Source organism: Paenibacillus hodogayensis (genome assembly GCF_039536325.1).
GTDB classification, from domain to species: domain Bacteria; phylum Bacillota; class Bacilli; order Paenibacillales; family NBRC-103111; genus Paenibacillus_AB; species Paenibacillus_AB hodogayensis.
On record NZ_BAAAYO010000012.1, the window covers coordinates 1 to 115,343 of the forward strand.

A 115,343-nucleotide genomic window follows, 5' to 3' on the forward strand; every position below is an offset into this window, starting at 1 on the left:
TGCTTGCGTTCGCGCCGTTTCCTTTATTTTCAGGTCCCGAGCGGCGACTTTTATAAGATACCACATCCGGCGTTACGATTGCAAGTCTTTTTTTTGAAGACTCATTTACGCTGTCGTTTTTTACCGTTTTGTGCGGCGAAAATAACTATAACAAAATAGTACCGAAGATGCAAGCGCGATAACTGATGTTCTTGCATTCCCTCCAACTCATGCTCGTCATCTCCGAACTGTACCATCAGCAGGAGATCTACGGAAACAGTCCCATGCCGCAGAGGACTTAATGATCAGCCCGCTCTCTTAACCCGGATTTGCTTAGATCGATATTGTTCTGCAAACCCGTTTTAAAAAGCCACCGTACAAATTTTTCGCTTTTTGAATGCCGCGTCTTGCTTTTTGTACGATTTTTCGCACAACAGGCATGAATTGGAATCGCTTTGGAGACAACTTGTGTGAAAAACCGTACAACTCTCTTCATGCTTCTTAAGACGTTAGGGACGAAGAGGCTCTCTGGACCTTCACATCACGTCAAGCACTGATTTTGAGGCAGAGCCATTTAAATCAGAAAATATTTCAATGACAACAGAGTTAGTTCGAGTAACAATGTCCACAAAAGGGCGAACGCATTAGCTATAAGAAAAGCTACGGATCGAAGCCTTTTCGATGGCGCATCCGAGTTTTAGAGGTTGCTTTTCTTGGTACAGAAAGCCGCACTTCGCCTTACCGCTTTAGCGAAGTTAAGCTTTCTGTAACGTTAAAAAATTCCCCGGCAATCGCCATGCGATCGCCAGGGAATTCGGTTTAAACATAAAGGCGCTATTCTCCCCCGAGCAGGGCGTAACGCAGCACGATCAAGATGCTAATGATCCACAGCAGCCAATGGATCGGGGTTCTCTTCGCCGCAAACAGGTTGTTCAAGGCGGTCAGAATCGTATACGAAACGATACCGAACGAGATGCCGTTGGCGATGCTGTTCGTAAACGGCATGAACACGATCGTCAGAAACGCCGGAAACGCCTCAAGGAAATTGGTCCAGTCGATTTCCTTGATCTGCGCCATCATCAGCACGCCTACGATGATCAGAGCAGGCGCCGTAGCTGCGGAAGGAACGACGAGAGCGAGCGGAGCGATGAACAGCGCGAGCAGGAACAGTACGCCGGTCGTTACCGCCGTCAGACCGGTACGGCCGCCTTCGGCCACTCCGCTGGAGCTTTCGACGAAAGCGGTAATCGTGCTCGTACCGAGCAAAGCGCCTGTGCTGACGCCTGCGGCATCGACGAGCATAGCCTTGCCGATCGTTTTCTCGCCCTTCTTCTTGTCTTTCAGCAAGCCTGCGCGGCTGGCCGTCCCGACCAGCGTTCCGAACGTATCGAACAGCTCCACGAACGTGAAGATCAATATGATTTCAATAATCCCCACTCCGAAAGCACCGGCGATATCCAGCTTGCCAACAGCCAAATCGCTGAAGGAAGGCAGCCAGCTCGCTCCGGACAAACCGCTCACATTCGTCACGCCCATCGGAATGCCGATCAGGGTGGCGACGACGATGCCGATCAGCAGAGCGCCTTTAACGCGGAGAACCATCAGCACGGCAATGATAAGCAGGGTAATGAGCGCCAGCGCCGTATCCTTATGATGGATAAAGTTGCCCAGCACGATATTGAACTGGTTGGAGTTCAGCACCGGATTTTGGGCTACGTCCGTTCCCGGCGTCACGCTGACCATCATGATGTTGGACAGCTTCATGCCGATAATCGTCACGAACAGCCCGATCCCGACCGTAATCGCGACCTTCAGGTTGTCCGGAACGGCGGTCAGCAGCATTTGGCGGACCTTGGTCACGGTGAGAATAATGAAGATAATGCCCGACAGGAATACCGCGCCGAGCGCTATTTGCCAAGTAATCTGGCCGTTCGAGGTAAGCACGACCGTCATGAAGTAAGCGTTCAAGCCCATACCGGGAGCGAGCGCCACTGGAATATTCGCGAAAAAGCCCATCGCCAGCGTAACGAGTCCCGCACCGACCGCCGTAGCGAAAAAGACGCCATGATCGGGTATGCCCGCACCGGTTTTCCCCAAAAACAGCGTATTGACGAACAATATGTACGCCATGGTCATAAATGTGGTCAAACCGGCAATAATCTCGGTTCGTACCGTCGTACCGTTTTCTCTCAACCTGAACAGACGATCCATCTTTTTACTATTCCTCCTAAATAAATTTAATTGGAACAACAAAAAAACCGGCAGGAGCGGAAGCTTGCTTCCCCGCGATAAGCGCGGAAAAACAAAAAAACCTTAGATGATCGATCGGATCACATCAGGTTTCCACTCCCAGGGAAGGGCCCGCTTACCCCAGCGTGCGGAGCTGGGCGGCATACGGCCACATATCCCTTTTCGTAGACAGATCATTTACGGTGATCTCGTAGAGACTCTCAAGCCTATTCTTGAGATTATACGAAAACAGTATGTTATTCTCCCCTATTCTAAAATCTCCCCTAATCGGTGTCAATACAAAATCCGAACAATATGCTGCCATTTCAATCCTTTATTCGGAATTATCCGTTTTCATTGGCTTTCGCAACCTATTCAAGCTTGAAGCTGCTCCGACTTCGGTTGATTTTTCCGGCTGAAGAACAACTTCATCAACGGCGGGGTAACCAGCGTCGTCACCAGCACCACCACCACGAGCCCGGCAAACATATCCGCATCGATCAGACCGGCTTCCCTTCCCATGGAAGCAATAATTAACGCGACCTCTCCCCGCGAAACCATCGCCGCTCCGATGCCGAGCGAAGATCCCCAGCCGAAACCGGCCAGTTTTGCACCGAAGGAGGCACCGATTAGTTTGCTGGCGATTGCGACGACGCTCAGCGCGACAATCCAGCCGATATTATCCATGACGCCGGAAAATTCCGCCGAGATGCCTACCGAAACAAAGAAAACAGGCACAAACAGCGAATATCCGATCGTTTCCGTTTTCTCGACCACTTCGTGCTTATAGTCGGTTTGGCTGATTGCCAGTCCGGCGATGTAAGCGCCGATAATGGCAGCAACTCCCGTATATTCCGCGAAGCAAGCATACGCGAAGCAGAGAATAAGAGCAGCCGTCACGACCGGCTGGCTGATCTTGAGCCGGGCGAACGCCCGCATCATCCAAGGGACCCCCTTCCAGGCCACCCCGATCGCCACGATAAAAAAGACCAGCTTTTTCACGATGATCCAACCTAGATGAACGTCGCTCCCGGCCAGACTCATCACGAAGGCTAGAGCAACGATGACGAGGATGTCGTCGATCACGGCCGCTCCCAGTATGGTAGCCCCTTCCCGCGTCTGCAGCTTGCCCATTTCCTTGAGCGCCTGAACGGATATGCTAACGCTGGTCGCCGATAGAAGAAGACCCAGAAACACCGCCTGAAGCGACGGCATTCCCGTCAGCACCCCCGAGACATAGCCGAGCCCGAACGGCACCGCTATACCGGCAACGCCGACATAAGCGGACGCTTTGCCCGTTTTCTTGAATTGCTCCATATCGGTCTCCAACCCGGCCAAAAACATAAGCAGAATAACGCCAATCTGGCTGAGATGGTCGATCATGTCCGTTCGTTCAATCAAGCCGAGCAAGGACGGACCAAGCAATATGCCGACCAGCAGCTTTCCCAGCACGGAAGGCTGGCCCAGTCTTACACTGATATCTCCGGCAAGCTTAGTCGCCAACAAAATAACGGCAAGTTGAAAAATGAGTTCCACTCCGTATTCTCCACCCCTCATCATTAATATGCGGCAAGCCGCATGAAACCATGCGCACAATCATCCGCAAGAAAAAGAGCCTGCACGTGCGGAACCGCTAATAGACATAGCGATCCCGTGGTGACAGGCTCCTCCGGTAAAACAGGTATTCGATTGTTTGCCAAACCTTATACATCTATACGCAACAGATGCCCCGCGGTTTCAACCGGAGCGTCACGTTCAGCCTGGGATTACTCCCACTCGATAGTTGCCGGAGGCTTGGACGTGATGTCATATACGACGCGGTTGACGTTCTCCACTTCGTTGACGATCCGGTTGGAGATGCGCTCCAGCACGTCGAACGGAATGCGCGCCCAATCGGCGGTCATGCCGTCGATCGACGTTACGGCGCGGATGCCTACCGTATGCGAGTACGTCCGTCCGTCGCCCATGACGCCAACGCTCTTCATGTTCGGAAGCGCGGTGAAATATTGCCAGACCTCGCGCTTCAAGCCGGCTTTGGCGATCTCGTCATGTAGGATGGCGTCGGATTCGCGAACGATATGCAGCTTCTCCTCCGTCACCTCGCCCAATACGCGAATGGCCAGACCCGGTCCAGGGAACGGCTGACGCCAGACGATTTCCTCCGGCAAGCCGCATTCTTCCCCGACCTTCCGCACTTCGTCCTTGAACAGCGCCTTGAGCGGCTCGACCAGCTTGAACTTAATGTCTTCCGGTAGTCCGCCAACGTTATGGTGAGACTTAATCGTCTGCGCCGTAGCGGTTCCGCTCTCGACAATGTCCGTGTACAGCGTGCCTTGCGCCAAAAATTCGAAATCGTCAAATTTGGCCGATTCTTCCTGGAAGACGTAAATAAACTCGTTGCCGATAATTTTGCGCTTCTGCTCCGGGTCGTCGACGCCTTTCAGCTTGGACATGAACCGCTCGCGTGCGTCGATCTTGACGACCTTCATATCGAATTTGCCGACAAACGTCTCCATTACGTTGTCCGCTTCGCCTTTGCGCAGCAAATTATGATCGATAAACATGCACGTCAGCTGCGGTCCGATCGCCTTGTGGATCAGAATGGCCACAACGGACGAATCGACGCCTCCGCTGAGCGCGCACAACACCTTACGGTCGCCGACCTCGGCGCGAATCTCCCGGATCGTGTCCTCAATAAAGGTCCCCATGCTCCATTCCCCGGCACAGCCGCATACGTCGAACAGGAAGTTGCGGATCATTTCGTTCCCGTAGACGGAGTGGCGCACTTCCGGATGGAACTGGACGGCAAAAAACTTCTTGTCCGGGTTGCTCATCGCAGCCACCGGAGCGTGCTCGGTGCTGGCATCGACGACAAAGCCCGCCGGCAATTGCGACACATGGTCGCCGTGGCTCATCCATACGGTTTGTTTGCTTTCGAGGCCTTTCACGAGCAGACAGCCGTCATTGAATTCCACGTCGGCCTTGCCGTATTCCCGCTTGCTCGATTTGTCGACTTTGCCGTCCAACTGGTACGCCATCAGCTGCATGCCGTAGCAGATGCCCATAATCGGCAGGCCCAGCTCATAGATGCCGGGGTCTACCTTCGGCGAGTTGTCCTCGTACACGCTGGCCGGGCCGCCGGAGAATACGATTCCTTTCGGAGACAGCTCGCGAATTTTATCCACAGAGGTGTTGTAAGGAAGAAGTTCGCTGTACACGCCCAAATCGCGAATGCGGCGCGCAATCAATTGGTTGTATTGACCCCCGAAGTCCAATACGACGATCATTTCGTTCGGCTTGCTCATAAAAGCCTCCTTGAAGCGGATACCGCCTCTTTTTTCATTCATTTTCAATAGAGATTATTATATAAAAGGCAGGAAGACAAGGCAAGGAAAAAGGAACCGGCCCTTATTAAAGATCGTCCAAACGCGCTCCGGTGACGCCGTCGACGAACTTCTGACAGTCGAGCAAATGCAGAAGCCGATAACGGGTCTGACCGGGATCCCATACGAAATAAGGCATGGCCGTCACATGCTCGGCCAGCGTCGCCCAAGCCTCCTCGCTGCCGATCAGTCCTTCCGGAACGGCGGGAGCCGTCAGGGATGCCGCTTCCATTACGTCAATGATAGCATAGTCGAACGGCTCCAGCAGCACTTTGATTTTGCCGAACAACTCGGCGTACGCAGCATCGCTGCGGGAGACGATAACCGAGATCATGCCGTTCCAGCGCATCGCCCGGCGGATCTCCCATTGCCCGGACTCGTCCGGCTTGGCGGCTTTCGCCCAGCTTTGTACCGCCGTATAAATACGTTCCCGCTCCTCCTCCCGGATCGGTTCGGAGTCGGGGTGCTTCGCCCCTTCATCGATATAGGGTTCCCGAATTTCCCGTTCTGCCGCAAACTGACGCAACCGTTCGCCCATATGGCCGTTTCGGGGGCTGGCAAACGGCTTCGCTGCCTGCTTTTCCCCCTCGCCGGGCTCGCTCGTCCAAACGATCGGCATGTCCCACGGCTTCTCCAGCATGTATCTCACATTCAATTCGTATGGCACCGTCTCGCCGGTGCGAAAGTCGACGAACGTCTCTTCGAGTCCATATACCCATCGGGCTTCGCCCATGCTTTCCGGTACCCGGACCAGCTTGCAGCAGCCGCGCGCCGCTTCGGAGATCGCAGCCGCCTCCGGTTCGTGGCAATCGGAATCCGGGAAAAGGTCGTCCTCTCCCGCCCCGGCCCCGTAGGAATGAAAGGCGATCACCGCTCCGTCAATGTCCGTCTCGACGACAATGGCGTGGGAAGGATAAAGCGGAATTTGGCGAACGACGCCGCGAAACCGGTACGAGTATCCTCCGTCCTCGCGCTGTTGTTCCTTCATCAGCTGCAGCCGCTCGGCATGCCGGGCATAACCGGCATGAAGCGTTAGCCAGTCCAATACAAGACCCCGGCCTTCCTCGGCGGAGAGAGGAAAGTGCTGCACATCGCCAGACACCGTACTCTTTCCTTCCGTTGCATCCGCAGCTCCCGCTGGGTCTTCGTCTGAGCCTTTCCTTTGACCTCCCCGGACAATACGGTAGGAGCGAAGCCGTTCCGTTTCGGCATCGATACTGACGCACACCGTCCCCGGCTCTGCCAATCCGTCCGCATCTTCCTCCCCCTCGCCGTTCTTCCCGCTATACGGAGCCCACTCCAATTCAATGCTGTATTCCGTCGTACTGCGGTCCGACAGCTCCTGTCTTAGCAGCCAGCTTTTCCGCAGGATGGCGTTCAAGCCCAATGCATGCTCCCATTTCTCCCATATCGCATCGATCGCCAAAAGCTTTCTGTTCGTATGCATGAGTCCTCCTCGTCTGCTGCGCCGGCCAACTGTGTCGTGCTTTGGAAGTTGCTTTTCTTGGTACAGAATACCGCACCTCGCTTTATAGCTCTAGCGAAGTTAAACGTTCTGTATCAAGAACAAAAGTACCTCTGCTTTCAAGTATACCAGTTTTACACGAACGACCTCCAATCCGCGATTCGGCCGGGCAGCGCAGCGAACAGCCCGCCGCCTTGTTGGCAACGGGCTGATAGATCGTTCGGTTTAGTTCTTGGTCCGCTTCACCCGCTTCGGCAAGTGCCGGAGCGCGCGTTTGGCGGAGGAGGATAACGGGAGGCCTCCGTAGCGGACGGCCTCGTACTGCTTGACGAAGTCGATCAGCGCCTCGCGGCTGGAAAGGTCCGCCAGAGGCAGTCCCTCGACATATTCGCGCACGGTGAGCGAAGGCGCCTTCCGGCCGAGCCTGCGGAACAACGTCCGCCACAGCTTGTCGAACGCGCGATGCGAAGGCCGGCCCGGCTTGACGCCGTAATGGGCGGAGAAGGCGCCGCCGTTCCGATCGGGCGAGCGGCTCCCCCTTGCGAGGCGCGCTACCATCCATAGGGTAGGCACGATCAGCAACAGCAGACCGGCTGCCATCCATGGAACAAAGCCCTTGCCGTCACTCCCCGATAGACCGAACGACTCAAGCAAGCGGGCCCGTACGCCCCGCAGTCCTCCCACAAGCCGGTCCGTCCATGCCGTTCCCGAAGAAGGCTCTGTTCTCTCCAGCGAAGCGGCGGCAAAAACCGCTTGCGCCTCAGGATCCGTTCCAGCGGCGACAACTGCATTGCCCGGAGTCGGATCGAAGGTCGTCCACCCGCTGCCGGCTATATACGCTTCCACCCACGAATGCGCGTCGCGATTGCGCACGGTTACGTGCATCGGCCTGCCTTGCCCGCCCTCGTCGTCCACCTCGCCAGGGGCGAAGCCTTTGACCCAGCGGGCCGGAATTCCGACCGAACGCAGCATGACGACCATCGCTGTGGAAAAATAATCGCAATAGCCTTCCATTGTATCGAACAGAAACGTATCCGCGAAATCGTCCGCCGTCTTCGGCAGCTCCCGAGCGTCGAGCCGGTACGTATAATTGGTTTTCAGAAAAGCTTCGATCATCTTGGCCCGTTCTCCATCATCCCTGCCCTCGTAAGCAACGGCTTCGGCCAAATCTTTCACCCGGCCAGGCATGCCGGCCGGAAGCTGCAGCTCGGCGCGGAACCGGTCCCGTTCGACTCCCAGTCCGGCTATGCTCGTGCCGTCGCCTACGGCAGGGCGGCCTTCCGCCGCCACTCGTCCCGTTTCTTCGCCATTACCTGCTTCAGGCGGCCTCGTCGCAGCGTCCGTGTGCTCTGGGCCTTGCTGGCTGTCGTCACGAACCGTCCTGGCCTCCGGTGCGGAAGACTCGTCGCTTGCCCTCGCCCCTCCGCCCAGAGCGTCGTCCGCAGCATGAGTGTGCGCATCCCTCCCGGCGGCAAAATCGGGCTGAAGCGGCGCCGCCGGTACGCGAACCGTCAGCCTGTACGAACGAAGCGGATCCCGATTGTCGGGATCGTTCAGCAAGTAGACCTCATGCACGCGGAGCAAATCGTCCTCGACGGAAAGCTTCCGCCCGCTGCGCAGCACGAGTTCATCGATCCGTTCCACCGGCCCGCCCGCGAATATTCGTCCGGCCAAGGAGCTGTCGACAATCGTCACTTGCTGCTCCATGGAGCGCTGCGGCAACGGATTCGCCCCCTCGTCGACACTCCCCCCGCTCTCCCAGCCTCTGCCGGTGTAGAACGTTTTCGTTTCCCCCCGCCAATAGGTGAGCCGTTCCGTCGTTGCGGTAAAAGCGACAGAGTCGTCGGGCACGACCGGCCCGCCCAGCAGCGCATCGTCTCCGCCGTAGCCGGTTCGCGCCGCGCCGCGGGATGCCGCAGATTCTCCCAGCGACGGGTACGTCCTTGCGCCGCCGGCGCTCCAGGAGGCAAACGTATCGGCCAAATTCCCGGTGTCGAGCGGCCGCATAACGCCGCTGCGCATTTCTGACGGAAGCCATAGACCGGCCGCGACGGCTGCCGAAAGCAGCAGCGGGACGGCCATAAGCCAGCCAAGCGGCCAGCCCGCGGTCCTCCTTCGCAGCGAGAAGCGGCTTTCCAACCGGGAAAACTGCTGTAACCCCATCAGCAAAAAGCCAAGCCATACCGTGCGGATAATCGCATTCGCCGTATTGACCCCCGGCCACAGCTGCAGCCCCAGCAAATACAACAGGGTGGCGGCTACGAACCAAAGCGCCTGCTTGCGCTCCACGACAGAGGAGTAAATGACCGTAATCATCATCGACCAGCCGAGCACGAACAGCATGGTCCGGTTGTCCGGACTAATCGCCGTCCAGTCCCCGTCCGCCGCCGCGACGAAGTCTTTCATCGTCAGTCCGGCGTAACGAAGCAGCCACGACGGATGGGGGAACGTCCCGGGGTCAAACAAATAGCCGACGATTCCCGAGCAGACGAGCAGCTTGGCCGGCCAGGCGATCCATGGGGACATTCTCAGCCAATCCGTACATACGAACAGGGCGAACGCCACGACAAACGGACTGATCCGGTAAACGCCGCTCCATTCCGATATGTCAAGCAGCGGACGGAGCCATTCCAGCAGCAAAGCGAACAGCAGGACTGCGGCCACGCCATCGCGCAAGAGAGACCGTTCAGGCAATGACATCGTCCGCACCTCCCGTCTCGAAGGCATGCGAGCGCGTCGATCTGATGATGGACGTACGGCAGCCGGCCGTTTCCAGCTCCTGCAGGAACCGGCTTTGCATGCCGTCTTGCGGCATATCTGGACGGACCAACCACACCGCAAGCCCGCGACGGCCGGAGCGCATCATACGGGCAGCACGTACGAGCGGCTCGTCCAATGCGGCGGTGATATATACGACGGAGCAATCGTGAGGCCAGCCGGCCGACTCGCGCAGCAGCAGCTCCGCCCCCGCCACGACGCCGTCGGAGCGCGCCCGGCTCAGCAGCTCGTAGGCCGAAACCGGATCGCTGCGCCGTTCGAACGGCTCCCTGAGCGGTACGGCGCTGCCGATCAGCAGTCCGGCCGTCGAGCCTTGCCGGACCGCCCATTCGATTAACCCAGCTGCGGCGCGGACGCAGGTTTCGAACAGCTCTCCGTCCGTCTGGCCCGCGCTAGTCCCGTTCAGCACGATTGCAAGCTTCCGGGACTCGAACGGATCGGACACTTTTGTTTGCAGCGTGCCGGTTCTGGCGCTGGCTTTCCAATGAATGCGCTGCATCGGATCGCCAGCCGCATAAGCGCGAATCGAAGCGACGATAGGGGTCGAGCGGTTTTCCGGCCTATTGGGGGCAGCCGTCCGCTCCGAGTCGTCGGCCGTTCCATGCGCATATAGCTGAAGCGGGAGCGGTCTCGGATACACCGTAAAAACCGACTCCACAGGAAACACCCGTTTTTGCCGCAGCAGACCGATCCAGTCTCCCGCGTCCACCTCCATACGCAAAAAACGGTATTGCCCCCGGGCAAGCCTGTTCAATTTGTAACGAAACCGCATCGTCGAGCGGAAGCCCGGAAACAGCAGGCGGCTGTAACGGCGCTCTGCCAAGCCGTCCGTCCACACGTCGGACACGATCAGCCAGCCCGCCGGAATCGTGCTCCCGCGTTGCAGCGTGACGAGCACGTGGGCGTCCTCTCCGGCAAAAAAACGGCTATTCGGCAGCTGACGCCGAACGTCTACGCGCCCCAATCCGAGCGCAAGCGACACGAACGACAGCACCAGAAGGGCTGCTGTACCGTGGAATAAAAAGGCGGACGAGTAGCCGCCGCGCCATTCGTACAAGTAATAGGAAGCGGCGCATAAAGCGGCTACGGCGGCAAAATTGCCCCAGCTCCAACGCCCACTCATCGCGATCCTCCGGAAGCGGCCTGGGTCGCCGGTACGGGAACGGCCGCTAGCAGCTGGCGGACGACCGATTCGGCCGATTTGCCCGTGTAGCGCGCTTCCGGCTGCAGCACAAGACGATGCGCCATCGTCGCGACAGCCATTTGCTTGATGTCGTCGGGGACGACGTACGTGCGGCCGCTGCACAATGCTCTCGCTTGGGCGGTGCGCATGAGCGAAAGCGACGCCCGCGGGCTCGCTCCCAATGCCACGTCCGGGTGAGTGCGGGTAGCCGAGGTGAGTCGGACGATATAATGACGCAGCGTGTCGTCCATATGGACGGCCCGAACCTCGCGCTGCAGCTGCAGCCATTCCTCGCGCAGCACGACCGTCTTCACTTCGTCGAGCGGATTGCGCTCCTGCGAACGCTCCAGCATCTCTACCTCGTGCTTCTCCTCTGGATAGCCGAGCCGGATTCGGAGCAGAAACCGGTCGAGTTGGGCTTCCGGCAGCGGATACGTGCCTTCGTGCTCGAACGGATTTTGCGTCGCGAGCAGCAGGAACGGCTCCGGCAGCCGGTACGTTTCCCCGTCCACCGTCACCTGCCTCTCTTCCATCGCTTCAAGCAGCGCCGATTGCGTCTTCGGCGAAGCCCGGTTCATTTCGTCGGCCAGCAAAATATTCGTCATCACCGGTCCGGGCCGAAATTCGAACTGCCCGCTCTGCCGGTTGTAGACGGACACGCCGGTCACGTCCGACGGAAGCAGGTCCGGCGTACACTGGATGCGTTTGAAGGCGGCATCCGCCGTCTTGGCCAAAGCCCGCACGAGCACCGTTTTGCCGACGCCCGGCACATCCTCCAACAGAACGTGACCGCCGCATAAAAACGCGATAACGGCCATCTCGATGCTTTCTCTCTTGCCGATAATCGCCTTCTCCACATGATGCACGATCCGGTCCACGAATTGTCGTCTGAAATCGAACGGCAACGGCGCGCTGCGTCCTTGAGCCATAAGGAAAACCTCCCGATGAAGCTTGATAGCTTTCAGTTTTCCCCTGATTCTAGCGATTTAGACGCCGATTCTATTATTTTTTCGGAGAATGGGGCCTGCCGCTCTATGCACCTCGCTCTGCTGCTCTCCCAGCTTGTATTCCTCGATCCGCCCGCCCAGCAGCTCGACGGCCAGATGCGGAGACACGTAGAGCTTGCCTTCGCTCAGACTCATCTCCGCCAGCACGAGCCTCTTCTCCGGCTTGCCGGGGGCGCTGACCGTAACCGTCCGGTGGGGAATGTCGTAGACGGCTTGAACGAGCCCATAGCGAATAACCGCCTCCCTGCTGCCTTCTCGCCATTCGACTGTCGCTCCCATCGCCTGGGCCAATCCGCGCAGCGGTACGTAAAGGCGGTCGTCCGCGAACCGGTAATCCGCGCTATCGAGCGTCAACGTTCCGGCCGCCAGCCGCAGCGTAAACGGAGGAAGGGGAGGCGGGACCGGGATCGGCGAGGAGGACGCGACCCAATTCGGGTCGATCTCCGGATGCTGCTCCGCGGTGATCTCCGTAACCGGCCGCTCCGTTTCTGCGACTACATGGGCTTCCGCCCCTCCCCATCCTGCAGCGTGCTCGCGGGACGTCGCCAGCCTGGCCGCGTAGTCGGCGTAGTTCTCGCTCCGCTGCCATTTCAGTTTGCCGAGCGAAGACTGTACCGGCTTGACGTCGGGGGAAAGCGACGCGAACGCGTATCCGTTGTCTTTATAGAACCGGATAATTTCGGGAAGTGCCTTTACCGTCTCGCCATGACCGGCTCCGTCATGCATCAGCACGACGATCTGGTTGGGGGTTTTGTGCGTGTTCGAGAGATCGGTGGCGCCCTTGACGATCTCCTTGGCCGGCACGCCGCGGCGTTTGGAATCCCCGCTGTCGACGTTCCAGTCGAATATGGCGTAGCCCGCTTGTTCCAAATAGTAGAAGTAGGAAGCGTCAAAATTCGTATAAGTCCCTCCGGGTGCTCTCAGCAAACGGGTGCTCGCATCGGCCTTCGTTTCCAAAGCCCGCTCCGTCCGCTGCACCTGCTGCCAGAACGAACCGAAGCTGCCGTACAAGTTGTCGTATACATGGTCGTAGGAATGATTGCCTAACGCATGGCCTTCGCGCACAATGCGCCGAACCAGCTCAGGGCGGGCGTCGACCCCTTGCCCCAACACGAAAAACGTCGCTGGCACTTGTTCCTGCTGCAGAATATCAAGCACCGCGCCGGTATGTTCGCTCGGGCCGTCGTCGAACGTCAAATAGACAGTCGGGCTTTCCGGCGCTGCGTAGGCTCGCGTATCCGGCAGCCGGTGATTCGCCTGCAATTCGGCGAACGCGGCCGAATCGGCTATAGGCGGAGAACCGCCGTCCGCCCATGTCCGGACCCCGGGCCATAAACTGAAGAACAGGATGGTAAACAGTATCCATCTGCATGCAAATCCGGCTTTGCCGACTGCTGCGAACGCCCTCTCCGGCCGCAACTTCATATAAGTTCCCTCCGAACCTGTCTATCGACTAAGTAGTGGCAATGATAGAGTATGTATATGGTAGAGGAACGCGGAGTATGCCGGTATTGTGGATCTCTTGGGTGCGGCGCATCGTTCAAGGATAAGCGGCAACCCGTCCTCATTCCTTCACGAAGTTAACCTTTAGGCACGTAAAAAAAAAACCACAAGGCGGCATTCCGCATTGTGGTTCCCTGATCCCTGCATGAGTTCGTCCTTGCCCCCATGCACATTATTGCAGTTCTTTGACGGCCGCTAACACTGCGTCCACATGTCCCTTGATCCTCACGTTCCGCCATTCCCGGACGAGCACGCCGGACCGGTCGATCAGAAAGGTTGACCGCTGTACCCCCATATATTCTCTTCCGTACAGCTTTTTCAGCTGCCATACGTCATACAGCTTGCACACCTGTAGCTCCTCGTCCGCAAGCAGCGGATAGTCCAAGTCGTACTTCTCGGCGAATTTGACGTGGCGCTGTACCGGATCGGGGCTGATCCCCAGCACGACGGCGCCGCTGCGTCGAAACCGCGCCAGACTGTCGCGAAAATCGCAAGCTTCCGTCGTACAGGTCGGCGTCATGTCCTGCGGATAAAAAAACAGGACGACTTTTTTGCCTATGTATTGCCCCAGTCTTACATTTTTTCCGTTCCCGGCCGGAAGCGTAAAGTCCGGCGCGGGCTGCCCGATTTGCAGCTCTTGCATACAGGGCCTCCCCCCATTTTTACATTGATTGAACTTTTCCGGCGGTTGGCGCGTCAGAAAGAAGTGGTCTTTCCCGAAAAAAACCAAAAGATCGACACCCTACACCATAATAGGCACGGGTCGCTGCGAAACGTTTAACATAGCGGATTTTCCCAGCGTCGGCGTCTATTCGCATCGGCCAATCTGCGGCCGCACAAGGGTTCGGACTTGCAGCGCGCTTTCCCGTGCACTTATAATTGAATTGATAACGCGGCACATTTTGGACACATTAACTTTGTTGAATGTTGCCGAATTTCCGACAGGACCGACATTTTTCTTAACTATACACGATATGGCGATGGATGAAAAATCCAACGGGACTTGAGAAGGAGTGGAAGCACATGTGGCGGAAAGTGAAGTGGATCGCTTTGTCCTGCACAGCGGTCATCCTCTGCGTCATCGGCTATTATGGATACTCGTTGTACCAATTCGGCACCCATATTCAAGAGAAAAAAGAAGAACCTTTCTTCACCCAATTCAAAGCCCAAAATATGAGTCAACAGGAGGAAGCCCCTCCCAAGTGGGAAGGCAAGGAACGGGTCAACATCCTGCTGCTTGGTGCCGACGCACGCGGCACGTCCAAGAACGAGGCACCGCGCTCCGATACGATTATGATCGCATCGGTCGATCCGGTCACGAAGAAGGCGTCCCTCTTTTCGATATTGCGCGATACGTACGTGAAAATTCCCGGCTATGGACAGGACCGGATCAATACCGCTTTTGCCGTCGGCGGACCGAATCTGGCCATGAAAACGGTCGGCGAACTGCTCGGCCTGCCGATCCAATACTATGTGTACACCGACTTTCAAGGCTTTATGGCGCTGGTCGACGCGATCGGCGGCATCGAGATCGATGTCGAGAAGGACATGAAGTACCGCGACTCGGAGGAGCCTGAATTCGATATTAACTTGAAAAAGGGATTGCAGCACATGGACGGCAAAACGGCGCTGCAGTACGTTCGCTTTCGTCACGACGCGCTCTCGGACTACTCGCGTACCGAGCGCCAGCGCAAATTTCTGACGGCCGTTGCGGAAGAAATGCAGTCGACCTTGTCGATTATCCGCCTGCCGAGCATCCTGAACAAAATCGATCCTTACATTACAACGAACTTGTCGATTACCGATATGATCAAACTCGGTTCGCTCGGCTTCGAGGTGAAGGCGCAGGGAGTCAACGGCGTGCAGATCCCGCCTTCCAACCTGTTGGAGGAAGACAATATCGGCGGCGCTTCGGTGCTGACCGTAAATCCGTCCAAACTGCAGAAATATGTAAAGGAGCAATTGGAGAACCAGCCCGGTTCGACCGAGACCACGGAACAACGGGGAGACGGCGGCTCGACAACCGTTCAGGCGCCCGAGACCGGCTCGGGCACCGGTGCTGTACGGAATTCGAGCGGCGCCGGCCAACCGGAGCCGGTGACGAACGGCAACAAAACGGGCGGGACTTCCGTTCCTCCCAAGTCGAACGAAACGACCGTCAAAACAACGCCTCCCAAGAGCACGACAAGCGGAGCCTCGACGGGCTCCAAGACGAACACCAGCAATTCCGGAACGTCCGGGAGCTCGAACGGAACGGTAAAACCGGGTTCCCCGGTTTCCTCCGGTCCTTCCGGCGGCAGTAATGGAACCGATTCCAAACCGAACGACAAAGCGGACAGCGCTGGGCAGGAAGCTAACGGTAAAAGCTCCGGCGGGAATGGGACCGGGAGTGCGACAGGCTCCACTAACGGCGGGAATGGAGCTGGTGGCTCCTCGAATCCCGCAAATGGCGGGAACGGGACTAGCGGCCCTACGGGTTCCGCTAATGGTGGGAACGCAGCTGGCAGTTCCTCGGGTTCCGCTAACGGCGGGAACGGGGTTAGTGGCTCCTCGGGTTCCACTAACGGCGGGAACGGGACTAGCGGCTCTACGGGTTCCGCTAACGGCGGGAACGCAGCTGGCAGTTCCTCGGGTTCCGCTAACGGCGGGAACGGAGCTAGCGGCTCCTCGGGTTCCGCTAACGGCGGGAACGGGGCTGGCGGCTCCTCAGGTTCCGCTAACGGCGGGAACGGAGCTAGCGGCTCCTCGGGTTCCGCTAACGGCGGGAACGGGGCTGGCGGCTCCTCAGGTTCCGCTAACGGCGGGAACGGGGCTGGCGGCTCCTCGGGTTCCTCTAACGGCGGCTCCGGCAGTTCGATCAAAACGGACAAACTTCCGACTTCGCTATAGCCGAAGCCGGGAGTTTTTTTAAAACAAATAATTGAGTCCCCACCCCCGCCCTCCCTTGGCCGGGGGTGAAATTTTGCCACGCGGCGTGTACAATGAAAAAGTTACGTGTGCCACTGTACACATTCCGGACTTGCAAAAGAAACGATCCGCAACCCGGCGTCGACCGGAATGCGTCCAATACTTGCCAAGCCTTATTTTACCCGGTTAAACAATTAAGGAAACAATGCGGAACGAAACGAACTACGGAATAAACAGCTTGGGGCGGCACCCGCAAATGCGTGATGGTATCGTGCCCATATGGGAGAGGATTCTAAACATGAATAGCTACTCAAACGGCAATCGCGAGCGGTCCGCTCAACTTTACGAAGAAGCGCTTCAGCATATTGTCGGCGGGGTCAACAGTCCTTCACGTTCGTTCAAGGCGGTCGGCGGCGGAGCACCCGTTTTCATGAAACGCGGACAAGGCGCCTACTTCTGGGACGTGGACGACAACCGGTACATCGACTATTTGGCCGCCTACGGCCCCATTATCGTCGGACATGCCCATCCTCACGTAACGGAAGCGATATGCCGGGCAGCTGCTGACGGCACACTGTACGGGACGCCAACCGAGCATGAGAATACGTTTGCGAAAATGCTGAAAGAAGCGATCCCTTCCCTCGATAAAGTCCGGTTCGTCAATTCGGGAACGGAAGCGGTCATGTCTACGATTCGCGTAGCCCGAGCTTATACGGGACGGAATAAAATCATTAAATTCGCCGGCTGCTACCACGGTCATTCCGATCTGGTGCTCGTCGCCGCCGGCTCCGGGCCTTCCACGCTCGGCATCCCGGACAGCGCAGGCATTCCGGTGGGCATAGCCCAGGAAGTCATCACTGTCCCTTACAACGACTTGGCAGCATTGGAAGCCGCTTTGCAGCGTTGGGGCAGCGAAACGGCGGCCGTAATGGTGGAGCCGATCGTCGGCAATTTCGGCATGGTTATGCCGGAGCCCGGTTTTCTGGAGGGATTGTGCCGACTGACTCGTTCTCACGGCGCCCTTGTCATCTATGATGAAGTCATTAGCGCATTCCGTTTCCATTACGGAACGGTCCAGACCTACGCCTGTGGAGCGTTTCCGGACTTTGCAGCCATCGAGCCGGACCTGACTGCGCTCGGCAAAATTATCGGCGGCGGTCTGCCGATTGGGGCCTATGGAGGCAAACGCGACATTATGGAACGGGTCGCCCCGCTTGGACCGGCGTATCAAGCTGGAACGATGGCCGGCAACCCCGCTTCCATCCAAGCCGGTATCGCTTGTCTGGAAACGCTGCGTCAGCCTGGCGTTTATGAGCGGTTGGAGGCTCTGGCCACCCGGCTCGCCGACGGCCTTGCCGAACGAGCTCGCCGCCATGGGGTGCCGCTAACGATCAATCGGATTGGCGGGGCATTTTCTACTCACTTTTGCAACCACCCGATCCGCAACTACGACGACGCGCAAAAGGCGGATGGCGAACAATTTGCCCGCTTTTTCCGGCTTATGCTCGATCAAGGCATTTGTCTGGCCCCCTCCAAGTATGAGGCATGGTTTCTGACGATTGCGCATACGGAAGCGGATATCGAGGAAACGTTGCTGGCGGCTGACCGTGCTTTCGACTCGATGGGAGCCGAGGGGACGCGCTGAGCGGCCGAATAGGCTAGCGGCCCCCGCCTCATTCTTGCGCTTAATGCTCGAAAGAGCACTATTCCCGCGGCTGGGGCCACTTTGGGGAGATCTAATGCTCCAAAGAGCACTATATTCGAGCACAGGACAGCCAAATCGATTATTTCCCGACCCGATGGCCGCGCTAATGCTCGAAAGAGCATTATTCCCGCGGCTGGGGCCACGTTGGGGAGATTTTATGCTCGAAAGAGCACTATATTCGAGCATAGGGCAGCCAAATCGATTATTTCCCGACCCGATGGCCTCCCTTGTGCTCGAAAGAGCACTATTCCCGCGACTGGGGCCACTTTAGGGAGATTTAATGTTCGAAGGAGCATAATCTTTGAGCACAGGACAGCCAAATCGATTATTTCGCGACCTGATGGCCGCGCTTATGCTCGAAAGAACATTATTCCCGCGGCTGGGGCCATTTTGGCGAGGTTTAATGTCCAAAAGTATTACTACTCAGGCCCCCTTTTCAAATTCGAAAAACTTGGTTAATAGTGAACAACTGAGTTTGAAGGTAAAAGGGGATCGACTATCCATGAAAATGAGTCCGGAAGAGATTGAACGAATCAGCCACAGTACACCAAGCGTAGTCGCTGCGGTCATTACCCGGCTGCTGGAAATCATCGATCTGCAGTCTGCCCAGATTGTCTTACTCGAAAATCGAGTGACCGAATTGGAGCGGCAGTTGGGCCGAGACAGTAAGAATAGAGCGTAATTCTGTCAACTCGGCTATTCTCCTTCCTAATGGCCACCCATATGTGAAGGCTTTGCCTCACCGAAGACATTGACCGGCAATCAGTCACACATATGCTTTGCCGCGATAAGGCGTTACCTAATACACGAACATTATGCATCTATTCCACATTATTGTTCGTGTATTATTTTCCTAGTCAAGTCCTGGAAACGATAAAAATCCCTTATTGCTACAACAATATATACTTTTCAGAAAAAAGAGAGCTTTTTGTTGAATGATCGTAAATTCCGTGTTATCATGATAACTATACTTCCGATTGAGCGTTACCTCATTTGGACTCTCACTCGGTACATTCATTCGAATTTTTAACAACACGAATTATGAACTGCCTTAAACTTAAACACCAAAACCTAACCCAAACCCTTAACCTAATTAAAAAAACCTTAAACCCATAACCCTAAAACCAAAACCTATAACCCAAAAACCTAAAACCCAAAAACCCAAAAACCCAAAAACCCAAAAACCCAAAACCCTAAAACCCTAAAACCCTAAAACCCTAAAACCCTAAAACCCTAAAACCCTAAAACCCTAAAACCCTAAAACCCTAAAACCCTAAAACCCTAAAACCCTAAAACCCTAAAACCCAAAAACCCAAAAACCCAAAACCCTAAACCCTAAACCCTAAACCCTAACCCAAAAAACCTAAAAACCCTAACCCAAAAAACCACCCATCCCAAAACCTACCTTTTCCTTTCCTTGCCGTTGGCATTTTTAAACCAATGCCTATTTACGCCGAAACATGCCCTGAGAACGATATATATTGGACCTGATGTGCAGCAAAACCACTGCTTTATTTCGTCGTCTGCGGCGAGCGTTACTCATTCCCGACAAGGAGGTCAGTAGGCCGGGAGCAGGAACGGCATAAGAAGCCAACCGGCTGAAACATAAATATGGATTCCATCATGATCAACGAAGGTCGATTCAGAGACTTGTTAAAGACCGAACACGACAGCTGCGGCATTATTTGCATTATCGAAAAGAACGGTCATCCGTCCCGCGACAACATTCAGAAAACGATCGAAGCGCTCGTCAAGATGGAGCACCGCTCCGGGTTTATCGACGGCGAAGGCGACGGTTGCGGCATTTTGACGGACATTCCGCGCGCCTTGTGGGCCAAACGGTTGACAGACGCCGGGCAAGCCGCCGAACTCGCCCATGATCCGCGCTTCTCGGTCGCGCATATCTTCATTCCGCGCAAGCTGGATCAGTCCGTATCGGAAATTCAGACGATCATTCGCGACATGTTCGCCGAACGAGGCATTCGCATCCTGCTGGAGCAAGAAGCCCAAACGGACAGCAGCGTACTGGGCAAGAGCGGCCGGCTCGACGAGCCGTGCTTCTGGCAAGTCGCGGCGCTTTGCGAGCAGGATGGCGTTATCGTAGCCGATTATCTGTTCGAACTGCATGTCGCTATCGAAGCGCGATTCAACGTTCACGTCGCCTCGCTCAGCAATGTGACGGCTTCCTACAAAGTGCTCGGCGCAGCCAGCATTTTGCCGAAATATTTCAAGGATATGCAGGACCCGCTGTTCGCGGCGCAAGTCACGATCGGCCATAACCGGTATTCGACCAACACGCTTTCCAACTTTTTCCGCGTTCAGCCGTTTTCCTTGCTCGGCCACAACGGAGAAATTAACACGGTTAAAAAAATGCGCTACGAGGCCGATATGGTCGGCGTACCGCTGGTCGACGGCGGCAGCGATTCCCAGGATATGAACCGCGTTATCGAGACGTTCATCCACCGTTCCGGCATGAGCCTGTTCGAGGCGATGGAGATCGTATTCCCGCCGATTCATAACGAAATCAAGCTGTTCCGTCCGGAGCTGCAAGACTTGTATATGTATTATCGCCAAATCTGGGGGCACTATGCCCAAGGCCCGGCCGGCATCGTATCCCGTTACGGCAACGAGTGTATTTTCAGCGTAGACGCGCTTGGTCTTCGTCCGGTATGGATGGTGGAAAGCGAAACGTCGCTGTATTTTTCCTCGGAGCAAGGCGTCATCACGGTCGACGAAATGGTCGCCGAGCCCAAGCCAATCGCACCCGGCGAGAAAATCGGCGTAGAGCTTACGACGGGCCAGCCGATTCGCGTCATTCCTTATGTGGATGTTCAGACGAAGGTGCTGGAGCGCGCCGGCAAACGGTTCAAGCTGGACGGCATGCGCAAGCATCTGTCTTTCGGCCAAACCGACGCCCAAGCGGAGCCATTCGCCAAAGTGGTAGCAACGGATAAAATGTACAGTGCGTTCGGCTGGGACCGCGACGGCATTCAAATGATCGAATCGATGGCGCAAACGGGCGCGGAACCGATCCGCTCGCTCGGTCACGATTCTCCTCACGCTGCGATTCATTGGGAGCGGCAGAACATTCCCGATTTCATCAAAGAGAGCGTAGCCGTCGTCACCAACCCGGCTATCGACCGCGACCGCGAGCAGGAGCATTTCTCCACCCGCGTCGTCATCGGCCAGCGTCCGGTCGTGTACGGCCAGCCCGGAACGGAAACGCGTTTCGAGATTATGGCTCCGATGGTGCTCGAAGGGGAAAACGGTGTCGATTCGTTCGCCGAAATCGGCCATATGTCGCTGGAGCAAATCATCGCGGAATGCCGGAAGCAAGGGGAGCAGGCGGTAGCCACGCTGTCCATCACATTTCGCCGCGGCAGCTCGTTGAAGGAAGCGCTCGATCAATTGGCGCTGGATGCTGTAGCGGCCGTCCAGAACGGTGCCGTCCTCGTCCTGCTGGACGATGCGAACGCGCATCTGGAAGATCATCTGTGGATGGACCCGCATCTGGCCATCTCCAAAATCGACGTGGCTCTGCGCGCCGTCAAGCTCGGGTTCGGCGACAACCTGCGCCGTCACGCCTCGATCGCCGTTCGCTCGGCCGCCATCCGCAACCTGCACGACATCGCGTTGGCCTGCGGACTTGGAGCGGAAATCGTCTCGCCATACGTGTTGTTCGAGACGGCCGCAGCCAAGGACGGAACGGCTTCGGCCCGTAAAGTGCTGCTGACGCTGCAAAAAGGGCTGGAGAAAGTCATTTCCACCATCGGCACGCACGAGCTGCGCGGCTACACTCGCTTCTTCTCGGCGATCGGCTTGAAGCCGGAGCTGGCCGAGGTGCTGGATATCGTCAGTTATTTGGGCAGCGACACAGCCGGTACCGGCTATGCCGAGCTGGAGAAAGACGCGGAAGCCCGTTATGCGGATTTCCAAAACCCGAAGGCGAAAGCGGCGAAAAACTTCCGCTTCTTCCAAAGGATGTGGAAAGCGCTCGGCGATGCGGCTTCAGGCGAAGCGCCATACAGCGAGTACAGCGACAAGCTGCAGGAGGAAGAGAAGAAAAATCCGATCTCGATCCGCCATGTCGCCGAATTCGACTTCGAGAAATCGGGACGCAAGCCGGTCGATCCGTCCGAGGTGGATATTGCGGTCGGCAAACACAGCCTGCCGATGCTGATCTCCTCCATGTCGTTCGGTTCGCAGAACGAAACCGCGTTCCGCGCCTATGCCGAAGCCGGCGAGCGTCTGAACATGGTCACGATGAATGGCGAAGGCGGCGAGATTAAAGATATGCTCGGCCGTTACAAGAAAACCCGCGGCGCGCAGGTCGCTTCCGGACGGTTCGGGGTCAACGTAGAGTTGGCCAACGCGGTCGCCTTCCTGGAGATCAAGATCGGTCAGGGCGCGAAGCCCGGCGAAGGCGGCCATCTTCCGGGCTCGAAGGTTACAGCGAAGATCGCGCTGGCGCGGAATGCGACGATCGGCTCGGACTTGATCTCGCCTTCCAACAACCATGACATTTATTCGATCGAGGATCTGTCTCAGCTCATCTCCGAGCTGAAGGAAGCCAGCGGCCGCAAGGCGCAAATCATCGTCAAAGTCCCGATCGTTCCGGGCATCGGCACGATTGCGGTCGGTGTAGCCAAAGCAGGTGCGGACGTCATTACGCTGTCCGGCTTCGACGGAGGCACCGGCGCGGCGCGCGTCCACTCGCTCACCCATGTCGGCCTGCCGACGGAAATCGGCACGAAGCTTGCTCACGTCGCGCTGATCGAAGCGGGACTTCGCCACAAGGTGGAACTGTGGAGCGACGGCGGCATGAAATCCGGCGCGGACGTCGTTAAAATGATGCTGCTCGGCGCCAACCGCGTTGGCTTCGGCAGTCTTGCGATGCAGGCAATCGGCTGCACGACCTGCCGCGGCTGCCATCTGGATACGTGCCATGTCGGGATCGCTACGCAGATCGATTCGATGGAAGAAGCCGAGGAAAAGGGGTTGCGCCGGTTCGTACCGCGTCAATTCGATCTGGCCGTCGACTCCCTCATGCGCCTGTTCGGCGGTATGGGCGACGAAATCCGCTCGGTCGTAGCCAAGCTCGGATTCAAGAGCGCTCAGGAACTGGTAGGACGCTCCGATCTGCTCAAGCAGACGGCCCAGCTCGAGCGCATCGACTTGGCCGACCTGCTCCGGCCGGCTCCGCTATCTTTCTTTCAAGCGGCCGAGGCCGAAGCGGCGGCAGCCGTCTCCTCGGATATCCGCATCGCAGCGGGAGCCGAAGGACAAGAATTTTATCCGGATTCGCTGTCGTACAACAAAACGGTCGAGCGGAACTGGTCCGGCATCGACGCGGAATCGCGCATTATCGGCACCCGTTTCTCGAGCCATCGCGTACGCGACCGGTTCGACGGCAGCTACGACAAGCTGCCTGAAGCTTCGCTCGTACTGTCTGACGGCTCCGTGCCAGGCAACGGTCTGGCCGCCTTCAACGCGCGCGGCGTAAACATCACGGTACATGGCGGCGCCGAGGACGGCGTTGGCAAAATGTCGCTCGGCGGCAAGGTCGCCATTCTGAAATCGCCGGGCAAGCACAAGCAGTACATTGACGGCTCTGTCGGCAAATCGTTCTGCTACGGCGCGCAAAAAGGCACGTTCATCGTGCAGGGCGGCGCCGACTCGCGGGCGTGCATCCGGCTTTCCGGCGCAGACGTCATCTTCGGTGGCGAAATTGCCCAGCCGCTGCAAGACGAGCTCGGTTCGATCGCCAGTCGCGCCAACTTGAAAGGCTTCGCCTTCGAATATATGACGAATGGCCGCGCTGTCGTCATGGGCGACCCGGGTCCTTGGATTTGCGCAGGGATGACCGGCGGCGTCATTTACCAGCGGCTCGTTCCGGAGATGGGTCTCGATATGCAAGCGATCGAGCGCCGCGTCGCCAAAGGCGCCAAAGTGAGCATCCAGCCGCTCGGCGCCCAAAGCCGCAAAGATTTGAGCGAGCTGCTCGGCGTATACGTGCAGGAGCTTCAAGGTTCCGGGCAAGCCGACGCAGCCGCCAAGGTCTCGGCGCTGTTGACCGATCTGGACGCCCATTTCGTCCGCATTTCCCCTGTCGGCATGCAAGCCGACCAATCGGTAGCGACGGAGTAATTTCCCTCCCGCTCCCCTGCCCCCCGGAAGCTGTTTTCCCACAGCTTCCGGGGGTGCTTTGCTTTATTCAACCATTTGCCTATATCCAAATATCCCCACATCCAAACTGTGACCTTGAAATCCGTTGCATGCTGCCAATGGCTTTGTTACTGATGCCTTATTGCTAATGGCCTTGTTGCTAACGGCCTTCTTACTAATGGCCTTCTTGCTAATGCCTTGCTGCTAATGGCTTTGCTGCTCAGACCTCTTGTGCTCAACTGCTGAATGGACAACCGTTCGTTTAACTCCTGGATGGACAGTCATTCGTTCAACTGATACAAGCCTGTCAGTCGTTCGTTGTCGGCTGCTTACACTCTGCCCTGTACAGCTTTAATGTGCAAAACGTCTTCAACGACCTGATTGCAATCTCCAGCCGGTCATCCTTCCACTCGAATCGTTCCAATTCGGCATGCTCGAAGGAAAACAACTCTCCTCGTGTATAAGACCTCTTCCCGATGCCCGAGGGAAACGTCAGACCGATCGTCAGGCTGCCGATCGTCAAGGCGTTGTTCGGGTTGATGATATGCACCAAATAATGACCGTCCGCATCCGATGCCGTTTCGCACAGCAATTCCGAATGCGAGAACGAAATCCGCGTCCCTCTCATTCCGGTTTTAACGGCTTCAATGAACCGTTTACCGAACTGTGCGATATTCGCGCTCGTAGCCGAGAAATGTTTGTGATTGTCCCGCTTGGTGGCCTCGAGACGGTAAGGGATTCTTATAATCGAATCGCGATCTTCCAGCACCGGCCAACGCGCCCCCCGCTCTAACCCGTGTTCATTATAGACGGCAAAGCTGCCGATGACGACAAGAGGATGTCCCCGGTCGGATAATTCCCGGATGGCCGCCACATCCGCATCGGAAATATAGTCTAAGGCGGGCAGGACGATAAGGTCGTCGTCGCCAACATCACGCATGTCGCCCAGCATGCAGAACGAGAACGGGATCGCGTGCTGAACAAGCGACTGAACGGCAGCCAGCAGACTCAAATAGCCCTGTTTAACCGAAAGCATCACGTTATCCGGATGATACAGCACCTTCACCGCATTCGTTCTCTTCACATCCGTATATAAAGCGGTATGGCGGGCGAAATAGTCGAAGATATTGCTCAATATTGCCACTTGATCGGCTCCGTCCGCCACCCACCCCCTCCCGTCCTTAATCGGTCGCATGAGCCAAGGGGTTCCGCATAACCCGCCAAAAGCGATCGCCTCCGCTTCGTACAGGCAAATTTCTTCCGGAGTAGTCGGTACTCGGATGTTCCCGTGGGCATCCTTAAGCCAGGAGCTGTTCAATACCCGATATCCGAACAACTGGCCGTACTTGTACGCTTCGATCTGCGTCTTCAATCCGTGCTCGGTCTTCTCGATAAACCCGTCGTTCTCGGCGAAAACAAGATCTACCGCAGCGGGAGAGGCGGCCGGTTCGTATCCGATCCGGTTCACATGCCCGTAAAAACGAGGGAAAGCGGGATTATGGGCAACAAGAGCGCGTTGTTCCGACAACTGCTTAATGTGGCTAAACAACTCGGCATGTACCGTAGCGGTCAACCGCCTGCGGTAATGCAGCCACTGTATATATAGCGGGTCTTGGACCGCTTCGATCGTCTCCGCGAACTGCGGTATCCGCACATGTCTTAGTTGACGCAGGCCAAACAAGCGCTCCGGATCGGCTACATGATCGGACAAATAGCCGCGGAAAGCATGCAGACAACGGTCGCAGTAGCAGGGCTTATTGTAAGAATTATCGAAATGAAAGCCGTCCAGACCGACGTGCCGTATCCCGTAAGCGATCACCTTTTTCATATAAGCCTTGAAAGCATCGCTGTTGTAGCACGGACTCCAGCGATAATAAGCCCCGCCCCAGCAAGCGATGCTGCCGTCCTCGGTCCTGATTGCCCAATCCTGTAAGTCTTCAACCTCATCCAAGAGCGTTTCATAGTATAGCGAGCCCAACTGACAATAGCCGAGCACTTGGATGCCATTTCGGCGCGCCGTTTGTACCAGTATGCGCGTTTTCTCCATCTCGTCTTGTTCCGCCGCCAAGCCGAACCCCTTGAAGAAATGGCTATATATCAGATTAATACCCCATTCCCCCGCTTCCCGGATCGCATCCTCCGTATGAAGCCGCTCGTACCAAGCCTCGATCCATTGCCCATTTTTGAAAAGCGATGTGCTGCCGCTCCCCAGTCTGCGATAATGACGAAGGGGCTCATGGCCCCAATAAGACCATACGATTCCGTCTACCATCCTACACACCCGCTTCCCTGATGAAGATCGCGCGAACCATCCCGTCCGGGATGTTCCATGACCACCATCGTAGGCATAAAGCGGCAAAAAGAACATGTACGGAATACAGCAAATTCATGGATTTTACGTACGTCCCGGCCATTCGCTCCATTCTCTCCTCCTTTTCGAAAACGTATTCAAAAAGTCCAGCTTTCTGACGTGCTTTATTCATGTTCTTTGAAACCGTTTCCCGATATCATTAGGCGTAAGCATACAGACTGGACAGAAGGAACATACACCGGGAGGGTCCGCAAGATGAAGATGAAATGGAAAGCTAACCGTCCACACCTGGCGCTGGCCTGTTGCGCCACGCTCGCGGTCGCATTGGCTGCCTGCTCGACAGGCAAAGAGAACGTTCAGCAGGATGGCAAAACGGGGATGGATACGCCTCCTCCCAAACCGAGCGAGCCCGTAGAGCTGGTGTTCTACGGCAACTCCACACAGCCGGACACGTACTTCAACACGTACTATGGCGATGCGATCCGCAAAAAATTTCCGGATTACAAGATCACGTATTTGCAACGAACGAAAGGCAACGAAATCGAGAACCTTGTCGCTGCGGGCACGAAGTTCGACATTTATTATGCGACGGTCGGCAATTTCGAAAGCTCGCTGCAAATGTACGGCCTGCAGCTCGAAATGAGCGAGCTGATCAAGAAGCACGGTATCGATACTTCGAAATTCGAGCCTTCGCTGCTCGAAGCGATGAAATTGAATACGGGCGGAGCGATCTTCGGAGTTCCCGTACAAACCAGCGTAGAGATTTTGTATTATAACAAGTCGCTTTTCGACAAGTTCGGCGTGCCTTACCCGAAGGACGGCTTGACCTGGGATCAGGCGGCGGAGCTGTCGGCGAAGCTGACCCGCGAGGAAGGAGGCGTACAATATTACGGCTACACCACGACGATCAACCACATGCTGCGCATGAACCAATTCTCGCTGCCGAGGGTCGACCCGAAGACAGGCAAGCCGACGATCAACACCGATGCAAGATGGAAGACGTATTACGAAACGCTGTACGGAAAAATGATGGCAGGCGAAGCCTATAAAAAACGGTTCAACGAAAATTCCACTTTGGCGGCGTCGGATGCCTTTATCAAAACGAAGGAAGCCGCGATGTACGCTTTCCCAAGCCAGCTGTACTTGACGAATCCGGAAGAAATGAAAGCGATGGATTGGGACATCGTGACATTGCCGACCTTCCGTGAACTGCCCGGCATCGGCTCCCAATCGTACCCGATGTATTTCGGGGTAACGCAGCAATCCAAGCATCCTGACGCGGCGGCCGAGGTTTTGAAATATATGGTGTCCGAGGAATTCCAGATCGGTCTGGCGCGCAAAGGATGGATGTCCTCCCTGACGAGCGAATCGGTCCGCCAAGCTTACGCTCAGGACACGCCGTTCAAGGATAAAAACTACAAGGCGCTCTTCGTCAAGCCGGCGCCGATCGCTTACGCGCCGGAGTACGATCCGGGCTTGATCAGCAATTACATCAAGCCGGCTCTGGACATGCTGCAAGGGAAGCTTGATCTGAATACGTCCTTCCGGATGGCCGAGGAAGAGGCCGCGAAAACGATCAACAGCGCGAAAGCAAAATAAGCGGCTCGGATTGTCAAAACGAAAGGAGCTTGCATTTGAAAAACGGAGTCATTCTAAAAGGATTGTCTCAATGGATCATTTTTATTTTGGCAGCTTCCTTATTAGGTCCGGGACTGGGCCATGCCGCGCCCGCAGCCAATCGGCTTCAATCCGGCGAAGACGCATCCCCTATTGAATTGGTAGCGAACGGTCAGGCGCATGCTGTGGTCGTCACCTCGGTCTACGCGGATGCAAGAACGACAGCGGCGGCGCAGACATTGGCCCAGTACGTTCGGCAAGCGACCGGTCAACTGCTGCCCGTCATGACTACGGCGGCCTATGAGGCGGACCCGAATCTGACGAACAAAGTCAGGATATACGTCGGGACAACCGGGGCGGGCGGCGATCCGGACGCCTTAGCCAAAACGTCCGCGTTGGACGATGACGGGTTCGGCATCTTCCCTTACGGCAGCACGGTTACGATTATCGGTCCGACCTCATGGGGAACGGGATTCGGCGTTTATGAATTTCTCGAACGCTATGTCGGGGTTCGCTGGCTGATGCCGGGAACGGACGGAACGGATATTCCATCGTTGAGCGTATTGTCGGTCCCTCTCGGAGACATCGTCCAGCAGCCGGCATTTCAAAGTCGGGTATTCAGCCCGATCAACGAGTACGGCAAAAGCAACTATAACGTCCAGATCGAATGGGCGAAATTCAATCGAATGCATTATCGCGATCAGTTCCACCATAACTTGTATAAAATGTTCCCGCCATCCGTATACGGAACGTCTCATCCCGAGTATTATCCGACCGTGCCGAAGGACGACTCCGTAGGAGCGGGCTGGCAGCCGTGTCTAACCAACGCAACCGCGACGGAAGCCATTGCGATCATTACGGCTTACTTTACCAACAATCCGGAGGCGACCGCTTACTCGTTGGGGGTTAACGACTCCGGCGGATATTGCGAGGAAAATCCGAAGGAGCTGTACTACCATTGGGTGAATCAGATCGTCGAAGGGGTGCTTCAGGTACATCCGGGCAAACAGTTCGGTGTGCTCGCTTACCAGGAAGTAAAGCAGCCTCCTACCTTCGCGCTCAACCCCAATATTATCGTGTATATTACGCGCGACCGTTGGAACTGGGTAGATCCCGCTCGCAAAGCAGCGGACATGCAGCTTCATGCCGCTTGGCAAGCGGTGGCCTCCCGCGTAGGCTGGTACGACTACCTGAACGGCAATCCGTACTTGCTGCCGAGAATCTATACGCATCAAATGGACGAAACTTATAAGCTCTCCAAACAATCCGGCGTGGCCGGTCATTATGCCGAATTGTACCCGAACTGGGGAGAAGGCCCCAAAGCATGGATTTCGAGCAAGCTTCAATGGAATCCGGACCTGGATGCGGAGCAGTTGGCGAACGAATGGTACGAACGCGCCGTCGGGACGACATCGGCCCCCTATTTGAAGACGTATTACGACCATTGGGAAAACTTCTGGACGGTGCGCATCAAGCAGTCCCCATTTTTCCAGTCGCCCTCCTCTCTGCGTCCGGATTATGTGGAACTGGTCTCAACAGAAGAAATCGAAGATAGCCGACACTGGCTGGAGGCCGCTGTCGCCATGGCCCAGACGGACAAACAGAGAGCGCGCGCCACCATCATTCTAAGGGCCTTCGAATATTTCGAAGCATCCGTACGGAGCTATCCGTACCCTACGGACCGGCCTGCCGATCAAACCGAGGCGCTTGCGCTTCTGGAGAGCGCGTCCAGTACGTTTACCGAAAGGCTTCTGATGGGAGAAAAACGATTGGCCCTGCTGGATGAATTTAAGGACGACCCTGTTCTGATCCATATGTCGAATGCGAACTCCAAAAGCACGCTAGTCTGGTCCGGCATCAATCTGGACGAATTTTGGCATTTGGTCGATTTCATGAGACACGATGAACCGTCAGGCGGACCGGTGACGAACCGAACGCTGGACTTGTCCCAAGGATACGACCCATCTTCCCGCGAATATGCGAAGCTGCTGCTCGCTGCGCTGGCGGCGCCCAATCGGATCGAGAACCCGTCGTTCGAGAACGGCGCGGAGCAAGCTCCTCCCTGGAGCGTTTACAAGACAACAGGCACCAGAAGCTTCCATCGGGTAGAGGGAACGTCGCTTACCGGAAACGCAAGTCTGTTGATCGATGGCAACGGCTGGGGAGGACCCGGACAAATGGTTTCGGGCTCTGGCGGATTCGCCAACATGCAAGTCAGATATAAGACCGTGTCCGACGTCGTATACGCCAGAGACGTCATCCAGCTCGGCCTCAATTTACTTGATGACAATGGGAATATTATCAAGAGCAGCTCCGTCCGTTCCGATCTATTTCCCCTTTCTGCGGGGGTCAGCACGTGGGCAACCGCTTATTTGAACGGTGAAATTCCTGATAAAATCGGCAGTGTCCCGGTCAAGAAGCTGCTGCCGATCATTCTGGTGGAGAGCGACCATCCGGTTGAAGTTTATGTGGACGACGTCGTGCTATATAACTTCCCCGCAGCGACCGGCGCCGGAATCGTGACGGGCTCCGTCTACGGGACGGGAGCCACTCCATTGGCGGGCGCAACGGTATCCGTTACCTCATCTGGTCACCATGCGGTCACCGATGCTCAGGGGCATTATGCCATCGCCGATGTGCCGCCCGGAAACCATACCGTGACGGTTACGCAAGCCAGCTATGACCCTGTCGTCTCCTCGACCTTCTTGTTGACGAAGTGGGGAACATCTGCCGTCGATGTATACATGAGCGACGAAATCGCTCCCGATCTGGCCGTCGCGTTGACAGGTCCGGCACCGATTGGAACGAAAATCAAGGCGACCAGCTCCGAAAACGGCATGATCTATCTGGTGCCGATCGGTACCGCTCCAACGTTGACAGCTATCGAAGCGGCTTCGACCGTTACGGTCGGAAATACGGTTTATGGCACATCCACAGCGGTAAAAGCAAGTGTAACCGGCGCTTTCAATACGGCTTCGTTTTCAGCCGGGATTTATAAGGCTTACGCGGTTGACTTCGCAGGCAACGTTTCGACAGGCTCTCCCGCTATCGTTCTTGAGAATCCGCCGCTCGGAGCGTCGCTCACCGTCAATTCTTCCTTCGAGCAAGGAAGCGGCTCGGCCGCCTCGTGGAGCTTATCCCCAAACACGACGCAAACGAGAAACTATCAACGCGTAGAGGGCATCGCTTATTCGGGAACCGCCAGCGTTCATGTCACCGGAACCGGATATGGCGGCCCCGCCCAAACGTTGGACGTTTCGCCAGGGTCCTACACGGTCAAGCTGCGTTATAACTCTGTGCCGGGCGTAAGCGGGAATGCCAATATCGGCATCGGCATCTATTTGCTGGACGCATCGGGGAAAAACGTGAACTCGACTGCGATCAAGCCCGTCCAGCTCCAGCTTGCCCCATCGACGGGCATATGGAACGAAGGAGTATGGGACGTCGTCATTCCCGAGACATTTCCAGGGACCGCTATCCCGGTGAAGAAGGCCCGATTAGCCGCGCTCGTCTACAGTCTGAGCCCGGTCGAGGTTTACGTGGACGACATCGAATGGATCACTCGGTAATTCGTTTATGGGGGGCTTGCAGCCCCTCCTTTTTTTTGAAGCCCAACGACTGCAACGCGAGCTACTCACTCCGCTTCGTATGGTTTATAATGAAAAGAAGACGATATTGTCCCAACCCAGGGGGAAGGCGGACGCCAGCATGAACTACGATTTTATGGACAACTTCGTACCGCAGCTGACCAATGCTTCGGAGCGATCGGGGCCGTTTTGGATCGATTTTCGCTATATGATCGTGCGCGAGGAGACGCTGGGGCATACGATCGGTCTTGTACGAAACGGAGAAGGCTTCCTGGAGTTAAACGGTAAACGGCATAAGCTGCGAAGCGGGGTGCTCTTTTATATTCCCAAAGGCAGCTATATGAAGATGACGACACAGCCAACGAACACGCTGGAGTTTTACTCTACTCAGTTTCAATATAATCACCTCCACTGGGAAAGCGCTTCCAATCATTGGATCGCAACCGATAAAGGCCCGATTCCGCTCCAGACGACGCTTTTTTTTACGGAAAACGGAACGCTTCTGGACGCGTACAGCCGGTTGCTGCACCGGTGGAAAAGCAAAGAGGCCGGTTATTTGTGGCATTGTAAGCTGGAGCTGCTTCGTCTGCTGGATATCATGATCGGCATGACCCGCGAATCCTCCAAGCATATCCAGCAAAACGCCGCCCTGATCGAAATGGCAATCGCTTATATACGCGGACATCTGCGCGAGGAGTTGAACCGGGCCGCTTTAGCCCGCCAGCTATCCGTCTCCCCGGGCCACTTCGCTGGCATATTCAAGCGCCATACCGGTTATTCCTTGAGCGAGTACGTACACCGGCTGCGTATGGATCAGGCCCGTTTTTTGCTGCGCAGCACCCAAATCCCTGTGCATCGGATCGCCGCCGAGGTCGGCTATAACGATTCGTTTTATTTCAGCAGGCGGTTCAGTAAAGAAAATGGCATATCCCCGCGCGACTATCGCAAAATGTGACGGCACAAGCGTCGAGCGGGCTTCGAATAGAGCGCTGTTGCTTTGTGCGAGCAGCGTTATTTGGCTTTCGCCTTGTCTTCTGCGCTATTTTTCAACGGCTTCCGGGGGTGTTTTGCGCCTATCGAAACATGGTACAATAAGAAGCATGGGTAACCGCTATTCCGCAAGCCGCGACATAGCATACCCGCGATCCGGCAAGAAGCAACCACCGGGCAAGGAGGCGAATGAGCATGATGAAGCAAACGATTTTATTCGATCTGGACGATACGCTGATCCATTGCAACAAATATTTCGACGCGGTACTCGACCAATTCGCCGATCTGATCGCGACCTGGTTTAACAGTTATCAAGTAGGAACCGCTGAAATCAAGGACAAGCAATACGAGTTCGACTTGGTCGGGGTTCAGAAGCTGGGCTTTGCCGTCGGCCATTTCCCGCAATCCTTCGTGGAAACCTATGAGCATTACTCTGCGCTTACCGGACGCGAACCGAGCGCTGAAGAACGCGAGCAATTGATCAAGCTCGGCCGCAGCGTATACGAGTTCCCGACTCTCGAGCCTTATCCCGATATGACGGAGACGCTGGGCAGTCTGCGCGAGCAAGGCCATGAGCTATTTCTGTATACCGGGGGCGACCTGGACGTTCAGGCCAGCAAAGTGAAGCGGATGGGCTTGGACGCTTATTTCGGCGACCGCCTGTTTATTTCACCCCATAAAACGACGGATGTGCTCGAATCGATTTTGTCCCGCCACAGCTTCAACCGCGACAAGACGTGGATGATCGGCAACTCCATCCGCACGGATGTCATTCCGGCGCTCGAAACCGGGATTAACGCCATTCATATCCCGGCCATCATGGAGTGGCAGTACAACGTAGTGAATATAGAGGTTCAGCCGAAGAAAGCTTTTCTGCAATTGCAGAAGCTGCTGGACGTGCCTCCGGCCATCAGCCGTTATAGCCTGGCCTGAGCGATACCGCGTCTTCGGCGCTCGCGTATGGACTAACGGAATGGCAGCGGCCAGCCCCCTTTTCAAGGTGTCAGTGCCAGACGTTCCCGGGCAAAACGAATCCACTCCCGCAACGCATAGGACTTATAGCCGTCCTTGCGCCAAATCATCGCCAAATGCCAAGGTATGCCCGGCCGCTCCAGCGGCACGACCGCGATTTTCCGGAAATCGAGGTTGCGGCATATGGTCTCCGGCAGCATGGCGATGCCGAGGTCGGCGGCGACCATCTCGCTTATAAAGTCCCACTGCGAGCTTTCGAACACGACATTGGGCCGAAAGCCGGCCTCGATGCAGGCCTCTGGAATCCGGTCGTGCAGGGCGAAATCCTCGCGGAAAAAAATAAACCGTTCCTCCCTTAGCTCCCCTAGCGGAACAGAATCCCGACCGGCCAGCCGGTGTCCGGGATGAACGAGCAGATTCAGGCTTTCGCGGACAAAGACGAAGCTGTCGTATGCCTGCATGTCCGTCGGCATTACCACAACCCCGATATCCAGACCGCCGCTCCCTACGCTTCGCTCGATCGTCTTCGCCCCGTCCTCGATCAGCTCCAGCTTGATCAGCGGATACGCCTGACGAAACTCCCCAATCACTTTCGGAAAAAAACGCGAACCGGCCATCGGCGGAAGACCGATACGGATCGTACCCTTCTTCAATTGGACAATGTCGGCCAGATCGGAAGACAAATGCTCGAAGGAATTGACGATCAGCTGCGCCTGCTGCACGATCGCCAGCCCTGCGTCCGTCGGCTCCACTTGCTTGCCCTTGCGATCGAGCAGGACGACGCCCAGCTCATCCTCGATGCTTTTCACCATCTTGCTGATCGTTGGCTGCGTAATGTGCAGCGCATCCGCCGCCCTCGTAAAGCTCCGCCACCGCACAACCTCCAAAAAATATTTCAAATGCCGAATATCCATCCGCAGCTTCCCGCCTTCCATAGACAAATGGAATGACTTTTATTCCATATATGTATTTTACCTATGCCAAGGACGGTTGTATACTGACCGTAAAGGTGGCGTTCCCGATGAAACAGACAATCGCGATCATGCGGCAAATTACCGTGCTGATCGGTTTTTCCTGGTTAGGCACATGGATCTCCGATTTCTTAAATCTGCCGGTGTCCGGCAGCCTGATCGGGCTTGCGCTCGTCTTCGCGCTGCTGCGGCTCGGCGTCATCCGTCTCGCGTGGCTGGAGGCGGGCGCGAACTGGCTGCTGTCGCGGATGCTGCTGTTTTTCGTTCCGGCCGCGGTCGGCGTCATCAGCCACCGGGAGCTGTTCGGGGTAGCGGGAGTTTCCCTGCTGGCAGCCATTGTAGTCGGCACGCTGATCGTCATGGGCTGCTCGGGCCTGCTGGCAGAGGCGATAACGCGCAGAAAGGAAGCGGCAAAATCATCATGACAGGGATCGCATGGCTCGTTCTCACGGTAGCTTGCTACTTCGGCGCACAGCGGCTTTACCGGCGCCATAAACATTGGTATACGTCCCCCATCATCCTCGTTCCGGTGGCGCTGATCGGCGGCTTGACCGTTACGCACACGTCCGTGGACGTCTACAACGCGGGCGGCGATTGGCTCTCCGATCTGCTGCAGCCGGCAACCGTCGCATTTGCGGTTCCGCTTTACAAGCACTTCGCTTTATTGAAAAAACACGCAGCCGCAATCGTGGCCGGCGTCGTACTCGGCAGCTCGGCGGCCGTAGCGACGGCGGTAGGCAGTCTGCTGCTGCTCCACGCCAGTCCACAAATGATCGCGACTATGATTCCCCGCTCGATCACGACGCCGATCGCCATGTCGGTCTCGCATTCGCTCGGCGGCATCCCTTCCGTCACCGCCGTCTTCGTGATCGTCACCGGCATCGGGGGCTCGGCGCTGGCGCCCTTGCTTGTCCGGGCTTTGCGCATCCGCGGTCCGGTAGCCAAGGGCGTGCTTCTCGGCATGGGCGCCCATGGAGCGGGAACGTCGCTCGCCTATGAATGGGGCGGCGAGGAAGGAGCGATCGCCAGCGTCTCGATGATCGTGGCCGCTCTCGTCACCCTCGCGGTCATCCCTTTAAGCAGCTTCCTTCTGTGAATCGGCCTTCTCCAGTCCAAGCCGCGTAAAAAAGACCGGAAGCGCACTCCCGGTCTAATCTGTATGTTTGCCGCCACCGCGAACTTGCGGTATCGGTTTAGTTTGCGTTCGCTTTCGCTTCGCGATAAGCGGCAACGTATTGAGCGGCTTTCTCCGCCACAAGCGCGTAATTGCCGGTTTTGACCGCTTCTGTCGTCAGGTCGGAGCCGATTCCTACGGCTACCGCTCCGGCGCGGACCCATTCGCCGATATTGGCGAGCGATACGCCGCCCGTCGGCATCACGTTCGCCTGCGGCATCGGTCCTTTGATCGCCTTGATCATCGATGGAGAGTACAGGTTGCCCGGGAATAGCTTGACGATATCCACGCCAAGCTCCAAGGCGGTTTGAATCTCCTGTATGGTCATCACGCCGGGCATGATCGGAATGCGATACCGGTTGCAGAGGACGACCGTTTGCGGGTTGAGCGAAGGACCCACCACGAATTCCGCACCGCTCAAGATAGCTGCTCGGGCCGTCTCCGGATCGAGTGCCGTACCTACGCCGATGATCGCATACCTGTCGCTTTCCGGATCGGAGCTCGAATACCGGCTCGCCAGTTCCTCGATCGCTTTCAAGGCGAACGGCACGGTCATGGTCACTTCAATGACTTTAATGCCTCCGGCGATGGCCTGCTCGGCCATCCGGACGACTTCCTCCGGCGTTTCTCCGCGCAGTACGGCGACGACTCCTTCGTTGACGATTTGCTGTACAAGCTTGAGCTTCTTCATAGGTGTTCATCCATCCATTCCGCTTAATATCGCGCCGGGGCAGCCCCGGTACGTAGGTTACCGCTCGACATGCGCCTCGTTGTTAAGCAATGCCTGCACTTGCTCCCAGGTGGGCAGCCCTTCCCAGTCTCCGTAAGTCTGTACGACCATGGAGCCGATCAGATTGCCGAGCCGTACCGATTCGGCAAGCGAATTATTTTTCAGCAAACCGGCGATAAAACCCGCACAGAAGCCGTCTCCGGCACCGACCGTATCCACGACGCGCTCCGCCTTGAAATACGGCACCGATGAGACATTCCCGTTCTCTATAATAAACGTCTTGTCCCCTCCGCCTTTCACGATCGATACGGCGCGCAGCCGCGTGAGTCTGCCGACGATTTGCTCCCAGTCGTCCGTCTCGTACAGCAGCGCCAGCTCGTCCAAACCCGGCAGGAAGTAATCCGCTTCCTCGGCCAGCTCCAGCAAGCAGGAACGGGCTTCAGCGAGCGGCCACAGCTTCAGCCGCAAATTCGGGTCGAAGCACACCTTCACGTCGTGCTTGCGCGCCAGCCCGATCGCCGCCATGACCGTCTCCCGGCTGTCCGCGCTCAGTGCCGGCGTAATACCGGTTATGTGAAGCAGCTTCGCTCCCGCGATATACGCCTCGTCCAGATGCTCCGGACGTATCCGGCTGGCTGCCGAATACCGTCTGTAATAGTAAACCGACGACTTGCCGCCGACCAGTTCGCGGATCATCAGCCCCGTCGGAGCGTCTTCGACGAGACGGGCGCGCGACACGTCGACGCCTTCGCCGCGGATTTGTTTTAGCGCATACCGGCCCAGCGGGTCGGCGCCCAACTGCCCAAACCATCCGCACGGGTGTCCGAGACGGGCGAGGCCGATCGCGACGTTGCTTTCCGCTCCGGCGAACGATTTCTCCAACTGGCCGGCGTATTCGATTCCTTTCACCCCGGTCGGCATCATAAGTCCCATCGTCTCGCCAAAAGTTACTACTTCCGGCGTCCCAGTCGTGCCGCTGCTGCCATGCCTTCCGTGTGCCATGCTCATACCACCTAACGAATACCGATTTTGTGCCCATTTTATCAATCGTGCACGGTTTAAGCAAGGTCCGCCCGCAAAAAAATGCCGAAGCCAAGCTCGTAATCGGTCTCTACGCCGCCACCGGGCGCCGCGAACTTACCGGTATAGATGCGCTCCATCGTCTCCAGCAGCTTCCTGCCTCCTACGCCGGGATGTCCTCCCACTACCGCGTTGCCGGCGCCGATCCGCTTCACTCCATGCAGAAACGCGCGAACGTCTTGACTCGTCTCGGTGACGACACGCCCGCTCCATCGGAACGTCCCGTCCGCTCCGGCAAAGCATTCCCTCCACCCGGCCTCCCCGGCGAACGATTGTCCATGCGGCACTGCGTCGAGCCCGAGCAGCCGTTCCGCTTCCGCGAAGGAGGCGTGAAGCTGACGGAACGTCCCCGGTCCGAACGTAGAGAAGACGAGGGCGCCTCCCGGACGAAGCAGGCGAAGACAAGCCTGGATCGTACGGTGAGGCGCCGCGAACCATTGGAAGGCCGCATTGGAGACGATCAGATCGAACCCCAGCCGCCTCCCCGGCTCCTCCAACCCGCTTCCGGCATCCGAAGCGACGACGCTGAAACTTTCTCCTTCAGCGACGAGCGTCTCGGCGTCGCCCTCTAGGAACGTCACGCGTTCGTTTCCGTCCGGATCGAGCTGCCAATGGGCCAAATTTTGCCGTGCCGCCGCGATCATATTGGCGGACAGATCGATGCACACGAACCGGGCTTCCGGAAGCGCGCGCGCAAGCGCCGCCGTCAGCCGGCCCGTTCCGCAGCCGATCTCCAGAATGCGCGCCTCGCAGCGGTACTCTTCCCTCCCGGTCCCGGCAGCAAGGTCCAACCTTCCGCTTGCGTTCCGGCCGCGCATCGTTCCCCGCAGCGCGCCAAGCGCAGCCGTCGCCACTTCCTCGGCCATCGCCGCCTGGACAACCGCATAGCGCTCATACTCATGAGCATGGCGGTCAAAATGTCTCCGTACCCGCGACTTATCGATAACCATCGGCGATTCTCCTTAGCTGTTGTGCAAAACGTTCCGGCTGCGTGACGAAAGGGGCATGTCCGGCACCGGGAAATAGGACGGTTTTTCGAAACGGTCCCACAGCAAGAGCCGCCGGCGGGCATACCGGATCTTCTCCTCCGTGCATCCAGATGACCTCGGGTGCGCCATCCCGCATAGCGATTTCCTCCGAAACGTCCTCTACCGCCCACGCTTGCGAGCAGCGCTCCCAACGACCGGTCAAATCCGTCTCCAGCAAGTAGGTCAACCCGGCTTCCAAGCCCGCCAGCGTAAAGTCCGTCCGCTTCGCGAGCCGTTCGGCTACAGCCGGCCAGGTCGGTCGCTCTCCGGGGGAGAGCATCGAATCGGCAAAACGCAGCAGCGTCCCTGCCGGGTCAGCCGTCAATTGGGTCCGCATGCGGCGGATGACGCGCCCCGGCCAGCCGATCTCCCGCCGCTCGTCGACGAAGCGCAGTGAAGCGCCGATCAGTACGGCCTGCCCTATCGGCAGCCGCTCCTTATTCTCCCCGAGCCCCGTCTCCATGGCCAGCTCCAATGCCAGCATGCCCCCGAGCGACCAGCCAAGCACATGCACGGGACCACCCTGGAGGCTTTCTTCGCAGACAATTTCCCGCAACCGCTCCTTCATCTCGTCTACCGTATGACAGCCTTCATAGCTGAATAACCGATGCCGCGCCTCGGGCAGCCATACGCCGGGATCGCCCCACACATCCGGCGACATGCCCCAGCCGTGAATCCATAGCCAAACCGGCTTCATGCTAGATCACTCCCAACTGCCGGCCGATCGTCTTCATGACGGCTGCGGCCTGTCGCAAATCGTCGTCCCGATGCGTCGCCATCGGGGTCAATCGGATGCGCGCCGTCCCCTCCGGCACGGTCGGCGGACGAATCGGCACGGCGGCGACTCCCGCTTCCTGCAGCCGGCTTCCGAACTCCGCCGCACGCTCATTGCTTCCTACCAGGATCGGAATAATGTGACATTCGCTGTCTCCCGTATCGAATCCCGCTTCCCGCAGCTCTGCGCGCAGCCGTTCGGCTTTGCCCAGCAGCGCCTTTCTCCGCCACTCGTTCCGGCGCACGTTCTGCCACTGATCGCGGATCGCATGAACGACCATGGGAGGCAACGCCGTCGAGAAGATGACGCTTCGCGCCTTGTTGATCAAATAGTCGATCACGAGAGCGCTGCCGGCTGCGTAAGCCCCGTAGCAGCCGTACGCCTTGCTGAACGTGCCCATCTGCACATCGATGCGGCTGGACAGTCCGAGCCGGTGGACCAGCCCGGCCCCTTCGTCCCCGTACACGCCTCCGCTGTGCGCCTCGTCCACCATCAGCATGGCGCCGTAGCGTTCCTTGAGTTCCACAAGCCGGGTCAAAGGTGCCAGGCTGCCATCCATACTGAACACCGCATCGGTCACGATCAGCTTTCTCTTGGCCGGATCGGCTCTTTGCAGCAGCGCTTCCAGATGGTTCATATCCCGGTGCCGGTAGCGGACCAGCTCAGCCCGGCTCAATAGAGCCCCGTCTACGATGCTCGCATGGTTGAGCTTGTCGCTGAAGACGATGTCGCGCCGGCCGGCCAGAGCGCCGATAATTCCGATATTGGCCATATAGCCGCTACCGAACAGCAAACAACGGTCCGCCCCTTTATAGACGGCAAATTCCCGTTCGAAGCGGCCGAAGAACGGGTCGTCTCCCGCAATGAGCCGCGACGCCGCAGCTCCGGTGCGGACCCCGCCGTACAGCTCCTTCTCCTTCCCAGCAATCCCGGCCCCGGGCCCTCCCCCGATCGCCGGTGCCGTTCCCGCTCCGAACGACGGTCGGTGAATACCCTCTTCGTCCAAGTCCAATTCCCTCATAGGCTCTCCACCAGCCGCATGCTCGCGCCAGCGGGCGATATCCGCCTCGTCGAGCCGGCGGGAAAGTCCCAAGTAATCGTTCGAGGCCAGATTGAGCATCCGCCGGCCGCCCCGCCATATCCAGCCGTCTTCCGCGGCGGGAATCGATTCCGTCAAAGTCCGGTACTGCCCCGCCGCCTTCAACCGCTCCAACTCGCCCCGCATCCAGTCCGCGGCATCGGCGCCGCCACCCTCTACAGGGCGCACAGCTCGATCTCGAACCCGAGATCCTCCAGCATGCGGTGGTCGGCGGTGGCCTCCTGTCCCTCGGTCGTCAAGTAATCGCCGACGAACACCGAATTTGCCGCATACAATCCGAGCGGCTGCAGCGACCGCAGGTTCAGCTCGCGGCCGCCGGATATGCGGATTTCCTTGGTCGGGCACAAGAAACGGAACAAGGCCAGCACCTTTAGGCATTTGCGCGGGTTGAGATCGCGCCGGCCGGCGAGCGGGGTTCCCGGAATCGGGTTCAGAAAATTGACCGGAATCGAATCGGCATCCAGCTCGCGCAGCGCCAGCGCGACTTCCACAATCTCCGCGTCGCTCTCGCCCATGCCGACGATACAACCTGAACAGGGGGACATGCCCGACGCTTTCACCTTCTCTACCGTATCGACACGATCGTCGTATGTATGCGTCGTCGTGATCCGGTCGAAGTGACCGGCGCTCGTGTTCAAATTATGGTTGTACCGGTCCACCCCCGCCTCCTTCAGGCGCGCTGCTTGCTCTTCGGACAAAATGCCGAGACAGGCGCATATTTTCATCGGCAGCGTCTCCTTGATTTCCTTCACGGCGGATACCACCTGATCCAGCTCCCGGCCGGTAGGTCCGCGTCCGCTGGCGACGATGCAATACGTGCCTGCTTTCAGCTCCATCGCCCGGCGCGCCCCTTCGACGAGCACGTCTTTCTCCAGCAGCGGGTATTTCGAGATCGGCGCGTTGGAGACGATCGATTGCGAGCAGTACCCGCAGTCCTCCGGACATAGGCCGCTCTTCGCATTTATAATCAGGTTCAGCTTCACCTTCTTGCCGAAATACGTCTTGCGCACGCGAAAAGCCGCATGCAGCATCGGCAGCAGCTCGTCATCGTCAGCCTCCAGCACGGCCAGTCCTTCCTCCGCGGTCAGCTTCTCGCCGCGCAGCGCCTTCTCCGCAAACCAATCCCATGTGGAACGCAATTCGATCATTCGCTTCTCCTCCTGTTTTACACGTATAGTCGAGTCAGCCGCCCAGCAATGCCGGCCAATCCAGCTCCCGCTTTACGATAGCGGCCCATTCGGACGTCCCGCCTTCCCCGGCCCATTCCGTATAAGGCAGCTTGCCAATAACCGGCACATCGCCGAAAGCCTCGATCATCTCGGCATTTTCCTCCAGACGCTGCGGCTCCGCGTCGCCGGGTACCGTTTCGTTCAGCACGACCCCGGCGACGATCAAGCCGTATTGTCGGGCCAACGCTGCCGTCAGCAGCGTATGGTTGACCGTCCCCAGACCGGCCCGCGCCACGATCAGCAGCGGCAAATCGAGATCGGCGGCCAGATGGGCCATCAGCTTCGTCGCCGTAAGCGGCACGGCCAGACCGCCCGCCCCTTCGACTAGCAGGAAGCCGCAAGCGGCTTGTCGCCGCTTTCCATCGTCAAGCAGGGCAGCGTAGTCGACGACTTCTCCTTGTCTTCTCGCGGCCATCCACGGAGCCAGAGGGGCGGGGTAAGTCAAGCCGGCGATCGATTCCGCCGTCTGAGTCAGACGGCCCTCCTCCGCCAGCCGCCAGCTGTCCGCCTCGCGCGCCGAGGGCGAGGCTGCTCCGGTCTGCACCGGCTTCCAGACGCCGACCGCATCGGAAGGCGCCAGAGCGCCAAATCGTTCCGCCCGGGGCCAAGCCGGCGGCAAGCGCAGAGCGGCTGCTATGCCCGCCGTCACTCGCGTTTTACCTACGCCCGTATCCGTACCGGTAATAAACAAGCCTCGATACATACGCCGAATCCGCCTCTCCGCCCGCTTCGTTTGTCCACTGTTGATTCCTTTAACTCAATTGTCAACCATTATTATTTTTATACGGTTAACAATTGGAATAGAACAGATTGTACACGATTTTGGCCGGTTCGACAATGCACCTGTCCCACTTTTCGTTTATACTTATCCATAAATTGCCTGAACGATCTATTTTCCCAGCGTCGGATCTGCGTCCGTGTTTGCTTCCAGGCCGGCGCGAAAGGTCTTTCGCCCAAGGAGTGTTTGCCGCCGATGCCTCTATCGTTAGCCCAACAATATATGCTTCTCGCGCTCGATCCCGACGCTCATCAGCTCGGCCGTCAACCGGCTCCCGTTATGCATCTGTACGCCTGTGCAGCGGGCATTGCCGAACTGCTGCACCAAGGTCGCCTGCGACTGCAGGAAGACGGCTTGCTGGAGGCTATCGGCGGTCCGCCGCCGCAATCCGCGGGCGGCTCCCTACTGTTGGAGCAGTTGACGGCTTATAAAAGCCCGGCGACGCTCCGCAGATGGATGCGCGATCTGCATGCCCATCGACGTTACCGGCAGCCTCCGGTCGCGGCCGAGCTTCAGCCGCTGCTTGACAATCGCATGCTGAGCGAAGAACGCAGCAAGCTGCTGCTCGTCTTCAGCTCCAAGCGCTTGATCCCTCGTCCGGCGGCAGTCGGCGGCATCATCGGGAATATCCGCGAATGCCTGCTGGAGCAGACGCCCGATGACGTACCGACTGTGCTCCTTGCCATGATACTTGACGCTTCCAAGCTGCTGCGGGCGTATTTTCCGCCTAACGAGCTGGAAGCGATGCGTTCCAGACTGCGCTCGCTGCAAGATCGCTCTGGGGATCTACCAGTGGTGTTGCGGCAAACCCGCAGAGCGATCGACGAAATCCACGTCGTGATGGTGACGAGCTCCATCGGCTAAACTGCCCGACGTTGTAACAAGAACCGCTTGCCTGTAAGCCCGACGCTAGCAACAAGTTCTTTGTGCCCTCGGCCCGCTCCCTCTATCGTACGCAAAGAACCTTCAAACCACCGGCAAGTGTGGAATGAAGGTTCTTTTTCAATGCGCCTATCAGACTAGCACGGAACGTTTTAACGGCTCTCGGCTACTTTACGATAAATCTTGGAAACCGGGTCGATCGGCTCGTACCGGCCGGGGTGGCCGACATGTATCAGCGACTCTTTGCTGCCAAGCGCCAGTATGCCCGTCTCGTGCAGGCTGTCGCCGAACAACCGGTGTACTTGAGCCTGCAGCTCGGGATTAAAATATATGAACACATTTCGGCAAATGATCACATGAAATTCATGAAACGAGCAGTCGGTCGCCAGATTATGCTGGAAAAACATCGTACTCTCGCGCAAAGACGGATGAAAATACGCATATTCGTGGTCTGTCGTATAGTACGCCGAAAACTCCTGGGTGCCTCCGGCAAGCAAATAATTGCGCGTATAGCCCTGCATGCGCGTCAGCGGAAAAGCGCCGGTCCGCGCCTTTTCCAATATACGCTCGTTCATGTCGGTCGCGAATATTTGCGTTTTCTCTCCGAGCCCTTCCTCCTGCAGCAAAATGGCCATGGAGTACACTTCCTCCCCTGTCGAGCAGCCGGCATGCCAGATGCGGATCTCCGACAGCTCTCGCAGAAGGGGTACGACCTTTTGCCGGAAAGCGAAGAAAAACCCGGGGTCGCGAAACATCTCCGTTACATGTATCGAGAAATCCTCCAGCAGTTTGTTCGCTTCGTAGCGGTCGTGCAGCACCCGGTCCAGCAGCGCCGTAATGGTGGGCAAATTGTCCATTCTGACGCGGTTCATAATGCGTCTGCGGATCGACGAACGGACGTAATTGCGGAAGTCGAAGCCGTATACCCGATATAACCCTTCAAGCAGCAGTTCTATCTCCACCAGCTCGACTTCGCCGCCCCCATCCTGTTCTTCCTCCGAGTCGGTCGTCTGGCTATTCCATCGATCGTCCATAATTCACACCTTTGTCAGCCAAACCCGCATCAGCGAGAATAGCTGGTGCATGTTCAACGGTTTGCTTATATAATCGGAAGCGCCGGCTTCCAAACATTTCTCACGGTCGAATTTCATCGCCTTGGCCGTCAACGCGATAATCGGCAGCGTCTCAAAGCGGGGCATCGTGCGGATTTGCCGCATTGCGGCATAGCCGTCCAACACCGGCATCATGATATCCATCAAGACGAGATCGAAGCGCTCCTCCGTATCCAGGAGATCGAGACATTCCTGCCCGTTGCCTGCAACCGATACGTCCACGCCGGCTTCCTCCAGCATGCTTTTGAGGGCAAACGTATTCCGGGTATCGTCATCGACGACCAGCACCCGCTTGCCGGCATAGATCTCCTTGTCGACCGTCTCGGGCACGACAGAGCGGGAGGAACGCTGGGGTTCGCCTCTTTCCGCAAGCGGCATGCCGAGCCCACCCGTCGAGACGTCTGCGGCCACTTCTTCGCTCGCCTTGAGCAGCTCAAGCGTTTGGCTCTGATTGATGGAAGGCAAGTACAAAGTAAACGTGCTGCCCGCTCCCTCTTTGCTGCTGACGACGATGGAGCCGCCCAGCAGCCTGGCAAATTCCCGGCATATCGACAGGCCGAGCCCGGTGCCGCCGTATTTGCGGCTCGTCGTCCCGTCGGCCTGCTGGAACGCCTCGAATATCGCCTCCTGCTTGTTCGCCGGGATGCCGATACCGGTATCGGCGACGGAAATGGCCAGTACGAAGCTGCCTTCGACCGGCAGTTGGACGCCGATCTTCTGAGGATCGGCCACGCCGACCGCAAGGGTAACGGAGCCGCTCTCGGTAAATTTGAACGCATTGGACAACAAATTACGCAAAATTTGATGAAGCCGCCGCTCGTCCGTCCAAAAAATCGCCGGCGCATCCGGGTCCAGTCGGATAACGAATTCGATCCCCTTCTGCTCGGCTAGCCGCTCAAACTGGTATTTCATAATCGTGGGCAGCTCAGTGACGCTCATCTCTTCGGCAATAATATCGATCTTCCCGGCCTCTACCTTGGACAGGTCGAGAATGTCGTTGATCAAATTCAGCAGATCGTTGCCCGCCGAATGAATCACTTGCGCATACTGCTTCTCGTCCTCGGTCAGGTTGGTATTCTCCGACAGCAGCTGCGACAGAATCAGCATGCTGTTAAGCGGCGTCCTCAACTCATGCGACATGTTGGCGAGGAAGTTGGATTTGTACTGGGAGCTTTGCTCCAACTGCTCGGTGTATTCCTCCAGCTCGACGCGGATCAGCTCCAGTTCCCTGGACTTTTGTTCCGAATGCCGGTTCTGCTCCTCGAGCTGCTCGTTGGAGACGCGCAGCTCTTCCTGCTGGGTCTGCAGCTCCTCCGCCTGAGTTTGCAGCTCTTCCGTCTGCGTCTGCAACTGCTCGGTCATTGCCTGCGACTCGCGCAGCAGCCGCTCGATCTCCATCCGGCTGTCCACGCTGTTGACGGCCGTGCCGAGCGCTTCGAGCGCTTCATCCAGCAGCTGCCGCTGCAGCGGTGTGAACGCCCCGAGCGTAGCCCACTCGATGACGGCTATGACCTTTCCTTCATATTCGACCGGCGAGATCATAATGCTGGTCGGAGCGCCACTGCCTAGGCCCGAAACGACCTTGATATAATCGCCGGGCACCTGCTCGAGGTGAATCGGGCGATTTTCCGCCGCGCATTGTCCCACCAACCCCTCGCCGAGCCGGAAGGATACTGCGCTGTCCGCATCGCCGATTTCGCCCGATGCCGCGTAGGAAGCCGTCCTGACCAGCTGCTGCTGCCCCGCCCTCCCCTTGCGCACATAGAAGACGCCGTACGAAGCGTCCAGCAGCGGAGCCATTCTCGACAAAAAAGATTGCCCGAGCGCCCGGATATCCTCCTCGCCCTGATACATGCCGACGACTTCGGCCAGCCGCGTCTTCAGCCAGTTGCGCTGCTCATGGCTCTCCAGCAGTTGGTTGGTCACGGTGGCGAGAGCGCCGATCTCGTCCCGCGTACGCACTTCGATGCGCTGTCCCGCGCTGCCGCCCGAAGCGGCAATCTCCGAGATCGTGAGGACCACCTGCTTGATCGTTCGGACGATCGTGCCGGAGATCATCGTCGCGAGCGCCGTGGACAGTAAGGCAACCGCCGCCAGTATGGCGTAAAGCGTTATTCTTAACGTTGCATTGCGGTCGTTCATCTGGGCAGCACGCTGGCTCGTCAAATCGACTTCCGTCTTGCGGAAAGCTTCGAATTGCGTGCGCATCTGGTCCATGTCGGCCTTGCCTGGATCTTTTTTGTAAAACTGCGCGATCGCCTCGTTCCGGTTTTCCTTCTTCAACGTGATCGCCACATCGCCGGCTACCCGAATCCAATGCTCGATCGTCGCCTTGATCGCCTTCAGGTTGTTTTGCTGGGCGGGGTTGTCCTGAATCAGGTTGAACAACTGCAAATAGTCTTGCTCCCATTGCTGCTTGCCTTTGTTATAAGGCTCCAGGTACTCCTCGTCGCCTGTAATCGTAAAACCTCTTTGTCCGGTCTCCATATCGAGCAAATGCTTCTCGATCCGGTTGGTCAAATCGTGTACGGCAATATCGTGATCGATAATATAATTGCGTTCCAGCTGCATCCTTGTCAGCTGGTTATCCACAAATATTAGAGAGACGATAAAGCATACGATGCTGGCCAAGTACCCTAGCATTATTTTGGTGCGTATGCTGAATGAAGTGGTGCTTTTCATCGATTAGGCCCTGCCTTCTCTATATTTCGGTCTACTTAAATTATACCTGTATGTACCAAGTTTGTGTAGCAAAACGACAAAAAAGAGACTTTAGCATCCGTCGATCTCATGTCTCCTACATAAGCAGCGCACCATAACAAAAAGAGCAGGACGGCAGCCGTTAGGCTATCCATCCTGCTCTTCGTTTAACTGTTTACACCCTCAGAAGCCTGTCGCCTGCGCTCCGGCCAACGTCTCGCGCAGCTCCTCGTGAATCTTTCCGTTTGAGGCGAGCACATGGCGCACCGCCAACGTATAAGGCTGTCCGGCCGTATCGGTAATCAGACCGCCCGCTTCGCTGACGAGCAGCGCGCCCGCGGCAACGTCCCAGCTGTTCAGCCCAATCTCCCAGAAACCGCTAAGCCGCCCTACCGCCACGTAAGCCATATGCAGAGCAGCCGAGCCGGCAACCCGAATGTTTCTTACGCGCGGCGCAACCGCCTGAATGCCCTGGAGATTGAGAGGAAGCGCGTATCCGCTATCCGCCGGAAAGCCTGTCGCAACCAGCGCGTCGGACAGCTTGGCTTCGGCCGATACGTTCATCCGTTTGCCTTTTACGTACACGCCCTTCCCTTTCTCGGCGACGAACAGCTCGTCCCGACTCGGGTCATAAACGACGCCGACGATCACTTCGCCGCGATGGGCGAGCGCAATCGATACCGAGAAGAATGGAAAGCCGTGAACGAAGTTGGTCGTCCCGTCGATCGGATCGACGATCCACAAATATTCCTCGTCCTGCATCGCCTTCAAAGCCCGCGCGGAAGCGTCCGCTCCGGGAGCTACGCCTTCCTCGCCCAGAATGGCATGCTGCGGAAAGTGCGTCCGAATCAGGTTGCGGATCATCGTCTCGGAACCTTTGTCCACCTCGGTTACCAGATCGTGGGAGGTGCTTTTCTGCGCCAGCGTCGCATGCGAACCGAGCTTCAGCTTGATCCATTCGCCGGCTTTGGCGGCCGTATTAATGGCAACGGCCGTAAAGCTTTTGCCGCTTACCGTAAAAGGCTGTTGTTCATTACTCAACAAATATCACTCATTTCTATCCTACGTTCTCTTTTACAGTCGTACGAGATTAGTATATTACTTATACGCTACAATTTCTTCATGGTTTCACCCAAATCCATTAGGCGGTTTCGACAAAAATGCGCCGCCCCGTCCGGATCGCCCGCGAACTCACGGCCGGACAAGCCTTATCCCGCGATCATCTTGACGGCCAACGCGATAAGCGTCAGGCGCAGCACCCATAGCAGAGCGCCGCCGCTCATCTTGCGGACGATCCTCGCGCCGAGCCAGCCGCCGACCCAAGCCCCCGGCGCCAGTGCTATAACGCTGTAAAGATCGATTTCCCCATGCCAGCCGTGCGTAATGCTGCCCAGAATGGACGACAGGAAGATGACGAACATCGAGGTGGCCGTCGCCACATGCGGCGGATAACGGAACAGCAGCACCATGACCGGTACGAACAGAGACCCACCGCCGATGCCAAACAGACCGGATATGAAGCCGACGCCGAAGCCAACGGCCAGCGCGGCCGGGATGTTGTACCCGTAGTCGTGCTCTTTCCCATGCGCATCGGTAAACGTCCGCTTGATGCGCCAATCGATGTCCGCCGGCTTCAGCTTGTTGCGGAGCATCAGCAGTACAGCCATAAACAGCATAAAAAAGCCGAACGTCAGCTCGAACGGACGCGGAGCGAAGTTGCCGGTCAACGAAGCTCCGATCATGGCTGCCGGACCGCTCGTAATAAAATAGACCCAGGCGCTGCGGAAGTCGACTTTTTTCTCCTTCATGAAGGTCAGGGTGGAGGATAAAGCGGTAAAAATAAGCACGGTCAACGAAGTGCCGACCGCCGTAGCGGTGGAAATATCCCGGTCCAGAAATACCGGGGCGATATACATGAGCGCGGGAACGATAATGATGCCCCCGCCAAGCCCAACAATGCTGCCGAAGGTGGCGGATATAAGGCCGATAACGAGCAGCAGCAGAAATCCGGTCAAGACCCATCCTCTCCCATCGGGCGTATTTTTTTCCTTGGATCAGTCGGTTAGAGGCCAGGCCCGGTCAAGAGGGCTCCAGCGGAAGGAAAAAGCCGCTCGCCCGGCTTGTCCCGGTAAGCGGCCTTGCCTTCGTATTCGGTTTATACTCCAATAATATGATAGCCGTTGTCGACATGAATGACTTCGCCGGTAACCCCGCGAGACAGATGGCTCATCAGGAACATCGCGGTATCGCCGACTTCGGCGGTTTCCGTCGTACGGCGAAGCGGGGCTTTCTCTTCGACTTGGCGCAGGATCGAATTGAAGTCCTTGATGCCTTTGGCGGCCAGCGTGCGGATCGGCCCGGCGGAGATGCCGTTGACGCGGATGTTGAATTGGCCCAGATCGTTGGCCAAATAACGGATGCTCGCCTCCAGCGCGGCTTTGGCGACGCCCATAACATTGTAGTTCTTCATCGCGCGCTCGGCGCCGAGGTACGTCATCGTCATGATGCTGCCGCCCTCGGTCATCAGCGGGTATACGCGTTTGGCTACGGCCGTCAGCGAATAGGCGCTAATATCGTGCGCCAGCGCAAAGCCATCGCGGGACGTATCCACATACAGCCCTTCCAGCTCCTCGGTGCGCGCGAAGGCGATGCTGTGTACGAAGCCGTGCAGAACGCCGAATTCCGTCTTTAGCGCCTCGGCCAACGTATCGATCTCGGCATCGACGGTAACGTTGCACGGCAGGACGACCGAATTCGGGATCGTGTCGGCCAGCTTGCGAACGCGTTCCTCTACCCGCTCGTTCTCGTACGTGAACGCCAGACGGGCGCCTTGCCCGGCCAAAGACTGCGCGATCGCCCAGGCGATGCTGCGGTCATTGGCAACCCCCATGACCAATATATTTTTATTGGCAAGCAATTGACTCATCGTTTCGTTTCCCCTCTCAACCATGAAATTATGAAAACTTATTTTTTCAACAGCGGGTTAAGTTAAACCTCGATCCGGAATGACGCCTGACCCGCGAGCACGACGCCGGGCAGCACCGCAATCTCTTCCATCAGCCGGAGCAAGGCGGAATCCTTCATCTTGGCTTCCAGCATGACGTCGAGCCTCTCGGTACCGGCAGCGGCCGCCTTGCGCAAAAATTCGACCAGCTTGCCCGCGTTCACGTAATCGGCATGACCGCGCGGGTCCTTGTCGCTTTTCGGGCTGGACATGTGGATTTTGGGCGGAATCTTCTCCCCGGTCCAGGTGACGGCAATGCGCGGCCATAACTGCTCGACCGTCTCCATCCCCGGGTTCACGTCGTGGTGATGGATATCGAGCACCATCGGTGTCCCGACCCGCTCGCACAGGTTCAGCGTCTCCAAGGCCGTGAACGTCTTGTCGTCGTTCTCCAGCGTAAGCCGTCGGCGGATGCCTTCATCCAGTTCGCTGACATGCGCGACGAAGCGTTCTCCGGCCTGCTCCTTATCGCCGTAAGTGCCGCCTACGTGAATATTGCATTTGGCGCGCTCGTCCAGTCCCATCGCTTCCAGCATCCGCAAATGCCGGCCCAGATCGTCGATGGAATTGCGCAGCACCGTTTCCCGCGGCGTGCTGAGAACCGTAAAGTGATCGGGATGGAAGCTGACGCGCATGCCGTGCTCCTTGACATAATCGCCGACGGCGCGAAACGGCTCCGCCAAGGCCGGGAAAGGATCCCATCCTTCCAGCAGCTCGTGCCCGATCAGCGGGATCAGCTTGGAGGAAAACCTATACAGACGGATATCGTACGCCCGGTTATGCCGGAGCAGCCGGAGCGTATTGTGCAAATTATCCGCAGCGAGCCTCTCCAGCTTGTTGATAGCCGCTTCGCGGTCGGCGATTTTGGCGAAGTTGGTGGCGGTCATCGTTTTTGAAGGCGAAGCGTTCTCCACCAGCGTCGACATCGCCACATATCCAAGTCTGACGAACAAGCCGGGACCCTCCTATCGGATCGGTGCACGCTGACGCAGTCGCCCTTTAACCGTTAACGGACGGCGGAACATTTGCCGCTAGGTAAGGTTGATATCACATGACGGCATCGTGCAGTCGTTTTGCCGATAGGGTGCCCGAATGGGTACCGATACATGCTGGTATGGCTGCAGCATTCCGTTTGTCCGCAGCCGTATTTCTTATGTATGTTTCAAAAGAGCGCTTCAAGAGCCGCTCTTAGTCTGCCATATTGACGGCTTGCGGGGCGATCCCACGCTTGCGCAGCCAATTGGCGCATTCGAGCGTCCACGTGTAAGCCTCGGGGTGGGTTTCGGACAAGCCGAGCCCGTGACGCCCGCTCTCGTAGACGTGCAGATCGAACGGAACTTTGTGCCGGCTCAATGCCAGTGCAAGATTCAGACTGTTCTCTACCGGCACGGGCGCATCGTCCGCCGTATGCCACAGAAACGCCGGAGGCGTCTCCGCATTGGCGGCCAGCTCTCCGGACAACTGCTCGTACAAGCTTTGTTCCGGATCTTCGCCAAGCAGATTTTTCCGCGAACCCGCATGATAGGCTTGTACGAACGAAATCACCGGATAACAAAGAATCATCGCGTCGGGACGGGAGCTCTCCCGCTCGATCGGATCGTTCGCATCGGCGCGACCGGGCTCGTGGTAGATACCGGCCATAGCGGCGGCATGTCCCCCGGCGGAGAAGCCGAGTATGCCGATCTTGCCCGGATCGATGTTGTATTCGGCCGCATGACTGCGCACCCAGCGAATCGCCCGGCGGCAGTCTTCCAGCGGAGCCGGATGGCGGTAAGGGGCGACCCGGTAATGCAGCACGAACGCTGCCACCCCGATGGAATTGAGCCACTGCGCAATAGGCTCGCCCTCATGAGCGGCTCTGTTGGAGTAGCCGCCTCCCGGACAAATGATAATGCAGCCTGACGGCGTGTCGCCTCTTACCGGGAAAGCGACCAGACGAGGACGGTCCTCCACGGTATTCCCCGCCTGATAAGGCGCTTCTTCTGGCCATAGATGAATGGTCATTTCCTAATTCCTGCCTCTCCGCAACGTCTGAAAAATGCCGGCGGGTTATGCTCTCCCGCCGAAAAACATTTCGTGAGCAAGCGCGGTCTGCACGCGCGCCTCTTCTTCGGTCAGCTTGCGTACCAGTTCCATCTCCACTTCCGTCACTTCTTCGCCCTGGAAGTTGATTTCGGCGATCGAAACGACTATCTTGACGATCGCCACCGCCTCGTTCGCCAGCGAGTAGGCGATTACCTTTTGCCCGGTCGGGTAGACGCGGAACCCTTGCTTCACCATTTTACCGCGGCCGTATTCGAGCAGTTCATACAGCTCCTGGTCCGACTTGAATTTGCATACGGAATTGAATTCGGTTTGAAACCCCATCCCCAGCCCTCCTCCTTATACGTTGGTCCCCCGGTGCTTCGCGCGCCGGTCTGTCCGGCGCATCAGTCGGCGTCGAACGTGTAGCGGATCGTCTGCTTGGCGGCATGCCGTTCGATCGCCAACCGGATCAAGTCGTCCAGCAGCTCGCTGTACGGCTTGCCCGATTCTTTCCACAGCAGCGGATACATGCTGAACGGCGTAAAACCCGGCATCGTATTGATTTCATTGATAAAGACGGCGCCGTCCGACTTGCGCAGGAAGAAATCGACCCGCGACAGTCCGCTTCCATCCACTGCCTGGAACGCCCGCAGCGCCCATTCGCGGATCTCGTCGGCTTTCTCGGCCGGTATTTCCGCCGGTATGATCATCGCGGACTTGCCGTCGATATATTTGGCCCGGTAATCGTAAAAATCGTTGGACGACACCACCTCGCCCGGCACGGACGCCTGCGGCTCCTCGTTGCCCAGCACGCTCACCTCGATCTCGCGAGCTTCCACGTATTCTTCCACAATCACCTTGCGGTCATAGCGGAAGGCCAAATTTACCGCTTCGATCAGTTCGTCGCGATTGGCCGCCTTAGAGATGCCGACGGACGAGCCGAGATTGGCCGGCTTGACGAAGCACGGATAACCGACGGATACTTCGATCTCCATCAGGAAGAAAGCGCGGTCCTTGTCCCACTGGGTGCGCGTAAAATAGCGGAATACGCATTGCGGCAGCCCTTCCTGGGCGAATACTTTCTTCATCATTACTTTATCCATGCCAACGGCGGAAGCCAGCACGCCCGCTCCCACATAAGGCACGTTGGCCATTTCGAGCAGCCCCTGGATCGTACCGTCCTCGCCGAACGTGCCGTGGAGGAGCGGGAACACCACATCGAGCGGAGCTTGCGACTCTCCTTGCCCGCTCCCGCTCGGCTGGATCGTACCGAAGAAAGGCTGCAGCGCGGAGGCGCTTGCGGAAGAAGTTGCAGCCTCCCCGGACGGGCCTGCTTCTTGCACGAGCAGCTCCAAGCGGTCCACCGGACCGGCGAGCAAAGCGCCCGATCGCCATTCGCCCTGCTTCGTAATATAGAAAGGATAAACCTCGTATTTCGTATGATCGATTGCCCGGATGACGGCCATGGCGGTTTGCAGCGATACGTCATGCTCGCCCGATTTGCCGCCGTATACCAAGCCGAGCCGAATTTTTCTGTTCATGGCTACCTCCGTCGTATATGAATAGGAAACCCGTATTTTGCCGAATGCTACAATTAAAAAGAGTCTGCAATATGTAGAAACCGGTAGCGCGTGTTCGGTGTCCAGGCGTACGAATCGCGATAATCCCAGTAGCGCATCCGCGAATTCGTCGTATGGGCGTTGACAAGCGGCATGCCCGCGGCGTCGAAGCCGGTTACGATCGCGTTGTGCTGGAAACGGCCGTCTCCGTCCCAGTCGTAGCAGATGACGTCGCCGATGGCGAGCTTGTGCGGGGAATCCGTTACATCCGCGCGCAGACCGCCCTTGCTCGAGGTGAGAAATGCCTGCAGGCTGTGAGCGACAGCCCAACTGTAGCTCCAATATTCCTTGCTTCCGTCCTTGCCTTGGTACCACCAGCCCGATTCTCTTTTTCCAGTATAGTTCATGGGGGCGCCCCCTGCAAAGAGGCATTGAGAAACAAAGTTGGTGCAGTCCGATTCCAGCTCGGCATACTGCGGCTCGGTGCCGTTCCACCACTTCTCCGCATACCGCCGCGCTTTCTCCCGTTCGTATTCGCGGACGCGGCTGACCGGCCGGAACCCCGAGGAGGCCGATACGAGCGGACTAAGGAACGGAGCCGGCCGTACCAGGCCGGCGGAGGGATCGGGCTCCTCCTGATCAGTTTGGACGAAAGGAGGCGGCGCGGCCGAAGAGCCTCTTCTCTCTGTCGCCATCGGCTCCACTCCGGCAATAATCCACTGCTTGCCGCGCTGGGCGATCTTGAGCAGCTCGACATCCATCCGGTCCTCGCGAAACGACTGCCCTTCCTGCCCGTATTCCATACTGCGGCGAAACTCCAGCTCGACGTACGCCTCCTGTCCGAAGTCGTCGGTATTGCGGATTTTCAGCCCGGTCTCGCTGCGCAGCGGCTCCGCCCGTCTCGCCTTGCGTCCGGCCTTCATGCGCCGGAGCCGGACATCGAGCTTGCGGACGAAACGGTCGTCGCGAACGATAGACATCAGCTGCTCGCCCGCATCGCCTTCGATTTCCAATCGGTTGCGGCGTTGCGCATATTCGTATACGGCCGATTTCCAATTGGCGAACATGACGATCCCTCCTTATGTTCGTAAACAGGCCCCCTCGCCTGTAAGTCTTGTTTCAAGCGCTATTTTCAAATGTATGTTCCGCTTGCGGCAAAAATGTGCAGCACGCAAAAATGCCGTCGGACAAGCCTGTGCCGATATTCCCGAAACGCAGGCGGCCCAATGCCGGAAAAGCCGCAAAAACGGACAAAAAAAACTTTACTGCATATCGAAGAGACGGTATACTAAAGACATAGCAATTTTGAAATCACGTTTCATACAGTGAAACGGCGCAGCCGGGGAAACCCGGCTACCCTAACGTTTAAGGAGGCTTGTACCTATGTCCAGAACTGACCATTTCAGCGTGCGGACCCAGCTTGCCGTCGGCGGCAAGCCGTACAACTACTACAGCCTGAAAGCGCTGGAAGGCAAAGGCTTCGACAATATCGACCGCCTGCCGTTCTCCATCAAGGTGCTCTTGGAGGCCGCCGTTCGCCAATTCGACGGACGCGCCATTACGAACGAGCATGTCAAGCAAATCGCCGGCTGGGCGGAAGGCCGCGACGATAATAAAGAAATTCCGTTCATTCCGGCTCGTATCGTGCTGCAGGACTTCACCGGCGTACCGGTCGTCGTCGATCTGGCTGCCATGCGCGCCACAATGAAGCGGTCCGGCGGCGATCCGAAACGGATCAACCCGCTCGTTCCGGTCGACCTCGTTATCGACCACTCGGTCATGGTTGACGCTTTCGGCACCAAAGACGCTCTCGAGTACAATATGAACGTGGAGTTCGAACGAAACGAAGAGCGCTACCGCTTCCTGCGTTGGGCTCAAACGGCATTCGACAACTTCCGCGCCGTTCCTCCGGCAACGGGTATCGTTCACCAGGTTAATCTGGAGTATTTGGCTTCAGTTGCCGCAACGAAGACGGTTGACGGCGAAACGGAAGTGTACCCGGACTCGCTCGTCGGCACCGACTCCCATACGACGATGATCAACGGTCTCGGCATCGTGGGCTGGGGCGTTGGCGGCATCGAGGCGGAAGCCGGCATGCTCGGTCAACCGCTTTATTTCGTAACGCCGGAAGTTATCGGTTTCAAGCTGACCGGCAGCTTGTCGGAAGGCGCGACGGCAACCGACCTGGCGCTGACCGTTACGCAAATTTTGCGTAAGAAAGGCGTTGTCGGCAAGTTCGTCGAGTTTTACGGCTCCGGCCTGAGCAACATCAGCCTCGCGGACCGCGCTACGGTAGCCAACATGGCTCCGGAATACGGCGCTACGGTCGGGTTCTTCCCGGTCGACAGCGAGACGCTCAATTACTTGCGCAATACCGGCCGCGAGGAGGAGCAGATCGCTCTCGTCGAGGCTTACTATAAAGCTCAAGGCATGTTCCGTACGAACGAAACGCCTGACCCGGTATTCACCGATACGATCGAGCTCGACCTGTCGACCATCGTGCCGAGCCTTGCCGGACCGAAGCGCCCGCAAGACCGCGTAGAGCTGACGGCCATGAAGGACGCGTTCAACGATATTATCCGCACTCCGATCGACAAGGGCGGATACGGCCTGAGCGAGGACAAGATCGAACAAACGGCCGAAGTGAAGCACCCGAACGGGGAAACGACGAAGCTCGGCACAGGCGCCGTCGTCATCGCGGCCATCACGAGCTGCACGAACACCTCCAACCCGAGCGTTATGCTGGGCGCCGGTCTGGTCGCCAAAAAAGCGGTCGCACGCGGCTTGAAGAAACCGGCTTACGTGAAAAGCAGCTTGACTCCGGGCTCGCTCGTCGTAACCGAATATTTGGAGAAAGCCGGCTTGATCGAATCGCTCGAGGCGCTCGGCTTCCACGTGGCCGGTTACGGCTGCGCGACGTGCATCGGCAACAGTGGTCCGCTTCCGGACGAAGTGAGCCAAGCGATCGCGGACAACGACCTGACCGTGGCGGCCGTTCTTTCCGGCAACCGGAACTTCGAAGGACGCGTTCACGCTCAAGTCAAAGCCAACTACTTGGCTTCGCCGCCGCTTGTCGTCGCCTATGCGCTCGCCGGCACGGTCAACATCGACCTGGCTAACGATCCGATCGGCTATGACGGCAACGACGAGCCGGTCTACCTGAAAGACATCTGGCCGACCAACGAGGAAATCAAGGCTGCCATTGCTACGGCACTGACGCCGCAAATGTTCCGCGACAAATACGAGCACGTGTTCACGCAAAACGAGCGCTGGAATCAAATTCCGGTACCGCAAGGCGAATTGTACGAGTGGGACCAAGAATCGACCTACATTCAAGAGCCTCCATTCTTCATCGACCTGGGCGAAGAAGTGGGCGACATCAACGAGATCAGCAGCGCGAACGTATTGGCGCTTATGGGCGACTCCGTTACGACGGACCATATCTCCCCTGCGGGCAACATCAAGGCCGACAGCCCGGGAGGCAAATATTTGCTCGAGCACGGCGTGAAGAAGGAAGACTTCAACTCGTACGGCTCCCGTCGCGGCAACCACGAAGTGATGATGCGCGGCACGTTCGCCAACATCCGGATCCGCAACCAAGTTGCTCCGGGAACGGAAGGCGGCGTCACGACTTATCTGCCTAACGGCGAAGTCATGTCCATCTACGACGCATCGATGCTGTATCAAGATAAGAACAAGAGTCTCGTCGTCATTGCCGGCAAAGAGTACGGCACGGGCAGCTCCCGCGACTGGGCGGCCAAAGGTACGTTCCTGCTCGGCGTCAAAGCGGTTATCGCTGAAAGCTTCGAACGGATTCACCGCTCCAACCTGGTCGGCATGGGCGTTCTGCCGCTGCAATTCCAGGAAGGCCACGGCTGGAAAACGCTCGGGATTACCGGCCGCGAAACGTTCGACATCCAAGGACTCGACAACGGCGTTCAGCCGGGTCAAACGGTTCGCGTCCAAGCGACCCGCGAAGACGGCTCGACCTTCGAATTCGATGCCATTGTTCGCCTCGACAGCATGGTCGACGTGGATTACTACCGCAATGGCGGCATCCTGCAAACGGTGCTTCGCCAGCTGATCAAGGAAAGCAAGTAATTACGATCCGCTGCCAAGTGCAGTGACAAAACCGGAGCCCGGGTTACCCCGAGCTCCGGTTTTTCTTTTTGCTGCAAAAGATATCACTGTTTTTGACGGCCAGGCAGCAGCTTGTCCAAAATAATGTCAAGCTGGCCTTCCCACGAGTATGGATCACTGAACGTAAAGATGTTGTAGTCTACTTGATACGCACGGCCTTCCTTAACGGCCGGAAGCCCTTTCCAAATGGCGCTTTCGTAAACCGTTGCGGCTCCGGCGGCGTCCCCAAGCCATGGAGAGGCGAATATATAATCGCCGGCAAGCTCGGGCAGCTTCTCCAAGCTGACCATCACGAAGCCTTTCCCCGGCTCGAAGGCGCGTTTTGCCGCCTCCGGCATTTCGACCCCGAAATCGCCGTACAAAATTTCCGTTCCCCTGCCGTAACCTTCCCTGAATACATAGATTCCTTTGGCCGACGGATATAGGATCGAGAATGTTTTCCCTTTGGCTATGGACTGAACTTGCGATTTGTAGCCGTCGATACCGGCTTCCCACTTCGCAAGCCACGCCTTCGCCTCCGCTTCTCGGTTCGTTAGTTTGCCGAGATCGAGCAGCAGTTCCTTGTTGTTTTTTACAGTCTCGAACGTGACGACAGGCGCAATTTTTTGCAATTGTTCGGTATTTTTTAATGTTGTCAATGCAATGATCAAATCGGGCTTCAGCTCCAAAATCTGCTCGACCGTCGGCTCAGTCGCCGCGTTCGCCCCCAGATTCGCCACACCTTCCAACTTTGGCTTCAAGTACGGATTGCCGAATGTAAAGTCCGGCACGCCTATCGGTTTAATCCCCATCGCCAGCAAATAGCCGGCATAGTTGGGGGCAAGCGTAACAATCCGCTCAGGTTTTTCCGGCACTTCTATGTTGCCGTTGACGGCTTGGAACGTTTTGGTCCGGGCACCGCCGCTGCCCTCCTCGTCCTCTGTCGCCGTCTTTCCCGACTCCATCCTTGCCGAGCATGAACTTGCCAGCAGCGTGATCGTGATCAGGACGATGATCCCATAAAGCACGCTTGGTCGATAAAGCTTCGTCACAATCCATTTCCCCTTTGCTTCTCTTTAATTGATAATGATTATTATCGTCAATGAAAATTATAGCGCCGGATGGATCGCCCGCCTAGAAACCGATCGGACCAAATTCAGTGCGGAAACGGACATTCCCGCTCATGAGAACGACTTGATTGCCCGTAAAGCCTGATCCAGTATCGCACCATGATTGTAAGCCGTATATTCGAACCATGGGCCGGCCAACACCGTATGAACGCGGCCATACCGGACCGCCCTTCGCTTCTTCCAGCCGTTCGACTGCTGCAAAGCGCCCCAAGTAAGCCGCGACTGGCGGTCCTCCGACAACATCACCATGATTCTCCCTGCGTCGGAGCCGTCGGATTCCGCCGTCGGCAGCTTCACGAACGCCGGATCTATTGCCGCTTTGTGACGTGCGGGAGCAAACGGCAAACGGCCCCCGCTCCACGATTCGGGATCGGCCGCATCGCTGAAACGATAACAATCGTGCCGGTCGATCAGGAGGATATCCACCTCTTCCCGGCGGGTTATACGTTCCATAAGCTCGCACACTTGCTCCGCCTTCTCGTCATAGGCTGCCAACCAACTCGCCGCTTCTTCCGTTTTATCCAGAAACGAAGCGGTCAGCAGCAGATGTTCCCGCCAACTCCGGGTTCGCCACGGAATGACCAGCACCGGTGCAATTTCCCCGAGCCCCCGCTGAAACTCTGCCGATCCGTAAGCGTCGATGGCGATAATGCGATCCGGCTTTGCCGCCTGAAGCATTCTGCGATTGATTTCGTTGTTATGGCGAAGCGGAAACTGGACGTCCGTATGAAATTTCCTGCGGTAATAATTAGTCCAATCGTGATCGATCGGCGCCGCAAACGGAATGACATGAAGTGGTAGCAACTGGCCTATATTCGGAAAGCTGCAGGCGGCTACTTTCAATTGCCGGTTTTTCAAATAAACGGACGGAGAGATTCCCATTTGCTGTTTGAACATACGCCGGAAATGACTCTCGTCTTGGTAACCGACATGACGTGCGATTTCTCCGATGGGCTGAGGCGAAACTTCCATCAACCGCTTTGCGCGGGACATGCGTAGTTCGGTTACATAATCGGTCGCGCTGACCCCGTATCGCTCCTTGAACGACCGCCGGAAGTGTCGGGAGCTCACACCTATGCGCTGCGCCAGACTTTCGATCGAAATATTCTCCTCGAAGTTTGCGTCCAGGTAGGCTCGGGTCGCATCCAGAGCGGAATGAATGCCTTGTTCCTTTGACGAAGCCAGTTCGGAAAGAAGATTATACATCAACTCATAAAACGCCGCCTGACCGCGCAACCGCTCCAGACTGGAAGGCTCGTGCCAATGACGATAAGCCGATTCGCACAAATCCAGGACAAAAGCGGTGCAGTCATGCCATGTGGTGGCGTTTGCGTTATCGGTTGACAGCATGCGCACGATTCCATCCTGTTCGAGCCGGTTGCCGTACTGCTCGAATAGAAGGGCGTAGCCGGCTTCCGCCTCATCCTGTGGGCCGCCCAAATAGTCGACCCGTTGTCCCGGCAAGCCGAAAAAGAAAGCACCCCTATTCAAGCTTAGCATCTGGCCGTTTATCGCGAATTGCACATTGTCCCGTTTGGTCGCAACAAGCAGATAGGTATTCGGATCGGCGGGGGACAACCATGACACCCCTTCTTCCAAGTCGTTTATTTTCTCCATTCGAGTCAAACCGAATCGAAGCTCCCCGATCGGTAGAGCGTAAGCATCATCGCGCCGCAAGCTTTCCGTAACCACCCGTATCCCGCCCCCACTCAATTGATAACGATTCTCACCATTCTCTTATTGTACGAAAAAAGTGCTGATGGTTCAACGATTTGTCGTCCCCCATACGGAACAAAAAGACCCCAAACTCCACGGTTACGTGGAAGATGAGGTCCCTTCTCTCTTCTATATGAGCTGACTTACCCCTTCTTCCTCGTCCACCGACTTTTCTCCCTGCCACAGCAGCTGCATCTCTCGGCTCGTCTTGAGCAGCTCGTCAAGCGTCCCCTCGGCTTCGATCCGTCCGTCCTTCATGACCAGAATATGATCGGCTCGTGCCAAGGCCGCACGGCGGTGGGAGACCGCGATGCATGTGACGTGTCGTTCGGCAAAAAGCCGCTCCCACAGCCGCTTCTCCGTCTCCACGTCGAGCGCGCTCGACAAGTCGTCGAAAATGAGCAGATCGGACTGCGTCATCATCATCCGGGCCGTGGCGGCCCGTTGGATCTGACCGCCGGACAGCATGACGCCCCGCGGTCCGACGAACGTATCCAGCCCTTGCTCCAGCTGCGCCAAGTCGGTCTCCATGACGGCAAGGCGAATAGCGCGCTCCAGCGCCTCCGGCGACTCCGGATGGCCCTGGACGATATTTTCCCGCAGCGTATCGCTGAACAGACGCGGCACCTGCGGCGTATACGCCATCCTGGGCGGGATCAGATAAGCGGCGGGATCGACGATCTCCCTCCCATTCCAACGGACGGTTCCGCCCGTTTTCGGCAAAAGCCCCAGCAGCGTGCGGACGAGCGTCGATTTGCCGGACCCGATTCGTCCGGTAACGACGAGAAACTGGCCTCGCTCCAGATGAAAGCCGATGTCAGCAATGCCCGCAGCCGTATTCGGATACGCGTAGGTCAGCCCCTGCACGTCCAGGCTTTGCAAGGCGTCCTCCTCGCCGTGGGCTGCCCGCTCCCTCTCCGGCGGAGCATGGTATAGATAAGGCTCGCTGTACTCCGCCAGACGGTCTTCCTCGCCCGGACGGAACAGGATGCGCATCCGGTCCAGCGATACCCTCAGCCTCTTGTGCTGGAACACCATGTACCCGAACAGCGAGATGCTGCTGGCGAACATCGCCAAATACGACGTAAACAGCGCGAAATCTCCTACGGTAAACCGCCCGGCCCGCATTTCGGAGGCGCACATCAGCAAGATGATTCCGGTGCACACGCTGAGCACATGCTGGTTCAGCGACTGCATCCATTTTTTGAACAAATTGTCCCGAAGCGCCGCTTGTCTGCGGTCTTCATTCAGCTTCACGAAGCGGTTCAGCACATGCCCCTCGGCCTGCCCGAGCTTGACGGCTTGAACGGCGCCGAACGTTTCTGCGATAAACCCGGTAATGCGACCCGTCGCCTCGCGATTCAGCCGGCTGTACCGTCTAGCCCGGTTCCCCGACAAGTTGTTCAGCAAGGTGACGACCAGCAGCGGACATACGGCCACCGCCGTTATAGTCGCATGGACTGACGCCATGATCGCGATCGCCGCTGCTGCGAAAATCAGCCGTCCCCAGAAGTCGACCCACGATTCGACGTATTCCACGACCTCGTCCACGTCTTCGCGAAAACGCGTCATCGCTTCCCCCGGCGAAGCCGGCAGGTTGCGTCCGGGCCACCGCATCATCCCTTTGAGCATATTCGTGCGCAAGACGGCCTGAATATGGTAGAAGTACGTCACCCATTGGTAGAACGCGACGAAAAACACGCCGACCCGCGTAAGTCGCACCAATGCTACGGCGACCAGCGGAACGGCCAACCACATATACTCCATAGATTGGCTGGCGACCCGGTCGAAAAACCACTGCATGCCGAGACCGACAAGCAGCGGCATCGAGTGGAACAAACCCCACAAAAGTCCGTTGACTACAAAAAGCGTCAACCGGTACCCCAGCATCCGTCTCATGAAATACCCTACCGTCATGCCGGCTCCTCCTGTCTGTCGGCCCTCAGAAGCGCCGAATAGTGCGAGGCCGGGTCGCGGGCCAGGTCCATTCTAGCACCGTACTCTAGAATACGCCCTTCGCCCAGCACCATAATGGTGTCCATCCTTTCCAACGTAGCCAGCCGATGAGCGATCACAATGCCGGTACAGCGCTCCAGCAATTGATCTACCGCCCCCTGCAGTGCCGCCTCGGTCGCCGCATCGAGCCTGGACGAAGGTTCGTCAAGGATGACCAGACTCGGCTGCGTCAGGAACACCCGAGTCAAGGCGAACAGCTGCGCTTCGCCGGCGGACAACGAGCTTCCGCCTGCTTGCAGATGGGTATCCAATCCGTGAGGCAGCCCCGCGATCCAGCCGCTCAGCCCCAGCCGGTCGGTAGTGTGCAGGATCGTCTCGTCCGACACGGCGCTGTCGAACAGGGTCAAGTTATCGCGCAATGTACCGTCGAACAATTGCACCTCCTGCGTCACCATACCTACGCGGCGGTACAGCGCATCCAACCGGAGCGTGCTCGTATCGACGCCCCCGACCCGGATCACGCCGCCGTCGAGGTTATACAGCCGCAGCAGCAGGCGGCTGATGCTCGACTTGCCGCTCCCGGTCCGGCCGACGATTCCGAGCCGCTCGCCGGGACGCAGCGAGAAGCTGATGTCGTGGAGCACCGTCTTGTCTTGGCTGTAGCCGAAGCGGACCTGCTCGAACTCCACGCCGAGCGGACCCGGGGGAAGCTCGCTCCCGTCGCCGTCAACCACTTCGCTCTGCAAGGACAGCAGCTCGCGGGATCGGCGCAAGCCGGACTTCGCTTTCTGAAACTCCTGCATCTGGTTGCCCAACTGCTCGATCGGCTCGTTCAGCATCTGGGTATATTGGAAGATCAAATACAGCATGCCGAGCGACAGTTCGCCGCTCACGTAGAGACGGACCCCCATCAACAGCACGACCGTAACCGCGACGGTAAACATAATGACGGTGGCGTTCCAGGGGACGACCCTCAGCATCCACGCCTTCCGCCCTCTCTGGAAAACGGAGCGCATCGCCCGATGAAACCGGTTCATCACATACGGCACATTGCCGCCGGTCTGCACATCCTCGATACCGGCCAGCCGCTCCTCGATCAGGCCATACATGGAGGCGCTCGCTTCCCGCTCGGCCTGCGAACTGGCCACCCCCAAATTGCGAACGACCGCCATCACGCCAATCGCTAGCACGGTGAATACCGTCATCGCCACGGCAATCGGCCAGTGATACGCGAACATAAAGCCGAGAATGCCGCCAAGCAGCACGAAGCTGCCGAAAATCTGCACGATGAACATGGCGAAAAAATTGGACATGCTGGTCACGTCGCCGTCGATCCGTTCGATCATCACGCCCGGCGTTTTCAGGTTGTGAAAGCGCATGTCGAGCCGCAAACAATGTTGCAGCAGATCGGCCCTCAGCCGGTTGGTCGCCCTCCAGGCGACGTCGTTCCCCAAGTAGTTCAGCATCAACGTGAACAGTTGACTGCACACCGCGACAAGCAGGAATATACCCGCCAGCCCGAGCAGGCGAGTCATGTCTCCTTTTGCCGCAGCCGTATCGATAAAACGTTGAACGAGTTGCGGGTTCACCAGCTGACAGGCGGTCGCCGCCAGCAACAGCAGCAGCAAAAGCGCCATTCTGCCCTTGACGGCAGCCAGGTACCGCAGCAGCCAGAGCATGGATACTTGCTTATGTGGCGGCATAGAATAAGCTCCCTTGAGATTTGGATAACCACCATCATACACCAAGGGGCGAGACAATAGAGATACAATTTGGGTATAACGCAACTATTCCGGACCTGCGACTGCGCTCCATTGTGCTGCCGCATTAGGCTAAACCAAAAAAGCCGAAGCCCGGGGTTTCCCCCGCAGCTTCGGCTGTTCCGTTGCTCCCTGGCGTTATTTTACACGCGCTGGGCGGAGCACCAATGATCGTACTCTTTCTCCGCATGCTCTTTCGCGTAGCCGTAGCGCTCCTGCAGCTTGCCTACGATTTTTTCCTTCTCGCCGTTTATGACATCGAGGTCGTCGTTAGTCAGCTTGCCCCACTGCTTCTGAACCTCGCCCTTCACCTGCTTCCAGTTCCCTTTCAGTTGTTCGCTGTTCATACCGATCACTCCTCCATGTAAGATTGGCTGTACAAGTAGGTATTACCCCATGGAGGGAGAGGTTAATCAGTTTGGGGAGCAACTGTTGCGGGAAACCGTGTGCAGGCTCGCCGTTTTTAGTAACCGATATGCAGATCCAGCGTTGCGTAGGCGCCCGAAACCAAACCTCCGTCCGCACCGGTAAACCGGACCTCGATTCGACTGCCCGCTCCGAAGGCGGCGCCAGTCACAGGGGACATAAGCGGGTTGCCGGAAGCGCCTGGGCCCGCCAAGCCTCCAATCCACAAGGAACCGTCCTTCCACAACTCGAAAGTAAACGACGGTCCCGGAGTAGGCGCATTCACATAAGCGGTGAAAGCTTTCACCGATCCGGAGCGGGAAGCCATGTACATCTGGGATGGATGGGCCTCTGAGCGCTTGAACGAGGTGCCCGCCGGCGCCGAGGACAGACCGGCCAGATAGAAGGACCAGACATCGCCCCCCTTGCTTGGCGCAACCCACTGCGCTCCGTCCCAGACGACCAGCTGCTGCTGCTCCGTATCGAAGTAAGTGAAGCCCGGCTCCGACAAGAAGCTGGCCGGGGACGGCCGCTGGGCCGTCGTGCCCTTGCGCCGGGCCATCTGCGATCCTTGGCTGGCATGATGGCTTTTGAGCATGGCGTAAAACTCCGGCAGCACCGGATTGCCGATTCCCGCGTAATAATCGACCAACTGTTTGGCCAGTGTCGTATTGACATGGTTCCACATCAGCTTCTGATTGATGTCAATAAAGCCGTGGCGGGCAAACAGATCGGGACGGGCGACGCCGTTCAAGATCGGCGCATGGATCGTGCAATTGAGAAATGTCGTGCCGAACTGGGCGTTCAGTGTGTACAGCACTTTACCGTCATCGACGGCGTCGGGCCGAATATCGCATTGGTCGAGCACCAGACTGCCGCGCATCTGTCCCCCGCTGTAATTGTCCATACAGTTTACTGTGCTGTCCCTTACCGTGACGTTCGCCGCCGCCCCCTTGAAGTGCCCCCAAAAATCGCCCACATGAATAAATTCGATTTTCGGAAAGAGCGCGTATTGATCGTCATATGGAGTAGTGCCCAGCGCGTTCAGCAAAAAGCTGCTGGAAGCAGTCCCCTCGGACGGCTGAGGCGGCACCTTCTCCCCGTCAATGTTTTCAAATCGCATGTAGCAATTGGTCAGCAGACGCTGGCCGTCCAGGCCGCCGGCTCTGCCCACATCGAAGCTAAACGGATTGGAAATTTGCATAATGCGAACGCCTTGGTCGCGTCCTGCGACCGTAATGTTCCTGCACTCGATCCACTGCGGGAAAAAAAGCCGCGAGCCGGTTGAGGCGATTTTTGAAAAGCCAGCGAGGCGTATCAGCTGACATGCGCCATTCACATTCGTCTGACCGGTATAGTCGAAGACGAAGTTTTCCATATGGATCGACCGCCCGTAGCCGATGCTGTATTTGTAATCGAAATCGGCCGGTCTGAAATCAAGCCCCGTGACCTGGGCACCGCCGTTTTCCACAATGAGCCGGCAGTTGCGGATGCGGATATGTCCGTCCCACCTGGCCCCGAAGTCTTGCCGGAAGCCGATGAACTGGTTGCCGTAACGCTTCGTGTTCTCGATCACCAGATCCCCGCCTCCGGTCAGCGTAAACCCGCGATAGCCGATCTCGGAATCGGAGACATACAGATTCCAACAGTGAAAATGAACATCGACCCGGTTCAGCCGGCAGCCTTCGATACGGAAGTTTTTGAACAGGTTCGTGCCGAACACGCCCCAGTGATACATGGAGCCCTCTGCCGTGACATTGCGGAAGGTGGCGTTCAGCACGCGCCGCCCGCCAATGCCGTACGTTCCGATCAGCACATACTCGGTTCCGGGACGGTTTTGCTCATATGGAATCGCACGCACGTTTTCCAGCATCACCTCGTAAGCATAATTGAAGTAATAGAAGCCGTATCGCGGATCAAGGGACGTGTCGCTCGCCCCGTGTTCGAGTCCGACCCATTGGTTGCGTATCGTCGTCCGGCTGCGCTTGACGAGAAAGCCGTTGTACCAGTAGGCGCTGTTGTTGTTGCCGGGATTGTTGCCGGACAGCAGGAAGGAGCCGCCGTCGATGACCAGGTAGCTCTCCTCGGCAGGGTACGCCGTCAAGCTCGTATAATCGTTGAACGACCAAGCGATCTCGCCTACTATACGCCCGTGCTCTTCGACATAAAAGAAATCTTCCTTGCTCCAGCCGTTCTGTCCCGGGTAGCCGTAGCGCGCTCCGATCTTGTCGTTGTCGTCCACGATGAATACCAGCGTGTTTTTGTAGGCAGCCAGCTCCGGCACCAGCGTCGTGCCGGGGCGCATGCGGGCCAGAAATGACGCCTTGGTCGCCGCGTCGAACGAAATCGCTGCCGGGTCTTGGCGACTGAGCACATGAAAACGCGCTTGGGCTTTGGAGTTAAAGCTTTCGTCGATATGGAACTTCGATTGGCCCCAGCGGACATTCGTCTGAATGACGATCATCGTCGTCTGCTTGATCCAGTATTCGCCCGCCTCGTCGATGACCGGCACGCGCCGCGTATTGGCAAACGCATGCGCCTTCTTGATCTGCCCCCCGTCATCGTTAACGCCGTCGCTGACGGTCCCGAACTGCTTGTAGCGAATATGCCCTTTCACGAGCAGCACAGCTTGAAGCCCATTCTGCACGTCGATCACGCTGCCGCCGTCATCGACCAACGTTCCCGCCCGGATTACATACTCCGACGCGCCTCCGTCATCCGGCGCGTAGTAGCCCGCCGTCATCACCAGCATGCCTTCAACGATACTTGTATCCGCTTTCAAGTCGGCGACAGTCGCATACGCCCGGCAGCCGATTCCCGCGCCCGTCGAGCCCCCGCTGCCGTAGGTTGCGGACGTAATCGATTGGCCCCAGCTTGATTCCTGCAGCATCGCGGAGCCGGCAAGCGCCACTCCGGCTCCGCCCAGCGCTGCCAGCAGCCGACGGCGGCTCGGCAAGGATGGCCCCTCTACATTCGTTTCATGTTCCATAAAAAACAACCCCTCCGTTTTGGTACGCCCTATCCGCCATTGTTGTCCGTCTGCTCCCCCGAAAGTCAAGGCGATGGCGCTGCGATTTGCGTTCCAAAGCCCCCTGGGAGCCGCTACTTGTTCTTCTCCTGCTCCAGCAGCTTCTTCAAGCTCTCCTCCACATCGCGAAGAGCGGTATTCACATCCTTCTTCCCTTGCGCAAAGGGGATAAATTGCTGATACAGCACCGATGTCTGCGAGCCGCCGTTTATGTCCGTCAATTCCGGCTTGCGCTTGGGCGTGGGGGCGGACGGCTCATTGTAACTGATCGCCTTCATGTTTTTGCTGCCGTACACCGGATGCCCTTGGCCAAGTGCGTCGCGGATCTCCTTTTTTACAAGCGTTGTCGGAATGCCTTTCTTCGCGTCCTCCAACTGCACCTCGTCCGTCAGCATTTCCATGATGACGCGGAACGCTTCCTCCTTATGGCGGCTCTGCCGCGTAATCGACCAATAGGCGGGACCTCGTTGTCCGGTTCGCTTGGGCGCGTCGGCCATCATCGGCTGCGAGACGATATCCCAATTGATTTCGGGAGGGATGATCAAATAAATGTTGTGCTGGTTGGCCTGCATCGCTACATTGCCTTTGCCGAAAACGTTATTCTCCTCATTCATCGTCTTCTCGACGGTATTGTTCGGTAAGTCGTAAAAACGCTTGTAGTTGTTAAAGATTTTTTTCCACGTTTCCAGATCGGCCAGCTTGTCGGTGATCGGGTCCAACACCGGCAGCGAAAACGGATTGTCGCGCAAGATGCTGTTGAAGTTGGCACTGAAGCCGCGGTAGACCGTTCCGCCTTCGCTGCGGCTCATCTTCTTCGCCGTCTCATATACCTCATCCCATGTCATGCCGTCGCGCGGATAGGGCACGCCGAACTTGTCGAACAGCGTCTTGTTGTAGTAGAGCACGGTCGGAAAATACGGCGGCACCGGCAAACCGTATATCGCTCCTGTGCGGCCCGCATCGGCCATTTCCTGCGTGAATGAAGGATCGAATCGGCTCATGTCGTACCGATTGGCCTTGATCAGCTCGGTCAGATCGTAGCCTAGCTCCAGATCGAGGTAGCTGGACTTCAAGGTCGGAATATCGGTACGGATCAGATCCGGAACCATGCCTGCAGACACCAGCTCTTCCAACGAGTTGCCTTTGGTGTTCGTCCGGTACTGTATCGTAATGTGCGGAAATTTCGCCTTCAGCACATCGCGAAACCGGGAATCGAACTCCTCGGGACTAACCCCCGCCGCATACACGGTCAGCTCGATCGGCTGCTTCGGCCGGTCATCGGTCGTCCCGGCCGTGACTCCCTTGTTTCCTCCCGCACCGGTACCGGAATCGGCTCCTCCACTGCATGCGCTCGTACATACAGCCGCTCCGATCAGTACCGGCAAGCACCATGCTGCTCTACTTCGTGTAAAATCATTAAACATATTCATAATATTTGAATATCCTCCTTATAAAGCGCTTTCATATGATTCCCTTTTGTTTCGTCCCAAACCGATCCGGGATCGGATCTGACGCTGCCCCGCTCGGGCAGCGCCCCCGTTTCTTCCGTCTACGGCGTCGCCAGTTCGCCATTGATCCTGTCGCAAAGCTCTTTATCGTCGATCAGGTTCGCCCAGTACGCTTTCAGCAAATAACTGAAGCGCCTTGTCTTGGACCAGGGCAAGCCCAGTTCGTCGTGTGTACACAACGAGAACATCATTTCCCTGTACAGCATGTACCGTTCGGGCGATGCCACCCCTTTCGGTCTTGGTCCGTCGCTTACGCTTTGCAGGACCGGCAAACTGAGCGTATAGTTGCGGATATGCGACTGCGCCTGTTCGCCCGCCAAATAGTCCGCCAGCAGCAGCGCGGCTTCGGGGTGGGAAGTGGCCCGGTTTATGCCGACCCCCTCGGCGATCGTCAGCGTCATCGGCCGGCTCATATACGGCACCGGCGAAATATCGAACTCCATCCCGGACTGCCGCCACTCGTTCATGCCCATGTACGTATTCAGCACCATCGACAGCTTGCCCTCGAGGAACATGCTCACGATGTCGGCGTCGCTCTCGGATATGAACAGCGGGAACATCTCGCTGTTGCGAATCAACTGCTTGCACAGTCGGATTCCGCCCAGCAGCGGGCCCTCCTGAACGTCGGCGTATTGTCCGCCGCTCTTCTGAAAGCGCTCTCCGCTTTGCAGAAGAAATAGCGGCCAGCGGTTCACGTTCGCCAGGTAAAAGCAAAATCCGAAACGGTTGCCTTCCGTCAGACGAGTGGCGCTGCGGACGAGATTGTCCCATGTCCACCCTCCGTCCGGCTCCGGCAGTCCCTGTTCGCGAAAATGGCGTTTGTTGTAACACAGCACAACCGGCGAATAGATCAACGGCCGGGCATATAGCTGTCCGTCGCGCTGAAAGCAGCCGTTCAGTATAGAATGGACGCCTGATTTCTCCTCCAATGGAAGCAGCAAGCGATGATGACCGGCCTCGGCCAGATAGCCGAAATGCTCGTTGTTCATCATAATCAGATCGCACCGCCTGATATTCTCCGCGTCCATTCCTCCGTTCGACGCAAACGGCTCCGCCTTCACATCGATCCACGAGTGCCGCCGTTGAAAATCGGCCAGCAGAGCGGGCAGGTCCATATTGCCGATATCCTTCTGGTAATGTCCCAGCTTCAGGCTGATACGGCTCTTGGGCGCCATCACCCGGCTGCCCACCTTCGGAATTTTCTCGATCAGCCCCTCCTCTACGAGCAGCTCCAGTCCTTTGCGCACCGACTTGTTGCTGAGTCCAAATCGCCTCGCCTGTGCCGGCTCGGAGGGCAAATATTGCCCGGGCGAATATGCGCCGCTTACGATCTCGTCGCGCAGCGTCTGCACCATCCGTTCCAATTCGAGCCGAAACTCCCGCTGGGTCGGCTTCGCTTTCATAGAGCTTCACCTCTCCTCGGAGCGCGATATCCGTTAGCCGGCAACGTCTCTGATTTCGCCGCTTCACACCATCGAAATTCTAATGTACATAATAGACATATTTTATGTACATCAACTATCTTCAGTCATTATCTTGTAAGTTAATGCCATTATATTATCGCCTGATAAAGGGTGTCAACGCCACTTTATACACTACAACCTACTTTATTTTTGTACATTAAAGCATACCTGAGGTTACGAAATACCCGCCTTGTCACCTGGCTTTTCATCAGTGCAGTGAACGCCAAAAGACCGGAAAACGGGCTCCTATCCCGCTTTCCGGTCTTCACTGTAGGGTGGCTGGCGGCTCCATGGAACCAGCTCTTCATCGGCAATCGATTTGTCCATGCGGTTGAGCAAGAGCCCTGTCCAGTGCAGCTTATTCCCCCGACAAGCTGCTTTCCTTCAAAATGACGTCGTGGGCGCCGCCCTCGACGATGCTGGTCGCCGATACGAGCGTAATGCGAGCCTTCTGCTGCAGCTCTTCAATCGAAAGCGAACCGCAGTTGCACATCGTCGATTTGATTTTGTGGATCGTCTTGTCCAAGTTTTCCTGCAGCGTACCCGCATACGGCACGTACGAATCGACGCCTTCCTCGAAGACGAGCCCCTGCTTGCCGCCGGTATCGTACCGCTGCCAGTTGCGCGCCCGGTTGGACCCTTCGCCCCAGAACTCCTTGACGAAGTTGTTGCCCACCTTCAGCTTGCGTGTCGGACTTTCGTCGAAGCGGGCAAAGTAGCGGCCCATCATGACGAAGTCGGCTCCCATCGCCAAAGCGAGCGTAATGTGGTAATCGTGCACGATCCCCCCGTCGGAGCAGATCGGCACATAAATGCCGGTCTCGCGGAAATATTCGTCTCGGGCTGCAGCGACCTCGATCACGGCCGAAGCCTGGCCGCGGCCGATACCTTTCTGCTCCCGGGTAATACAGATCGAACCGCCGCCGATGCCCACTTTAACAAAATCCGCTCCGGCCTCCACCAGGTAAAGAAACCCTTCACGGTCGACGACGTTGCCGGCGCCGATTTTCATTTGCGGGAAACGGGATTTGACGAATTGCACCGTCTCGCGCTGCCATTCCGTATACCCGTCCGACGAGTCGATCACAAGCACGTCTACGCCGGCAGCCGCAAGCGCGGGTACCCGCTCCTCGTAGTCCTTCGTGTTGATGCCGGCGCCGACGATGTAGCTTTTGTTGGCGTCCAGCAGCTCGTACGGATTTTCCTTATGCGCGTCGTAGTCTTTGCGGAAGACGAGGTATTCGAGATTTTGCCGTTCGCCGACAATGGGCAGACAGTTAAGCTTATGCTCCCAAATCAGGTCGTTGGCTTCGGAAAGCGTAATGCCGGATTTTCCATAAATCAGCGAGGAGAAAGGCGTCATGAATTGCCCGACCCTTTTGTCCAGCGAGTCGCGGCTCAAGCGGTAATCCCGGCTCGTCACGATGCCAAGCAGCTTGCCTGTCGGCGTGCCGTCGTCGGTAATCGCCACGGTAGAATGTCCCGTCCGTTCCTTCAGTTCGAGGATGTCCTTCAACGTATGATCCGGCGTCAAATTCGAGCGGCTTACGACAAAACCGGCCTTGTGGCCTTTGACCTTCCGAACCATATCCGCCTGATCCTCGACCGATTGCGAGCCGAAAATAAACGAAATTCCGCCGCACCGCGCCAAGGCAACCGCCATATTGTGGTCGGATACCGCCTGCATGACTGCCGATGAGAACGGAATATTCAAGGATACGGCCGGTTGCTCGCCCTGTTTGAACTTGACGATCGGCGTCTTCAGACTGACGCCCGAAGGATTGCAGTCCTTGGACGTCAAATTCGGCAACAACAAATACTCGCTAAATGTCCGGGATGGTTCCGTGTAATAATACGCCACTTTCCTCTGCCCTCCATGGTTTTCAATAAATTTTTGCAATCATACCATACGGAATGAAAAGAAGCAACGTGTATTTTCACGATGCTTCGGGCAGTTGCATGACGCTGTCAGACTTCTAACTATTCATACCACATCTTTTCCCCAAACGTGTCCATTTCGCTTTTCTGCCCATGCCGTTCGACAAAATGACAATATGACCGGTATATATGCTTGCGCATAATGTGCTCCGCTTCATCCGGGTCACGCTTCTTCAAGGCTACGATGAGTTCCTCGTGCTCCTCCACCTCTTGCGCCTTCGATGAACGCACCCCAAGCATCCGATTCACCAGAGCTACCTGGAACGTGATCGATTGATACATCTTGTGCAAACGTGAATGATTCGACAGACGAATAATCGTCTCGTGGATCTGCAAAGATTCTTCCAGTAAATATTCCACGGAATCGTCATGAAGCTTGGCTTCCATCGAATGGTAAAACCTCTCCAGATCTTCGATCTCCTCGTCCGTAGCATGGTGAACGGCCATGCGCATAGCCAGCCCTTCCAACATGCTGCGGATGGAATACACTTCAAAGATATCCTTCATCTCTAGCGCGACGACGGAAGGGCCTTTATTCGGCACGATCTTGATGATGCCTTCTCCTTGCATTTGACGCAGCGCTTCGCGGATTGGCGATTGACTCAGCCCGGTCTGCCGGGCCAATTTCGACTCTATGATCCGGTCGCCGGGATTGAGATCGCCCGCCAATATTTGTTTCTTGATCATTTTGATCAGTTCTTCGCTTACATTTTGCCGCTGAAACAGCGGGTTCATTTTGTCGATGGTGTCTTCCATAGGCGCATTTTCCTTTTCTGGATTTTGATATCGCATGGCTACCTAAAGTTAATCGGCAAATCGCGGAAGAGGGTTTTGCCGATGGCACTCTTCAATAACGGCGATTTGCTGCTTAATATGCTGCGGGGTTACAACGAGCGGAGCGCCGTGGACCAACGTATCGTACAGCTTCTCGTAGAACACCCGCTGCAACGGCCGCTTCTTCTCTTCGTCGGATATTGCCCAGCTCTCTTCCTTCCAGACGAGCGTCTCCTTGCAATGGTCCGGCTCCCCGTTCGCATTCACCATCGGATGACGCAGCAGAACTTGCTCGGGTGCCTGCAAGCGGTCGTAGTACTTCCATTTCAAGCTTCGGTAATCCCCGCTTATTCCGCCGTACTCGGCGTAAATATGGTACGTATCCTGCGGATAAGCATCGCAGGAGGAGATTTCCAAATCAATCAGCGGATGTCCCTCTTTCTTCAGCAAGAGCTTGACGTAATCGTCGGCGTCGCCGAACGTGTTGACCCGATCCAGCTTGCAGAACACGTCCGGCATCTCCTCCGAGCCGAGCAGCCGAAGCGCCTGGTCCAGCGGATGGGGCCCGGCATTCATAAGGCTGCCGCCATGGTTCGCTTGCAGCGTCTGCCAATCCCATCTGCGGGCAAAGTTGTTGTAGGCGATGCGCACGTGCACGATCCGCCCCAGAACGCCGGACTGCACGATGTCCATTATTTTTTGAAAAGCGGGGGCCAGCCGGGATTGCTGAAACGTTGCGAGACATTTCCCGGCTTGCTCCGCCGCGGCGATCAGCCGGTCCACCTCCTCGGCCCTCCGAGCCAAAGGCTTCTCGCACAGCACATGGTGCCCCAGTTCCAGCGCCTCCTGCGACAGAGGCACATGCAGATGGTTCGGGGCCGCATTGACGATCAGATCGAGATCGCCCCTCTGCAGCATATCCCGGCAGTCCGCATAGGCGTCGCATCCGAACTCGCGAACAGCCCTGTCGCGCGACACCTCTTGCGGATCGGATACCGCCACGATCCGATACTGCTCCTTCATCGCGGACAAAATGATCGCATGATTGCGGTAACCGCTTCGGCCTTGACCGATAATGCCTACCCGTATCGGATTTCCCATTGTCGCATTCTCTCCTTCTGCTCACTCTGGCGCTCGCAAGCCTGGCTGTACTCAGCCGATCGGCGCTTACAGCGAGACGGTTCTCCCGTGCCCGCGGCTCTCGTTCGCGGCTTCGATAAAGCGGATGATCTCCAACGATTCTGCCGGATCGATCGGGGAAACTCCCGTTCTGAACATGTCCAGGATGGCTTCCATTAATACGGCATTCATCGGCCGTCCCCTGCGCGGATCGATCGGCAGCGAGTTTTTCTCATGATGCACGACGGCGCCGAATCTCGTGTTTCCCGCCCGGTTGCCGCGCAGCGTAGCCAGCCTTCCGTCCTTCCATTCCGCCACGATGATGTCATGATCGCCCCGGGTCGTCGCGGTCACGTGCGAGCAGCCCGCGCCGAATGCGCGGTACAGCATCTCGACGCAATGGATGCCATACCAGAATAACCCCGGGGCCGTTTCTTCAAGATAGAACGGGCCGTAGCAATCGATACCGGTGACTTTGCCCCGATCCGGCATCTTGAGCGCCTCCGTTAATTCCTCCGCATAACGCAGCATCGAGCAGGTCATAAGCGGAATACCGTGATCCTCGGCTAGCCGCAGCATCCGTTCGGCATCGGCCGAGGCGGTGGCGAAAGGCTTATCGACGAATACGGGCAGCTTATAAGGAAGCAGTTGGCAAAATTGCTCCAAATGCACGCGGCCGTCCACCGAAGTTAGAAGAATGCCGTCCGTCTGCTCCGCCAATTCGGCGACGGAGTCCACGATGCGTACTCCATACTGCTCGCGCAGCGAGTCGGAAAATTTCCCGACGCGGGAAATGCTCATCTCCATATCCGGCGATCCCGCAGGGAAGGCCGCGGTCAACCGCGCTCCGGGAATGTGATGCTCCCCTTGTTCGTCATTCAACAGCTTGGCAAAAGCTTCGCAATGGGACGTATCCAGTCCGATCATTCCGATTCTCAACTGCCGCGATTCCGTCATGCTCCGATCACTCCTTATGGTCGCCGCATTTTGCGGCTATTCCGTATAGCACAACGCCAACATCAGGAACGTATCCAATCTAGGCGCGGAGAATCGGACATAGCCGTCCCGCAGTACGTAGGACGTCTCCTTCTCTTCCGGAAGAAGAAGCAGTCTGTCGATTTTCCGTTCCCCGCTCCATCGAATTCCGAGCTCGATATCGTGAATCGGGATGTTCGGCATGTCGCTCTGAAAATTGATCAAGCTGACGATATAGCGCTGCTGCCCGGGCTGGTGGAATAAGGTGACCTCCACCGGCTTGGGGGCATTGGCGGCAAGCAGCGGCGGCCCGGACATTAGGCTCCGGACAAGCCGGGCGAATACGTCGCGCTGTTGATTCTCCGTCATTCGTTCGAAATCGCCGGCGCTGTACATCGCCTTGCCCTTTCCGTACCGGTTCACGACTAGCGCAGGTTGCTCCGTACGAATACCGGGCGGATTGCTCGTGCCGACGGCATAGCGGTTGTTGTCCGTCGGCACGGTGAAGGGCAGCGTCAGCTTCGCCAACACTTTCACATCCGTGTTTGCCTCGATCTTCACCTGCCGGCCGGAGAACAGCATCGGGTAATATTCGGTTGAATCCTGGAAGCAGGCGGCCCCTTCCGCAGTCGGTGACATATACGTAATATTCTCGACCGTCTCTCCCGTATAGGAAACGCCAAACAGATCGGCCAAACCGAAATCCCCGCCCGCTTCTCCCCTCTCTGTCGTCCAAGAGGTGTGCCTGCTCGCATATACGCTCCCGCCCGACGCCACATACTGGCGGAGCGCTTCCTTTTCCGCTTCGTTCAAGGAAATGATTTCGGGCAGCACAATGACCTGATAGTCGTACAGCTCCGCCAAGTTTTTACCGGAGACGACGCCGTAAGCGATATGGCGGGTCATTAGCGTCTTGGCTACGTTCATCAGGCGCAGCACGGGCACATTTTCTCGTGTGGCGTTCAGGACGTATTTGCCGTTGTCCTCCCAATCGATCATCGATTCGAAATTGAAGTAAATGCCTACATCCGCGCAAAGCTTCGCATGCGGGTCCAAGTAAGCCTCATATGGCTTCGTTTCCTTAAAGATATCGCCCATCAGTGTATAGACATCGCGATTCAACGTGCCGACGGGATCGATCGCATCGATGAACAGGAAGCTCGCCTGGTTGGCCATCGCGGAAAACACTTGAGCCTGCAGCGTCTCCCGCGATTTCGTCGTCGTATGGTACCTCAGATTGAGACAACGCGGCGTCATGAACTCGATCGGCTTGTTCTCGCTCATCGTGTTCAGAAATTTGCAGACGAACGATTGCTTGACGGGATCGTCGAGAAAATCGCCGGCCAAATATTCGCTCTCGCGATAAAACGCATAGGATCCGCCTCCGCCCCAGCCGCGGAGTCCCGTCGTACACGTGTGGACGAAAGAAACGTCGGGCTTGATCGCCTTGGCCGCACGGGTCATCTTGGCGGCGAATTCCGCCACCCATTCTTCCCGTTTGCGCTGGAAGGCCACCCAGTGGGGATCGCTCCAGTCGATCGTCTCGGGGAGCGCCCGACCCGTCGCCTGCGCGAATTTATCCCGGCAATGGCGGCAGTAGCAGACCGAATTATACCAGCCGATCATATCGATCCATATGCCGTCGAACTCGTAGTTGTCGCATAGATCCTCGATCTGCGCGACCACATACTCGTCGTAGGACGAATTCGGGCACATCAGCCCGTATCGGCTTCCCCGCTCCACCGACGTTTGCCCCTTGACCGTATGGATTCGCCAATCCGGATACGTATCGTAAGCCCAGCGGGAATACATATTGAAGTAAACGACGGTATGGATATTCCGGTCCCGGCACAGCTCCAGCAGCTCCCCGATGATGTCACGGCCTTTCAGCCCGCGGTGCATATGTCCGGCCTTGGTAGGCCAATTGCATATGCCCTCGCAGGAGCCGGCGTATATAATCGCCGTGTTGACGTCGGACAGCTCCAGCATATCGACGTACGTCTTGGGGTCGAATTCGGATAGAAACTTCTCATCCCAGTCGGCGATATGCATATCGACCAAATTGCGGCGATAGCTCTGTTGATACCAGCGGTTACCCGTCATTCGCAGCAAAGCCTCCTTTGTTAAGCGCGGCCGTGTAAACCTGGGAGCGGCTTTTCGGCGCTCTCCAGCCGCTCTTTCAGATCCAGGCAGTTCAGCACCTTTTCCCGCAAATCCTGGGCCGTATAATAATAATGATTGCTCGCTTCGTAGCCGATTCGCGAATCGGTCGCCGCAAGATCGTACAGCGATCGGGCAAGCCGGATTTCCTCCTCGATAACGGCAAGCATCTTCCGCCGCTCCGCCTCCCGTTCGTCCGGATCGACAGCCGCGATCCAGGCGTCCCGGCTCATGACGAACAGGGTCTGCATGTAGGTACTGCGGAAATGATAATAGGCTCCCTCGGCGGCATTCACCAGATCGCGATATTCCTCTTCTCCTTCCGCAGCAATATGCGGTCCCGCTTCGCTTAGTCGTTGCAACCCGTACTGCCAGCCTTCGGTCAGCTTGCCGAATTGCTCGCGGAACGCATCGGCCGGATAAGCGGCCCGCCAACCCGCCAGATCGTCATAAGGAAAGCCGATCATCGTCGACTCGTAGCCTGTCGGCTCCAAATGCAACCGGTTGGCCGGCCCGAAGTTTTGCGGCGCCCGGTACAGCACGCGCAGGTGGAACGGAAATTGCCGGAAAGCTTCGCTGAAAGCAGTTGAGGCTTCGGCGATGATCGTCGCCGCCCTTTCGCCGAATTTGCGGCCCAGCACGTCTTGCTTGACCGGAATCGTCGGCGTATCCGACATCGTTTCCCAATAATACCCTGCGGCCATATCCAGGTTGAGCGAAGGGTATCCTCCGAGCGTCCAGCTCAGCATCAGCCCCGTAACGCCGGAATGCCGCAAATTGTCGACATGCTCCTCCACGAGATCGAATACGGGCAAGAACGGTACCGCCGAGCATTCCCACGTGTTATTCAACTGCACCTTGGCCATCGCGGACATGCCCCGTTCAAGCGCCGCCGTCCAGCTTTGCAAGGCAAGCTCCCCCGGCCCGACGACCGACATCGAATAATCCGCGACCCGCGCGGACACGTCCGCCACCTGGGTGGGGATACCCGTTTCGCTCGTGCACATCAAGGACATGCGTTCCGGCATCTGTCCGATGGCAAGTGCGGTATCCTCTTCCTTCCAGCCGAGTCCCGCCGACCATCCCCACGTCCACGCGATAATCCGCGCATCGGGCTTGGCGCTGCGGGCGCCTTCCCCAATGATCCGGTTCACCTCCGCCGCTACCTCGTAGGGGCGTCTCGCACTGCACCGCGGACAATCCGTCACGCCGCCGGCCGCCCTGGAATAGCAGTTGGTCACATTCTCCGACATCGTGATCGTGAACAACCCTGTCAGTCCGGGCGCTTCGCGGAACAGCCGCGCCGTGCTTTCCCTCAGAAAGCGCTGCACGTCGGGATGCGAAGTGCAGAGCGCCGGGTAGAGCACATTGAGGGAATGTCCTTTCCATTCCGGTCTTGTCTCGTAAAAGGAAGGAGGCATGGCGCGCGGCTCGTTGAAGTACAAAAACACTCCGATGCCGAAATCGGCAGCCCGCTCGATCAGCCGATTCAGTCCGGCTATGCGCCGTTCCCAGCCGTCCGACAGCTCGGGCGCTTCCTTCCAAGGAATCATATGGAACAGCACGCAATGCAGCCATATGCCGTTTACCCCGCGCTCCGACAAGCTTTCCAGCATGCCGTCCGGGTACGGGTCCAGCTTCTCGTCCATCAGCGGATCGCCGTATACGGCAAAGTACGAATAGATGTAGCGTAAATCGAACTTCGTGCGACGGATCGTTTTGCCGACGGGCAGGCCTGGTCCTCCCTGCCTTTCCATTTCCTGCGTCAACCATTGAAGCCCCCTGAGCAGCCCCGGTTCGTCCACAGAACGGATGCCGATCCGGCCGGGAGCTACTTCCAATTCGTGGCTCTCGGCAAGCAAAGCATCGTCCGGGCCGATCTGCAAAGTCAGCGCGAATTCCGGCTGCGAGGAATTGCCCTGCTCGTCGACGGCAGCCGTACCGATGCGTACGCCCCACTGCCGCTCCAGCTTGTCGGCGAACCGTCTTACGAATGACCGGACCGGCTTGCTGCCATCGGGATAGACGAGCGTCCAGGCCGAACTTAATTCGACAAGTCCCTCTTTCCCCGCGCTCGCGGATTTGAGCGATCGTCCGTCTACCGCTGTCTTGCGCTCTTGCGGCGGCGACGGGGGCCGCCGGTCGAAGCGTTGCAAAAAGTCAAACGGCTTCTCCGCCGCCGGGCCCCGTTCCTTGTCCGGATGTCCCGCAGAATCGAAGCATGCCGCAAACCGCTCGCGCATCCGTACGGTCTGTGCCGCTTCCTCCTTCGTCAGCGCCCGGTAGCGAAGAACGGGCGTTTGCGGCTTCAGCCTGCCCACCTTGCTCCACAGAAAATCGTCCTCTTTGAGCGTAAAGGCGAGCTTCCCGGCGTCCCATTCCAGCAAATCCATCATTTGTTCGTAGGGCAGCAAATGCCAATTGGCCCGAATGATCGTAATGTACCCTCTCTGCAGCCACAACGGGTCCACGTCGGGGGGAACGGGCAGCCCCATCCCCCGTGCCAGCTCCAGCACATGGACCGGCTCCGTGCGCAGTACGCCGGCCAACCGCTCCACGGGGACGAGACCCCAGTTTCTCCAGACGAATGCCTGCATTCTTGTCGGAAAATGCGGAAATTCCAATGCCGTCATTCCTTTGCTTTCCTGAAACTGCTCCGGCATCCGCTTCTCGTATACGCTGCTCATCCAATCCCCTCTTCGTTATGGAATATGAGTGCTGTCTCCCTGTCATTTAAGCAAGAGTTGGATATCCGTATTCACTTTCTCTTCCGCTTCCCGCAGAGCCGTATTGATGTCTTTCTGATCATAAATGACCGAATTGAACGTGTTATTAATTAAAGTGGCGGGGTTCGTCGCAAAAGGGAATTTGAACGGCTGGACGATCGCCAGCTTCGGCTTTGTCAAAGCAACGACATTTTTCTTTTGCAGATCGGCATTGGACTGTCCGAACTGGTCATGAACTTTCTGATCCTTGAGTACGGATACCTTCCCGCTTCTGGACAGCTCCGTCTGCACTTCCTCGGACAAGATGACCTCGATGACTTGGAAGGCGGCATCCTTGACTTTGCTCTGCGCCGTAACGACGAGATTGATGGAATCGACGCGCTGACCTATGCCCGGAGCATCCGGATTGATCGGGTAAGTCACCATATCCCAGTTCAAATCCTTCACTTTAGCCGTCGCGTCCAGGATCGAGCTGTACCCCATTGTCATCGCGATTTGGCCATCCTGAAAGCCTTTGATTGCTGCAAGCGCTTTCGGAACGATGTTGCCTCCGGCCGTATACAGGCGCTGCCACATCTGGAACAGGTCTTTCCAGCCCTGCGATTGAAACATCGATTTGTTGTTCGCCGTATCGATGAACGGCAATCCGAGCTGATACGCCCCCCACATGACGCTGTTGGGATGCAGGCCGTAATAAGCGACTCCGTTCTCGACTCGGGTCAGCTTGACCGCCATTTCCGTTACTTCCTGCCAGGTCATGCCGTCCTTCGGATAAGGGACGCCGAAGCGGTCGAACAAATCCTTGTTGTAGAACAAACCGAAGCCGTTGTTATAGATCGGTAATCCTACCAGATAGTCCGAGAAGCTGCCTACCTTGATCGATTCCAAGTATTCGGGCTTGATGCGATTCAGATCGAACCGATGCCGGGTGACCAGTTCCTCCACCTTGTAGTACAGCCCCAGCGCCTGAAAAGGCAATATATTGAGCGGGGGCGCCAAGATAAGATCGGGAATGATGCCCGCCGCTACAAGCTCCGGAACCGACTGTCCCTTCTCTGCCGTATTGATGCGCTCGATGGTGATGTGCGGATACTTTTTTTGTACAGACTTCGCAAAAACCGTAAAATCTTCGTTGGTCAGTTGGCCCGCCAGCCTCACTATAGCCGGATCATTGTTAATAACCGGCGTTGGCGCCGTTTCCGGCTCCTTGCCCTTGCTCCCGCAGCCTGCCGCAGCAACGGCCATCAGGCTTACTACCATTGCGCCGGCGATCATTTTGATTTTGAACAAATTGACCCCACCCCGCCCCAGGATTTCCTTCCCACTTCAATGCCCTGCCCACAAACTCTTGCCCGTTCCGTCATTCCGCCGAACCGGCCGTCAATCCAAGCCTGCCGCTTATCGCCCCTCCTCCGTCCTGTCTCTTCCGCTCCGCCGACCCTGTCTCTCTGTTCTTATCCCCCCAAGGGATTGACCGGATCAGTCGGGATGACACCCTTCTCCGAATCATGACCGACATGCGATTTATTTTAGAATATCTAATATATATTATATATAATACATAACAGGTTTGGCGCGGTCAACCGTTTTCTGTACAAAATATTCCCATCTCGAGTATCTTCCTCCACTGTGTTGTAATCGCTTACGGTTTCGCCCGAAAAAAGGAAAAGAGGCGGACTGGAACGCCGCGCCTCCTTGTTTTTCCTATTACCAAGTGTCTCCGGTTCTTTTGATCGTCACATTATCGAAGTGAGCTTTGGCGCCCGCGATAGTCGTGATGTCGTGACCGATATACACTCTCACCTCATCGGTGGCGCTGACCGGGGCGTTAAAGGTAAAGCTCATCGTATCCCAATCCGTATTGGAAAATGAACGGGATGCCATCACGGCTCCGGCCGTTTCGTTGTACACCGTAACCTTGCCTCCGCCGCCGGAAGTATCTGTCTTACCGTCGAACGTCAGCGTATAATTGGCATTTGCCGTAAAGTCGGTCCAGTTCTGATACAGGGCCTGCTCCGTTGTCCCTCCGGCTACGAGTGTCGCACCGTATGAGCCCGACTTTTTATTGGCATTGTCCCGGTACGCCTGCGCGCTGGTCGCATTGGAGCGGTTCCAACGGGCCGGCAAGGTGCTGTCCCCCGCCGTTTGGAACTCGAAGCCCCGGTTAACCAGCTTCTCTGGGTCCCACTTTAAAATTTCGGACAGCGCCAACGCTTGTCCGACCGACGAGACCCGCGTCAAGTTCCGGTACTGCTCGGCAGCGATTTTCCACGGAATCGGGTCGAATTGGGCCAAATTCGTCCAAGCGTTCAAGGACAGCGTCTTGGTAATGTTGGCGTTGTTCGATCCGTCTACCACGATCCCGACCGTGGGAGCCGTCAGGGATTGATTCCACATGTTATCCACTAACGTATTCGTAAAACGGATCATGTCGGTACCGTCAAAGACTCGCCCGCTATTAAACAGCTGCAGCACGGAGTAAATATCGAGATTGCCGTGTCCGACATCCTCAATCTGTCCGCCGACGACGTATTTCCATTTGTACCCGGTTCCCTGAAGCTGCAAGTTATTTTTGAAATACGTATTGATCTTATCCACCTTGTCCTTATACGCCGTATTTCCGGTAACGTCATAGAGGTCGTTCAGCATGAGGCTGAACATGAAGAAATGGTTGTACGGCAGTATGCCCTCGGGATTTTTCCAAGTGCTTTCGTTTGTAAACGTAACCAAATTGTTCGGTTTGATGTAGTAGCCCGTCGTCGGCGTCGGTTCGACCCACGTATTGCCGATGTAGCTGCTGTACTGCCAGCGGGGCACGATATTGTCCTCCAGGAAGTCCAAATACGATGTGGCCTTGGTCAAATAAGCGCTTTGCAGCTCCGTGTTCTCGTGAACGAACTTGATAAACTTGGAGAACGACAAGCCCAGGTTCCCGTCCAATCCGATGTAAGGAAACCGGCCGCTTACTTTCACATTGTCAAAATACGCTTTGCCGCCATTCACGGAATAGTCCTGATGCGTCAAAAGAACTTGTAAATCATGGCCTGCCGGCGGCGTAATAAAATCGAATTCGTATGTTTTCCACTGCGTATTGTTTACGACTACCTCCGCCAGTACGGTCGAGGTGGTGTTGTCGTAAACGTAGGCTTTGCCTTTTGCCGCCGAGCCGTCGGTCTTGGCATTGAACCGCAGCGTATACACGACTTCCGGATCGTAAGAAGCCAAAGTCTGCGTCAGGCTTTGATAATCGACGCCGTTCGCTTTCAATACGACGCCCCAAGAGCCGCTGTTATAGTCGCCTGTCGCATTGCTGCGGTAGACGGACGAGGCCACGGTGGACGGGGAGCGTGACCAATCCTGAGGGAGAGAGCTGTCGCTCGGGCTAACCGTTTCGAAATCCCCGTTGGCCAGCTTGGCGGGGCTCGCCTCGTAGTTTTCCCATCCCAGATAGCCGTCCCCGTCCAAGTCGTTGGCGTTGCCGATAATCGTATCGACATGCAGAACGAATTTATCGAGCCATTTCGTCTCCCCGCTTGCTTCATACACATTCAAATACGTTTGCAGCAAATACGCTTCCGACCAGCCCAACGCGTTGGCATTCGTTAGGTTGTACCATCGGTTGCCGTTTAATGACTCGAAATAAACGTACTTGTCGTACCACAGATTTCCCGAAGCGTGCGCCGGCGCCGTTCCTGCCAACAAGAACCCCCAAACCATAACCAATCCCCCGGCAGTCGTTCTCAGCCAATTCCTCTTCTTCCCCATTCCAATCTCCTCCCACATCGTTATTGTGGACAACTGGCGCTTAGGCCGGTTCAGTCGGAATATGCAGGATGAATCTGTGCTAGCATGCCCAGTCATCGCACTCACAGTGTAGGAGCAGCGTCATGCTCCATGCAATAATCTTTTGTTCCCGGCCGCATCATGAAAAGATACAAACCCGGCTGAAAAGGATACTTGTCGTCTCCGCCAAGCACGCCTTCAAGACGATCGGCTCTCGTTCCGCCGCTGCCTGCGATACTCTCCCGGGGGAGCGCCTATTATTTTCTTAAATATGCGCGAAAAGTTTTGTACGTTGGAATAACACAGCTTTTCCGAAATATATTGAAGCGGCCAATCGGTATGCGTCAGCCATTCCATCGCTTTGTTCAATCGGATTTCCAGCAAATAATCGCTGAAGGAACGGCCCGTCGTTTCCTTGAAAATACGGCTGAGAAAGGAAGGGGAGATTTCGAACCGGTCTGCGGTCCATAATAAAGTGATATCCTCTTCGTACCGCTCGTTCAAATAAGCTTCGACCTGTCGGACTACCCGCTTGGACTTGGAGTCCAAAAGCAGCTCGAGCCGGCACGCGACTTCGGCAAATAACTCCTCCTCCAGCCATGTCCGGACCTCCGACAGGCCCGTCATCTTATGCAGCCTGGCGAAAAAGTCGTAGGATACGATTTCATGAAGGGGACAACCTACCTCATCCAGCTTGTACCCCAATTCGCCCAACAAATAGGAAACCCATCCAACCGCATGTTCCGAGCTTGGCGCATAACGGCGAACGTCTTCCAGCCATTGCTCCAGCTCCAGGATTGCCCCTTCCGTATGCCCCTGAAGCAGCTGCGAAACAATCGACTTCGGGTGCCGAAGCACCGACTCCTCCGATGGAAGCAATGCCCGTTTCCCGATATCCTCGGACGTCATGGTGACGTTATGGCCGAATAGCAGCCGGTAACTCAAAATATGCATAGCCTCCTGATAACCCGCGCGATAACAGTCGTACTCCCGTCTTGCATCGCTAATAGCCGCGCTTATCGTAAATCCGAAGTCATTTGCAACTTGGGCGCGAAATTGTTGGATCCCCCCGCTGATTTGCTCCAGCACCGCATTATCCGCTTTTTCCGCAGCGAATAAAACGACGACTTGTCCGGGTTCGGGAACAAATGTGACGGAAGGCACCCTGTCCCCGCCTAATTCCTTCATTGCTTTTCTCAACGCATCATGAAGAACGGAACGTTCCCTGCCCCGGTACGTTTGCTGAAATCCGATATAATCGTCAACCCGAACAACGCCAACATAAACCCATGCGCCGTATAACGGTAGGTCGTACCGATCCGCCAGACGCTTTATTTCATGTTCATCCAGTTCGCCGTTGATCAGAAACTGATAGAATCGTTCCTTGGCTAGCGGCAATTGCTCCTTGATTTCGTCCTGAAGCTGCTTATTGGTGCTGATCAACCGATGAAGCACCGTATGCAACGCTTCCATTTCGTTATCGGAAGGGGGCGCGGCGCCTCCTGCTAGTTGAATTTGGGCCAGTACGCTTTGAAAAGGGCGGAATAATCTACGAAAACCGAAAAAGAGGATAGCCGTACACAAAAGCACGAATAGAGCTTCAATCGACAGCATCGCCTGTCTCGTTTGTGTGGTTTTTTGCGCCAGTTCTTCATAAGGGGTCATTACGATACAGGTCCAGTTTGTAAAATCCAATTTTTGCGCGCTGGCCGTATAGGGGATATGATCGAGCACGACGTTGTCGCCGTACGCCGCCGGGTCGAGCCAATAGGAATAAAGATCGTCGTCGGCGGTCAGTACGGTTCCGATCTCTTCCGGGCTTCTGCTGAAGAACACGCGCCCCTTTTCATCGATCACATAAATCTTCTTTCTGCGGTCCAGCTCCAAATCGTCTATAAGCCCGTACAGGTCCGTCGAGCTTAGATGCGTCACCAGAACGCCCTCGGTGTACATGGAGTTGAGCGGAATGGGCCGGAACGCCAGCAAATCGGGCTGGCTTGGAAAAGTGTCGGGCATTATGTAAAAAGGCGAATGGTTTGGGGGGACAATGGTACGCAGGATGTCTGGGTAGGAGGTTTCCTCTAGCGTCTGTGCTATATGAAGATCGGAATACACATAGTTATGTTTCAAATAGAGCACGGATACATTCAGCTTCAGGGGGAAGTAGGCCAAGCTGCGGCGAATGGTCTGGATCATATCCATAGTGAGGGGAAAGCTTTCCGGGCCCGGTCCTGCGGCAACCGATTTTTCCAAGACGATATTTGATGCAAGAGATAGGGATGATAGGGTGATGTCCGAAATTTTGTCGTTCAAGGTGTCGTAAAGCAGGTGTAACGTCAAGCGCTGGTTTCGGTCCGCCTCCTGCTGAATCTGTTGAACGAACAAATGGCTCGTTACCCAATCCAGCAAAAGCATGGGTACAATGCCGATCAACAGCAAGAAGAACAATAGCTTCTTTTTGTACGACAGCTTTCTGCCGACTATGTTATGTATCAACACCGCATCTCCCTCCCCTAACGTATCGTCCGTCGTTCTCCTTCTTAAAAATTATGCTATATTTAATATAATATATTTTCGATAATGTATTTTGCAACACTTGTTATTGATCCGCAAACTTATTTGTTGCTTCTCTTAAATGTAGATCTTTCAAATGAAAACCACCTGGATCGTTATCATCCAGGTGGTATCGTCAATAAAATCGGTTTTGAAGTATGCCTAGCTTCTCGATTTCCAGTACGACTTCATCGCCACGCTTTAAATAGTGCTGCTTATCCGGAGGATAGCCCATTATTACCCCTTCGGGGGTTCCAGTCATAATAACGTCCCCCGGCTGCAAGGTAAAGTGGCGCGAAATATAACTTATCGTATCCGCACATGTAAAGATCATATCCGATGTATGCGAGTTTTGGCGCACATCCCCATTAACGGTTGTTTTCATGTGCAAATCGTTCGGATCGCCTACCTCGTCCGCCGTCGTCAAGTATGGCCCTAGCGGACAGAACGAATCGCAAGTTTTTCCGAGCATCCATTGGCCGGTAAGAAGCTGCAGGTCGCGGGCAGACACGTCGTTGGCGATACAATATCCGAATACATAGTCCAAACTATCTGCAATCGGTACGTTGCGCGCGGTTTTGCCGATCACGATGGCCAGCTCCACTTCATAATCCACCTTAACCGTTTCGGACGGTATCGGAATAACCGCGCCATGGCCAGTCAAGGCGTTGTTGAATTTGTTGAAAAGTATCGGATATTCGGGTATAGGCAGGTTCGTTTCGTAAGCGTGCTTTTTGTAATTAAGACCGACGCAGATCAGTTTTTGCGGGGAATCCACGCATGGTCCCCAAATGATGGAAGACTCATTCAGGCCATATGGACTTTGTTCTTCAGGCGGAGGCAGGGAAGCAATATATCGGTTCAATGCCTCATACTCGGAAGGACCGGACCGGATCACTCCCATTACGGTCGTTGGGAGCGCGGGTAACCCGTCATAGGGATAAAATTGGGCGGCTTTTTCCACATCGATCATGCCGTATTCATGCTTGATTCCCAACTTCAATATACCCTCTTTATAAAAATTAAAAAATTTCATAAAGCTGCTCTTCCTCCAGTTCTGATTTTATAAAACATTCCCTCAACAATTATATATAATATATTTTATATAATTAATCGTCAACTTTTGCGAATACAAGTAACAACAAGCAAGCCCCGCCCCGATGGCTAACGCCTAACGGGTGGGGCTTCTTCCGGCAAAACTTTCGACAGGGTCTCCCCTTCCAGCTTCGCTCTCTTCTTCTCATGCAGCGCCGTCGTCGTCAGGCTGAACCGCGGCGACCGGTAAAGAGCGAGATGAGGAACAAGATCAGGAAGACGAAGAATAACACTTTGGCGATCGACGCGGCTGCGGCGACGATCCCTCCGAATCCGAATATAGCGGCCACAATGGCAATAACCAGAAATAGAGCTGCCCAGCTTAACATATCGCATCACCTGTCCTATCGGGAATAGTTTGTCCGGCGTCTACCGGTATCCTTTATTACCCCTCTCGACCGGTGTGAAACAAGAGCCCCCTCCGGGCAGCAGGGCCAAACATGCAGAATAGACCGAATCGACACAAGGCAAGACCGAAACGCCAATCGTACGCGCTACAGGGCTATGCTACACTTCAACATGTAAGACGGACCTTGTCCGAATCTGGGATTGGGAGGCTATTTATGAGCAAGATGAGGAAGTTTGGCGGCAAAACGATGCTGCTGCTCTGTCTGCTGTCCTTGCTGCTGCCCGTACTGCCCGCTGGATTTCTGCCTGACGCCGCGGCGCGCGAGCTTGGTGACGACTTGATGCTGAACGGGAACTTCGAGCAAAGCTCCGCCGGAGCGCCGCTTAACTGGGTCCCATTCGAAGGCTGGAGCAATCCGGAACTGTCGTTGACCGCTTCCGCAGCCCGCTCCGGTACGTACGGGCTGCAATTGTCAACGGCGTTAACCAATCGCAACCCGTGGGTACGCCAGCAAATTGCCATTCAGGAAGGAGAAACCTACAAGCTCAGCTCCTGGATCAAAGGAACCGGCGTCACCGGCAGCGGTCCGGGCTTCAAGCTGGAGTTCTACAAGGGCGGAAGCACGACATCGGCCAACCATTTGGATTACGACTCGCTGTATCAAATCAAAACTTCCCAGCTGACCGGAGAATGGCAGCCGCTCGAATTCACCATTGAGGCGCCGAAAGAAGCGACAGCCGTCATTATTTATGTTCGTTTATACGGAATTGGAACCGCTTTCTTTGACGATATCCGCTTTACGCTAGACAAATACCGCAAGATGATCGACCTGTCGACCGACGAAACGTTCTACTACTCCGACCGGAACGAAGGACATGTCCGGGCACAATTCCAATCCCATGACGGCGTATTGAACGACAAGCGCGTGGAGGCCCGCATCGTTCGCGAATCAACCGGCGTTCCGATCACCGTCTCGGCCTCCACCTACGCCGATCAGCCATTCGATCTGACATTCGATCCTTCGCTCATGGTGAAGCAAGAGCCGTATCTGGTGGAGCTTCGCCTGCTCGACGCCCTTGGCCAAGAACTGGAACGCGCCGAGGATCGCATTTTCCGGTTCGATCGTCCGCAAATGTTAACGGAAAACGGGACGCTGCAGGTGGACAACGAGCCGTTCTTCCCGATTTTAGCTTATCATGTCTCCTTATCCGACTATCCCTATGTCGGACTTGCCGGCGTCAACACCGTGCAAGCCAACGGCACGAATAATCCGAATACGATGCGCAATATGCTCGATACCGCGCAGCACTATGGCCTGAAAGTGGCAGTCCCTTTGTATTACGACATGAAGGTCCATGAGAATATGGGACTGATCGAGCAGTTCGTCACCGAGTTCAAATCCCATCCGGCCGTTCTGGCCTGGATGATGATGGATGAGCCGGTCACTAACAAGAAAACCAAGGAAGAATTGGTGAATGCGTACCGGCTGATCCGTACGCTGGACCCCGTCCATCCGATTTATATGGTGGAAGCGCCGGCTTCGGCTTATGAATTTACCGCCAATCTGACCGATATTTTCGCAATCGATGTGTATCCGATCCCGTATATGCCCCTTTCGACGATCGGAGAACGGACGGCATTGGCCAAACAAGCGGCAGGAAGCACCAAGCCGGTCATGAACATTTTGCAGGCCATGTACAACCCGCCCGTCTGGACGATCCTGCCTACCATTGCCCAAATACGCAATATGGCTTACCAGGGGATTACGAACGGCTCCCAAGGACTGGGCTACTACTCGTTCAACGAGAATGGATTCGCGTTGCGCCAATCCGCGCTCTGGCCCGGACTGACGGCCTTCCGCGAAGAAACGGACCTGCTCGGCGAGCTGATTACCGGCAAAGCCAAATGGGGCGGCGGTCAAGGTCCCGATACGCAGTGGACGGCGTGGCAAGACGGCGACGAAAAAGTTGTCGCTATGGTCAACACCGCAAACGAGTCCCGCGTCGTATCGGTGCCGCTCGATGTGACCGGCTTCCGGGCAACGCTGCTGTATGGAGACACGCAAGCGGAGCGGGATATACCGAACGATACGCTGACCGTGGAACTAGGTCCGTTGCAATCGCTGCTGTACCGCATCACGCCGTTCACGCATCGGGTCGTTGAGGCGGATCAGCGTCTGCAAGCGATAGCCAGCCTCTCGGCCGACCCGGCCTGGACGTCGGGCGTATCCGATCTGGACGATGCGCTGGGCCAAATAACGGCCAGCTTATCCGCCTCCACCCCGGATGTTGCACAAGCGGCGGAAGACGCCCTGTCTGCGCTGACGATCGCGGACAGCCTGATCGACTGGGCGCAAGCTTCGGCAGGTACGGCTGCCGCTCAGATGAAGGACGGCTTGGCGAATATCCGCTCGCTGCTCGGCCCCATCGCCGCTTCTCCCGTTTCGCTGTCCCTTCAGATGAGCGGGGGACAAATTATCGGACAAGGCGAAACCAATACATTGAGCATGACCGTTCGCAACCCGTCGGACAGCAGCCTGAACAGCCTGCAAGTGAAGGCGAGCCTCCCTGCGGAATTCGGCCTGTCGCCGCTCCAATGGTCGCAAGCCTCGCTTGGCACGGGACTGGAAGCCGCCGGTACGCTTGCCTTCCAACTGACGGAGGCGATCGATCAGGGCCGTTATCCGCTTCGGGCAACACTGTCGTTCGAATACGCCGATCATCCGGGCACCCGCGTCAGCGTCGACTACTCGATCCGCTATCCTTATATCAATCTGGTAGAAGCAACGCTGGCCCCCGGGTCGATCCAGGCGCATGCCGGACAAACGATTCCGTTCACGGTGCAGCTGGCCAGCAGCGCCTCGCATCCAACCGAAATCGGGCTCGTTCCCTCGTTTCCGACCGGCTGGACGGTGCAGCTTCCTTCGTTGACAACGGTGAGCGCAGGCCAGACGCTCTCGGTTACCGGTTCGATCTATGTGCCGACGAACGTCACCGATCAGGTGTACACGCCTGCTATCGACGTCAGGCTGGGGGGCATACCGATTCGTTCCTTAACCTTACCGGTCGAGGTCAACAACAATTTGCTGCGCAATCCCGGCTTCGAGAAGCCGAATCTGCTGGCAACAGCCCCGGAAAACTGGACGATGCGCGTCGGCCAATGGCAGCAAGGCGCTGGACGGAGCGGAGAATACGCCGTTGCGCTGCTGCCGGATCCGGCCAACGACTGGAATGTGATCGTCTCCGACATGGTTCCCGTCCAACCCGGTACCCGTTATGAGCTACTGGCTTGGACCAAAAGCGCATCGACATCCGGCGTCTCCATCGGACTGCGGGAAAGCAAAAATAACGGGGCAAGCTCGATCCGGTACGAGTGGAAGCCGGTAGCCGCTTCCGCCGATTGGACCTTGAACCGCATCGAGCTGACTCCCCGCCCGGATACGACCCAGCTTCAGGTCTATTTGAAAGCCGATCCGGTTGCCGATGGCCTATCGCAGTTTGACGACTTTTACCTCAAGGCAATACCGAAGTAAACAGGAGGATCGGCAAGAAACGCCGCCCGGAAAGCACCGGCTCTCGACCGAATCATGCCGGGCCTGCGCCAATCATCCGTTTTCTTTTGTGCGAACAGTCCGCTCATGTCCATGGCGGGCTGTTCGCCACCTATTCCCCACTGGCCTTGCCTTTTCCCTGTTTTCTCCATCGTCTATAATGAAAACGGATACTATTGAAAGGTAGGGTACGCCTTGCGTAAAAAATCTATGGACCTCTACTCTCATCCGGAAAATTTCCCTTTCTGGATTCAGCGAAACCGTCACGATATTCGCGACCTCCCCGCTCTGCATATCCACGAGTTTGTCGAAATGGTGTTTGTGGTAGAAGGCCGCGGAACGCATCTGTTTCAGGACATCCAGTATGAAATCCGGGAAGGCGACGTCTTCATCATCAATCCGGGGGAAGCCCACGGGTATGGCCTGCAGGAAGGGGAGAGCATCGAGGTATTGAATTGCCTGTTCGAGCCCGACGGCATCCCGGCTACCCTGCTGCGCGAGATGCAGGCCACCGAATCGATGGACTTCTTCTATGTGCAGCCCTTTCTGAATAAAGAGGCGCGTTTCTACCACAAGTTGAACTTGCGCGGTTCCGATGCCGCTTCGGTTACCGCCATTCTCGAGGAGCTGTTGGCCGAAATGCAGCAGCAGCGTCACGGCTTTCGCACGCTGATCCGGATGAAGCTGATCGGGTTGTTCATTCTGCTGTCCCGCTACTACAAGGAGCGTCAGCAAAGCTCCGATAAAGTATCCCGCAGCGAAATACTGGTCCAGAGGGTTCGCGGCTATGTCGAGCGCCATTTCAGCGAGAAGCTGACGCTTCCTCTGCTGACCGAACTGTTCCATATCGGCGTCCGCCAGTTAAACCGGAACTTCCATAAATATGTCGGCTGCAGCGTCGTCGAGTACATTCACCATGTCCGCATCCAAAAAGCGCAGCGTCTGCTCGTCGATACGGACGAGAAGCTCGCCGTCGTATCTGCCTGGGTCGGCTACGAGGATACTTCCTTTTTTAGCAAACTGTTCGCCCGTAAAGTCGGATGCTCGCCGGGCAAATATCGGGAAGAACACCGGAAATGACCGAATCGGCCCTCTTCTCGACCGCATCGCCAATCGATTGCCGGCCGCAGGCTCCGTATACTGAGAAGTAGAAAGCGATTACAATCACTTGCAAAGAGGGAGTCTGGACATGACAACATCCATTGTGAAATACGGGGGCACCGGGCTGCTGATCGCCATGCTCGTCAGCGGCTGCGGTCAAGGAAGCAGCAAACCGAATCCGGAACAGACGTCGGAGGTTCCGCCGCCCGCCGATACGACAAAGCCGGTGAATCTCGTGCTGCTGCAGGATGGCGCCACGATGACGGATGACGAATTTCAAACGCTGGTCCTTCAGCCGATCAAGGCCAAATATCCGAACGTGTCGGTCGAGCTGCAGGTCAACACGAAGGGAGATGACGGGATCAAGGAGCTGATTGCGTCGGGGTCGTTTCCGGACATCGTCTTGACCACTTTCTCGCGAATTGCCGTACACCGCAGTCTGAAAACCTCTTCCGACTTGACGGAATACGTCAAACAAGGCGGAATGGACCTCGGACGGTTCGATTCGGCCGCCATGGACAGCATCCGTTACTATAGCGAGAAAAACCAGCTGTCCGCCTTGCCGTTCTCGCTAAACTTCCTTGCCACGTTTTACAACAAGGACTTGTTCGACACGTTCGGCATTCCGTATCCGAAAGACGGAATGACTTGGGACGATGCGCTCGATTTGGCCAAACGGTTCTCCCGTAACGTTAACGGCGTCCAGTACCGGGGAGCCATGATGACCGGTCTGTTCGACTTGAGCAGCCAGCTGACTCTCCCTTACCTCGATCCGAACACCGGCAAGGTCAAAGTCACGACCGACGGCTGGAAGCGAGTCGTCACCATGCTGTCGGAGTTCCATAAGATTCCCGGCAACAAAGGAACGAATTTGGACCATTTCATGAAGGACCAAACCGTAGGCATGATGTTTAGCTACGATGCGCGCTTCCTCAACCTGGAAGCCGTACACGGTACCCAGTCCCAATTCAACTGGGATGTCACTCAGCTGCCCAGCTACCCGGAGAAGCCGAACGTGAGCGCCGGCTCGACCGGCCATTTCCTGATGGTATCCTCGCTCGGCAAGCATAAGAGCGAAGCCTTCCAGGCGATCAGCGTGCTGACCTCGACCGAAAATCAACAGACCATGACCAAAAGAGGACGGTTCACCTCCCTGAAAGACCCGGCGGTCAAGGCACTGTACGGAGAAAACTTGAAATCTGTCAAGGGGAAAAACATTCAAGGCATATTCAAGAGCAGCTTCGCCCCTCCTTTTGCCGGAACAACTCACGATATCGAAGTACGGCCTTATTTGAACAAGGCATTGACCCAGGTGATCGACGGCCAGTCCGATGTGAACACCGCTCTGCGCGAAGCGGAGGACACGGCGAATAAGGAACTCGTCCTGACGCCGTAGCAGCAAAATCAAACCTTGCCTTTCTTCCAATCCTTCATATCGATGAAGGATTATTTTTTTGCCCGCCATCAGCAGCATGCCGACGGTTTAAGCCGACCGCGAATTCGTTAGGCTTGACGCATATGGGCCGGTTTTTGTTTCAGCAGCTCCCCTCCAGGTTAAGTATGGAATAGATCGGCATTCGCTCTCCGCTGCGGGGTCGGCAACGGCGGATTCGGGACAAGCCCGGCCGAACGAACGGCGATTTGCGCAGGGAGGGCAACGAAACGAGGAGGCGTTCAGCATGGACGAAAAAGTTTTCGTAAGAGTGGTCGATAATGGTGCAAGAGCGATGGAGGAAATTCACGCCCTACACCGTCAGGGTCATGTGGCCGAAGATATTTTCGTACTTGCCCATGACAAGAGTCAAACCGAATATTTGGCCGGAGCGGCCAATGTGAACACTGTCACGATGGAAGAAGAAGGCATGATTCAAAGCATCGCGAATATGTTTCGCTCCCGGGGCGACGAGCTTCGCGCCAAGCTGGAGTCGATGGGCTGTACCCCGCAGGAGGCGCGGGTCTACGAAGCCGAGATGGACCGCGGCAAGGTAGTCGTCATGGCCCGTGTCAGAGCGGCAAACCGGATGATGTAGCGCAACATGCCGGGTCTTCGGAGCATCCGCCGGCTGCATGCCGTTAAACGGTAAGGAATGAGAGCCCGGCGCTCTCATTCCTTCTTGTCGTTTATACTGGCAGTAGACAGCATTTGCGCCGATAGGCTAGTATGGAAACACACCTATGGCTCCGAACCCGATGCTATTCACATAAGTAAGGAGTACGAGTACGATGCGGATTTTGATAGTAGACGACAATCCGATGAACGTCATGGTTGTCAGGGAAATGCTGAAGAAGGCCGGGTATGCCAACATCAGCACTGCTTCTTCGGCCGACGAGATGTTTGCGCTGCTCGATATGGACAAGCCCGCGCCGCCGGCGCCGGACTACGATCTGATTTTGCTGGATATGATGATGCCCGGCATCGACGGCATCGAGGCGTGCCGCCGGGTCCAGCAATCGGACCGGCTGCGGGATATCCCAGTCATTATGGTTACGGCGGTAGGCGATTCGCTCAAGCTTGCCGAGGCGCTGGATGCCGGTGCCTGCGACTTCGTCACGAAGCCGATCAACCGGATCGAGCTCCTTGCCCGTATACGCGCCGCCCTGCGACTGAAGGCGGAGAAGGACTGGCACAAAGAGCGCGACCGGCGGCTGCGGGAGGAGCTTGAGCTGGCCAGGCAGGTGCAGGCCTCTGCACTTCCATCCCCGCTTCACGAGCCGGCGCTATCCATCCAAGGCTTGTACCGGCCTGCCGACGACCTGGCCGGCGATCTGTACGCCTGGTACAAAATCGACCGGCACCGCTACGGCATTGCGATTATCGATGCGATGGGACACGGCATCTCCTCCTCGCTCGTCTGCATGTTCGTCGCCTCTTCCCTGAGGGATGCCATCCTGACCCAGGTCGATCCGGAATATGTCGTGCGAGAGCTGAATCGCCGCATGATGCAGCTGCAATTTTCGAATCCGCTGATTCAATATTACTTTACCTGCCTTTACGTGGTGGTGGACACGGCGCAGGGGACGATCGAATACGTTAACGCCGGCCATCCTCCCGGCCTGCTCATGCGCGGCGACGGCGCTCCGCCCGTCCGGCTGGAGCGCGGCTGCGTCGCTCTTGGCCTGTTCGATCAGTTGGAGATCGAGAAGCACACGCTCGGCATCGGCGCAGGGGATCGACTGTACTTGTATACGGACGGCGTCCTTGAGTCGCTCGATTCGGCGGATGAACAGCGGGTGGACCGTCTGCTCGATCTGCTGATCCATACGTCGACATGTCCGTTGGAGCTGGAAAAGCAGCTGTTTCAAAATGCCAGTCCGGATACGCGTCAGGATGACCGCTGTCTTGTGGTCGTCGAGGTCAAAAAAGGAGCGGGAGCGGAGTGAAGATCAAAACCAAGCTCGTCATGGGTTACGGCATGCTCGTCGTTCTGCTGATCGTCATCACGACGATCGGCTACGAGCGCATGGCCACGATGAACGACGCCTTGGAACGGTTCTACGAGATGCGCTACGCCAAGGTGAAGCTGACTTCCACCCTGCAGGGCGACGTTCATACGGCCGCCCGCGAGATGACCAACATCCTGCTCGACAATACGGCCGATGAGGCGCGCTTCGCCTCGATCCGGGGACAGGTCGATGCCGTAATCGGCCAGCTGGGCGATTTGCAGAAGCGGGTGCAAGAACCGGCCGAGCAGCAGCTGATCGATGCGGCTTCCCGCGAAGCCGACCATTTCCGCATGTATATGGATACTGTATTCAACATATTGAGGAGCGGCAAGACCGCCGAGGCGCTGGAATACAGCAAGGCGGATGGCAATGAGGCGCTGAAAGACTTTCTGGGCAGCCTCGAAAGCTTGTCCCGCTATCACCAGCTCTCCCTCGATGCCGAGATCGCCGATTCGCAGGATCTGTACAAGCAATCGGTCAGCGCGACGGCAGCGCTTTCCGTTGCCGGTACCATTCTGGGGTTGTGCATCATGCTGTGGGTCATACCGAACATTACCAAGGGCCTCAACCTGCTTACCGGAATGGCCAAAAAATTCGGGCAGAACCGGCTCCGCTCGCTGATGCGCATCGAGGTGCATGCCAAGGACGAGTTGGGACAGCTTGCCAGCGTATTCAAACAGATCGCCATGGATCTTCATGCCAAGAACGAGCTGGAAACGAAGTTTAATATGGCCAAAGAGGAGCAGGCCTGGGTGAACACCCACATGGCCCGCATTACCGAACTGCTGGAAGACATGACCGCTGTCAAGCAGGTAGCGCAGACGTTCATCAGCGAGTTTGCGCCGGTGCTTGGCGCCCAGTACGGCGCTATCTATTTGCGGGACGGCGAAGGGCCGCTGAAGGCCCTACAACTTCACGGCCTGTACGCCGCAGGCCCGGAGGAGCCGGAGGCAACCTCTGTATTCCCGCTGGGCCAAGGACTCGTCGGACAATGCGCCAAAGACGGCAAACCGATCACGGTCGATCACATGCCCGACAACTATGTCGCCATCCGTTCGGGCATCGGCAGTACCGTCCCTTCCCAGATCATCATCTACCCCGTCCGTTTCCGCGACGAGGTGACCGGCGTCATCGAGCTGGCCTGCGTCAAGCCGTTCACCTTCATTCAGCGCGAGCTGCTCAAGCATCTCGCCGAGAAGCTGGGCACGATACTGAACACGATCTACGACCGCCTGCGCGTCGAACAACTGCTGCGCGAATCGCAGGCGCTGGCCGAGGAGATGCAGGAGCAGTCACGCAAGCGGCAGCGCGCCAACGAGCTGCTGGAGGAGCATACGCGGCAATTGAAGCGATCGGAGGAGCTTCTTCAGAACCAAAGTCTGCAACTGCTGGAAGCAAAGGAATCGGCGGAGCTGGCTTCGCGGGCCAAGAGCGAATTTCTGGCCGTCATGAGCCACGAAATCCGTACGCCGATGAACGGCGTGACCGGCATGACCGACCTGCTGCTGGAGTCCCCCCTGAACGAAGAGCAGCAGGAGTACGCCATGATGATCCGCAAAAGCATGGACGCTCTGCTGACGGTCATGAACGATATTCTCGACTTTACCAAAATGGAGTCCGGACGGATGGAGCTGGAAGAGCATCCCTTTCTATTGGAAGCGTGCATTGCCGACGCCGCCGACCTGTTCCGCGCGGAAGCGTCCAAGCGCGAGCTGGAGCTGGCCATCGACATCGAGCCGGGCATCCCCCCTATCGTCGTCGGAGACCCGTCGCGACTGCGCCAAGTGCTGGCCAACCTGATCGGCAACGCAGTCAAGTTCACGAAGACGGGAGGCATCTACGTACTCGTTCGCCAAGTGAAGCCGGCGCCGGCCCCCCAGCCCGTCCCTGGCCGAAAGAATGGGACGATTACGCTGGAGTTCGCCGTTAAGGATACCGGGATCGGCATACCGGAAGGCAAGGAAGGCAAGCTGTTCCAGCCCTTCTCGCAGCTGGACGCCACGATGTCGCGCCGGTACGGCGGCACCGGCCTCGGGCTCGCGATATGCAAGTCGCTGGTACAGCTGATGGGCGGAACGATCCGCGTCATCCCGGGAGAGCGGGACGGCGCGTTGTTCGTTTTCACGATTCAGACGATGACGATCGATCCGGATACGTACGATGAGGAGAGCTCGGCCCGAAGGGAGCTATCGGCAGCTGCCGATACCACTCCTTCGTCCGCCGGACGGGCGCTCGTCGCCGACATTCGGCCATACCGGGCCTGGTTGACCGCTGCTCTGTTGCGGCGCAGCGGTTATACGGTCGTCACGGCCGATGCGCACCTGATCGACAGGCTGCGCGAGGCGGAAGCCCCGCAAGAGCCGGAAGCAGAGCCGTATGCCCTGCTCGTCCTGACTGCCGGACTGCCCTTTGCGGCGGATATCGTTCGTCGACAAATCGACGGGAGCATCCCTGTCGTCGTCCTGGCGGACAACGCGGACGATCAGGAGGCCGCCGCCCTTGCCGACAGCAAGGGCCTGTTGCTTCAGCCGCCGTTCTCCATCGCCCGGTGGAAAGCCGCGCTGCCGACATAAAGACGGTTTCACCCCTCTTCCGTGCGGGTAATATACCCTATCACGATTGGGGAGGTAGATGACGATGGAGAGAGCGATCGGCATATTCGCAAAGGATTCGCAAGTGGTGCGCGCGGTAGAGGCTCTGGAAAGCCACGGCTTCGGCTCGGAGGCCGTAAGAGTCATTGCCGGTACGAGCGATCAGGCGCAGAGGGCACATTCGGAAACCGACGTGCCGGTAGAGCGTCTGTACGAGAACGGCCCGCATGAGAGCCCGGATCGGCGTATGTATTCCCCCGGCGGCGTTCCCGTCATTCCTCTCGGTCTGGCGGGAGGCGCTTACGGAGGAGTTGATGCTTCGGGAATTGCTCCTGCGGGCAGCGCCGAAGGATATGCAGCTCCCTTGCTCGGAGGGTCGGCGCTGACTGACGACAACGCCGAGCTGGCCAAGGAGCAGCTGCTGGCGCTCGGCCTGGACGATAGCGACTCGTCCCAGTGCCTGAACCATATCGAGCATGGCGACCTGCTAGTCGTCGTCGACTGCGACCCGGCCGGCCGGCCTTATGCGGAATCGGCCCTCCGCGAGGGCGGGGCCATGGACATCCTGTAGCGCGGACAAGCCGTTTTACAGCGGGAAAAAGCAACTGTTTATCGACAAGCCGGGCTTGTCGGAAACAGTTGCTTTTTCTTAGGCTATTGGCCGGCTGCGGTCCAGCTTGCCATCCATGCCGAGTTACATTCGCGACACATTTCTTTGGCGTCGATTCATCCGCCCTGTTTCAAATGCCGCTGTTATGGTTAAATGGGAATAGACATCCGTCAAAAGGAGATGAACGTTCTGCTATGAATTCCTCCGATAAATTTCGTATGCGCACCGAAACGCAGGAGGGCCGGTGCACCGTTTATATTAGTGGAGAGCTTGACCTGGAGGTCGCCTCCCAAATGCGCTCCGTCATGGAGCCGCTTGTCGAGCTTTGCGACCGGATTCTTACGTTAAATTTGCAAGAGTTGCGATATATCGACAGCACTGGCATCGGCATTCTGATCTCCGTGCTGAAAGCGCGCCACGCCCGCAACGGCTCGTTCACGGTCGAAGCCGTTCCCGCGCACATCAAGAAGCTGTTCGACATGACGGGCATCACCCCCTTCCTCAATCAGGGCGGACCGTCTGCCGCCAAGCCTATTTAAGAAAGGAACGAGAGCATAACGATGACACTGAACCCTGTTGAACCGACTGTAACTCTCCGCGTTCCGGCTTTGGCGGAATACGTCGATCTGGTCCGACTGACGTTGTATGGTATCGCCTCGAAGCTGGGATTTCTTTACGAGGAGATCGAGGACATGAAGGTGGCCGTGTCCGAGGCATGCAACAATGCGGTACTGCATGCCTATGACGGCGCGGGCCAGTCCGGTATGATGGAGATCCGTTTCTACGCCGCAGAACGCGAACTGACGATTATCGTCAAAGATGAAGGGCGCAGCTTCGAGCCGGCCCCCGAAGGCTCGGCTTCTCCTGCGCTGCACGGCAAGACGCTCGATGAAATCCAAGCCGGCGGTCTCGGTTTATACCTGATGCAAGCCCTTATGGACGAGGTGGAGGTACGAAGCGAGAACGGCACCGAGGTCGTCTTGACCAAACGTCGGTCTAGGAGCGAGGAGATGGCATGAGTGTAAATCCGGCTTGGCCTTCCCCGAATGAATCCGTCGCGATGATTGTGGAGTACCAGACCCATCCCACGGAGGATTTGGCGACAGCGCTCATCCGGCAATACGAACCTATGGTCAAAATGGCCGCCGGCAAAATGTCACGCAACCGCCCCGATCTATACGAGGACTTGATTCAGGTCGGGCAAATGGCGCTTCTCCGATTATTCGGCCAGTTCGACGCCGGTATGGGCAGCCCGTTCGAACCTTACGCCATGAAAAGCATCATTGGGCATATGAAAAACTATTTGCGGGACAAGTCCTGGTACATCCAGGTTCCCCGCCGCATCAAGGAAAAGGGGGCGCTGCTCCAGCATGCGATCGACGAGTTGAACGTCCGTCTCGAGCGTTCCCCGAATGTCGAGGAGATCGCCGCCCATCTCGGACTCTCTTACGAGGAGACGATGGAGGTATTCGCCGGAAGAGAGCTGTACCATTACATCTCGCTGGACACCCCCGTCTCCGAAGATGACTCCGCTTCTACGCTCGGCGATCTGATCGGCGCCCCGGCGGACGATTACAACTCGGTCGAACACCGGATGGACTTGGAAGCGGCTTTCGTTCAGTTGAAGCCCGAGGAGCGCAAAGTGCTGTCGCTCGTCTATGAGGCCGGATTGTCCCAGCGGGCGATTGCCGAAGAGCTGCACGTATCGCAAATGAGCGTATCCCGCATCCTGAAGCGGGCCACCGATAAATTGAAAACGCTGCTGGAGGGCAAAGACCTTTAGCCGCCGTTGTCCCCGAAGAGGCGCATGCCGCAACCGGTCATTCCGGTCGAGCCTGCGCCTCTTCCCCGTGCCGCGGTATCGCGCGCCCGGCGGGCAATGGCAAAGGGAAACTTTGCGAAACCGGTTTCAACGACCGCCAATCCGTGTAATGATAACTATCCAGTGATAGTAGTCTTGCAAATCAAAGACAGGCGGTGAGCGTCATGGAAGTCAAACATCGAATCCGTTGTTTTGAAAGTGACGTACTGGTATGCGATGATGGCCGTGGTTTTACCCTAAGCATTCAATCCAAGAGCAATCCGCTCGGCTTCGGCCGCGCGCTGGGCGAATTCGGGGCATTGCCTATGGCCATCGAGGCAGCCGAGCAGTTCTGCATCGCTTACCGGATCGCGAAGGAGCACGGCTATTACTTGAAAGAGAATGAACTGATCGGACCCGAAAGAGAGCCGATCGCCGTTCAGTGGGTGCTGGAGCGTCGTTTATCCGAGCCCGAATGGTACGAGCTTATGGCCGGCAAAGCGGATATGAGCGCCGGATAGTTTCGATAATCAAGCAAGAAAGCAAACCAGGCCGGGTCAGGGCCTGGTTTTCGGTCGTAGCGCAACCCCGATTTGCCGCGAGTCGCGTTTAAAAAGCCGGAGGCGCTGCCCCCGGCTCTGCCATACCTATTCTTAGTTCCTCATTAATTCTGGATCGGGTCGGGAATCAGCCCTTCCTGCTCCAGCTCCGAATTCGTCTTCATGGCTTTCATTTCTTTGCCGAGCCGGATCAAATCCTGCTCCTCCGGGGCCATGACGCCGTTCACCGCGCTTTGCCCGTCCTCCTCTTCCCAGCGGTCAGAAAAGGCTGCATAGCAGGCATCGGCTTCCTGGAACAGTTCTCCGGCGGCTTCTTCCACCGTTTGCCCGACCAGGATACACAGCTTGTAATGCGCTTCCTCCTGGATGCCTTCGGGGATGATGTTGCTGCCGCCCCATCCGCCGCCGAATTCGGCCTCCTGAACGAGAAGTGTGATGCGTTCGGAATCATCGGAAATAAACGGAATTCGGTACACGATTTTGTCGCTGCGGTCGGGAGAGAAGAACGTAAGCTGAATGACCTTGCGCCCTTCCCTCTCGGCCGGCAAGAAGCCAAGACGCACAAACGCCTGATTGAACTCCTCATAAGGCCTTGTCACGTTAAGGTTCGGATTCGTCATATCGGTTTGCCTCCTGTCCGATTCACTTCCGGCCAGCGCGGAAGCCGCCCTGCGGCAGCCCCCGGATGCCAGCCTCCCGCTGGCGGTCAATGCGTAGGCTTTTTGTCCGCCTCGTCGGCGGCATGGTCGGCCGCTTCCTTGGATTTGTTCGCAGCGGCCGTTACGAAGTCGCGCGCTTTATCCGAAGCTTCCTCGACTTTGCCGTTCAGCTTCTTCGCCGCTTCCCGGGTCGTATCCCCGGCTTCGCGGGCCAGGTCTGCCGCTTTGTCCAGCACGCTGCTTTTCAGTTCGCTTGTCTTGTCGCGAATGTCGCGGGCCAGCTCCGCCGTCTTCTCGCGGACGCTCTCCGTCACTTCCGCTGTCTTGTCGTACATCTCCTCTGATTTGCGCATCAGGTCTTGCCTCAGCGCCCGACCCGATTTCGGAGCGAGCAGCAATGCCGCCGCCGCACCGATGATCCCTCCAACGACTGCGCCTTTGATCGTTTCCTTCATAAGTGTTGCCTCCTTCTATATCAATTGGAATGTGTAAACGATGGGGTTTACGGATTACCCTGTTCTCCGCAGTGCCTGAGAAAGCAGTCCGAGTGCGAATACGAACAACGCACTACCGATGATGGCCGGAATGACCGCAAATCCGCCGATGATCGGCCCCCAGTCGCCGAATAGGTACGAGCCCAGCCAGCCTCCGGCAAATCCCGCCACCATCGCTCCGAGAAGACCGCCCGGCATGCCGCTTTTCACGAGGGCTTCTCCGATGGTTCCGATTAATACCGCCATCAGAATGCTGATTAGTAGTCCCCACATCAGGACACCCCTCCTTCCTGTCTGTCGGCCGCCTTACGGATTATTACCCCTGCCCCGTAAACGTGAAACAGCAGCATTCCCGTCTCCGCCGGAAGATGGAACGCTGCCGCCATTACTTCAACATTTTGCCCATTCGGTTCGCCGTCCCGATAATCAAAGCGGCGTGTTCCTTCATCTTGGCCAGCGTCAGCCGATTGGACGGCCCGGATACGGCCAACGTCGCGACCAGCCGATGCGAGCGGTTGAATATCGGAGCCGCGACGGCCGCGGCTCCCGGCTCGCGCTCTTCCACGCTGGTGGCGTAGCCGAGCTGGCTGATCTCCCCCATCTGCTTCACGAACGCGGCTTTCTCCGCTTGCCCGGACCATTCCAGCTCAGCCAGCACCTCGTCCTGAACGTCCTTGTCGGCGAAAGCGATCAGCACCTTACTGGATGCGCCTACGTTAAGCGGCAGCCGGGCTCCGATCGGAGCGACGCGCCGGATCGCTTGGTTGCTTTGCACCGCCTGGATCCGGATACGCTCCCGGCCGTCGCGCACGTACAGGCTGATCGTTTCGCCGAGCGCATCGCGCAGACGCTCCATCTCGGGCTGCAGCAGCGTTGCCGGATCGTCGCTTTGCGACAGGTTGGCGGCAAGCTCCCAGATGCGGAAGCCGAGCCTGTATTTCTCCGTCTCCGCATTGCGGGTGATGAAGTCTTTGCCTTCCAGCGAAGCGAGCAGACGGTGCACCGTGCTTTTGTGCAGCTGCGTTTTGGCGGAAATCTCGGTCAGGCTCAATTCCGTATCGTCCGTAAATACAGATAATATATCAAGCGCCCGCTCGACGGCGCGTACGGTCAGCTTCGTATCGTCCATCTTCCATCCGCTCCATGTGTTTCATTATATGAAACCAAGTTTTACTCTAGTATACATGATTCGTCTTCCGGTCGTAAAGATGCAGAAGCAACACGCTTTCTATATTTTTCCTGTATGTCCTGTATTGACCGGATGGCGCTTGAAGCCATATGATAATAGTAACTGTATCCTTTAGACACACAGACTTGTCGACATCCTCAATCGCATCACACATACATGCCTATCCCTTGCAACCTTGTCCCCATTACAGCCCAGAATATGGAGGGATCTACCATGGAAACGACTCGGGCCCCAGCCGTCGTATTCAACCCACCGGCATTTGAAAACGCTCCCACCAAAACTTCGCGAAAAAAAATGTGGATCCTGCTGCCTCTCGCTATTTTGTTTGGATTATTTGCCTGCGCCATTCTCGCCTTCCATGGCTATATCGCCTGGATGCTGGCCCGCCCGGCGATCGCCCCGCTCAGCTCCAACCCGCTTCTGGCCGTCGGTCTTCCCTACGAGGACGTCAGCTTCACGAGCTCCGACGGCGGCAGCGCCCTGAACGGCTGGTTTATCCCCGCCGAAGGCTCCGACAAAGTGGTCGTCTTCTCCCACGGCTACGGCGGCAACCGCGAAGAGCTGTGGGTCCCTTTGTATAGTTTGGCCAAAGAATTAAACAATCAGCACTTCAACGTGCTGCTGTTCGACTACGGTTACGTGCAGCCCAATCTGTCCGTCACCGGAGGCGTGCGGGAATCCCGCGAACTGCAGGGCGCGATTGATTTCGTCAAACACCAAGGCATGAAGCATACGTACGTCTGGGGCTTCTCCATGGGCGCGGGCACCGCCCTGCAGACGGCGCTGTACAGCAAGGAAATCGAAGCGATGATTCTCGACAGCACGTTCCTGCTCGAACCCGATACGATGTTCCACAACATCAAGCAGCAGGTCGATCTGCCGCGATTCCCTTCTTTGCCGCTGATCCGCTTCTTCTTCCCGATTCTGAACGGCACGAGCATGGAGCAAATTCCGTACCAGACCGTGAAAGAATCGAATTACGCGATTCCACTATTTTTCATCCACGGCAAGAAAGACGTCAAGGCCCCCTATGACGTCGTGGAGTTGATATACGAGAATCAGACATCGCCCCGTTCGAGCCTGTGGCTGCTGCCCGAAGGCCGGCACGAGTTGTTGTACAAAGCGAACAAAAAAGAATATTTGAAGCGTACGATGGCGTTCTGGAACCGTGTCTCCTCCGACTCTTACTAACATCATCAAGCGGCTTCGCCCGCTCCTTTCGCGGTTACATCGTCCGCGCCGCTCTCGCGGGAACGGCGCAGGACTTGGGGCGGCGCCACCGGGACGGGCTTCGGGCTTCGTTAATGAAGCAAATGCCGGCGGAATGACGCAGACGTATGCCGGTCCTCGCGGTCGCATTCCACGCGCAAGGCGCATTTGCCGCATACTTCCTCCCGGCTGGCGGGAGCAGAGTCCGCCTTCGACGCATACGGGATATAATCGCGCAGCAAGCTTACATAGTCGGCCGCTTTCGCCAGATCCTCCGGTTGGGGCCGGAAGACGTAGCGGTTGCCGCTTAGCACACCGAACAGCTCGATCCGCCCGGGCAATGCGCCGAACGCCTCGCTGCAAAACAGGACAGCCAGATGACGGAACCCTGCGATAACCGCCGGATCGTCGTCGACGACATATTTTTGCAAAACAAAAGGCTCCGCCGGATCGTCTCCGGGTCGATGGAGCATTTGCACGATAAAAGAAACGTCGGCAGCGACCGCCGGAATATGGCAGCGGAACGATTCGAACAGCACGATCGGTACGATATCCCGTCCCTCCTCGAGGAAGCGGATGAGATTGTCGATCGTTCTGCTGCGTATAAACCAATAGTGGTCCGGCGACTCGAATTTGTACGCCTTATTGCTCCATCTTCTGTCCGCTGAATGCCGGATCATGCGTTGCGTCCGATACTCCGGCAAGGAGCTGAAGTAGTCGTTGACGATATGGCTGGCCGAATATTGCACGATTTGCCTCCAGCCGATGTCAGCCGCCGTCCGGGCGGAGAGCTCCGTCTTGCGCGCCGGCATCCGGAACGGACAGCGGAGCAGCTCTTCCAGCCTATAATCTTCGATGAGACGTATCCCCGTTCTGACCGCTCCGCTCTTCGCTTCCGGCGCCCTCGCAATCATTTCACGCCTGTGGCGGCCGCCGCCACCTGCCTGCCCAGCTCCCGGCAAGCTTCCTTTTCCTCCGAGGTCGGGCCCAGCTCGACCTTTAAAGGCGGAGCGATTCGGACCGTGTCCATCTCCTCCAGCTTCTCTACAAGCAGATCGACCGCTTTGCCGAATTCCGGATACGAGGAGTCCGCGGAGCCGAAGACGGCGGAATATTTGCCGGAGAGATCCAGATCGTCGAGTTCGTCATAAAAATCGAGAAATTCGTCCGGCAGCTCGCCGTCTCCCCACGTATAAGCGCCGAGCACGAATGCGTCGTATTGCGTCAATTCCGATGCGTTGGCATCGAGCACGTTTTTCAGGACAACCTCCGCCCCTGCTTCGCGAATTCCTTCCGCGACCGCATCGGCCATATCTTCCGTATTGCCCGTCATGCTTGCAAAAACGACAATGACTTTCATGAATCTTGTCCTCCCCAAGTTATATTATCCCAACCGAAGCCTTACCCTTGTCTGCCCGCACCTCGAGCGTACAAGACGACAAGTGCGATATTGACCAGCAGCAAAATAACCGCCGTTGCCAGCAAAAAACTCACGTCAACCCCTCCTTCCGTCCTTCGCGCACAGCTCGGGCAGCAAAATATCTTCTTCTTGCTTCAGCACCGTGTCATAGCAGGAGCATTCGTAGCGAATGATGCCCGAAGCGGGCAAATTGGCAATAATCGCTCCGTACCAGTCGATATGTACGCGTTCAAACTGTTCTCCCGTCAGCTCCCACCGGGTCGTGACGATATATTCCTCGTACTGCTCAGGACTTCGGGCCGAAAGCACCTCAATCGAGGTCCATTTGCGAATGCCGAACCGCGGCTTGAACGCCTCGATTCCGCTCAGCATGCTTTTGCCGCAGCCATGCCTCAGACACAGCCGCTGTACGACGACAATCACGCCGATCCCTCCTCCTCATATGGATTCGATGCCCCGGAACAGCGTAGCCATCACTAGCGTTTCCCCATCCCAGTCGGCATCAGCCACAGGGAAGCCGAGTCTGACCGGAAGCAGCGCGACGCTGTCGCGGAACATCCCGAGCCGGAACAGTCCTTTATCGGTACAGGCGTATACATCCCGGCCTTTGGAAATCAGGCTGACGATAAAAATACCGGGGAGCCTGAACGTGTCAAACCCTCCTCGCCGATTGCCTACGATAAGCTGACCGCAACCTCCCGATCCGACAAGCCGGCCCCGGTATACCGCCACGCTCGTTACGGCGTCCGCAAGGACGAATTCCATCCATTCGCCGGTCAGCCGATCGTAGAGAGCCATGCCGTTATCGCGGCCGGCTACGATGAATTGGGGCAAATAAAGCAGGTCGTAGATGATCGAATCGGGATACGCCCAGTTCAGCCAGCCGTCTTCCGTCCGGCACCAGATGCCGTAATGGGTAGCGGCCAGCATCCGCCCGCCGCCTCCTTCCAGAAAGCCGTAAGCGGGGACGGCTACGTCGGTTGCCTCCCAACGATCTCTGTTATATACGTACAGTCCTTTGCTCGTGCATGCCGTAAGCACGCCACGGTTCACCGACAGCCGGTTGACGGTGGCGCCTTCGGGCCACTCCCGCTCCAGCGCCTCCCATTCTCCGTTCGGGTCGATGCGGTATACGCCTTGACCGAGCGAAGAGGCGTATAGAGCGGCATCGGGCGCGACCGCTACGGACGATACATGAGGAAACTTATCGTTCCAAGCGCGGGGTATGGCATGGCGCGGCATCGGACAGCGCTCCCTTCACTATATTGATAACAATTCTCATTATATTGATAATGATTATCAGTGTCAAGAACAAAAAAACCAGCCCTTTCGGACCGGCTTCGACGTGCCTCTTTCAAATTGCGCGATTAATCCTTAACCAGCGATAAAAACTCCGAACGCAGCGCGGAATCGGTGGCGAATTGCCCCCGTACGGCGGACGTCACCGTCTTGCTGCCCGGCTTCTTGACTCCGCGGGAGCACATGCATAGATGCTCGCCCTCCACGATGACCATGACGCCATGAGGCTTCAACACTTCGACGAGAATATTGGCGATATCCGACGTAATGCGCTCCTGTACCTGAAGCCGCCGCGTTACCGCCTCGACGAGCCGGGCAAACTTGCTCAAGCCGGCAATTTTGCCGCTGGGCAAATAGCCGACATGAATTTTACCGAAGAAGGGCGCCATATGATGCTCGCATTGGCTATAATACACAATGTCCTTAATAATGACGAGTTCCTCGTGCTTCTCATCGAACGTGACGCCGAGCACCTCGCGGGGGTCTATGGAATAGCCCGCGAATATTTCCTCGTACATCCGGGTAACCCGGGCCGGCGTCTCGAGCAGCCCTTCCCGCTCGACATCCTCACCGATCAGGCGCAAAATCTCGCGAACATGCTCTTCGATGCGTTCCCGGTTGCGATCCACATGATCGTTACGATAATCTTTCACTCCAGCCATTGGTTTCCCTCCTCCTCGCCTTGCGCGGGAGATGCAGCGTCTCTTATTTCCACTTCTGGTTTTTCATCATACTCTGCATTTGCTGCATCTGTTTCTTGTTTAGGTTATAGCCCATCTTCTTAGCCATTTGCTGCAGCATCTCCGGATTCGACTGCATCGCTTCCATCTGCCTGCGCAAGTAGTACACGCCGATAAAAAAACCGCCCACCAGACCGGCGATCAATGTCACAATGGGAATAATCCAAGCCCACATTCCGATTCACCCCAACATATGTTTCTATTATCTGTCGAAACCCCTTCATCATAGCATGAGACCGGACCGACTTCAAATCGCTTTTGGCTAACTTAACACGCTCTCTACAAATACGGTCGTATGCTTGGCCAGATCGATCTCCTTGACCTCGATTTCCTCTCCGACCTGCCGCACGACGCGGACGACAGGGCGCCCCGGAAGCCCGCGGTGCTGGCCGACCACGACGCCGGTTTCCTTCGTGGAAAGCCGCACGGACGTGCCTGTCGGGTAGATGGAGACGGTACGAAGGAAATGAATCAAGACGTCGCGGCTGAGCGCCGTTCCCGCCATCGCCATCATATGCTCGCAAGCTTCATGCGGCAGCATCCTTTTGCCTCGGTCCGACAAATTGTTAAGCAAATTGTCGAACATGTTGGCTACGGCCACAATCTGTGCATAAATGTGAATCTGATCCCCCATCAGCTTGCGAGGAAAGCCTTCGCCGTTCGGCGCTTCATGATGCTGCAGCGCCACATGGGCAATCAGCAGATTGAACTCCTGCTTCTGCTTGAGCAGTTCGAAGCCTCTCCACGTATGGTGGCGCCTCGGGTCCTCCGACTCGTCGTCGACCAGCCGCTCCACCTTGCCCACATCGTGCAGCAAAGCTCCGATAGCCAGCTCTTTCAGATGGGCCGGGCTCAAATTCATGTTCAATCCAATCATCGTCGACATCGTGCAGACGTTCAGCGCATGCACATAAGCTTCGTTATCCTTGGTCCGGATATCCGACAGTTGGATCAGCACTTCGCGGTTGCGGGTCACATCCTCCAGCAAAGCGTCGATGCTAAGGCTCACCGAGCGCGTATCGAACGCCTTGCCGGATTTGACCGTATCGAACGTTTCCAGCATCTGCTTCATGACCTGACGCTTCGTCTCGTCGGACAGCACCTCGGGAATTTCCACGTCCGCCAAGGTCGGGTCCTTGATATACAGCATCGTCGCCCCGATCCGGTTCAGCGTATTAATCATATACACGGTCAGTTGAACGCCCTCGGACAACAAAACCGTTCCGTTGCTGGCAAATATCGCTTTGCCCAAAAATTGTCCGGATTCCACCTGATCGATGTTCACGTATTTCAAACGAGGAACGCCCCCTACTTCTACAGCGTATCAATGTTGCCGATGCCGGTTCGTACCCGTCTTGCCTTCCTGCTCGTCCGCCGTCAAGGCCGCCTCCGCAAGGCCGATCCGTTCAATCACTTGGGCATCGGTCTCCCGGCCTGCCGCAACGCGCAAAGCTTCCCGCGCTTCCTCTCCGCCGATCCTTCCGAGCGCCCACGCCGCCGTGCCGCGCAGGACCGGCCGTTCGTCGGTCAGCAGCACTTCCCGGAGATGGGTCACGGCCGACTTGTCGCGAAAATTGCCGAGCGCGATAACCGCGTTGCGCTGAATCGGCTTCTTGCCCCTCCATGACGCCGCCGTGTCTCCGTAATCTTCGCGAAACTGCCGGTTCGACAGCGTCAAGAGCGGCTTGAGCAGCGGCTTCACCTTCTCCGGATCGGGCTGGAGATCGGGCTGGTGGGTCCAGTTTTTCCCTTTGTTCACCGGACAGACGATCTGACACGTATCGCAGCCGTAGAGACGATTGCCGATCTTGCGCATGAACTCGTCCGACACAAAATCTTTCGTCTGCGTCACGAACGAGATGCACCGGCTCGAATTCAGCTGCCCCGGCCCGACCAGCGCTTCTGTGGGACAAGCGTCGATGCAGATCGTGCAGTCGCCGCATTGATCGGTAATCGGCTGGTCGGGAGGAAACGGAATGTTTGTGACCATTTCGCCGAGGTATACCCACGAACCGAATTCCGGCGTAATGATCGCGCAATTTTTACCGCTCCAGCCGATACCGGCCCGCTGGGCGACGGCGCGGTCGGACAGCGCTCCGGTATCGACCATGCTTTCGATGCGCGCGTCCGGCACCCGTTCGCGGATGAACGCCTCCAACGCGGCCATTCTTTTGCGCAGGACGCGGTGGTAATCCTCGCCCCACGACGACCGGGAAATGATGCCCCGATACGCCCCGGGCTCCGACTTGGGGGGATCGATAAGCTTGGATGGATAGGCGATCGCGATAGAGACGAGCGATTGGGGTCGCTCCAGACTGAGGGCAGGATCGGTCCGTTTGTCGAGATCCGGCTCCTCGAAGCCGGATTCGAAGCCGCGCTCCCGGTGCCGCAGCAGCATCTGCTTCAACTCGACGAACGGCTCCGCGGACGCGAAGCCGATCTTGTCGATGCCAAGCTCGTCCAATGCCCCGCGAATTTCCTCCTTCAGCATCGCCCAACGCTTCTCCGTCACCCGCTCCGTCGTAACGCTCATGCCTTTCACCTCAAGTCAGGCGCTTAATCGCTTCCCGAGCCAATAAATCGCAATGATTGTTGAACTCGTTGTCGCTATGTCCTTTAACTTTAATATACTCCACCTTGTGCGTTTCCATAAGCTGGAGCAGCCGTTTCCACAGGTCCTGATTTTCCACGGGCTGCCCTTTGCTGTTTTTCCAGCCGTTTTTCAGCCAGCCCTTGAACCAGCCTTTCTGAAAGCAGTTCACCAGGTAGGCCGAATCGCTGTACAGCTTGATGGCGCACGATTCCTTGAGCACGCCGATCGATTCGATCGCGGCCAGCAGCTCCATCCGGTTATTCGTCGTATGCTTCTCGCCCCCGGACATTTCCTTGCGGTTGCCGGCATAGAACAAAATCGCGCCCCAGCCCCCCGGTCCGGGGTTGCCGGAGCACGCTCCATCCGTATAGATCTCCACTTCCTTCACTTACAGTCCTCCCACTTGGTGAATCGGCCACAGGATGAAGTCCGCCCTGCCCTGAATCGCTTTCTCGCTTACGGTGCCGAAGATGCGGCTGTCCTTGCTGGCCCCTTGATGACGGTTATCTCCCATGACGAAGTATTTCCCTTCCTCCACGATCACCTGGGCGCGGTCGCCATCCTCGATCTTGATATCGGTGTACGTTTCCGTTACCGTTTCCCCGTTCACATACAGCTTGCCCCCGCGAATTTCCACCTTGTCCCCGGGAATGGCGACGACCCGCTTCACCAAATACTGGCGGTCGACCGACTGCATGTCCGGGTCTTTCAAAATAACAACGTCCCCCCGATCCGGGTGCCCGATCAGGAATGCGAATTTATTGACGAACAGCCACTCCTTCTCCCGCAGCGTCGGCTCCATCGAATGTCCTTTGACCGTGGACAGATTGAAGACGAACATGTTCAGCAAAATCACGATGACGAGCGCAACCGCAATCGATTTCGTCCAATCCCACAGCTCCGCGGCCAAGCTTCGCTCCGGCGCCTGGCCGGTCGCCGCCACCGTTTGCTGCACCGCATCGCGGCCGTCCTGGCTTTCGTAAGCGTCCATCTCATCCCTCCGGCCCTTCGTTTTTCCACAGCTCGTAATACGCGAGCGCTTGCTCGTTGCGAAACGGAGGTCCTCCCCGCTTCAGCCGTCCAAGCACGGCATCCAGCCCGCGCTTCACTTTGCGCTCCACCATGTCCGAATAGTGGTAATTGTGCTTGTGCAGCTCATACTCTTCCTGGTCCACCACCTGGGTATAGCCGTCAGGCGTGCGAATGACGTCCAGGTCGTAATCGATGTAAGTAATGACTCCGCTGTTTACATAAGGGGGAGAAGCAATATTGCAATAATAACGAATGCCTTGATCCTCGAGCAAAGAAACGACATTAAACCATTGCCCGGGTATAAAAAAGGTGACGGACGGGATTTTGCTTGTCCATTCTTTGCCGTCGCGTTCCCGGATCGGCGTCTGGCTGTTGATCAGCACGATCATCGACTCGGCTTGGTGCTCGGGAACGAGCAGCGACTCCGGAACCCGCCAGTTTTCAAGCCACATTCGATGAAGATGGCCGTCGTGTTTGAAACTCTTGATACGATAAGGGGTGAATGAGTTCATACGCAAGCCCTTTCTGGCATCTCGTGTCTATTATATAAGAAAAACCAGCAATACAAAAGCATACCTCTACGCCGACTGCTCATGGCTTCAAGATATGCCCTTCATAAGGATCGATCCGATTCTGCCTGCTTTAAAAAAGGTCTAGCGTCCGTTCACGATGCGCAGATGGCGGAACGACCGGGAAAAATTGTTGTCGGTATAGCCGACCGCTTCGTACACGGGAAGAATCGGCTCGTTATGCACGTCCACAGTCACCAAAATCTTGCTTACCTTACGCTGGATGAATTTCTGCTTCAAGCCCGTAATCAACGCTCTGCCGATCCCTTTGCGCTGGAATTGAGGGGCAACCGCTATGCGGTAGTAATATCCCTGATTGCGCTGATCGATCGTCCCGATAATAATACCGGCGATTTCTTCGTTTACGACGGAGACGAGAACGAGCTCCGCATCAAGCGTCAACTGCTTAGCGAACGCCTCGATCGTCTCCTCGTAACAGGCTTCGGACAGCACTTCGCTGAAAAGATTCGCAATCGACGCATAATCGGACAAATGAAAGGGCCGAACGAACATCTTGGTCTCTCCCCGTTTTGTTAATTTATCGATCTTGTTTTTGATATAAAGGTACAAATACGACAAAAATCGAGGAAATCCTGCTAAAGTCTTAATAAAAGCTTAAAAAGTTTAACTATTTTCGTCAAATTGGGTGAAAACGCTTAACCGATCCCGTTTTCCGTACATGTTCTGCGGTTGGGAACGAATGGCTCAATCGCCTGTCCCGCACCAGCTTAGAAAGCTTCGATCGTTACGCCGGACAAGCCCGCCTATACGGGCCCCGGTTCCACCCTATACTCTATGAGCCCGATACGCATAAGATGTTAAAAAACAAGCATACTGATGAAGGCTGGTTTACAATAAAGCAAAAAGGAACTTTTCAAACATAAGTATTGCACATGTTGATTTATTCACGAAAATGAGGGATAATAGACATGTACAAATCCATTATTTAGGGAGGCATTTTCCTTATGGCACATCAATTGCCGGCATTGGCTTACGCCAACAACGCCCTGGAGCCCCACATCGACGCGCAAACGATGGAAATCCATCACGACCGTCACCACAATACTTACGTTACGAACCTGAACGCCGCTCTCGACAAGCACCCGGAGCTTCACGACAAATCGCTCGAAGCTTTGATCGCCGATCTGAACGCCGTTCCTGAAGATATCCGTACCGCTGTCCGCAACAACGGCGGCGGCCATGCCAACCACTCCCTGTTCTGGTCGACGATCGCCCCGAACGCGGGCGGCCAACCGACCGGCGCTCTGGCAGCGGCGATCGACAGCGAGCTGGGCGGCTTCGATGCGTTCAAGCAAGCTTTCGCAGCTGCGGCTACGACCCGTTTCGGCAGCGGCTGGGCTTGGCTCGCCGTAACGAAAGACGGCAAGCTGAAAGTATACAGCCTGCCTAACCAAGACAGCCCGATCTTCGAAGGCGACACGCCGATCCTCGGTCTGGACGTATGGGAGCACGCTTACTACCTGAAATATCAAAACAAACGCCCGGATTACATCGGCGCTTTCTGGAACGTCGTGGACTGGAATGCCGTAGGCAAACTGTACGACGCTGCCAAGTAATCCGCCCGCAGCGCAAGAAATCCCCATCCGCCCTTCACCTAAAGTGAAGACGGATGGGGATTTTTTTCGTCTCGCCGGGAGAACATCGGATCGCGCATGAATCGCCTGACGCGCGAATACAATGTAGCGAAATCCGACGATTCCCGGAAAGGACGGTCATGACTATGTCGAAATCTAATCGCGGCAAAGCGCTGTGGAAGCTCCCTTCCCGCGGCAAAGGAACGTGCCCGGTATGCGGTACGACCCGCATCAAGCTGTTGTATACCCGCACGCTGGAGGACGGCGCCAAAGCAAAAGTATGCAAACGGTGCCGCGCGGCATAACACCTGCGACCGGGCTTATCCGTCGTTCCCGCCCTCGTCTGCGGTCCGGAAAGCCGAATGCCCCGTACACCGTCGGCTCCTAAACCGCAGGCGCGGCC

Annotated in this window: 88 protein-coding genes, 1 pseudogene and 1 riboswitch; of the genes and pseudogenes, 26 read left to right on the forward strand and 63 right to left on the reverse strand. The window is 56.8% G+C overall.

Going from position 1 to position 115,343, the window contains the following annotated elements; all coding sequences use genetic code 11:
* Positions 1–813 precede the first annotated feature (813 nt).
* From ABD796_RS25205 to bcp, 9 genes are all read right to left on the reverse strand, one after another.
* On the reverse strand, positions 814–2,190 hold the full coding sequence (locus ABD796_RS25205) for an NCS2 family permease (RefSeq protein WP_344913189.1): 1,377 nt from the start codon (positions 2,188–2,190) through the stop codon (positions 814–816).
* Positions 2,191–2,374: 184 nt separating this feature from the next.
* Positions 2,375–2,475, reverse strand: a riboswitch (purine riboswitch).
* Positions 2,476–2,583: 108 nt separating this feature from the next.
* Positions 2,584–3,765, reverse strand: coding sequence for a cation:proton antiporter (locus ABD796_RS25210; RefSeq protein WP_379120644.1), 1,182 nt, complete (start codon positions 3,763–3,765; stop codon positions 2,584–2,586).
* Between the two features lie 209 nt (positions 3,766–3,974).
* Positions 3,975–5,513, reverse strand: a complete 1,539-nt coding sequence (gene guaA / locus ABD796_RS25215) for a glutamine-hydrolyzing GMP synthase (protein WP_344913193.1) — start codon at positions 5,511–5,513, stop codon at positions 3,975–3,977.
* Between the two features lie 106 nt (positions 5,514–5,619).
* A complete protein-coding gene (locus tag ABD796_RS25220; protein ID WP_344913195.1) occupies positions 5,620–7,038 on the reverse strand; it encodes a hypothetical protein in 1,419 nt (472 codons plus the stop codon).
* A 243-nt stretch (positions 7,039–7,281) separates the two neighbouring features.
* Positions 7,282–9,756 carry a DUF4129 domain-containing transglutaminase family protein gene (locus ABD796_RS25225; RefSeq protein ID WP_344913197.1) on the reverse strand — a complete coding sequence of 825 codons (2,475 nt, stop codon included), beginning with the start codon at positions 9,754–9,756 and terminating at the stop codon, positions 7,282–7,284.
* The gene (locus ABD796_RS25230) at positions 9,743–10,957 is read right to left on the reverse strand and encodes a DUF58 domain-containing protein (RefSeq protein ID WP_344913199.1); all 1,215 of its coding nucleotides are present in this window, start codon (positions 10,955–10,957) and stop codon (positions 9,743–9,745) included. The genes ABD796_RS25225 and ABD796_RS25230 overlap by 14 nt, the downstream gene beginning before the upstream one ends.
* Complete coding sequence (locus ABD796_RS25235; protein ID WP_344913201.1) at positions 10,954–11,946, reverse strand: AAA family ATPase; 993 nt, start codon at positions 11,944–11,946, stop codon at positions 10,954–10,956. The genes ABD796_RS25230 and ABD796_RS25235 overlap by 4 nt, the downstream gene beginning before the upstream one ends.
* A gap of 57 nt (positions 11,947–12,003) precedes the next feature.
* A complete protein-coding gene (locus ABD796_RS25240; RefSeq protein WP_344913204.1) occupies positions 12,004–13,449 on the reverse strand; it encodes a polysaccharide deacetylase family protein in 1,446 nt (481 codons plus the stop codon).
* Positions 13,450–13,699: 250 nt separating this feature from the next.
* A complete protein-coding gene (bcp, locus tag ABD796_RS25245; protein WP_344913206.1) occupies positions 13,700–14,170 on the reverse strand; it encodes a thioredoxin-dependent thiol peroxidase in 471 nt (156 codons plus the stop codon).
* A gap of 380 nt (positions 14,171–14,550) precedes the next feature.
* On the opposite strand from bcp, the pseudogene ABD796_RS25250 reads away from it, so the two are divergent.
* The 4 genes and pseudogenes from ABD796_RS25250 to ABD796_RS25265 form a co-directional block, all read left to right on the forward strand.
* Positions 14,551–15,513 (forward strand): annotated as a pseudogene (locus ABD796_RS25250) (LCP family protein); the annotation flags it as partial.
* 1,219 nt (positions 15,514–16,732) lie between these two features.
* Positions 16,733–18,079 (forward strand): glutamate-1-semialdehyde 2,1-aminomutase, encoded by a 1,347-nt coding sequence (locus tag ABD796_RS25255; RefSeq protein WP_344913208.1) that lies wholly within the window; start codon positions 16,733–16,735, stop codon positions 18,077–18,079.
* 361 nt (positions 18,080–18,440) lie between these two features.
* On the forward strand, positions 18,441–18,821 hold the full coding sequence (locus ABD796_RS25260) for a hypothetical protein (protein ID WP_344913210.1): 381 nt from the start codon (positions 18,441–18,443) through the stop codon (positions 18,819–18,821).
* 941 nt (positions 18,822–19,762) lie between these two features.
* On the forward strand, positions 19,763–24,286 hold the full coding sequence (locus ABD796_RS25265) for a glutamate synthase-related protein (RefSeq protein ID WP_344913212.1): 4,524 nt from the start codon (positions 19,763–19,765) through the stop codon (positions 24,284–24,286).
* 325 nt (positions 24,287–24,611) lie between these two features.
* On the opposite strand, the gene ABD796_RS25270 is transcribed toward ABD796_RS25265, so the two are convergent.
* Entirely contained in the window at positions 24,612–26,576 is a 1,965-nt protein-coding gene (locus ABD796_RS25270; RefSeq protein ID WP_344913214.1) for a hypothetical protein, read from the reverse strand.
* Positions 26,577–26,870: 294 nt separating this feature from the next.
* Here ABD796_RS25270 and ABD796_RS25275 point away from each other — a divergent pair, with 294 nt between their 5' ends.
* The 4 genes from ABD796_RS25275 to ABD796_RS25290 all read left to right on the forward strand — a co-directional run bounded on the left by ABD796_RS25275 (position 26,871) and on the right by ABD796_RS25290 (position 33,742).
* On the forward strand, positions 26,871–28,214 hold the full coding sequence (locus ABD796_RS25275) for an ABC transporter substrate-binding protein (protein ID WP_344913216.1): 1,344 nt from the start codon (positions 26,871–26,873) through the stop codon (positions 28,212–28,214).
* A 35-nt stretch (positions 28,215–28,249) separates the two neighbouring features.
* Complete coding sequence (locus tag ABD796_RS25280; RefSeq protein WP_344913218.1) at positions 28,250–31,801, forward strand: DUF4838 domain-containing protein; 3,552 nt, start codon at positions 28,250–28,252, stop codon at positions 31,799–31,801.
* A gap of 139 nt (positions 31,802–31,940) precedes the next feature.
* Positions 31,941–32,774: a helix-turn-helix domain-containing protein gene (locus tag ABD796_RS25285; protein ID WP_344913220.1), complete on the forward strand. Its 834-nt coding sequence runs from the start codon at positions 31,941–31,943 to the stop codon at positions 32,772–32,774.
* Positions 32,775–33,004: 230 nt separating this feature from the next.
* Positions 33,005–33,742 (forward strand): HAD family hydrolase, encoded by a 738-nt coding sequence (locus ABD796_RS25290; RefSeq protein ID WP_344913222.1) that lies wholly within the window; start codon positions 33,005–33,007, stop codon positions 33,740–33,742.
* Between the two features lie 62 nt (positions 33,743–33,804).
* On the opposite strand, the gene ABD796_RS25295 is transcribed toward ABD796_RS25290, so the two are convergent.
* On the reverse strand, positions 33,805–34,695 hold the full coding sequence (locus ABD796_RS25295; RefSeq protein ID WP_344913224.1) for a LysR family transcriptional regulator: 891 nt from the start codon (positions 34,693–34,695) through the stop codon (positions 33,805–33,807).
* Between the two features lie 107 nt (positions 34,696–34,802).
* Here ABD796_RS25295 and ABD796_RS25300 point away from each other — a divergent pair, with 107 nt between their 5' ends.
* Positions 34,803–35,177: a CidA/LrgA family protein gene (locus ABD796_RS25300; RefSeq protein WP_344913226.1), complete on the forward strand. Its 375-nt coding sequence runs from the start codon at positions 34,803–34,805 to the stop codon at positions 35,175–35,177.
* The gene (locus ABD796_RS25305; RefSeq protein ID WP_344913228.1) at positions 35,174–35,848 is read left to right on the forward strand and encodes an LrgB family protein; all 675 of its coding nucleotides are present in this window, start codon (positions 35,174–35,176) and stop codon (positions 35,846–35,848) included. Before ABD796_RS25300 ends, ABD796_RS25305 begins: the two co-directional genes overlap by 4 nt.
* A gap of 97 nt (positions 35,849–35,945) precedes the next feature.
* Here ABD796_RS25305 and ABD796_RS25310 read toward each other — a convergent pair whose 3' ends face one another.
* From ABD796_RS25310 to bioD, 7 genes are read right to left on the reverse strand one after another with little or no spacing between them, the layout of a single operon-like run.
* A complete protein-coding gene (locus ABD796_RS25310) occupies positions 35,946–36,617 on the reverse strand; it encodes a bifunctional 2-keto-4-hydroxyglutarate aldolase/2-keto-3-deoxy-6-phosphogluconate aldolase (protein WP_344913230.1) in 672 nt (223 codons plus the stop codon).
* A 57-nt stretch (positions 36,618–36,674) separates the two neighbouring features.
* Positions 36,675–37,658 (reverse strand): sugar kinase, encoded by a 984-nt coding sequence (locus tag ABD796_RS25315; RefSeq protein WP_344913232.1) that lies wholly within the window; start codon positions 37,656–37,658, stop codon positions 36,675–36,677.
* A 56-nt stretch (positions 37,659–37,714) separates the two neighbouring features.
* On the reverse strand, positions 37,715–38,686 hold the full coding sequence (locus tag ABD796_RS25320; protein ID WP_344913234.1) for a methyltransferase domain-containing protein: 972 nt from the start codon (positions 38,684–38,686) through the stop codon (positions 37,715–37,717).
* Positions 38,673–39,461, reverse strand: coding sequence for an alpha/beta fold hydrolase (locus ABD796_RS25325; RefSeq protein WP_344913236.1), 789 nt, complete (start codon positions 39,459–39,461; stop codon positions 38,673–38,675). Before ABD796_RS25325 ends, ABD796_RS25320 begins: the two co-directional genes overlap by 14 nt.
* 1 nt (position 39,462) lies before the next feature.
* Positions 39,463–40,764 (reverse strand): aminotransferase class I/II-fold pyridoxal phosphate-dependent enzyme, encoded by a 1,302-nt coding sequence (locus tag ABD796_RS25330; protein ID WP_379120641.1) that lies wholly within the window; start codon positions 40,762–40,764, stop codon positions 39,463–39,465.
* Between the two features lie 29 nt (positions 40,765–40,793).
* Positions 40,794–41,786 (reverse strand): biotin synthase BioB, encoded by a 993-nt coding sequence (gene bioB, locus ABD796_RS25335; protein WP_344913240.1) that lies wholly within the window; start codon positions 41,784–41,786, stop codon positions 40,794–40,796.
* A gap of 34 nt (positions 41,787–41,820) precedes the next feature.
* Entirely contained in the window at positions 41,821–42,570 is a 750-nt protein-coding gene (bioD, locus tag ABD796_RS25340; RefSeq protein WP_344913242.1) for a dethiobiotin synthase, read from the reverse strand.
* A gap of 270 nt (positions 42,571–42,840) precedes the next feature.
* Between bioD and ABD796_RS25345 the strand changes: the two genes are divergently transcribed.
* Positions 42,841–43,509: a GOLPH3/VPS74 family protein gene (locus ABD796_RS25345; protein WP_344913244.1), complete on the forward strand. Its 669-nt coding sequence runs from the start codon at positions 42,841–42,843 to the stop codon at positions 43,507–43,509.
* A 170-nt stretch (positions 43,510–43,679) separates the two neighbouring features.
* Here the strand turns inward: ABD796_RS25345 and ABD796_RS25350 are convergent, their stop codons facing one another.
* From ABD796_RS25350 to ABD796_RS25395, 10 genes are all read right to left on the reverse strand, one after another.
* Positions 43,680–44,561, reverse strand: a complete 882-nt coding sequence (locus ABD796_RS25350) for a CheR family methyltransferase (RefSeq protein ID WP_344913246.1) — start codon at positions 44,559–44,561, stop codon at positions 43,680–43,682.
* A gap of 3 nt (positions 44,562–44,564) precedes the next feature.
* Positions 44,565–47,321 (reverse strand): CHASE3 domain-containing protein, encoded by a 2,757-nt coding sequence (locus ABD796_RS25355; protein ID WP_344913248.1) that lies wholly within the window; start codon positions 47,319–47,321, stop codon positions 44,565–44,567.
* Between the two features lie 201 nt (positions 47,322–47,522).
* Positions 47,523–48,380, reverse strand: coding sequence for an inositol monophosphatase family protein (locus ABD796_RS25360; RefSeq protein ID WP_379120614.1), 858 nt, complete (start codon positions 48,378–48,380; stop codon positions 47,523–47,525).
* Between the two features lie 167 nt (positions 48,381–48,547).
* Positions 48,548–49,354, reverse strand: coding sequence for a sulfite exporter TauE/SafE family protein (locus ABD796_RS25365; RefSeq protein WP_344913253.1), 807 nt, complete (start codon positions 49,352–49,354; stop codon positions 48,548–48,550).
* A gap of 140 nt (positions 49,355–49,494) precedes the next feature.
* Positions 49,495–50,265 carry an enoyl-ACP reductase FabI gene (gene fabI / locus ABD796_RS25370; protein WP_344913257.1) on the reverse strand — a complete coding sequence of 257 codons (771 nt, stop codon included), beginning with the start codon at positions 50,263–50,265 and terminating at the stop codon, positions 49,495–49,497.
* A gap of 62 nt (positions 50,266–50,327) precedes the next feature.
* Positions 50,328–51,296 (reverse strand): UV DNA damage repair endonuclease UvsE, encoded by a 969-nt coding sequence (gene uvsE / locus ABD796_RS25375; RefSeq protein WP_344913259.1) that lies wholly within the window; start codon positions 51,294–51,296, stop codon positions 50,328–50,330.
* Positions 51,297–51,531: 235 nt separating this feature from the next.
* Positions 51,532–52,347, reverse strand: a complete 816-nt coding sequence (locus ABD796_RS25380; RefSeq protein WP_344913261.1) for an alpha/beta hydrolase — start codon at positions 52,345–52,347, stop codon at positions 51,532–51,534.
* 45 nt (positions 52,348–52,392) lie between these two features.
* Positions 52,393–52,710, reverse strand: a complete 318-nt coding sequence (locus ABD796_RS25385; protein WP_344913263.1) for a hypothetical protein — start codon at positions 52,708–52,710, stop codon at positions 52,393–52,395.
* A 62-nt stretch (positions 52,711–52,772) separates the two neighbouring features.
* Positions 52,773–53,909 carry a D-alanine--D-alanine ligase gene (locus ABD796_RS25390; protein ID WP_344913265.1) on the reverse strand — a complete coding sequence of 379 codons (1,137 nt, stop codon included), beginning with the start codon at positions 53,907–53,909 and terminating at the stop codon, positions 52,773–52,775.
* 53 nt (positions 53,910–53,962) lie between these two features.
* Positions 53,963–54,994: an amidase domain-containing protein gene (locus ABD796_RS25395; RefSeq protein WP_344913267.1), complete on the reverse strand. Its 1,032-nt coding sequence runs from the start codon at positions 54,992–54,994 to the stop codon at positions 53,963–53,965.
* A gap of 316 nt (positions 54,995–55,310) precedes the next feature.
* Between ABD796_RS25395 and acnA the strand changes: the two genes are divergently transcribed.
* Positions 55,311–58,028, forward strand: a complete 2,718-nt coding sequence (gene acnA / locus ABD796_RS25400) for an aconitate hydratase AcnA (RefSeq protein ID WP_344913269.1) — start codon at positions 55,311–55,313, stop codon at positions 58,026–58,028.
* A gap of 83 nt (positions 58,029–58,111) precedes the next feature.
* On the opposite strand, the gene ABD796_RS25405 is transcribed toward acnA, so the two are convergent.
* The 19 genes from ABD796_RS25405 to ABD796_RS25495 form a co-directional block, all read right to left on the reverse strand.
* Positions 58,112–59,098 carry an ABC transporter substrate-binding protein gene (locus tag ABD796_RS25405; RefSeq protein ID WP_344913271.1) on the reverse strand — a complete coding sequence of 329 codons (987 nt, stop codon included), beginning with the start codon at positions 59,096–59,098 and terminating at the stop codon, positions 58,112–58,114.
* 129 nt (positions 59,099–59,227) lie between these two features.
* On the reverse strand, positions 59,228–60,868 hold the full coding sequence (locus tag ABD796_RS25410) for a helix-turn-helix domain-containing protein (RefSeq protein WP_344913273.1): 1,641 nt from the start codon (positions 60,866–60,868) through the stop codon (positions 59,228–59,230).
* 153 nt (positions 60,869–61,021) lie between these two features.
* Positions 61,022–62,809 carry an ABC transporter ATP-binding protein gene (locus ABD796_RS25415; RefSeq protein WP_344913275.1) on the reverse strand — a complete coding sequence of 596 codons (1,788 nt, stop codon included), beginning with the start codon at positions 62,807–62,809 and terminating at the stop codon, positions 61,022–61,024.
* On the reverse strand, positions 62,806–64,551 hold the full coding sequence (locus tag ABD796_RS25420) for an ABC transporter ATP-binding protein (protein ID WP_344913277.1): 1,746 nt from the start codon (positions 64,549–64,551) through the stop codon (positions 62,806–62,808). Before ABD796_RS25420 ends, ABD796_RS25415 begins: the two co-directional genes overlap by 4 nt.
* A gap of 200 nt (positions 64,552–64,751) precedes the next feature.
* Positions 64,752–64,955: a CsbD family protein gene (locus ABD796_RS25425; protein WP_344913279.1), complete on the reverse strand. Its 204-nt coding sequence runs from the start codon at positions 64,953–64,955 to the stop codon at positions 64,752–64,754.
* 116 nt (positions 64,956–65,071) lie between these two features.
* Positions 65,072–68,002 (reverse strand): hypothetical protein, encoded by a 2,931-nt coding sequence (locus ABD796_RS25430; protein ID WP_344913281.1) that lies wholly within the window; start codon positions 68,000–68,002, stop codon positions 65,072–65,074.
* Between the two features lie 113 nt (positions 68,003–68,115).
* Entirely contained in the window at positions 68,116–69,471 is a 1,356-nt protein-coding gene (locus ABD796_RS25435) for an ABC transporter substrate-binding protein (RefSeq protein WP_344913284.1), read from the reverse strand.
* Positions 69,472–69,590: 119 nt separating this feature from the next.
* Entirely contained in the window at positions 69,591–70,952 is a 1,362-nt protein-coding gene (locus tag ABD796_RS25440; protein WP_344913286.1) for an extracellular solute-binding protein, read from the reverse strand.
* Between the two features lie 418 nt (positions 70,953–71,370).
* Entirely contained in the window at positions 71,371–72,873 is a 1,503-nt protein-coding gene (locus tag ABD796_RS25445) for an IMP dehydrogenase (RefSeq protein WP_344913288.1), read from the reverse strand.
* A 119-nt stretch (positions 72,874–72,992) separates the two neighbouring features.
* Entirely contained in the window at positions 72,993–73,706 is a 714-nt protein-coding gene (locus ABD796_RS25450) for a GntR family transcriptional regulator (RefSeq protein WP_344913290.1), read from the reverse strand.
* 48 nt (positions 73,707–73,754) lie between these two features.
* Positions 73,755–74,825 (reverse strand): Gfo/Idh/MocA family protein, encoded by a 1,071-nt coding sequence (locus ABD796_RS25455; protein WP_344913292.1) that lies wholly within the window; start codon positions 74,823–74,825, stop codon positions 73,755–73,757.
* Positions 74,826–74,891: 66 nt separating this feature from the next.
* Entirely contained in the window at positions 74,892–75,800 is a 909-nt protein-coding gene (locus tag ABD796_RS25460) for a Gfo/Idh/MocA family protein (protein ID WP_344913294.1), read from the reverse strand.
* A 36-nt stretch (positions 75,801–75,836) separates the two neighbouring features.
* Positions 75,837–77,921, reverse strand: a complete 2,085-nt coding sequence (locus ABD796_RS25465; protein WP_344913296.1) for an alpha-L-fucosidase — start codon at positions 77,919–77,921, stop codon at positions 75,837–75,839.
* Between the two features lie 20 nt (positions 77,922–77,941).
* Positions 77,942–80,665, reverse strand: a complete 2,724-nt coding sequence (locus ABD796_RS25470) for a hypothetical protein (protein WP_344913298.1) — start codon at positions 80,663–80,665, stop codon at positions 77,942–77,944.
* Between the two features lie 42 nt (positions 80,666–80,707).
* Complete coding sequence (locus tag ABD796_RS25475; RefSeq protein ID WP_344913300.1) at positions 80,708–81,994, reverse strand: ABC transporter substrate-binding protein; 1,287 nt, start codon at positions 81,992–81,994, stop codon at positions 80,708–80,710.
* Positions 81,995–82,411: 417 nt separating this feature from the next.
* Positions 82,412–84,469 (reverse strand): hypothetical protein, encoded by a 2,058-nt coding sequence (locus ABD796_RS25480; RefSeq protein ID WP_344913302.1) that lies wholly within the window; start codon positions 84,467–84,469, stop codon positions 82,412–82,414.
* 216 nt (positions 84,470–84,685) lie between these two features.
* Positions 84,686–86,986 (reverse strand): helix-turn-helix domain-containing protein, encoded by a 2,301-nt coding sequence (locus ABD796_RS25485; protein ID WP_344913304.1) that lies wholly within the window; start codon positions 86,984–86,986, stop codon positions 84,686–84,688.
* A gap of 190 nt (positions 86,987–87,176) precedes the next feature.
* Positions 87,177–88,076, reverse strand: coding sequence for a fumarylacetoacetate hydrolase family protein (locus ABD796_RS25490; RefSeq protein ID WP_344913306.1), 900 nt, complete (start codon positions 88,074–88,076; stop codon positions 87,177–87,179).
* 223 nt (positions 88,077–88,299) lie between these two features.
* The gene (locus tag ABD796_RS25495; protein WP_138883151.1) at positions 88,300–88,464 is read right to left on the reverse strand and encodes a DUF1328 domain-containing protein; all 165 of its coding nucleotides are present in this window, start codon (positions 88,462–88,464) and stop codon (positions 88,300–88,302) included.
* Between the two features lie 234 nt (positions 88,465–88,698).
* Between ABD796_RS25495 and ABD796_RS25500 the strand changes: the two genes are divergently transcribed.
* The 11 genes from ABD796_RS25500 (at position 88,699) to ABD796_RS25550 (ending at position 102,102) form a co-directional block, all read left to right on the forward strand.
* Positions 88,699–92,016 carry a carbohydrate binding domain-containing protein gene (locus ABD796_RS25500; RefSeq protein ID WP_344913311.1) on the forward strand — a complete coding sequence of 1,106 codons (3,318 nt, stop codon included), beginning with the start codon at positions 88,699–88,701 and terminating at the stop codon, positions 92,014–92,016.
* Positions 92,017–92,229: 213 nt separating this feature from the next.
* Entirely contained in the window at positions 92,230–93,114 is an 885-nt protein-coding gene (locus tag ABD796_RS25505; protein ID WP_344913313.1) for an AraC family transcriptional regulator, read from the forward strand.
* A 109-nt stretch (positions 93,115–93,223) separates the two neighbouring features.
* Positions 93,224–94,531 carry an ABC transporter substrate-binding protein gene (locus tag ABD796_RS25510; protein ID WP_344913316.1) on the forward strand — a complete coding sequence of 436 codons (1,308 nt, stop codon included), beginning with the start codon at positions 93,224–93,226 and terminating at the stop codon, positions 94,529–94,531.
* Positions 94,532–94,814: 283 nt separating this feature from the next.
* Positions 94,815–95,165: a YflT domain-containing protein gene (locus ABD796_RS25515; protein ID WP_344913318.1), complete on the forward strand. Its 351-nt coding sequence runs from the start codon at positions 94,815–94,817 to the stop codon at positions 95,163–95,165.
* A gap of 193 nt (positions 95,166–95,358) precedes the next feature.
* Entirely contained in the window at positions 95,359–96,516 is a 1,158-nt protein-coding gene (locus ABD796_RS25520; protein ID WP_344913321.1) for a PP2C family protein-serine/threonine phosphatase, read from the forward strand.
* Positions 96,513–99,152 (forward strand): ATP-binding protein, encoded by a 2,640-nt coding sequence (locus tag ABD796_RS25525; protein WP_344913323.1) that lies wholly within the window; start codon positions 96,513–96,515, stop codon positions 99,150–99,152. The genes ABD796_RS25520 and ABD796_RS25525 overlap by 4 nt, the downstream gene beginning before the upstream one ends.
* A gap of 64 nt (positions 99,153–99,216) precedes the next feature.
* Positions 99,217–99,741 carry a hypothetical protein gene (locus tag ABD796_RS25530; RefSeq protein WP_344913326.1) on the forward strand — a complete coding sequence of 175 codons (525 nt, stop codon included), beginning with the start codon at positions 99,217–99,219 and terminating at the stop codon, positions 99,739–99,741.
* Between the two features lie 233 nt (positions 99,742–99,974).
* Entirely contained in the window at positions 99,975–100,319 is a 345-nt protein-coding gene (locus ABD796_RS25535; RefSeq protein WP_344913328.1) for an STAS domain-containing protein, read from the forward strand.
* 21 nt (positions 100,320–100,340) lie between these two features.
* A complete protein-coding gene (gene rsbW, locus ABD796_RS25540) occupies positions 100,341–100,799 on the forward strand; it encodes an anti-sigma B factor RsbW (protein ID WP_344913330.1) in 459 nt (152 codons plus the stop codon).
* Positions 100,796–101,563: a sigma-70 family RNA polymerase sigma factor gene (locus tag ABD796_RS25545; RefSeq protein WP_344913332.1), complete on the forward strand. Its 768-nt coding sequence runs from the start codon at positions 100,796–100,798 to the stop codon at positions 101,561–101,563. The genes rsbW and ABD796_RS25545 overlap by 4 nt, the downstream gene beginning before the upstream one ends.
* Positions 101,564–101,766: 203 nt before the next feature.
* Positions 101,767–102,102: a hypothetical protein gene (locus ABD796_RS25550; protein ID WP_344913334.1), complete on the forward strand. Its 336-nt coding sequence runs from the start codon at positions 101,767–101,769 to the stop codon at positions 102,100–102,102.
* 143 nt (positions 102,103–102,245) lie between these two features.
* On the opposite strand, the gene ABD796_RS25555 is transcribed toward ABD796_RS25550, so the two are convergent.
* The 4 genes from ABD796_RS25555 to ABD796_RS25570 form a co-directional block, all read right to left on the reverse strand.
* Entirely contained in the window at positions 102,246–102,761 is a 516-nt protein-coding gene (locus tag ABD796_RS25555; protein ID WP_344913336.1) for a hypothetical protein, read from the reverse strand.
* 86 nt (positions 102,762–102,847) lie between these two features.
* Positions 102,848–103,255: a YtxH domain-containing protein gene (locus tag ABD796_RS25560; protein WP_344913338.1), complete on the reverse strand. Its 408-nt coding sequence runs from the start codon at positions 103,253–103,255 to the stop codon at positions 102,848–102,850.
* Positions 103,256–103,309: 54 nt separating this feature from the next.
* Positions 103,310–103,567 carry a GlsB/YeaQ/YmgE family stress response membrane protein gene (locus tag ABD796_RS25565; RefSeq protein ID WP_344913340.1) on the reverse strand — a complete coding sequence of 86 codons (258 nt, stop codon included), beginning with the start codon at positions 103,565–103,567 and terminating at the stop codon, positions 103,310–103,312.
* A gap of 112 nt (positions 103,568–103,679) precedes the next feature.
* Complete coding sequence (locus tag ABD796_RS25570) at positions 103,680–104,423, reverse strand: IclR family transcriptional regulator (protein ID WP_344913342.1); 744 nt, start codon at positions 104,421–104,423, stop codon at positions 103,680–103,682.
* Between the two features lie 273 nt (positions 104,424–104,696).
* Here ABD796_RS25570 and ABD796_RS25575 point away from each other — a divergent pair, with 273 nt between their 5' ends.
* Complete coding sequence (locus tag ABD796_RS25575; RefSeq protein WP_344913344.1) at positions 104,697–105,674, forward strand: alpha/beta hydrolase; 978 nt, start codon at positions 104,697–104,699, stop codon at positions 105,672–105,674.
* Between the two features lie 110 nt (positions 105,675–105,784).
* Here the strand turns inward: ABD796_RS25575 and ABD796_RS25580 are convergent, their stop codons facing one another.
* From ABD796_RS25580 to ABD796_RS25635, 12 genes are all read right to left on the reverse strand, one after another.
* Positions 105,785–106,654 (reverse strand): hypothetical protein, encoded by an 870-nt coding sequence (locus ABD796_RS25580; protein ID WP_344913346.1) that lies wholly within the window; start codon positions 106,652–106,654, stop codon positions 105,785–105,787.
* Positions 106,603–107,052 carry a flavodoxin gene (locus ABD796_RS25585; protein ID WP_344913348.1) on the reverse strand — a complete coding sequence of 150 codons (450 nt, stop codon included), beginning with the start codon at positions 107,050–107,052 and terminating at the stop codon, positions 106,603–106,605. Before ABD796_RS25585 ends, ABD796_RS25580 begins: the two co-directional genes overlap by 52 nt.
* A 135-nt stretch (positions 107,053–107,187) precedes the next feature.
* Entirely contained in the window at positions 107,188–107,535 is a 348-nt protein-coding gene (locus ABD796_RS25590) for a hypothetical protein (RefSeq protein WP_344913350.1), read from the reverse strand.
* 15 nt (positions 107,536–107,550) lie between these two features.
* Positions 107,551–108,354: a hypothetical protein gene (locus ABD796_RS25595; protein ID WP_344913352.1), complete on the reverse strand. Its 804-nt coding sequence runs from the start codon at positions 108,352–108,354 to the stop codon at positions 107,551–107,553.
* 125 nt (positions 108,355–108,479) lie between these two features.
* Positions 108,480–109,073: a GTP cyclohydrolase I FolE gene (gene folE, locus ABD796_RS25600; protein WP_344913354.1), complete on the reverse strand. Its 594-nt coding sequence runs from the start codon at positions 109,071–109,073 to the stop codon at positions 108,480–108,482.
* Positions 109,074–109,116: 43 nt separating this feature from the next.
* Positions 109,117–109,326, reverse strand: coding sequence for a YneF family protein (locus tag ABD796_RS25605; protein ID WP_344913356.1), 210 nt, complete (start codon positions 109,324–109,326; stop codon positions 109,117–109,119).
* 87 nt (positions 109,327–109,413) lie between these two features.
* Positions 109,414–110,445, reverse strand: coding sequence for an HD-GYP domain-containing protein (locus tag ABD796_RS25610; RefSeq protein WP_344913358.1), 1,032 nt, complete (start codon positions 110,443–110,445; stop codon positions 109,414–109,416).
* A 30-nt stretch (positions 110,446–110,475) separates the two neighbouring features.
* Positions 110,476–111,684, reverse strand: coding sequence for a tRNA epoxyqueuosine(34) reductase QueG (gene queG, locus ABD796_RS25615; RefSeq protein ID WP_344913360.1), 1,209 nt, complete (start codon positions 111,682–111,684; stop codon positions 110,476–110,478).
* 10 nt (positions 111,685–111,694) lie between these two features.
* Positions 111,695–112,132, reverse strand: coding sequence for a ribonuclease HI (rnhA, locus tag ABD796_RS25620; protein WP_344913362.1), 438 nt, complete (start codon positions 112,130–112,132; stop codon positions 111,695–111,697).
* Complete coding sequence (gene lepB / locus ABD796_RS25625; protein WP_344913365.1) at positions 112,133–112,735, reverse strand: signal peptidase I; 603 nt, start codon at positions 112,733–112,735, stop codon at positions 112,133–112,135. It abuts the gene before it with no gap.
* Position 112,736: 1 nt separating this feature from the next.
* The gene (locus ABD796_RS25630) at positions 112,737–113,288 is read right to left on the reverse strand and encodes a DUF402 domain-containing protein (protein ID WP_344913367.1); all 552 of its coding nucleotides are present in this window, start codon (positions 113,286–113,288) and stop codon (positions 112,737–112,739) included.
* 141 nt (positions 113,289–113,429) lie between these two features.
* The gene (locus ABD796_RS25635) at positions 113,430–113,858 is read right to left on the reverse strand and encodes a GNAT family N-acetyltransferase (RefSeq protein WP_344913369.1); all 429 of its coding nucleotides are present in this window, start codon (positions 113,856–113,858) and stop codon (positions 113,430–113,432) included.
* A gap of 452 nt (positions 113,859–114,310) precedes the next feature.
* Between ABD796_RS25635 and ABD796_RS25640 the strand changes: the two genes are divergently transcribed.
* A complete protein-coding gene (locus ABD796_RS25640; RefSeq protein ID WP_344913371.1) occupies positions 114,311–114,922 on the forward strand; it encodes a superoxide dismutase in 612 nt (203 codons plus the stop codon).
* A 164-nt stretch (positions 114,923–115,086) separates the two neighbouring features.
* Complete coding sequence (locus ABD796_RS25645; RefSeq protein WP_344913372.1) at positions 115,087–115,245, forward strand: hypothetical protein; 159 nt, start codon at positions 115,087–115,089, stop codon at positions 115,243–115,245.
* Positions 115,246–115,343: the final 98 nt, after the last annotated feature.

Bases quoted from the DNA above. Each gene is read 5' to 3' on its own strand.
- ABD796_RS25380 (WP_344913261.1), bottom strand. From the start codon at position 52,347: ATGACCATTCATCTATGGCCAGAAGAAGCGCCTTATCAGGCGGGGAAT.
- ABD796_RS25470 (WP_344913298.1), bottom strand. From the start codon at position 80,665: ATGAGCAGCGTATACGAGAAGCGGATGCCGGAGCAGTTTCAGGAAAGC.
- ABD796_RS25640 (WP_344913371.1), top strand. From the start codon at position 114,311: ATGGCACATCAATTGCCGGCATTGGCTTACGCCAACAACGCCCTGGAG.
- ABD796_RS25480 (WP_344913302.1), bottom strand. From the start codon at position 84,469: ATGGGGAAGAAGAGGAATTGGCTGAGAACGACTGCCGGGGGATTGGTT.
- ABD796_RS25595 (WP_344913352.1), bottom strand. From the start codon at position 108,354: ATGCCGCGCCATGCCATACCCCGCGCTTGGAACGATAAGTTTCCTCAT.
- ABD796_RS25235 (WP_344913201.1), bottom strand. From the start codon at position 11,946: ATGGCTCAAGGACGCAGCGCGCCGTTGCCGTTCGATTTCAGACGACAA.
- guaA (WP_344913193.1), bottom strand. From the start codon at position 5,513: ATGAGCAAGCCGAACGAAATGATCGTCGTATTGGACTTCGGGGGTCAA.
- ABD796_RS25395 (WP_344913267.1), bottom strand. From the start codon at position 54,994: ATGTTCGCCAATTGGAAATCGGCCGTATACGAATATGCGCAACGCCGC.
- ABD796_RS25295 (WP_344913224.1), bottom strand. From the start codon at position 34,695: ATGGATATTCGGCATTTGAAATATTTTTTGGAGGTTGTGCGGTGGCGG.
- ABD796_RS25255 (WP_344913208.1), top strand. From the start codon at position 16,733: ATGAATAGCTACTCAAACGGCAATCGCGAGCGGTCCGCTCAACTTTAC.
- ABD796_RS25325 (WP_344913236.1), bottom strand. From the start codon at position 39,461: ATGAAGCCGGTTTGGCTATGGATTCACGGCTGGGGCATGTCGCCGGAT.
- ABD796_RS25630 (WP_344913367.1), bottom strand. From the start codon at position 113,288: ATGAACTCATTCACCCCTTATCGTATCAAGAGTTTCAAACACGACGGC.
- ABD796_RS25265 (WP_344913212.1), top strand. From the start codon at position 19,763: ATGATCAACGAAGGTCGATTCAGAGACTTGTTAAAGACCGAACACGAC.
- bioD (WP_344913242.1), bottom strand. From the start codon at position 42,570: ATGTATCGAGGCTTGTTTATTACCGGTACGGATACGGGCGTAGGTAAA.
- ABD796_RS25315 (WP_344913232.1), bottom strand. From the start codon at position 37,658: ATGGCACACGGAAGGCATGGCAGCAGCGGCACGACTGGGACGCCGGAA.
- ABD796_RS25300 (WP_344913226.1), top strand. From the start codon at position 34,803: ATGAAACAGACAATCGCGATCATGCGGCAAATTACCGTGCTGATCGGT.
- fabI (WP_344913257.1), bottom strand. From the start codon at position 50,265: ATGAGTCAATTGCTTGCCAATAAAAATATATTGGTCATGGGGGTTGCC.
- ABD796_RS25420 (WP_344913277.1), bottom strand. From the start codon at position 64,551: ATGCCGCCACATAAGCAAGTATCCATGCTCTGGCTGCTGCGGTACCTG.
- ABD796_RS25355 (WP_344913248.1), bottom strand. From the start codon at position 47,321: ATGAAAAGCACCACTTCATTCAGCATACGCACCAAAATAATGCTAGGG.
- ABD796_RS25515 (WP_344913318.1), top strand. From the start codon at position 94,815: ATGGACGAAAAAGTTTTCGTAAGAGTGGTCGATAATGGTGCAAGAGCG.
- ABD796_RS25415 (WP_344913275.1), bottom strand. From the start codon at position 62,809: ATGACGGTAGGGTATTTCATGAGACGGATGCTGGGGTACCGGTTGACG.
- ABD796_RS25345 (WP_344913244.1), top strand. From the start codon at position 42,841: ATGCCTCTATCGTTAGCCCAACAATATATGCTTCTCGCGCTCGATCCC.
- rsbW (WP_344913330.1), top strand. From the start codon at position 100,341: ATGACACTGAACCCTGTTGAACCGACTGTAACTCTCCGCGTTCCGGCT.
- ABD796_RS25290 (WP_344913222.1), top strand. From the start codon at position 33,005: ATGATGAAGCAAACGATTTTATTCGATCTGGACGATACGCTGATCCAT.
- ABD796_RS25310 (WP_344913230.1), bottom strand. From the start codon at position 36,617: ATGAAGAAGCTCAAGCTTGTACAGCAAATCGTCAACGAAGGAGTCGTC.
- ABD796_RS25545 (WP_344913332.1), top strand. From the start codon at position 100,796: ATGAGTGTAAATCCGGCTTGGCCTTCCCCGAATGAATCCGTCGCGATG.
- acnA (WP_344913269.1), top strand. From the start codon at position 55,311: ATGTCCAGAACTGACCATTTCAGCGTGCGGACCCAGCTTGCCGTCGGC.
- ABD796_RS25320 (WP_344913234.1), bottom strand. From the start codon at position 38,686: ATGGTTATCGATAAGTCGCGGGTACGGAGACATTTTGACCGCCATGCT.
- ABD796_RS25220 (WP_344913195.1), bottom strand. From the start codon at position 7,038: ATGCATACGAACAGAAAGCTTTTGGCGATCGATGCGATATGGGAGAAA.
- ABD796_RS25565 (WP_344913340.1), bottom strand. From the start codon at position 103,567: ATGTGGGGACTACTAATCAGCATTCTGATGGCGGTATTAATCGGAACC.
- ABD796_RS25330 (WP_379120641.1), bottom strand. From the start codon at position 40,764: ATGCGGGGCGAGTTGGAGCGGTTGAAGGCGGCGGGGCAGTACCGGACT.
- ABD796_RS25585 (WP_344913348.1), bottom strand. From the start codon at position 107,052: ATGAAAGTCATTGTCGTTTTTGCAAGCATGACGGGCAATACGGAAGAT.
- ABD796_RS25570 (WP_344913342.1), bottom strand. From the start codon at position 104,423: ATGGACGATACGAAGCTGACCGTACGCGCCGTCGAGCGGGCGCTTGAT.
- ABD796_RS25575 (WP_344913344.1), top strand. From the start codon at position 104,697: ATGGAAACGACTCGGGCCCCAGCCGTCGTATTCAACCCACCGGCATTT.
- ABD796_RS25550 (WP_344913334.1), top strand. From the start codon at position 101,767: ATGGAAGTCAAACATCGAATCCGTTGTTTTGAAAGTGACGTACTGGTA.
- lepB (WP_344913365.1), bottom strand. From the start codon at position 112,735: ATGGACGCTTACGAAAGCCAGGACGGCCGCGATGCGGTGCAGCAAACG.
- ABD796_RS25230 (WP_344913199.1), bottom strand. From the start codon at position 10,957: ATGAGTGGGCGTTGGAGCTGGGGCAATTTTGCCGCCGTAGCCGCTTTA.
- ABD796_RS25440 (WP_344913286.1), bottom strand. From the start codon at position 70,952: ATGAAAGCGAAGCCGACCCAGCGGGAGTTTCGGCTCGAATTGGAACGG.
- ABD796_RS25430 (WP_344913281.1), bottom strand. From the start codon at position 68,002: ATGGAACATGAAACGAATGTAGAGGGGCCATCCTTGCCGAGCCGCCGT.
- ABD796_RS25645 (WP_344913372.1), top strand. From the start codon at position 115,087: ATGTCGAAATCTAATCGCGGCAAAGCGCTGTGGAAGCTCCCTTCCCGC.
- ABD796_RS25450 (WP_344913290.1), bottom strand. From the start codon at position 73,706: ATGGAAGACACCATCGACAAAATGAACCCGCTGTTTCAGCGGCAAAAT.
- ABD796_RS25530 (WP_344913326.1), top strand. From the start codon at position 99,217: ATGGAGAGAGCGATCGGCATATTCGCAAAGGATTCGCAAGTGGTGCGC.
- ABD796_RS25495 (WP_138883151.1), bottom strand. From the start codon at position 88,464: ATGTTAAGCTGGGCAGCTCTATTTCTGGTTATTGCCATTGTGGCCGCT.
- bioB (WP_344913240.1), bottom strand. From the start codon at position 41,786: ATGATCGAATTGCGTTCCACATGGGATTGGTTTGCGGAGAAGGCGCTG.
- ABD796_RS25605 (WP_344913356.1), bottom strand. From the start codon at position 109,326: ATGTGGGCTTGGATTATTCCCATTGTGACATTGATCGCCGGTCTGGTG.
- ABD796_RS25305 (WP_344913228.1), top strand. From the start codon at position 35,174: ATGACAGGGATCGCATGGCTCGTTCTCACGGTAGCTTGCTACTTCGGC.
- ABD796_RS25560 (WP_344913338.1), bottom strand. From the start codon at position 103,255: ATGAAGGAAACGATCAAAGGCGCAGTCGTTGGAGGGATCATCGGTGCG.
- ABD796_RS25465 (WP_344913296.1), bottom strand. From the start codon at position 77,921: ATGACGGGTAACCGCTGGTATCAACAGAGCTATCGCCGCAATTTGGTC.
- ABD796_RS25205 (WP_344913189.1), bottom strand. From the start codon at position 2,190: ATGGATCGTCTGTTCAGGTTGAGAGAAAACGGTACGACGGTACGAACC.
- ABD796_RS25350 (WP_344913246.1), bottom strand. From the start codon at position 44,561: ATGGACGATCGATGGAATAGCCAGACGACCGACTCGGAGGAAGAACAG.
- ABD796_RS25520 (WP_344913321.1), top strand. From the start codon at position 95,359: ATGCGGATTTTGATAGTAGACGACAATCCGATGAACGTCATGGTTGTC.
- ABD796_RS25510 (WP_344913316.1), top strand. From the start codon at position 93,224: ATGACAACATCCATTGTGAAATACGGGGGCACCGGGCTGCTGATCGCC.
- queG (WP_344913360.1), bottom strand. From the start codon at position 111,684: ATGAGCGTTACGACGGAGCGGGTGACGGAGAAGCGTTGGGCGATGCTG.
- ABD796_RS25390 (WP_344913265.1), bottom strand. From the start codon at position 53,909: ATGAACAGAAAAATTCGGCTCGGCTTGGTATACGGCGGCAAATCGGGC.
- ABD796_RS25635 (WP_344913369.1), bottom strand. From the start codon at position 113,858: ATGTTCGTTCGGCCCTTTCATTTGTCCGATTATGCGTCGATTGCGAAT.
- ABD796_RS25455 (WP_344913292.1), bottom strand. From the start codon at position 74,825: ATGGGAAATCCGATACGGGTAGGCATTATCGGTCAAGGCCGAAGCGGT.
- ABD796_RS25240 (WP_344913204.1), bottom strand. From the start codon at position 13,449: ATGAAGTTGCGGCCGGAGAGGGCGTTCGCAGCAGTCGGCAAAGCCGGA.
- bcp (WP_344913206.1), bottom strand. From the start codon at position 14,170: ATGCAAGAGCTGCAAATCGGGCAGCCCGCGCCGGACTTTACGCTTCCG.
- ABD796_RS25225 (WP_344913197.1), bottom strand. From the start codon at position 9,756: ATGTCATTGCCTGAACGGTCTCTCTTGCGCGATGGCGTGGCCGCAGTC.
- ABD796_RS25270 (WP_344913214.1), bottom strand. From the start codon at position 26,576: ATGGTAGACGGAATCGTATGGTCTTATTGGGGCCATGAGCCCCTTCGT.
- ABD796_RS25435 (WP_344913284.1), bottom strand. From the start codon at position 69,471: ATGAATATGTTTAATGATTTTACACGAAGTAGAGCAGCATGGTGCTTG.
- ABD796_RS25285 (WP_344913220.1), top strand. From the start codon at position 31,941: ATGAACTACGATTTTATGGACAACTTCGTACCGCAGCTGACCAATGCT.
- ABD796_RS25385 (WP_344913263.1), bottom strand. From the start codon at position 52,710: ATGGGGTTTCAAACCGAATTCAATTCCGTATGCAAATTCAAGTCGGAC.
- ABD796_RS25460 (WP_344913294.1), bottom strand. From the start codon at position 75,800: ATGACGGAATCGCGGCAGTTGAGAATCGGAATGATCGGACTGGATACG.
- ABD796_RS25555 (WP_344913336.1), bottom strand. From the start codon at position 102,761: ATGACGAATCCGAACCTTAACGTGACAAGGCCTTATGAGGAGTTCAAT.
- ABD796_RS25535 (WP_344913328.1), top strand. From the start codon at position 99,975: ATGAATTCCTCCGATAAATTTCGTATGCGCACCGAAACGCAGGAGGGC.
- ABD796_RS25490 (WP_344913306.1), bottom strand. From the start codon at position 88,076: ATGAAATTTTTTAATTTTTATAAAGAGGGTATATTGAAGTTGGGAATC.
- ABD796_RS25275 (WP_344913216.1), top strand. From the start codon at position 26,871: ATGAAGATGAAATGGAAAGCTAACCGTCCACACCTGGCGCTGGCCTGT.
- folE (WP_344913354.1), bottom strand. From the start codon at position 109,073: ATGGCTGGAGTGAAAGATTATCGTAACGATCATGTGGATCGCAACCGG.
- ABD796_RS25425 (WP_344913279.1), bottom strand. From the start codon at position 64,955: ATGAACAGCGAACAACTGAAAGGGAACTGGAAGCAGGTGAAGGGCGAG.
- ABD796_RS25210 (WP_379120644.1), bottom strand. From the start codon at position 3,765: ATGAGGGGTGGAGAATACGGAGTGGAACTCATTTTTCAACTTGCCGTT.
- ABD796_RS25500 (WP_344913311.1), top strand. From the start codon at position 88,699: ATGAGCAAGATGAGGAAGTTTGGCGGCAAAACGATGCTGCTGCTCTGT.